Genomic DNA, 88,634 nt, shown 5'->3' with positions numbered 1-88,634 from the left:
CACACCACCACCACCTCATCCACAAAGAACAATGGACCATCCACAACCACAACGGCACCCCCTAGTACACCCCACCACCACACCTCGACCCCACCCAACAACCCCGACGCAACCACCACTTCCGACCCTAAAAAGAAGTCCAGACCGGCTGCGGGCAGAAACTGTCCTCCGCTGGGACCCATGGACTGCGGATACCCAGTGAGCACCGAGGCGGCGACGGGACGGACGGCTCGGCAAGAAGCACCATGCCCTCACCGCGTCACGGTTCGTCGGCGGCTAGCGGGTCTTGAACGGCAGGGGAGTGCCCGTGKGGAAGGGAAGAGCTCCCTGGTCCGGCGTCATGGTGAACCATTCGCCGTTCTGGTTGGTGAGGAAGAGGAGCTGCCGACCGCCGGCGTCGAGCGGGTCACCGTCCGGATACGACTTGCCGCACGTAACAGGCATGGACGCAACCCGGACGGGTGCAGTCCCCACATCGCCCTTGAAAACCCGTTCAACCTCAACAGCATGGATGTTGGCCTGATACCCATAGATGCGGGTTTCGCCGTCCGTCGGCTGCGGGGTGCCGACAACAACAGCTCCCGCATGGTCGAACCGTTCCTGCAGGGTGCCGAAGCGGACCCAGTCCACGCAGGCGGCCGTGTGGGAGCCCGGCTCCAGCCAGCATCCGCTGAGCACCGTCACGGAAACCAGGCTGATCGCTGCTGCCGCCGCCAGTCGCCTCATACCCAGATAGTAGGCACGGCAGTGACGCCGGGTACATGGGGAAGTGCCGCGGACTCGTCGGACTAGCGGAACAAGGCAAAGACCCGAAGGGGTTCCGGAGTGAAATCGGTGCCCTCAGTGAATCCAAGGGCCTCGTAGAAAGCCCGCTGGCCAGGTTCGTTGTCCGTGAGGAGCACCGTCTGTCGGACATGCCGGTAACGGGCCTGGACAGCTTCCAGCATGGCGCGCCCGACGCCTGCACCTTGGCACCCCGGGTCCACGAGGATGTCCTGCACATAGCAGATGGTCGCATCGTCGGAGACGACGCGGGCCAGCCCGACCAGCCGTCCGTCCGGGTTCCGTGCGGCGACCACAAAGGAGGAGTTTCGGAGCGCCTGTAATAACAGGCCGGGGTCCCGCGTGTACGCGGCCCACCCGACGGATTCATAGAGTGCCACCACCTCGGCGCCGGAGACCTCGGGGCTGGCGGCAATGACAAATTCGGGCATCGGACCAGTGTGGCATGCTGACCTAGTGCAACCCCCACCTTCGCCAGCGGCCCCTTCGCGAGTCCTTTTCTACGGCGTCACCGGCAGCGGCAAGTCCTCCGCCGCACACGCCTACGCTGCGCGTACCGGGCTGCCGGAGTATTCCGCCGACGACGACATTGGCTGGCTTCCGGGGTGGCGGCAACCGGATACCGCGGAACAACGCGAGCTCGCGGCGCGCATCGCCGGCCAGGACAGGTGGGTCCTCGACAGCGCCTACGGCGTGTGGCGGGACCTGGTCGTGCCCCGGGCGCAGCTGATCATAGGGCTGGACTATCCGCGGTGGCTTTCGCTGCTGAGGCTGATCCGTCGTTCGCTTCGGAGAGTCGTTGCCAGGGACGAAGTGTGCAATGGCAACCGGGAGACGTTCGCCCGACTCTTCGCGCCGGATTCGATCATCGGCTGGCACTTCCGGTCCTTTGGCCGGAAACGACGGGTCATGCGGGAACTCCAACGTTCCCCCGGGCCGGCTGAAGTCCTCCTCTTCCGTCGCCCACGGGACCTGGAAGCATGGTTGCAGCTCATCCCGCAGGCAGATCCGACGGCCGCCCGGAAGCAGTAGCCCCGCTGATATTGGAAAGCAGTACCGGGCAGGGCGCCGGGGCGGGCGATGAGGCGCGGCCGCCCCGCCTGGTACGCGGTCTGGACCCTACTTCTTCCCGAAGAGTCCGCCGAGCAGGCCGCCGAGTCCGCCGTCGTCTTTCCGGGACTGCTCCGCGGACTGCCCCTCATCCTGCCGGGCCGCGTCGTCCTGCTGTTGCCCGGGGAGGTCAATGTCGATCAGCTCACCCGGTGCCGGACCGTCGCCCGACGGCTGTCCCTGCGGTACCGCCTGGGGCTCAGCTTGGGGAGCCGGTTCCGTTGCACGGCCCGCATCGGGCGCTGGAGCTTCATCGGTGGTGCGCTGTTCGCCGCCGCCGAACATGCCGCCGAGGATGCTGCCCAGGCCGCCGCCCGCCCCTCCTGCGCCGCCACCCAGGATTCCACCCAGGATTCCGCCGAGGTCAATGCCCCCGGGTCCGGCCTGGCTCCCGGCACCGGCGCCGGCGCCAGCTCCGGCACCTGCGCCGGCCTGGCCACGGCCGCCCAGGACCTTCTTGGCGAGGTAGGACATCACGATCGGGGCGAGCAGCGGAAGGAGCTTGCGCACCAGGTCCCCGCCCATCCCGCCGAGCTGTGCCGAGCCGGCCAGCTGGCTGGCCACCTGGTCCTGCTGGCCGCCGAAGACGTGGTTCACGATCTTTTCGCCGTCGGCGGTGTCCACCTGGGCGGCATCCACACCGCCGTCCACCAGCCCGTCCCGGTGCTGGTCCAGGGCCGACTCCAGGGCGGCTGCGCCTTCGGGGGCCTGCGCGTTGTTGTGCATGCCGGCGAGAAGCGTGGGGACAGCGGCCTCCACAGCGGCCTGGGCCGTCTGCCGGTCCGTGCCGAGCATGTCGGCGATCTGGTCTACGGGAATCTGCCCAAGGATGTCATGGAGCTCAGTCATGGCGTTCTCCTTCAGCCGCGGTCCGGCCGCGGGCATTGGTGGCGGCGGCGGCCGCATTGCCGTCGCCGAACTGGTGCCCTTGCATCGTAGCCCCGGGCCGGGTAGACGGAAAGGTAACGGCGGCGCCCGGATCCGTCCGGGACCAGCGCCGGCAGCGGGTAATCTTAGAGAGTTCCGGAGCCGGCCAGACCCTCCGGAAAAGTCCACAGCAGGCAGCAAAAGGCGAGGTAGATGGTCCACATCTGGAACGATCCGTCCGAAGTCCCGGCGGACTTCGGTCCCTCCGTGGTCACGTTCGGCAACTTCGACGGCGTGCACCGCGGCCACCAGCAGGTGCTGTCGCAACTGATCCGCACGGCCCGCCTGACCCACGCCCGCGCCGTCGCCATCACCTTCGACCCGCACCCGGCACAGGTCCACCGCCCCGAATCCGCCCCCGAGCTGATCATGGGGCTCGAAGACAAGCTGGTTGCCCTCGGCGAGGTCGGCCTGGACGCCGTCCTGGTGATGAAGTACTCGCTGGAACTGGCCAGCCTGACCCCGGAGGAATTCGTCTCCTCGGTGCTGGTGGATGCCCTCAAGGCCAGCCACGTCGTCATCGGCCACGACGCCCGGTTTGGCCGGGGCAACTCCGGCGACCTGGACACCATGAAGGAGCTGGGGGAGAAGCTCGGCTTCGAGGTGCAGGTCATCAGCGAATTCGGCTCCGAAGGCTACCCGGTGCACCGCACCGACGGAACTGACCACGACGGCGGCGCGGGCGACCGCCGCTGCTCGTCCACCTGGGTCCGGGATGCCTTGCGGGAGGGCGACGTCGCCACCGCCGCTGCCGTCCTGGGCCGGCCGCATAAGATGCGGGGCGAGGTGGTGCACGGCGCCGCCCGCGGCCGCGACCTCGGTTTCCCCACCGCCAACCTCGCTGCGGACGCCAGCGGCTACATCCCCGCGGACGGCATCTACGCCGGCTGGCTCGTAGACCAGGCCGGCATCCGCTGGCCGGCCGCCATTTCGGTCGGCTCAAACCCCACTTTTGACGGCGTCAGCCGGCAAGTCGAGGCGCACGTGATCGACCGGCCCGAAGAGGCCGTGGAGGATTTCGATCTCTACGGCCAGACAGTCGTCATCGAATTCGTGGCCCGCCTGCGCGGTATGGTCGCGTACCGTGGCCCGGAGGCGCTGGTGGAACAGATGCGCCTGGACGTCGTCCAGGCGCACGATCTCCTGACCGCGTCCCAAGGTTAAGGAAGGCACCCGACGTGACCCTAGAGAAGAACACCCGCGAGCTGGACAAGGACATTGTCCGCGACTTCAGCTCCCGGATGAGCTACGCCTCATACCTGCAGCTGCCAACGCTGCTCAGCGCCCAGCAGCCCGTGAGTGCACCGGAGCACCACGACGAGATGCTGTTCATCATCCAGCACCAGACCACGGAGCTGTGGCTCAAACTCGTGCTGCACGAACTCCGCAGCGCCGCAGCCTGGCTTCGCGCCGACGACCTCGGCTCCGCGCTCAAGGCCATCGCCAGGGTCAAGCACATCCAGAAGACCCTCACGGAGCAGTGGTCTGTCCTGGCCACCCTGACACCCACCGAGTACTCCCAGTTCCGGGGTTTCCTGGGCAGCTCATCAGGCTTTCAGTCCAGCCAGTACCGCGCCGTGGAGTTTCTCCTGGGCAACAAGAACCGCAAGATGCTGCCGGTTTTCGAATCGGACCCCGAGGCCCACGGGATGCTCCTGGAGCTCCTCGAAGCACCCAGTGTCTACGACGACTTCCTTGCCTACCTCAAGCGCCAGGGCTTCGACGTGCCGGCGTCGGTCCTGGACCGCGATGTCAGCAAGGCCCACGAATTCAGCCCGGAACTTGTCCCCGTGTTCAAGTACATCTACGAAAACGCGGCCACCAACTGGGGCGCCTACGAAGCCTGCGAGGAACTCGTGGACCTCGAGGACAACTTCCAGCTCTGGCGCTTCCGGCACCTCCGGACGGTCCAGCGGACCATCGGCATGAAGTCCGGGACCGGCGGGTCCAGCGGAGTGGCCTTCCTGCAAAAAGCCCTCGAACTGACGTTCTTCCCGGAACTGTTCGCCGTCCGCACGGAGATCGGCCAGTGAGCGCCGGGACACCGGCACAGGCAGCGACCGATGCCCTGTGGCAACGCGCGCTGGACCTCGACGCCGCGGACCCGCTGGCCGCGTACCGCGCCCACTTCGTCGGGACGGACACGGAGTTGTCCTACCTCGATGGCAACTCCCTGGGCCGGCCCCTGAAGCGCACTGTCACGGACATCAGCAGCTTCATCCAGGACAGCTGGGGCGGCCGCCTGATCCGCGGCTGGGACGAGGAATGGCTGCAGCTGCCGCAGCAGATCGGTGACCAGCTGGGCCGGGCCGTGCTGGGCGCGGCGCCCGGGCAGACCATCATCGCCGACTCCACCACCGTGGTGCTTTACAAACTGATCCGCGCCGCACTGGCCGCCGTCACCGATCCGGCCCGCACCGAGATCGTGCTGGACACGGACAACTTCCCGACCGACCGCTACCTCGTCGAAGGCATTGCCCGCGAAGAGGGGCTCACACTGCGCTGGATCGAGGCAGACCCCTCCGCAGGGGTCAGCGTTGACCAGGTGCGCGCCGCCACCGGGCCGGCCACCGCCGTCGTGGTCCTCAGCCAGATCGCCTACCGCTCCGGTTTCCTCGCGGACCTGCCCGGCATCACCGCCGCCGTGCACGACGCCGGCGCGCTGGTGGTGTGGGACCTGTGCCACTCCGCCGGGTCGGTGGAGATCGGCCTGGACGACGCCGGCGTCGACTTCGCCGCAGGCTGCACCTACAAGTACCTGAACGGGGGACCGGGGTCGCCCGCGTTCGCCTACGTCAACGCCCGGCACCTGGCCGGGCTGCAGCAGCCCATCTGGGGCTGGATGGGACGCAAGGACGCGTTCGAGATGGGTCCGGGCTACGAGGCGGCGGCAGGGATCCGGGGCTTCCTCAGCGGAACGCCCGCCATCTTCGGCATGCTCGCCATGCGCGGGACACTGGACCTGCTTGAGGAGGCCTCCATGGCCGCCGTCCGGGAGAAGTCACGGCTGCTGACGGCGTTCGCCGTCGAACTCCATGACGCCTGGCTGGCGCCCGCAGGGGTGCAGTTGTCCACCCCGCGGGACCCCGACCTGCGCGGCAGCCACATCACGGTGGACCATCCCGCGTTCCGTGAGATGACCGCCCAGCTGTGGGAACAGGACGTGATCCCTGACTTCCGGGCGCCGCAGGGCATCAGGATCGGGCTCTCGCCGCTGAGTACCTCCTTCGCCGAGCTGTACCAGGGTGTCGCCGCCATCCGCGGGTTGCTGGTGGGCGCGCCGGACGGTTTAGACAACATCGGCGGCGTGCCAGTAAACTAAACGTTGGATCCGGCTGCAGTCCGTGGCGGCTGGCTCTTGTTGTGTGGAGGATACCTTCCCTGTGGGGCAGGAATTCCGGCGCAGCACCCCCGGCAGTGAATTACTGACTCGGGCCTCACGGCACATCTCTAGGAGTTAACGTGGCACTTGAAGCCGCTGTAAAGCAGTCCATCATGAAGGATTTCGCAACGTCCGAGGGCGACACCGGTTCGCCGGAGGTCCAGGTTGCAGTCCTGACCCAGCGGATCAAGGATCTGACTGAGCACATGAAGGAGCACAAGCACGATTACCACACCCAGCGCGGTCTGCTGGCCATGGTTGGTCGTCGCAAGCGCATGCTCACCTACCTCAAGAACACTGACATCAACCGCTAGGCCCGTGGGTCTCGATCGATGACCGGGTGCAGTGCAGGCCAGTCGACAGATGCTGGCCTGGGTTGATGCGGATGGGCTCCGTTAACCAAGAAACGGAGGTGACTCTCTTGGAGGGTCCCGAAATCCAGTTCTCAGAAGCCGTCATTGACAATGGCCGCTTCGGCAAGCGGGTTATCCGCTTTGAAACCGGCCGTCTTGCCAAGCAGGCAGCCGGCGCAGCCATGGTCTACATCGATGAAGAGACCGCGCTGCTGTCCGCAACCACCGCCGGCAAGCACCCGCGCGAAGGTTTCGACTTCTTCCCGCTGACCGTCGACGTCGAAGAGCGTATGTACGCCGCGGGCCGTATCCCGGGTTCGTTCTTCCGCCGCGAAGGCCGCCCCTCGACCGAAGCCATCCTGGCCTGCCGCCTCATGGACCGCCCGCTGCGCCCCGCGTTCGTCAAGGGCCTGCGCAACGAGGTCCAGATCGTCGTCACCGTGCTCTCCATCAACCCGGATGAGCTCTACGACGTCGTCGCGATCAACGCTTCCTCGATGTCCACCCAGCTCTCCGGCCTGCCCTTCTCCGGCCCGATCGGCGGCGTCCGCGTTGCCCTCGTTGCCGACGAGCACGGCACCCAGTGGGTTGCGTTCCCGAAGCACTCGCAGCTGGAGAACGCCGTCTTCAACATGGTCGTCGCCGGCCGCGTTGCAGGTGACGACGTTGCCATCATGATGGTTGAAGCCGAAGCCACTGACAACTCCTGGAACCTCATTAAGGAACAGGGCGCCACCGCCCCGACCGAAGAAGTTGTTTCCGAGGGCCTCGAGGCCGCCAAGCCGTTCATCAAGGCCCTGTGCGAAGCCCAGTCCGACCTCGCAGCCCGCGCCGCCAAGCCGACCGTCGAGTTCCCGGTCTTCCTGGACTACCAGGACGACGTCTACGCCGCTGTGGAATCCGCTGCCGCCGACAAGCTGGCTGCTGTCTTCCAGATCGCCGACAAGCAGGAGCGCGACACCGCCTCGGACGAGCTCAAGGACGAGGTCACCTCTTCCCTGGCCGGCCAGTTCGAAGGCCGCGAGAAGGAGCTGTCAGCAGCTTTCCGCTCCGTCACCAAGCAGGTTGTGCGCCAGCGCATCCTCAAGGACCAGATCCGGATCGACGGCCGCGGCCTGACGGACATCCGCCAGCTCACCGCCGAGGTTGAGGTTCTGCCCCGCGTGCACGGCTCGGCCATCTTCGAACGCGGCGAGACCCAGATCATGGGTGTCACCACGCTGAACATGCTCAAGATGGAACAGCAGATCGACTCGCTGTCGCCGGTAACGCGCAAGCGCTACATGCACAACTACAACTTCCCGCCGTACTCCACCGGCGAGACCGGCCGCGTCGGTTCTCCGAAGCGCCGCGAAATCGGCCACGGCGCCCTGGCAGAGCGCGCCATCATGCCGGTGCTGCCCACCCGCGAGGAATTCCCCTACGCCATCCGCCAGGTGTCTGAGGCTCTCAGCTCCAACGGTTCGACGTCGATGGGTTCCGTCTGCGCCTCCACGCTGTCCCTGCTCAACGCAGGCGTGCCGCTGAAGGCGCCGGTTGCCGGTATCGCCATGGGCCTGGTCTCCGACCAGGTTGACGGCCAGACCCGCTACGCCGCACTGACCGACATCCTCGGCGCCGAAGATGCCTTCGGCGACATGGACTTCAAGGTCGCCGGTACCTCCGAGTTCGTCACGGCCATCCAGCTGGACACCAAGCTTGACGGCATCCCCGCCTCGGTCCTGGCCGCCGCCCTGAAGCAGGCCCGCGAAGCACGCCTGCACATCCTGGACGTCCTGAACTCCGCGATCGACACCCCGGACGAGCTCTCCGAGTTCGCACCGCGCGTCATCGCGGTCAAGATCCCGGTAGACAAGATCGGCGAGGTCATCGGCCCGAAGGGCAAGATGATCAACCAGATCCAGGAAGACACCGGAGCCGACATCTCGATCGAGGACGACGGAACTGTCTACATTGGCGCCACCAACGGCCCGTCTGCCGACGCAGCACGGTCCGCGATCAACGCCATCGCCAACCCGCAGGTCCCGGAAATCGGTGAGCGCTACCTGGGTACGGTCGTCAAGACCACCACCTTCGGCGCCTTCGTTTCCCTGACCCCGGGCAAGGACGGTCTGCTGCACATCTCCGAACTGCGCAAGATCGCCGGCGGCAAGCGCGTGGACAACGTCGAGGACGTTGTTTCCGTGGGCCAGAAGATCCAGGTGGAAATCACCAAGATCGATGACCGCGGAAAGCTCTCCCTCTCGCCCGTCGTGGCCGATGAGGCAGGGTCCGCCGACGCTGACAACGCTGAGGTTTCCGTGGAGGCCGCAGAGTAGTCTTTCCTGACTCGCGCAGCGGGGCCGGTGGATTCGTCCACCGGCCCCGCTGCCGTTAAAGGCAGGTAGGATTGCAGGCAGATTTGGCACGTTTCCCCTGACGGTTTCTTGAAAGGCCTTAATGACTGTCGTACCCCTGCCGCTTGAGCAGAACCAGCACGCCGACACCCTCATCCACGGAGCCGACGGCGGCTCGCAGGTGCGCCGCTCGGTGCTCCCCGGCGGCGTCCGCGTGCTGACCGAAGCGATGCCGGGCCAGCGCTCGGCGACCATCGGGTTCTGGGTCGGCGTCGGATCGCGGGACGAAGCACCGGGGCAGCACGGGTCCACCCACTTCCTGGAACACCTGCTCTTCAAGGGCACCAAACGGCGCACCGCGCTGGAAATCGCCTCCGCCTTCGACGAGGTGGGCGGGGAATCCAATGCCGCCACCGCGAAGGAAAGCACCTGCTACTTCGCCCGGGTCCTGGACACGGACCTCCCCATGGCGATCGACGTCATCGCCGACATGATCACCGGCGCCGTCCTGGACCCGCAGGAAATGGAGCAGGAACGCGACGTCATCCTCGAGGAAATCGCCATGGACAGCGATGACCCTACCGACGTCGCCCACGAACACTTCGTCGCAGCCGTTCTCGGCACGCACCCGCTCGGCCGTCCGATCGGCGGCACCCCGGACGCCATCCGCGCCGTGGCCCGCGACTCGGTCTGGGACCACTACCGCCGCTACTACCGTCCGGATGAGCTCGTTATCACTGCCGCCGGGGGACTGGATCACGACGTCGTCTGCGGGCTCGTCGTCGACGCCCTGCATTCGGCCGGCTGGCAGCTCGAGCACGACGCCGCCCCCGTCCAGCGCCGGTCCACCGAACGGGCAGCGATTACCGGCACGGCCGGCCTGCACGTGGTCAAGCGTCCCGTGGAGCAGGCAAACATCATCATGGGCTGCCCCACGATCGTCGCTACCGACGACCGCCGTTACGTGATGAGCGTGCTGAACGCCGTGCTGGGCGGGGGAATGTCGTCGCGGCTCTTCCAGGAGGTCCGGGAAAAGCGCGGCCTGGTGTATTCGACGTACTCCTTCGCGTCCTCCTACGCCGACGCCGGCTACTTTGGCATGTACGCCGGCTGCACCCCGTCGAAGGTCCGGCAGGTCCTGGAACTCCTCGGCGCGGAGCTGGACAAGCTGGCCGAGGGCGGGATCTCCGAGGAGGAACTGCGCAAGGCCGTCGGACAACTGAGCGGCGGCATCGTCCTGGCCCTGGAGGACACCGGGTCGCGGATGTCCCGGCTGGGCCGGGCCGAGTTGGTCTCCGGCGAGTACCAGGACATCGACGAGACCCTGCGCCAGATCAAGGCCGTCACCGTGGCCGACGTCCAGGAGCTCGCCCGTGAACTCGCCGCCGCACCGCGGACCGTCACTGTGGTGGGCCCGTTCGAGGAAACCGAGACCTTCGGCCTCTGAGCTGGTCCCCGGAGCTTCCACCGGGCTACCCCTCCTTTACAGCCGGGCGGCCCGGCGTGATGATGGTGGCGGGACCGCACGGGAGGAACCCCATCGGAGGACGCATGGACCGGCCGCTGCCAGGCAGTGCACACGAGGCGCTTGAGGGCTTCCTCGGCCAGTGGAGTGGCACCACCCAGTGGGAGGCCACCGCGTGGGGTCCGGCCCGCACGGCCGCGGCCGACGTCGTTTTTGCCCGCGCCGCCGCCGGTCTCGCCGTCACCATGAGCTACCGCCATACCGATGCCGACGGCGCCAGGACCGAGGGTGTCGGTGTCTTCACCATGGACCCCGACCACCCGGACACACTCTGGTACCACGTGAACAGTATGGGCCTGCCGCCCGAAGCGCCGGCCCGGGCTAGTTGGCAGGACGGCACCCTGACCATTGAACGGCGCAGTGACCGCGGCACCGCACGGCATACCTTGAGGGTCGACGACGGGGAGCTGACCCACGCCGCCGGGCTGCGGCTGGGCCACGCGAGCGATTTCAGCCCGTTTATGACCACCGTGTGCCGCCGCGTTCCCGAGCCCGCGGCCGTTCCGGCCTAGGCTGCCCGGGTTCGGCTAGCCGCCGGCGAACGGCGGGAGCACGTCGACGACGTCGTCCGGTCCCAGCGTGGCCGCAGGGTTGCGGACGGCCACCTCGTTGAGCAGGAAGCTGGACCGGGACAGGATGCGGGCCAGCGGCGGAGTGCCGGCGGGCGGTTCGGGACGTTCGACGGCGACGATCGCCTCCACAAGGCCGGTCAGCGTGGTGCCGTCGGGCAGGTCAAACTTTTCCTCGTCGATCCCGGCGGCGGCGCGCGCGGCAGCGAAGTAACGTACGTTCACGGGTGGTTCAGCCTCCGATAGCGCTCATGCTGCGGTCCGGCTGGACGAAATCCGGGGCGTCCAGCCCGACGTGGTCCATGCCGTGGGCCTTGGGCTTGATCCACATGGCGTCCTGCCACCGCTCGGCGAGTTGGTCGTCGCTGGCGCCCTCGCGGAGCAGCCCCAGCAGGTCAATTTCCTCGCGCGAAAACAGGCAGCTCATGATCTTGCCCTCCGCGGTGATCCGGGTGCGGCGGCAGTCCGCGCAGAACGGTTCGGTGACGGAGGCAATGATGCCCACCGTGCCCAGCACGGGTCCGGTGGCCTGATCCGTTCCGGGTACCCTGGCGCGGACCTCAAAGCGTTCAGCGGGGGCGCCGTCGCGCTCCCTCGGGTCCGCGCCCAGCACGTAGTCCACCGAGAGCAGGTCACGGATTTCCGCTGCCGTGATCATGTTCCGGCGCGTCCAGCCGTGGTCGGCGTCCAATGGCATCTGTTCGATGAAGCGCAGTTCGTAGCCGCGGTCCAGGGCCCACGCCAGCAGGGTGGGCGATTCGGCGTCGTTGATGCCGCGCATCAGCACCGCATTGAGCTTGACGGGTCCGAGGCCGGCCGCCCAGGCGGCGTCGACGCCGGCGAGGACGCGGTCCAGGAAGGGACGCCGGGTCAGTTTGGTGAAGGTTTCCTCGTGCAAGGAGTCCAGCGAGACGTTGATCCGGGTCAGGCCGGCGGCTTTTAGGCCCGCGGCCTTCTTGTCCAGTCCCACGGCGTTGGTGGTCATGGAGATCGGCAGGTCCGGGTGGGCCTGGCGCAGCGCGGAAATGATATCCAGGAGGTCGGCCCGGACCAGGGGTTCGCCGCCGGTGAGCCGGAGTTCCCGGACGCCCAGCAGGTCCACTCCGATCCGGACAATCCGCACTACCTCGTCAGCGGTCATAACCGCCTGCTTGGCCAGCCATTCGAGGCCTTCGGCCGGCATGCAGTAGGTGCAGCGCAGGTTGCATTTGTCCGTCAGCGAGAGCCGCATGTCGGTGGCGCGGCGGCCGTAACGGTCCATCAGGCCGGCCGGCAGCCCGGCAGGGCGCCCGGCTGGAAGCGGCGCGGCGCCGGTGTCGGGGCCGCTTTCCGCCCGGGGCTGGGGCATGCCAAGCTGAACACTCATACTGTCAGGCTACGCCACCGCGGGCCGGCCATCACGCCCCTGTTGCCAGCGAACTTATGCTGGAAGGGTGAACACCTCCAGGGTTGTCCCGGCAGCACCGCCCCGGGGACGGCTGCGGCCCGCAGGCGGGCGCCCGTTGTGGTGGGCCGCCGCGGCGGGAGTGGCGGCGGTCGGCGCGGGCGTGGTCGTGGGTGAACTGGCCGCCGGGCTGGTGAGTCCCTCGGTGTCGCCGGTGACAGCGGTGGGCGGAGCCGTGATCGACGCCGTGCCGCCGGGCGTCAAGGACTGGGCTATCTCCTTATTCGGGACTTCGGACAAGCTGGCCCTGCTGACGTCGATGGTGGTGCTGATCGCGGTACTGGCCGCCTTGGCCGGGATGCTCGAGTGGCGCCGCCGCTTTGCCGGGCTGGCCGTGATTGCCGTGTTCGGCGTCGTTGGCCTGGCCGCCGTGCTGACCCGGGCCGGGGTAACGCCCAACGCGATTCCTGTACCGCTGCTTGGCGCGGTGCTCGGCATCATCCTGCTGCGCTGGCTGGTCCGCTTACTGAAGACCTGGCACGGCGCGTCGGCACCGGCGGAACAGCAGCAGCCGCAGCCTCCGCAGCCCCGGGATACGGCGGACGGCCCCGCGCGCCGCCGGTTCCTGCAGTCCCTGGCAGGGACGACCCTGGTCGCCGCGATCGGCGGAGTGCTGGCGTCCACTCTGCGCGGGGCGGCAGCCGCCGTCACCGAGGTGCGCGGCAAACTGGTCCTGCCAATCCCGGCGTCGCGGGCGGCAGCGATCCCCGCCGGCGCCGAAGCCGGACTCGCTGGCGTAAGCCCCTTAGTGACCCCGAACGCGGACTTTTACCGGATCGACACGGCCCTCCGGGTTCCCCTCGTGGACCCGGCCCAATGGACGCTCAAAGTGACTGGAATGGTGGAGCGCGAGGTCGAGCTGGATTTCGCCGCGCTGCTGGCCAAGCCGCTGACCGAGCGGTACGTCACCATTGCGTGCGTTTCCAACGAGGTGGGAGGTGACCTCATCGGCAACGCGCGCTGGCTCGGCTGGCCGGTCCGCGAACTGCTGGCCCAGGCCGGACCCAAACCGGGGGCGGACATGGTGCTTTCCCGCAGCGCGGACGGCTGGACCGCCGGAACGCCGCTGGAAGTTCTCACCGACACCCGTGACGCCCTCCTGGCCGTGGGAATGAACGGGGAGCCGCTGCCGCTCGAGCACGGCTTCCCGGTCCGGCTGATCGTCCCCGGGCTGTACGGCTACGTCTCGGCAACCAAGTGGGTCACCGAACTGAAAGTGACCCGGTTCGCGGACGACGTCGCTTATTGGACGCCCCGGGGCTGGAGTGAACACGGCCCGATCAAGACCTCGTCACGGATCGACGTGCCCCGTTCCGGCCGCAGCGTGCAGGCCGGAACGGTGGACCTGGGCGGCGTCGCCTGGGCGCAGCACCGCGGCGTCGGCAAAGTGGAGGTCCGGATCAACCGCGGCGACTGGAAACAGGCGGACCTGGCCCGCGCCATCTCTACGGACACGTGGTGCCAGTGGAGGATCTCCGTGCCCCTGGGCCCGGGCCAGTACGAGGTGCAGGTCCGGGCGACCGATCTCACGGGCGTCCCGCAGGTGGAGGACCGGGCTCCGGCGGCGCCCAGCGGTGCCACCGGCTACCACACCGTTACAGTGGACGTGAAGTCCTAGTCCGCCGAGCCGAAGGTCACCACCGCATGCACCGCACCGCGAACAGGCCCGTCACCGTGGAAGCGCACCGGGACAAGGTCCGCTCCCTCCTGGCTCCCCTTGCTGACCGCATCGAGACCGTGCCGCTGGGCGACGCCCTGGGCCGCGGACTGGCCGCCGAGATTGAGGCCCCGCTGGACCTCCCGCCGTTCCCCAACTCGCAAATGGACGGCTTCGCCATCCGCAGTGCCGACGTGCCGGCCGGCGGTGCGGAACTGCACGTCGCCGCACCCGTACCGGCCGGTGCCGAGCCCGCGCCCCTGACCCCGGGGACGGCCGCGCCCATCATGACCGGGGCCATGATCCCGCCTGGCGCGGACGCCGTCGTTCCCATTGAACAGGCCCTTCCGGACGTCTTCCCTGCGCCGGGGGAGGCCGCCACGGTCCGCCTCCCCGCCACCCCGCCGGGCACCTTCGTCCGCGACGCCGGCAGCGACATCGCCGCCGGGGCGCCGGCACTGGCGGCCGGGACCTACCTCGGCCCGGGACAACTCGGGCTCCTGGCGGCCCTGGGCATCACCCGGGTGCCGGTGCACGCCGCGGCCCGGGTCCTGCTCGTCACCACCGGGGACGAAGTACTGGAACCCGGCACCCCGCTGCAGCCCGGAAAGATCTACGACGCCAACGGCACCCTGCTCGAATCCGCGCTCCGGCAGGCCGGCCTGTCCGTGACGCGGTCGGGCATCTCCACGGACGACCCCGCGGAACTGGCCGGGCTGCTGCGCCGGCACGCCCCCGACGTCGACCTCATCATCACCACCGGCGGCGTCAGCAAGGGCGCCTACGAGGTGGTCCGGCAGGCACTGGCAGGCCACGACGTCGAATTCGGCGCCGTCGCCATGCAGCCGGGCGGGCCGCAGGGCATCGGCAGCTTCGAAGGGGTGCCGGTCCTTGGTTTCCCCGGGAACCCCGTCAGCTGCCTGGTCTCCTTTGAAATGTTCCTCCGGCCCGTACTCGCCGAGCTCTTCGGCGCCCCGTCGCCCCGCACCGTGATCCGGGCCAGGCTCTCCGAGGCCCTGGAATCCCCGGAAACCAAACACCAGGTCCGGCGCGCAGTGCTCGGCCCCGACGGGACGGTGCGGCCGGAGGGCGGACCGGGATCACATCTGGTCCACGCGCTGGCGAACTCCAACGCCTTCATCCAGGTCCCCGTGGGCACCGCGGCGCTCGAGGCGGGCGACGAGGTGGAAGTATGGGTGCTGTGAACGAAACCAATACCCCCGGCAAGCCCGGGCTGACCCACCTGCGGCAGGACGGCACCGCCCAGATGGTCGATGTGTCCAACAAGGCCGAGACCACGCGGGAGGCCACCGCCACCGCCACGGTGAACAGTACCCCGGAGGTCCTGGAGCTGCTCGGCGCCGGGGAACTGCCGAAGGGGGACGCACTCGCCGTGGCCCGGGTCGCCGGCATCATGGCCGCCAAGAAGACGCCGGACCTCATTCCGCTGTGCCACCCGCTGCCGCTGACCAAAGTCACCGTCGACTTCGAACTCGGCGCCGGCTCGGTGACGATTTTCGCCACCGTCAAGACCCGGGGCGTGACCGGGGTGGAAATGGAAGCGCTCACGGCCGTTACCGTGGCCGCCCTCAGTGTGTACGACATGATCAAGGCCGTGGACAAGCACGCGGTCCTGACGGACATCAAAGTGCTGGCCAAGAGCGGCGGCAAGAGCGGGGACTGGACACTGTGAGCCTGACCGGAACGAACCACCCCGAACCGCACCGCCACGGCGAGGCGACCGGCCGCAGGGCCGGGATTGTGATCGCCTCCACCCGGGCAGCGGCGGGGGTCTACGAGGACCTCACCGGCCCGGTGATCGCCGACTGGCTGGCCGAACACGGCTTCGAGTCATTTCCCGCCATGGTGGTACCCGACGGCGAGCCGGTGGGCGCGGCCCTCCGCGCCCTGCTGACCCAGCACCCGGCCGTCATCATCACCAGCGGCGGTACCGGCCTGAGCCCCACCGACGCCACGCCCGAACAGACCCTCCCGCTGCTGGACCGCGAGATCCCCGGCATCATGGAGGGGCTCCGCAGCGCCGGCACGGCCAAAACCCCGACGGCCATGCTCAGCCGCGGCCACGCCGGAACGGCCGGGACCACGTTCATCGTCAACCTCCCCGGCTCGCCGAAGGGCGTGATGGACGGCCTGGGTGTGCTGGACCCCATCATCGGACACCTCTGCGACCAGCTGGAGGGCACCCATGGGCACTGAACCGTCCTTCGAAATCGTGCATGCCGTCCTCAGCGCCGAACCCATCTCCGTGGACCAGGCGATCCTTGCGGTGGAATCGGACACGGCAGGCGCCGTGGTGAGTTTCAGCGGCGTTGTCCGCAACCACGACGGCGGCAAGCCGGTGCACCGGCTCAGCTACAGCGCCCATCCCACGGCGCACCAGGTGATGGCCGACGTCGTCGCGCAGCTCGTCGCCGAACACTCCGCCGGATCGGACAGCCCCGCCCAGCCGGTGCGGATCTGGGCCGCGCACCGGACCGGGATGCTGGAAATCGGCGACCCCGCCCTGGTCTGTGCCGTCTCCGCCGCGCACCGGGGGCAGGCCTTCGCGGTGTGCGCCGAACTGGTGGACCGGATCAAGGACCAGGTCCCCATCTGGAAGGAACAGTTCTTCGCCGACGGCACCGTTGAGTGGGTCGGCGCGGGCGGATAAGCCCTCCGCAGCGGGTAACGCTCGGCCGCCGGTTCCAGCCGGGACCGCCCCCGGCGGTAGGGTTGAAGCCATGACCGAACAACTCGCCGTCGCCGTCCTGGGCGCCAACGGACGGATGGGCGCCGAGGCTGTTAAAGCCGTGCAAGCCGCCGAAGACCTCACCCTCGTTGCCGCACTGGGCCGCAGCGACTCCCTCGACGCGCTGGTGGACTCCGGCGCCCGCGTTGTGGTGGACCTGACCGTTCCCGAAAGCACCGAGGCGAACGTCCGGTTCGCCGTCGAACACGGTATGCACGCCGTCGTCGGCACCACCGGCTGGGACGCAGACCGGCTGGCCCGGCTCGAGTCCCTCCTCGCCGGCCAGCCTGGCGTCGGCGTCCTCATCGCCCCGAACTTCGCCCTCGGTTCGGTGCTCGCCTCGGCCTTCGCCGCGAAAGCGTCCCGCTACTTCGAATCGGTCGAGATCATCGAGCTGCACCACCCGGACAAGGTGGACGCCCCCTCGGGCACCGCCGTCCGCACCGCCCAGCTGGTCGCCGCGGAGCGGGCCGCCGCCGGCACCCCGGCCAGCCCCGACGCCACCACCAGCGAGCGCCCCGGCGCCCGGGGCTGCGAGGTCGACGGCGTCCGAGTCCACAGCGTGCGGCTGCGCGGCCTCGTTGCACACCAGGAGGTCCTGCTCGGCGGCCCGGGGGAGCAGCTGACCTTCCGCCACGACTCCTTCGACCGCGCCTCCTTTATGCCTGGCGTGCTGCTCGGGGTCAGGAACGTTGCCGCCCACCCCGGCCTGACGGTAGGCCTGGACGGCTACCTGGACCTGGGCCTCTGATGGCCGGCGTCCTGGGTGCCTTCAAAGCCAACCGCACCAAAATCTGGGTGGGCGCAGTCACGCTCCTGCTCGTCTTCTACCTGGTGGTGTCCCTGCAGCGGTCCGTGCTGCTGCTGACCGACCAGAACCTGGTCGCCAAAGCCCTCGGCCTCGCGTACCTGCTGCTGCCGATCGTCGGGGCGTGGGCCCTGGTGCGGGAACTGCTCTTCGGGGCCCGGACCGAGCGGATGGCCAAGGTCCTGGAAGCGGAAGGCGGCCTGCCCGAGGACACCCTCCCGCGCACGCCCGGCGGCAGGATCGTCCGGGAGGCGGCGGATCTGGAATTCGAGAAATACCGTGCGGAAGCAGAAGCGGCCCCGGGGGACTGGCGCTCCTGGTTCCGGCTCAGCTGCGCGTACGACGCCGCCGGCGACCGGAAGCGCGCCCGTGCTTCCATGCGCGACGCTGTCCGCCTGTTTCGGGCCGGCTAACGGCGCCTCTGCCGGAGCCCGGACGTCCTCCTAGCGAAGCCTTTTAGTGCCGCCCTCTAGCGCAGGCCGGCCCGCCGGCCGCGTCCCAGGAGGTTCGCGGCATGGCCGGCCCATTCCAACGGCCCCCGCCAGGACAGCCTGGCGAAGATCGTGCCGATGACCAGGGCCGCGAGCGCCTGCGCCCAAAACAGGCCCTCCACGCTCCAGCCGGCCGGCAGCGGGCGGCCATGCAGCGAGGCCATCAGGCACACATGCGCCGTGTAGAGGCTCAGCGTCAGGGCGCCGGCCCCGCGCAACGGGAGCAACAGATCCAGCTGCACCCAGTCCGCGAGGCGGCCCAGCAACAGGCAGAGACCGACGACGGCGGCGCCCACCCCCGCGGTATGCAGCAGGTCAAGTGTGGTTCCCGAATGCGGGGCGCTGGAGGCCAGCCACCACGCCGAACCTGACTGGTCGATACCCGCGAGGTTCACCTGCAACAGACTCGCCAGCGGATAGGCGGGATCACCTACGTGTTCCTGGAGCGCCGCCCGGCCGCCCCAGTCCTCCATCAGCACAACACTGAACCACTTCGCCAGGACCGCGGTGATGGTCCCGCCGGCCACCAGCAACAGCTGAACGGCCGCGGTGGACAGTGCCATCCGGCCGATCGCCAGGCCAATGATCAGGTAGGCCAGCCACTGCAGTACCGGGTAGTAGCCGGTCAGGAACACATCGCCGAGCACCCGGCCCGGGGTAGCCAGATCCTCCCAGCCGGGGTTGTGGCCCAGGTGGAGGGGCGGCTCGGCGGCCAGCAGCCACGGCCGCAGGAGATAGGCCAGTACCGGGGCCGCCAGCAGCCAGGCCGCGGCCAGCAGCCAAAGCCGCTTCGGATTCAGCCCGAGGAACGGCAGGACGCAAAGGAACAGCACGGCGTAGTGGACCAGGATGACGGCGATGTTCACCTCGAGGCCACCGAGGCAAAGTCCGACGGCGCCTATCACCAGCGCGCGGAGTGCGATGCCCCGCCGCGCGCCCCACAGCGCGGCCCCTTCCAGGAGACGTTCCTTGCCCGTGGAGAGTGCCAGTCCGATGCCCGCAAGCACCGCGAAAAGCGCCGCGGCGCGTCCGGAGAACACCAGGCCAACCCACGTGGGAGTGAGCTGGGCGTCGGCCCCGAAGGTGGGGAGCACGTGGGTTGCCATCATGCCCAGCAGGGCCAGGCCGCGGGCTGCGTCAATGCCCCTCAGCCGGGGAGCGGCTGCCTTGGTCTTAGCGGTCCGTGAAGTGATTGCCGTACCGCGCGAGCTCATCCCACGATCGTCTCATGACCGGCCCGCGCGGGTGCTCCGCCCCGGGCGGTGCCGGGCCGGCAATACTGCAGAACCAGTCCTTGTATTCGAATATATGTTCGAATACTATGTGCATCATGAACAACGCACCAGAGCCAGCTCCGATCAACGCCACAGGCGTCCTCAAGGCACTGAGCCCCGGAGTGGTGGACTTCCTCTTCCGCCGCCTGGTCGCGGGTGAGGCTTCCGAGGACATCCAATGGCACCGGGAGGGGACTTCCCTCGCTGACCAGATGCCTGGCGCGGAGCTTGCCCGCCGGCTGGCCGAAACGGACATCGAAGCACTCGCCCCGACCGAGCTGTTCCACTACGTCCGTGCCGCCCAGCGGCTGTCCGCCTGGGCTGAAGGGCTGCGCGAGGAGGCCGTGGGCCGTTACTGCGCTGTTCCGCCGGCGCATCCTGCGGCGCCAAGTGGCGCCACTGGGGAGGGCCACATTTGACGCGCATCACTTCGTCGCCATTGTCCTAACACGCCGCGGACAAGGTAACGTTTTTCCTATGGCTGACTCTGACATTCGCTCTTACACGTTCGGAACCCTTGTGACCGCCATGGTCACTCCGTTCACGACCGCCGGTGAGGTCGACTATCAGCAGTCCGCAGAGCTGGCCGCCAAGCTCGTCGACGACGGCAATGACGCCCTCGTCATTTCCGGCACCACCGGGGAGACCTCCACGCTGGAAGACGACGAAAAGGAAAAGCTGTTCCGCGTCATCGTCGAGGCCGTGGGGGACCGCGCCAAGGTTATCGCCGGCACCGGCACTAACCACACCTCACACTCGATCGAGATGGCCAAGCGGGCCGCCAAAGCCGGCGCCCACGGCCAGCTGATCGTCACGCCGTACTACAACAAGCCCAGCCAGGCCGGGATCCAGGCCCACATCGAAGCCGTGACCGACGCCGCCGACCTTCCCGTGATGGTCTACGACATCCCCGGCCGCGCCGGTGTGCCCATCCTGCCGGAAACCATGATCCGGCTCGCCGACCACCCCCGCATCGTCGCCCTCAAGGACGCCAAGGCAGACTTCGCGGCGGTCACCCGCGTGATGGCGAACACAGAGCTGGACGTCTACTCCGGCGACGACGGACTGACCCTGCCCTGGATGGCGGCCGGCGCCGTCGGGCTGGTCAGCGTGTCGGCACACGTGGCCACCAAGCAGTACCGTGCGATGATCGATGCCGCACTTGCAGGCGATTTTGCCACCGCCCGCACCATACATTTCGAACTGGACCCTGTGGTCCGTGCAGTGATGACCCACATCCAGGGTGCTGTTGCTGCGAAGCAAGTTCTTAAGTGGCAGGGAGTCCTGCCCAACTCGGTTGTCCGTTTGCCCCTCGTGGAGCCGGGCGAAGCCGAGATCGAAACGATCCGCGAGGACTTGGCGGAAGCAGGACTCGTCTACTCCTGATCCGGCAGCCAATGCCTGATCAGGAACGGACACCTCCTGCCCCGCCTGGAAAGTAGTGCACTATGACCCAAACTGCCCTCCCCGGCCTTGTCACGCCGCCGAAACTGCCCAAGAACACCCTGCGGATCGTGCCGCTCGGCGGACTCGGGGAAATCGGCCGCAACATGACCGTCTTCGAAATCGACGGCAAGCTGCTGATCGTTGACTGCGGCGTCCTCTTCCCCGAGGAGACCCAGCCCGGCGTCGACCTGATCCTGCCTGATTTCTCCTACATCGAGAACCGCCTCGACGACATCGTCGCCGTGGTCCTCACCCACGGCCACGAGGACCACATCGGCGCCGTCCCGTACCTGCTGCGCCTGCGCAACGACATCCCCCTCGTCGGCTCGCAGCTGACACTGGCGCTGATCGAGGCCAAGCTCCAGGAACACCGGATCAAGCCGGCCACCATGATCGTGAGCGAGGGCCAGACCAAGAAGTTCGGCCCCTTCGACTGCGAATTCGTGGCCGTCAACCACTCGATCCCGGACGCCCTGGCCGTGTTCCTGCGCACCTCCGGCGGCACCGTGCTGCACACCGGTGACTTCAAGATGGACCAGCTGCCGCTCGATGGCCGGATCACCGACCTCCGCCACTTCGCCAAGCTCGGCGAAGAGGGCGTTGACCTCTTTATGTCCGACTCCACGAACGCGGACGTGCCCGGCTTCACCACGGCCGAGAAGGAAATCGGTCCCACCCTGGACCGGCTCTTCGGCCAGGCGTCCAAGCGCATCATCGTGGCCTCGTTCTCCTCGCACGTGCACCGCGTCCAGCAGGTGCTGGACGCCGCCGCGAACCACAACCGCAAGGTCGCTTTCGTGGGCCGGTCCATGGTCCGCAACATGGCCATCGCCGCGAAGCTCGGCTACCTCGAGGTGCCCGCCGGCATCCTGGTTGACATCAAGAACATCGACAACCTGCCGGACAACCGCGTCGTGCTGATGTCCACCGGGTCCCAGGGCGAGCCGATGGCCGCACTGTCCCGCATGGCCAACGGCGACCACCGCGTCGTCGTCGGCCAGGGCGACACCGTCATCCTCGCCTCCAGCCTCATCCCGGGCAACGAGAACGCCGTCTTCCGGATCATCAACGGCCTGCTCAAGCTCGGTGCCGACGTCATCCACAAGGGCAACGCCAAGGTGCACGTCTCCGGCCACGCCGCTGCGGGAGAGCTGCTGTACTGCTACAACATCCTCGAGCCGCTCAACGCGATGCCCGTCCACGGTGAGACGCGGCACCTGATCGCCAACGGCAAGATCGCCCTCGAGTCCGGCGTCCCGGAGGAAAGCATCCTGCTGGCCGACAACGGCACCGTGATCGACCTCCGCGACCACCAGGCAGACATTGTCGGCCAGGTCGAGGTCGGCTTCGTCTACGTTGACGGCTCCAGCGTCGGCGAGGTCACCGAAGCGGACCTCAAGGACCGCCAGACCCTCGGCGACGAAGGCTTCATCTCGATCGTCACGGTCATCCACCGCGCAACCGGCAAGGTGGTCTCCGGGCCGGAAATCCACGCCCGCGGCGTTGCCGAAGACGACTCCGTCTTCGACGAAATCATTCCCAAGATCAACGCCGCCCTCGAAGAGGCCGTCCAGAACCGCGACCACACCACGCAGCAGCTGCAGCAGGTCGTCCGCCGCGTGATCGGCACCTGGGTGAACCGTAAACTCCGCCGCAAGCCCATGATCATCCCGGTGGTCCTCGAGGCTTAGCCCGCACCGTCGGCTCCGCCCCGGCGGCCCGGCACCAGCGTCACCGAGACGGCCTTCCCGGCCGGCACCGCTTTCCGCGGTCCCGGCGGGGGAGGCCGTTTCCGTAGCCGCCCGGCTCCCGGGACGGCAGCCCCGCAGTCCAACATGATCCCGCCCGCCCCGGAAATCCGCGGGTTTCGACCCAGTGTCCGGTACCGTTGCGGGTATGGCGACACGCACCTCCTCCGCGCCTAGAGGCAACTCAAGCGGCAGTTCAACCGGCACTTCCAGGAGCAAAGCGGGCAGCTCCTCGGGCCGGACCACTGGCGCAGCCGCGTCCAAAACCGGCCGCTCGCAAGGCACGGCGCGCACCCGCCAGCTGGCCGCCGTCGAACCCCGGCAGCCCTGGCTGGTCCGGGTTGTCGCGGGCGCGTGGCTGGGAATCGGCCACGTGGTCGGCGCCGGGATCCGCCGGATCGGCCACGACGTCTCCGACCTCGACCCGGCCGATCGCCGCGACGGCGCGGCCCTGTTCAACCTCGCACTCGGCGTCTTCATTGCCACGTTCGCCTGGTGGGGTTTCCAGGGCTGGTTGCCGGACATGGTCTTCAACATCGTCAACGGCACCTTCGGCTGGATGACCCTGCTGCTGCCGCTGATGCTCTTCGTGTGCGCCTTCCGCCTCTTCCGCGAGCCCGTGGACGGCCGCGGCAACAACCGCATCGGCATCGGCTTCCTCATCATGACCTTCGCCGGCTGCGGCCTGGCCCACATCATCGGCGGCCAGCCCACCGTCGCCGACGGTTTCGACGGGCTCCGCCACGCCGGCGGCATGCTGGGCTACCTGGCCGCAGCGCCGCTGGCCACCATCCACGCCGCCGTCCCGGTCGCCCTCTACAGCCTCCTGGCGTTCACCTCGCTCCTGATCGTCACCGCCACACCCTTCGGGGCCATCCCGTCCCGGCTCCGTGGCGCCTACGAGCACCTGATGGGTATCGACCTGCAGGACTACGAGGACCAGGACAGCCACGACCGCAGCTACCTGTATGAAAACGACGCTCCCGCGCCGAAGAAAAAGCGCAAGCGTATGTTCGGCAAGGACGACGACGCCGACCCGCGGCTGGAAGGCTACGTCGGAGACGAGGCGTTCGAGCACGCCGTCGTCGACGACGACGAGGCCGCAGACGCCAACGCACCCAAGGGCGGCAAGGCCGCCAAGGCCGTGGCCCCCGGTGTGCGGCGCCCCACCCAGGCCGAGATCGCCGTCGAAAAGATCAAGGCCGCACAGGGCCTCGGGACGGCAGCCGGCGCGGCAGGGGAGGGCGCCACCGAAGCCATCCCGCAGATCACGCCCGGCATGATCGCCGCAGGGTCCGTGACCGCCGGCGCGGCCCCCAAAGTCCCCGCCAACCCCGTCGCCCCCGCCCCGCTGCCCACCCCGATCCCGCAGCGAACCGAACAGCTCTCACTGGCCGGCGACGTCACCTACACCCTGCCGGCGTCGGACATGCTCACCCCCGGGTCCATCCCCAAGGAGCGCACCGAGGCCAACGACGCGATCGTTGCCTCCCTGACCGAGACGCTGACGCAGTTCAACGTGGACGCCCAGGTCACCGGCTTCAGCCGCGGTCCCACCGTGACGCGCTACGAGATCGAGCTGTCCCCGGGCACGAAGGTGGAGCGGGTTACCGCACTGTCCAAGAACATCTCCTACGCCGTGGCGAGCTCCGATGTCCGGATCCTGAGCCCGATCCCCGGGAAGTCAGCCATCGGCATCGAAATCCCCAACACCGACCGCGAGACGGTCTCGCTGGGCGACGTGCTGCGCAGCCAGAACGCCCGCCGCACGGACCACCCCATGGTGATGGGCGTCGGCAAGGACGTCGAGGGCGGCTACGTGGTGGCCAACCTCGCGAAGATGCCGCACCTGCTGGTGGCCGGCGCCACTGGTGCCGGAAAGTCCTCCTTCGTGAACTCGATGATCACCTCGATCCTGATGCGCGCCACCCCGGACGAGGTCCGGATGGTCATGGTGGACCCCAAGCGCGTCGAGTTGACCGCCTACGAGGGCGTGCCGCACCTGATCACCCCGATCATCACGAACCCGAAGAAGGCCGCCGAGGCGCTGCAATGGGTGGTCCGCGAGATGGACGCCCGCTACGACGACCTCGCCAACTACGGTTTCAAGCACATCGACGACTTCAACAAGGCGGTCCGGGCCGGCAAGGTCCACCCGCCGGTCGACTCCAAGCGCGTCATCCGCCCGTACCCGTACCTGCTGGTGATCGTCGACGAGCTCGCCGACCTTATGATGGTGGCGCCGCGCGATGTCGAAGACTCGATCGTCCGCATCACCCAGCTGGCCCGCGCCGCCGGCATCCACCTGGTCCTGGCCACCCAGCGGCCCTCGGTGGACGTGGTCACCGGCCTGATCAAGGCGAACGTCCCGTCCCGCATGGCGTTTGCGACCTCCTCCGTCACCGACTCCCGCGTGGTCCTGGACCAGCCCGGCGCCGAGAAACTCATCGGCCAGGGCGACGCGCTGTTCCTGCCCATGGGCGCCTCCAAGGCGATGCGCGTCCAGGGCGCCTGGGTCACCGAATCCGAGATCCACAAGGTGGTTGAGCACGTCAAGGGCCAGCTCAAAGCTGTGTACCGCGACGACGTCGCCCCCGAGGCGCAGAAGAAGCAGATCGACGACGACATCGGGGACGACCTCGAGGTCCTCCTGCAGGCCACCGAGCTCGTGGTCACCACACAGTTCGGCTCGACGTCGATGCTGCAGCGCAAGCTGCGCGTCGGCTTCGCCAAGGCCGGCCGCCTGATGGACCTGCTGGAGTCCAGGGGAGTCGTTGGCCCCTCGGAAGGCTCCAAGGCCCGCGACGTCCTGGTCAAGCCGGACGACCTCGCCGCGGTCCTGGCCGCCATGAAGGGCCAGGACGGCCCGGCCGCCGGCGATTCGCAGACCGCCGCGCTGAGCGAGAACGCCAACGCCAACATCGCCCAGGGCGGTTACGCCGAGGACCTGGTGGCCGCGGACCTGGACAACCGGACCCAAAGCGTCGACTACTACGACGGCGCCGACGGGCCCGGAGACGACGACGAGGGTTCCGAGGACGCCTGGTCGCTCACCGGACGGTAACCGGTGGAGACGGTAGCCTAGGAAGGTGACTAGCGCCGAAACCAACGCCGGGTCCGCCCCGCGGATCTGGAACCTGCCCAACATCCTGACGATGCTGCGGATCGCGCTGGTGCCCTTCTTCGTCTGGTTCCTGCTGGCCGACGCGCCCGGCCTGCACGCGCAAAGCGGCGTGTGGCGCTGGGCCGCCGTCGTCGTCTTCGCGGTGGCGATCTATACGGACAAGCTCGACGGCGACATCGCCCGCAGCCGCGGCCTCATCACCGACTTCGGGAAGATCGCGGACCCGATCGCGGACAAACTCCTGATCGGCTCGGCGCTGGTGATGCTGTCCCTGCTCGCCGAACTGCCCTGGTGGGTGACGGCGGTGATCCTGGTCCGGGAGTGGGGCGTCACGGCCCTGCGCTTCTTTGTCATCCGTTACGGCGTGATCCCGGCCTCCCGCGGCGGCAAACTCAAGACCGTCATCCAGACCGTCGCAATCTTCCTGTACGTCATGCCGCTGGCCTCAATTGCCCCCTGGCTGGGGTTCGTGGCCTTCGCGGTCATGATGGCGGCCGTGGCAATCACCGTCTGGACCGGGGCCGAGTATGTGGTGGAGGCCCTCAAACTGCGGGCCAGCGGCATCAAGGCCCGGCAGCAGCAGGTCCGGAAGGGGACCCCGTGAGCGCCCCGCAGCCAGCCCAGGAGTCCACCCCCCACCTCGGCCTGCACCCCAACCTGCACCGCCTGGCCGGAGAGGCCGTCGGCCGCGCCATCGACGGCGGGCTCACCGTGGCCACGGCCGAGTCCCTCACCGCCGGTATGGTCGCCGCCGTGCTGGCCGACACCCCGGGAGCCTCCGCCATGCTGCAGGGCGGAGTGGTTGCCTACGCAAACTCGGTCAAGTCCGCCGTCCTCGGCGTCCCCGCCGGGCTGCTCGCCACCGCCGGTTCGGTGGACGGCGAGGTGGCCGCCGCGATGGCGGCCGGCGCGCGGACGGCCTGCGGCGCCGATGTCGGCGTGTCCACAACCGGGGTGGCCGGCCCCGACCCGCACGACGGCAAGGACGTGGGAACGGTCTTCATCGGCCTCGCCACGGCGGCGAACGCGACGTCGTTCGCCTACCACTTCGAGGGAAGCCGCCAGGAGATCCGGGCCCTGGCCTGCGGCGCCGCCCTCGAAAGGCTGCTCGAGGCCCTGTCGCCCACAAGCTACCGCGGGTAAAGTTGCCGGGAACAAATGTTGATTCCGAATAGTTGTTACATTGTGTCGCCCCTGAAGAAGGGTGGCGCCTAGGATGAAATCATCAGACGGTTCGCCTTCAGCAGCGAACCAGACTTACGAGGGAGCAAGGCGATACAGATGGTAAAGCAGCCCGTATCCGTAAACGGCGTTGTCCGCTGGAAGGATGTGGGCCTCGCCGATCAGGCAAAGAGCGAACAGAAGGAGCGCAAGATGGTTGTACTTCGTCACGAAATCGGTGATGTGCTGCGCGACGTCCGCCAACGCCAAGGCCGTACCCTCCGCGAAGTCTCGCACAGCGCCCGTGTTTCCCTGGGCTACCTGAGTGAAGTGGAACGTGGCCAAAAGGAAGCCTCCTCGGAGCTGCTTTCCTCGATCTGCTCGGCCCTCGACGTTCCCCTCTCCACCATGCTCCGCGAGGTCAGTGACCGTGTGGCCGTGGCCGAGGGCGTCGCAGTCCCGGACACCGTGCCGCAGGAATTTGCCCAGCGCTATGGTCGTGACCTCGACCGGGAGCTGAACGACGAGCTGGCCACGGGCCTGCTCTCCGGGGCACGCTAGCCCCCACTGCAACTACTAAGAAGGTCCCCGGCGGTGTGCCGGGGACCTTTTTTGTGTCGTGAGTGTCCGGAGTGTGCGGCGGGCCACGTCGTGGCAGGTGCTCCGGTCAGAAACTGTCGTCGCGGGGGAAACCGTCACGCTCATACGTGGCGTTGAGCTTGGCCATGTAGCCGGCGAAGGCCTCGAGCTCGTGCGCCGGCCATTCCGCTAGCCGCTCGCGGAAGACCTCGCGGCGCGCATCCTGGACCAGGTGCATCTTCTCTTCGCCGCGCGCCGTCAGGCTGATGGCCTGGGCACGGCCGTCGAGCGGATCCGCCGCCTTCGAGACAAGTCCGAGGCCCTCCAGGAACGCTACCTGCCGGCTGACCGACGGCTTCCCGACGCCGATGCAGGATGCCAGCTCGGTCAGGCGGATGGGCCCCTTGGTCCGCAGGACGGACAGCAGACCGTAGGCGGCCGGCTCCATCTCCGGGTGGACCTGGCGGGAGAGCTGCTGCGACATGGACCGGGCGCGCCGCCACAGCAGGCTTAACTGGCGTTCGACGTCGGCCAGTGCCTCCTCGGAAGTGGCGCCGGTCCCGGAAACTGGCGCCTGATCGGGGGTGGCGCCGCGTGCGTTGCTCATAGCAACCATTCTAGGGTCCGGGCCCGTGAGAGACTTTACCGATGCGAATCAGCGACTTCTGGCGGCTTATGGATGACGAGTTCGGAGCCGGGTACTCCCGCGTCCTTAGCGGCTCCCTGGTGCTCTCCGGCGTCGGCGGACGGACCGCTGACGAGGCCCTCCGCGCCGGCGTGCCGCCCAAGCAGGTCTGGCTGGCCCTGTGCGATGTCCAGGATGTGCCGGCGGAGCGGCGGCTCGGCCGTGACGTCAAGCCCCGCTGAGCGACCCGGCGCGCGCCGAACGGGCGCTGACACGCCGCCCGATTGTTCGAATATCTGTTCGGACGGCGCTATGCTTTTTTCAGAGCGTTTTCCACATACGCAACGACGGCGGCACTTTTGTCAGAGGCTGCCAGTAGCGTCTGTGATGACAAAGCAAAGGCCGTAGCGGCCACTCCAAAGCGAGAAAGCATTAGAGGTGTGAACCATGGCGGCAGCCCCGGATCGTGAGAAGGCGCTCGAAGCAGCGCTGGCCCAGATTGACAAGCAGTTCGGCAAGGGATCGATCATGCGGCTGGGCGACGAGACCCGTGCCCCCATCGAGGTCATCCCCACCGGCTCCATCGCGCTCGACGTGGCCCTCGGAATTGGCGGGCTGCCCCGCGGCCGCGTTGTGGAGATCTACGGGCCGGAATCCTCCGGTAAGACCACCGTGGCCCTGCACGCAGTCGCTAATGCCCAGCGCCTGGGCGGGATCGCGGCGTTCATCGACGCCGAGCACGCCCTGGACCCCGAATACGCCGCCAAGCTGGGCGTCGACACCGACGCCCTGCTCGTCTCGCAGCCGGACACCGGTGAGCAGGCCCTGGAAATCATGGACATGCTGGTCGGCTCCGGGTCGCTGGACATTGTTGTCATCGACTCAGTCGCCGCCCTGGTGCCGCGCGCCGAAATCGAAGGCGACATGGGCGACAGCCACGTCGGCCTGCAGGCCCGCCTGATGAGCCAGGCCCTGCGAAAGATCACCGGCCGGTTGAGCCAGACCAAGACCACCGCCATCTTCATCAACCAGCTGCGCGAGAAGATCGGCGTCTTCTTCGGCTCGCCGGAAACCACCACCGGTGGTAAGGCCCTGAAGTTCTACGCCTCCGTCCGCATCGACGTCCGCCGGATCCAGACCCTCAAGGAGGGCGCCGATTCCGTGGGTAACCGGACCAAGGCCAAGATCGTCAAGAACAAGATGGCTCCGCCCTTCAAGATCGCTGAGTTCGACATCATCTACGGCCAGGGCATCTCCCGTGAGGGCGGCATCATTGACATGGGTGTCGAGCACGGCCTGATCAAGAAGTCCGGATCCTGGTTCACCTACGACGGCGACCAGCTGGGACAGGGCATGGAGAACTCCCGCCGGTTCCTGCGGGACAACCCCGAGCTCGCTGCCGAGCTGGAGCGACTGATCAAGGAGAAGCTCGGTGTCGGCGTCAAGGCGGAGCCCGAAGCGTCACCGAAGCTGAAGGCCGTTGACGGCTTCTAACAGCCGGGCCTCGGCCGCACGGCGCCGCAAGGGGTCAGGATTCCCGTCCGGGAACCCTGGCCCCGGCGTCGTTGCGGGCGAAGACTCCGGCCGGGCGGGACCGCCCGCGCCGGAGCAGGACCGCGACGCCGATCCCGCCGCCGTCGCCCGGGCCATTGTGCTCCGGCAACTGACCAGCTCGGCCAAGAGCCGGCTGCAGCTGGCCCGCAAGTTGGCGGAACGCAACATCCCCGAGGACGTAGCCGAAGCCGTCCTGGACCGCTTCGAAGAAGTCCGTCTCGTTGACGACACCGAGTTCGCCGAGATGTGGGTGCGGAGCCGGTCGCAGAGCCGGAAACTGGCCAAAGGTGCCCTGCGCCGGGAGTTGGCGGAGAAAGGCATCGACCAGGACACGGCAGCGGTCGCCCTCGAGCAGCTCAGCGATGAGGACGAGGAAGCGGCGGCCCGCGAGCTCGTGGACCGCAAACTGCGGAACGCCCGCGGCCTCGAGGACCGCGCCGAACGGGACAAGACAGTCCGGCGCCTAGCCTCCATGCTCGCGCGCAAGGGCTATCAGCCGTCGCAGGCGTTCCGGATCGTCGGCGAGGCAGTCGACGCGGTGCTCCAGGACCCGGACGGGTAGCCCTGAGCTTTTGCCGGCATGCCCTCCGGCCACGCGAGCGCGCCAACCCGGTACCCTTAACAGGTGAGTTTGACCATTCCCTCCCCAGCCCCCGGCGGAACCCCTTCCCCGAATGACGCCGCTCCGGCCCGCACGTACCAGGTCCGGACGTTCGGCTGCCAGATGAACGTGCACGATTCCGAGCGGATGTCAGGAATGCTCGAAGCCGCCGGCTACGTCCCGTCCGCCGGCGAGCTGGCCGACGTCGTGGTCTTCAACACCTGCGCGGTCAGGGAGAACGCCGACAACAAGCTCTACGGCAACCTCGGCATCCTCCGCCCGGTCAAGGAAGCCAATCCGGGCATGCAGATCGCCGTAGGCGGCTGCCTGGCGCAAAAGGACCGCGAAACGATCCTGAAGAAGGCACCGTGGGTGGACGCCGTCTTCGGAACGCACAACGTCGGAGCCCTGCCGGCCCTGCTGGACCGGGCCCGCCACAACGACGAGGCCCAGCTGGAGATCCTGGAATCACTGGACGTCTTCCCCTCCACCCTGCCCACGAAACGGGACTCCGTCTACGCGGGCTGGGTCTCCATCTCGGTCGGCTGCAACAACACCTGCACGTTCTGCATCGTCCCGGCACTGCGGGGCAAGGAGAAGGACCGCCGGCCCGGCGACATCCTCGCGGAGATCCAGGCGCTCGTTGACGACGGCGCCATCGAGGTCACCCTGTTGGGGCAGAACGTGAACTCGTACGGCGTTGAATTCGGCGACCGGCAGGCGTTTTCCAAACTGCTGCGTGCCTGCGGTGAAATTCCGGGCCTTGAGCGCGTGCGGTTCACCAGTCCGCACCCGGCGGCGTTCACCGACGACGTCATCGACGCGATGGCCGAGACGCCGAACGTGATGCCGCAGCTGCACATGCCACTGCAGTCGGGTTCGGACAAGGTCCTCCGGGAGATGAAGCGGTCGTACCGCTCCACCAAGTTCCTCGGCATCCTGGACAAGGTGCGGGAGAAGATCCCGCACGCCGCCATCTCCACCGACCTGATTGTCGGATTCCCGGGCGAAACGGAGGAGGACTTCCAGGCCACGCTCGACGTCGTGGCAAAGTCCCGGTTCGCCACAGCCTTCACCTTCCAGTACTCAAAGCGCCCGGGTACCCCGGCCGCCGAACTGCCGGACCAGCTGCCCAAAGCGGTGGTGCAGGAACGCTTCGAACGGCTCACCGCGCTGCAGGACCGGATCGCGGCCGAGGAGAACGCCCGCCAGCTGGGCCGCCGCGTCGAGGTCATGGTGACCGCCCAGCAGGGCCGTAAGGCCGGAGAAACCCACCGATTGTCCGGCCGCGCCCGCGACCAGCGGCTGGTGCACTTCTCCGTCCCCGAAGGTGCCGAAACCCCCCGTCCGGGGGACCTCGTGACCGTGACCATCACCGAAGCCGCGGCGTTCCACCTGATCGCCGACCCCGCGGGCCCGGCCGAGTACAGCCTGCGGCGGTCCCGCGCCGGCGACGCCTGGGACCGGTCGCAGGCCGATTCGTGTGGCGCCCCGGTACCCGGCGCGGCCGGCGGCACCACGGGGGTGTCCCTGGGCATGCCCACCCTCCCGCTCCGCGCCCGCTAGCCCGTGGCCGCGCCCGCCCCGCAGGTCACGCCCGCACCCCTGACCGCCGCCCTGCCGGCCCACGGGACCCTCCGCGCCACGCCGCCGGTTATCGCCGTCGTCGGCCCCACCGGCTCCGGGAAGTCCGATCTGGCCGTCGCGCTGGCCGTGGCCCTCGACGGCGAAGTGGTTAACGCCGACGCCATGCAGTTCTACCGCGGCATGGACATCGGCACCGCGAAGATCACGCCGGCTGAACGCAGGGGAGTGCCGCACCACCTCCTGGACATCCTCGACGTCACCGAGGAAGCCAGCGTCTCGGACTTCCAGCAGCAGGCCCGCGCGGTGATTGCGGAGATCCACAGCCGCGGGAAACGGGCCATCCTCGCCGGCGGCTCCGGTCTCTACGTCCGGGCGGTCCTGGACGTACTCGAGTTCCCCGGCACCGACCCCGCCATCCGCGGCCGGCTGGAAGCTGAGGAAGCCGCCGCCGGGCTCGCGCCGCTGCGGGCACGGCTGGAACGGCTCGATCCGGTCTCCGCCGGACGGCTGGGCGATGCGCGGCGCGTGATCCGCGCGCTGGAGGTCTTCGAACTGACCGGGCGCCCCTTCAGCTCCTTTATGCCCTCCCGCGAGTACTTCCAGCCGGCTGTGCAGCTCGGCCTGGATGTTGACCGCGAGCTGCTGCGCGCCAGGCTGGCCACCCGCGTGCACGCCATGGTGGATGCCGGGTTGCTGGCCGAGGTGCAGCGCCTCGACGCCGAAGGGCTGCGGCGGGGCCGGACCGCCTCCCGCGCCCTGGGCTATTCGCAGTTCCTCCGGGTGGTGGACGGCGAGTGGGACCTGGAGACGGCCGCCGAGGACACCATCGCCGCGACCCGGAAATTCGCCCGGCGCCAGCTCACCTGGTTCCGGGCCGACCCCCGGATCCACTGGCTTGACTGGCAAGCCCCCGGGTTACTGGCCCGGGCCGTGGAGCTCTGCGGCTGACAAGTCCGCCCCGGACACCCCGGCAGGGCGCCACGCGCCGCAGCCTGGCCGGCGCCCCGGTTCCACCCCGGCACGCAACGAACTGTAACCTTGGACCATGGACGAAACCCTGGCCCCGGCCGCTGACCACCTTGCTGCAGGAGGCGCCGTGACCCCTGGCGGCCCGAAGTTCTCGAAGGGCCACGGAACCGGCAACGACTTCGTCCTCATCGCGGACCCCAACGGGGCCCTGGCCGTCACCCCGGAACAGGTCGCGGCACTCTGCGACCGGCACCGCGGCATCGGCGGCGACGGGCTCATCCGCGCCGTCCCGTCCCGGCTGCTTCCCGAGGGCCAGGAACTGCTTGCCGCCCACCCCGGCGCGGAGTGGTTTATGGACTACCGCAACGGCGACGGTTCGCTGTCCGAAATGTGCGGCAACGGCGTCCGGGTCTTCGTGCACTTCCTGATCGCCGAAGGCCTGGTGGACCTGCCGGCGGGCGAATCACTGACCATCGGAACCCGCGGCGGGGTCAAGACCGTGGTCCGCACTGCCTCCGGGTACGCCGTGGACATGGGCCCCTGGGAGTTCATCTTCCCCGGCGAAGCCACCGCCCGCGCCATGGACTCGCTGGTCAGCGCCGGCGGCCTGGAAGTGGCCCGGCCGGCACTCTCCGTCAGCATGGGAAACCCGCACACCGTCGTCGCCCTGGCCGAACTCGCGGAGCTGGAGGCCACCGAACTGTTCCGGGCGCCGCGGGTGGACCCGGTTCCGCCGCACGGGACAAACGTCGAGTTTGTGGTGCCGGCCGAGCCGTTGGTCCACGACGGCGTGGGTACCATCACCATGCGCGTGCACGAACGCGGGGTGGGGGAGACCCAGTCCTGCGGCACCGGCGCCTGCGCCGCTGCCGTCGCGATCCGGCACTGGGCCGGCCAGGGTGCACCGGATACCTGGAACGTGGAGGTGCCCGGCGGCGTCGTCGGCGTGAAGTTCTTCGTCGCCGCCGACGGCCACGAGCACGTGGAACTCAGCGGGCCCGCCGTGATCGTCGCTAGTGGGACGCTTTCCTGACCCGCAGGATCCTGAAGGACTTTGACGTACTTTCCCGGGTCACGGTGAAGCTCGCGTCCAACTCGGCCGTAAGCCAGCGCTGAAGTGAGTCGGAGCCCAGGTTCTTCTGTACCACCAGCCAGGCCGAGCCTCCCGCGGCCAGCCGCGGGAGCCAGAGCAGCAGCAGGGCATGGAGTTCATCCTTGCCGATCCGGATGGGCGGGTTGGACCAGATCGTGTCGAACCGCAGCTCCGGGTCGACGTCCCCGGGGGTGCTGGCGGTCACGTTGGTGAGTCCCAGCAGCCCCGCATTCTCGTTTGTCAGCGTCACACAGCGTTCGTTGACGTCCACGGCATAGACCCGTGCGTGCGGCGCCCGCAACGCCATGGTCAGCGCGATCGGACCCCAGCCGCAGCCGATGTCCAGCAGGTTCCCCTGCGGTGCGGGAGCGGGAACATCCGCCAGGAGGACGGCTGTACCCTTGTCGATTCCGTCCGGGCTGAAGATCCCCGCGGACGTCTGCAACTGCCGCTGCCCGCCGGCGAGTTCCACGGTCAGGGGCTTGCGGGTGAACGGCCCGGCCGGCTGGGCGCTGAAATAGTGTGCAGACTCCATAACTGGCCAGATTAGTTGGCGCTCCGGCGGTATGGGAAACCGGCCGGGATCCGCCGCCGTCCGCCCCGACACGGCGGCCCATGGCGCGGGGGGCCGGTCTGCTAGGCTAAAAACATGATCCTTAACTTCAAGTAGCCGGCCGGATTTTCCGCACCGACGTCTTCTGTACCGGCGCCTTCCGCACCGACAGCTGTGCTGGCGCCATCGGAAGTCCCGCCCCGGCAGCGACGCAGGTACTTACCTTCCGCTCAGCGCGCCTCGTGATCACTGCATCACTCCCACGGCGCCGGATTTGCTTGGAGTCACTCCTCTTGGAACCCGACCGTCCGCGTGCACAGAACGCGGGACCTTACGGCAGGGGTACCAACCGGTCCCGGCAGCAACGCATCCCGGCGGGCGCACCCGGTTAGAACCAGCGCACACCAGCCAGCTCACCAGCTGCCCGCACATCCGCGGCGTTCTTAAACCGCCGCAGCCCGCACTCACCGCTCCGGACCGGAGCCCCACCCCGCCGTCGGCGCCGCCGCCGTCCGGCACCCGAGGAGGCATGGATGACCACCAGTCGTCAGCCCAGCGCGAATACCGCGCCACGAAACACCGAACGGCACTATTCTGAGAGTGCAGACCCTTCGAAGGAGACCATGACCAGCCAGCCCAACCCCGGTTCCGATTCAGCCGCCCAGGACATGAGTCCTGCGGAAATCCAAGCTGTTATCGACCGGATCCTCTCCAAAGACGCCCCGGCATCCAAGACCGGCCAGGGTGCCGGCGACGGTGATGCCGCCGAGTCCCGGCCGGTCTTCGGCAAGGCGCAGGCATTGTCGCAACTGGATGAGGAACACAGCAGCTACGACGGCGACCAGCAGGACCTCGAGGAACGCCGCGCCCTCCGGCGGACGGCCGGACTCTCGACAGAACTCGAAGACGTCACCGAAGTCGAATACCGGCAGTTGCGCCTGGAGCGGGTGGTGCTGGCGGGGCTGTGGACCGAGGGTACCCTGGCCGACGCCGAGAACTCCCTGCGCGAGCTCGCGGCGCTGGCCGAAACCGCCGGATCCGAGGTCCTCGACGGACTGGTCCAGCGGCGCGCCAAGCCGGACCCGGGCACGTTCCTCGGCTCCGGCAAAGCCCAGGAGCTCAAGGACATTGTGATGTCGACAGGCGCTGACACCGTGGTGGTCGACGCCGAACTGGCGCCCTCCCAGCGCCGTGGCCTGGAAGACATCGTCAAGGTCAAGGTCATCGACCGCACGGCCCTGATCCTGGATATTTTCGCCCAGCACGCCAAGAGCCGTGAGGGCAAGGCACAGGTGGAACTGGCACAGCTCGAATACCTGCTCCCGCGCCTGCGCGGCTGGGGTGAGTCGATGTCCCGCCAGGCCGGTGGCCAGGTGGGTGGTGCCGGTGCCGGTATGGGCTCGCGCGGCCCCGGTGAGACCAAGATTGAACTGGACCGGCGGCGGATCCGCACCCGGATGGCCAAGCTGCGCCGCGAAATTGCGGCGATGAAGCCGGCGCGCGAGACCAAACGGGCCAACCGGCGTCGTAACGCCGTACCGTCGGTAGCCATTGCCGGTTACACCAACGCCGGCAAGTCCTCGCTGCTGAACCGGCTGACCGACGCCGGCGTCCTGGTGGAGAACGCCCTGTTCGCCACCCTGGACCCCACCGTCCGCAAGGCGGAAACGGCGGACGGACTGGGCTACACCCTGGCCGATACGGTCGGATTCGTTCGCTCGTTGCCCACCCAGCTCGTGGAGGCCTTCCGCTCCACCCTGGAAGAGGTAGCGGATTCGGACCTGATCCTGCACGTCGTCGACGTCTCCCACCCGGACCCGGAGGGCCAGATTGCGGCCGTCCGTTCCGTGTTCAGTGAAGTCGATGCCCGCAAGGTGCCGGAAATCATCGTCCTGAACAAGGCCGACGCCGCCGATCCCTTTGTGGTCGAACGGCTCAAGCAGCGCGAGCCACGCCACGTAGTGGTCTCTGCCCGTACGGGCGAGGGCATCCCGGAGCTGCTGAGGGCCATCAGCGAGGGCATCCCGCGGCCCAGCGTGAAGATGGAGCTGATGATCCCGTACAACCGCGGGGACCTGCTCAGCAAGCTCCACGAGACCGACGCCGAGATCATTAGCCTCGACCATGTGGAAGCCGGCACCAGGGCCGTGGTGATGGTACGCGAGGGCCTTGCGGCCGAACTGGACGCCTTCCTCAGCAATGACTGAACCAGCAGTAGCCGGGGAGGCGGCAGCATCGCCTGACGCCGGCCGGTCAGAAGACGGAACGTCCACAACAGGCGCATCCAAAGGCGGCCCGTCCGGCGAGGAGTTCGTGGTTGAACTCCTCGACCGGGCGGTCGCCGGGATGGGCGGCCAGAGCCGTGAGGGCCAGCACGAAATGGCCCGGCAGGTGGCGCGCGCCATCGACACCGGCGACCACCTGCTGGTCCAGGCGGGCACCGGAACCGGCAAGTCCCTGGCGTACCTGATTCCGCTGATCGCCCACTCGCTGGTCAGCGACAAACCCACCCTGGTTTCCACCGCCACCCTCGCGCTGCAAACCCAGATCGTGGGCAGGGACCTCCCTCGTCTCCTGAAAACCATTACGCCGGCCCTGGAGCGGCCGGTGAAAGTCGCCCTGGTGAAGGGCCGCGCCAACTACGTCTGCCGCCACAAGCTCGAGGGCGGCTTCCCGTCCGAGGAGCCCGCCGAGGGGCAGCTTTTCTCCCTCGGCGAGGACACCTCCGTGCCGCATTTCGCCGCGGCCATGGGCGGGCCCTCGTCCCAGCTGGGCAAGGAAGTGGTCAGGCTCCGGGAGTGGGCCGAGGAGACCCAGACGGGCGACCGTGACGAGCTGATGCCGGGCGTCACCGACCGCGCCTGGCGCCAGGTGTCCGTCACCTCGATGGAATGCCTGGGGGCGCAGAAATGCCCCCTCGCCGCCGAGTGCTTCAGTGAACTCGCCCGGCAGAACGCCGCCGACGCCGACGTCGTGGTCACCAACCACGCCATGCTCGCCGTCAGCGCCTTCGAGGGCCTCGCGGTGCTGCCCGAATACGACGTCGTTGTGGTGGACGAGGCGCACGAGCTCCAGGACCGCGTCACGGGCGCCGTGTCCGGGCAACTGTCCGTCGCGATGGTGCACGCCGCGGCATCCGGTGCCCGTAAGCACACCGGGATCACCGTGGATGCGCTCAACACCGCCGCCGCCAACCTCGAACTCGCCATCGAAGGTGTCCCAAGCGGGCTGATGCCGAACGGCCTGAACAGCGAACAGCTGGACTGTGTTGACCAGCTCCGCGACGCCTGCCGCGCCGCGCTCTCCGACTCCAAGGGGGATAGCGCCACCCCGGCCGACGGCGGCCGGCAGCTCACCCGCTCCCGCCTGATGGTGATCCTGGAGCTGTGCGAACGGCTCCTGGCCGCCAAGGAAAACCGCGAGGTGGTCTGGTTTTCGCGCAACAGCAGCTTTGACCCGCAGCAGGGTTACTCACAGCCGGATGACTCCGCGCCGGCCCTGGTCAACATCGCCCCGCTCAGCGTCGCCGGGCGGCTGCGCGAAGGGCTGTTCGCGGACCACACAGTCGTTCTGACCTCGGCGACCCTCGCCATCGGAGCGGCGTTCGAGCCCGCAGCCGGGGGACTGGGACTGGTGGGGCCCGGGGCGCCCAGCTGGACCGGCGTCGACGTCGGTTCCCCGTTTGAATATCCAAAACAAGGCATCCTGTACGTCGCCAAGCACCTGCCCAAACCGGGCCGCGGTACCTCCCCGGAGGCCCTCGACGAACTCGAGAAGCTGATCCGCGCCTCGAACGGCGGGGCACTGTGCCTCTTCTCCTCCCGGCGTGCTGCCGAGGAGGCCGCCGAGGCGATGCGGCCCAGGTTGGGCCTGAGCATCCTCTGCCAGGGCGAATCGACCATGACGGCGCTGGTCAAGCAGTTCGCGGACGAGCCGGACACCTGCCTGTTCGGGACAATGTCGCTGTGGCAGGGCGTTGACGTACCGGGTAATTCCTGCCGCCTCGTGGTCATCGACAGGATCCCGTTCCCACGGCCCGACGATCCCCTGATGACCGCCCGCTCCCGGGCCGTGGCACAGTCGGGCGGCAACGGTTTTATGAGTGTCTCTGCGACCCACGCGGCCATCCGCCTGGCGCAGGGCGCCGGCCGGCTGATCCGTTCGACGTCGGACAAGGGCGTGGTGGCCGTACTCGATTCCCGGCTGTCCACCGAGCGCTACGGCGGCTTCCTGCGCGCGGCGCTGCCACCGTTCTGGCCCACCACGGATCCGGCCGTGGCGCTGGCCGCCCTCGACCGCTTGGCCAAGGCCCCGGCCGCCGGATAGGCCGGAAACTTCTGCCCCAACGCCACAGGCCCCGTCCGGAACATCGGACGGGGCCTGCTGAGTTGGTGCTTGGTGGTTCCCGGTTAGAGGGAGCGCAGTACGGACACGACCTTGCCCATGATGACGGCGTGATCGCCGAGGATCGGTTCGTACTGGGTGTTCTGGGGGAGCAGCCAGGTGTGGCCGTCGCGCTGGCGGAACGTCTTGACGGTGGCCTCGTCGTCGAGCAGCGCGGCCACGATGTCACCATTGACGGCGTCGTTCTGGCGGCGGACCACCACCCAGTCACCGTCGCAGATGGCGGCGTCGATCATCGAATCCCCCGCCACCTTGAGCATAAACAACTCGCCGTGGCCCACCAGCTGGCGTGGCAGCGGCATAACGTCTTCCACGACCTGATCGGCCAGGATCGGGCCGCCGGCGGCAATCCGGCCCACGAACGGCACCATCGCGGTGTCCGTGGCGCTGGCCAGTTCCGAGACGGCGAGGCCGCCCACGGCCCGCAGACCGCTGGACTTCTCGACGCCGGAGATGGGGGTGGCGCCGCCGTCCAGGGTTAGCGGCATCAGGACTTCCATGGCACGGGGCCGCTTGGGGTCCCGCCGCAGGTAGCCGAGCTTTTCCAGCTGTGAGAGCTGGTGGGTGACGCTGGAGAGGCTGGCGAGCCCCACGGTGTCACCGATTTCGCGCATGGACGGCGGGTAGCCGTTGTCCGTGACCGAACGCTGGATCGTCTCCAGGATCTTCTTCTGCCGGACGGTAAGGCTCTTCGGCGCCCGACCGGTCTGCGGGCTCCGTTGGGTAGCCCTCCCGCCGGCGGCTTGTGCTGCCATATTCGCCATGCCTTTCCGTTCCGCCCTGCGGACCTTGCCGCCGGGCCGCTGTGGCCTGAAAACCCCCGGGGCCTAAAAATGTCAGACCCCGTTGTTGAACTTGAACTGTCCAACCGCAGGTGAACTCACCAGCGGTTGTTCCGTGATTCAAAAGTAGGCCAGCACACCATGTTTTTCAAACATTTGTTCTAGCGAGTCTCGACAATGTTCGTTCATAGGTGCTAAAACAGAACAAGCAGAGTTCGAATATGTGTTCGAAACCTGTCGACGGGAACCGAATGCAGGTTTCGATTCTGTGTTCTAAGTTTCGCAGTCGCAGGTTCGCCTATAAAGGTCACGCGTTCGATGGTTCGGCCGGTTGGCGGCGGGTACATGGAGTACGCCGGGCGGCACAGAGAGGTCCAGGAGGGCTTAGTTATGTCAGCAGTAAGCGTTATGTCCGGTTCGTTCGGCACCATCAAGTCCCGCACGGCCGTGCCCCAAGCGGCAGCACGCCAGGCGCCCCTGCGGCTGACCCGCCGGGGACGGTTCGTCTTCATCGGCCTGCCGCTGATCGTCCTGGCTGTCCTGGTCCTGTCTCTCGCCGGTTTCCTCAACGCCCCCGCCAAAGCGGCCGACTCCGCCGCGGAGCTCTCGGTGACTCCCGCGGTCACCGTCACCGTCCAGCCGGGCGAATCCCTCTGGGCGATCGCCGGCGCCGTGGCACCGGAACGCGATCCCCGCGACGTCGTGGCCGACATTGTCCAGCTCAACAACCTCGGCGCCGCCCGCGTGATGCCCGGCCAGCAGCTCTTCGTCCCCTCCAAGTAGGCAGGGCCCCCGCCGGCGAATGACCAGCCGGCGTGTGAGTGAACGCCCCTGGTGAACCCCGGCAGCCCTTACGGGGCGGGCATTCCGGGGTCACAGTTTCGGGGCGGGCCCGGGTCTCACTTAAACTGGGCGGGTGACTGACCAGCTAGAGCGACTCAACCGACTGCCCCTCCGCACAAACCTGCGGGGCCTGCGCCCCTACGGCGCACCCCAGCTGGACGTGCCCATCCTGCTGAACGTCAACGAGAACACGCACGGGGTCCCGGCCGACGTCCGCGCCGCCATCGCCGAGGCCGTGACCGAGGCCGCCGCGGGGCTGAACCGCTACCCGGACCGCGAGTTCACCGAACTCCGCGAGGCCCTCGCCGAGTATCTGGGCCACGGCCTCGAAGCGGACAACATCTGGGCCGCCAACGGGTCCAACGAAGTGCTCCAGCAGATCCTCCAGGCCTTCGGCGGCCCGGGGCGCACCGCCCTCGGCTTCCCTCCCACGTACTCCATGTACCCGCTACTGGCCGCGGGGACGGACACCGAATACATCGTGGGAGTCCGCGCCGAGGACTACGGCCTCAGCGCGGAATCGGCAGCCCGGCAGGTCCGCGAACTGAAGCCCAGCGTGGTCTTCCTCTGCTCGCCGAACAACCCCACCGGGACAGGCCTGGGCCTGGATGTTGTGGAGGCCGTCTATGAGGCGGGCCAGGAAAGCCAGACCATCGTGATCGTCGACGAGGCGTACCACGAGTTCGCCCACGACGGCACACCCAGCGCACTGACCCTGCTGCCCGGCCGCGAGCGGCTGATCGTGTCCCGCACCATGAGCAAGGCCTTCGCCCTCGCCGGCGCACGGCTCGGCTATATGGCGGCCGCCCCGGAGGTCACGGACGCCCTCCGCCTCGTGCGGCTGCCGTACCACCTCTCCGCCATCACCCAGGCAACGGCCCTGGCCGCCCTGCACCACCGCGTGGCGCTGATGGCCGACGTCGAGGACATCAAACGCCAGCGGGACAGGATCGTCTCCGAACTGATCCGGATGGGCCTCAAACCCGCCGCCTCGGACTCGAACTACGTCTTCTTCGGGGGCCTGGATAACCCGCACGAGGTCTGGCAGGGGCTGCTGGACGCCGGGGTGCTCATTCGCGACGTCGGCATTCCGGGACATCTGCGGGTGACAGCCGGCACTGAGACGGAAACCACAGCGTTTCTGCAGGCCCTCGAACAGATCCTGACCGGCCGCCAAGCACCGTCCGCCTAGACTTAACCCAGGACCCACGCACACCGCCCTGTTCGCCGGGGCGCCGCCTTCATCCAAAGGACACCCACATGAACAACCCCGGAGCAGCCGCGGCCCAGGCCCGGACCGCACGCCTGGAGCGGACCACCAGCGAGTCGTCCGTCCTGGTCGAGATCGACCTCGACGGCACCGGTGTATCGGACATCAGTACCTCCGTGCCGTTCTACGACCACATGCTGACGGCGCTCAGCAAGCACTCCCTGATCGACATGACGGTCAAAGCCACCGGCGACACCCACATCGACGTCCACCACACCGTCGAGGACGTGGCGATCACCTTCGGCGAAGTCCTGCGGACCGCGCTGGGCAACAAGGCCGGGATCCGGCGCTTCGGGGAGGCCACCGTGCCGCTCGATGAGGCCCTCGCCCAGGCCGTCGTCGACGTCTCCGGCCGCCCCTACCTGGTCCACGCCGGCGAACCGGCCGGCCAGGAGTACCACCTCATCGGCGGCCACTTCACCGGCTCGCTGACCCGTCACGTCTTCGAAGCCATCACCCTGCACGCCGGCATCTGCCTGCACATGAACGTCACCGCCGGCCGCGACCCGCACCACATCGTCGAAGCCCAGTTCAAGGCGTTCGCCCGGGCGTTGCGCGCCGCCGTCGAACCTGACCCCCGCGTCGAAGGCATTCCCTCCACCAAGGGCGCGCTGTGACCGGAAAAGTGCTCCGCGACGGGGCCATCATCAACCCGGACGGGGACCGGAAGCCGGCCTCGCCCGCAGGCAAGCCCACCGTCACGGTGCTGGACTACGGCTCCGGGAACGTCCGGTCGGCCGTCCGCGCCCTCGAACGCGCCGGGGCCGAGGTCATCCTCAGCGCCAAGGCCGAGGACGTGCTGAACGCTGACGGGCTGGTGGTCCCCGGCGTGGGGGCCTTCGAAACCGTGATGAAGGAACTCAAAGCCGTAGACGCCGTCCGGATGATCGGGCGCCGCGTTGCCGGCGGCCGGCCCGTACTCGCGATCTGCGTCGGCCTCCAGGTGCTCTTCGAGGCCGGGGTGGAACACGGTACCGTCGCCGAGGGGATGGGGGAGTGGCCGGGCAAGGTCGAGCTCCTGCCGGCCGAAGTGGTGCCGCACATGGGCTGGAACACCGTCACGGTGCCGGAAGGGTCACGCCTCTTCGCCGGCGTCGAAAACGAACGCTTCTACTTCGTCCACTCCTACGGTGTGCAGCACTGGGACTTCGACGTGATCCAGCCGCGGATGGCTGCCCCGCTGGTCACGTGGTCCGAACACGGGGCACCCTTCATCGCCGCCGTGGAAAACGGCCCGCTCTGCGCCACGCAGTTCCACCCGGAAAAGTCCGGCGACGCCGGAGCGCGCCTGCTCCGCAACTGGGTGGACAGCCTGCGCGGCGCCGCCCGCGCCGTTCCGGCCCCGGCCACCGCCCCGGCCGTTCCCGCCCCGGAAGGAACGGCCTAGATGTGGTCCCTGGTCCTCATGGGCCTCGCCGGACTGCTGGTTGGCGGAGCCCTGTCCTTCCGGCAGCAGAAGAGCCCGCTCTGGGTGCAGATCGTGTTTTACGTCCTGGCCGCGATGTCCCTCCTGGCCGCCTACCTCCTGACGCTGCCCGGCAAGTAACCGGCCCCGCAGCGACGAATTCCTGACCCCTAATCCGTGAGGACCCTCCGATGACCACCGAAACCGCGCTGCCCGTCCTTGAGCTGCTCCCCGCCGTCGACGTCGTAAACGGCCAGGCCGTGCGCCTTGTCCAGGGCGAGGCCGGCAGTGAAACCAGCTACGGGACCCCGCTGGAAGCCGCGCTGAACTGGCAGGACCAGGGCGCCGAATGGGTCCACCTGGTGGACCTCGACGCAGCCTTCGGCCGCGGTTCGAACGCGGAACTCCTGCGCGAAGTGGTGGGCCGGCTCGACATCAAGGTGGAACTCTCCGGCGGACTGCGCGACGACGAGTCCCTGGAAAAGGCGCTGGAGCTTGGGGTGGCCCGGGTCAATCTCGGCACGGCGGCGCTCGAGAACCCCGAGTGGACCGAACGCGTGATCGAGCGGTTCGGCGACAAGATCGCCGTCGGCCTCGACGTCCGCGGCACCACCCTCGCCGGCCGCGGCTGGACCAAGGAAGGCGGCGACCTCTGGGAGGTCCTAGGCCGTCTGGAGGACGCCGGCTGCGCCCGCTACGTCGTCACCGACGTCACCAAGGACGGCACGCTCCAGGGGCCTAACGTTGAACTGCTCCGCCAGATGGTCGAGAAGACAGGAAAGCCCGTGGTGGCCTCCGGCGGCATCTCCAGCCTCGAAGACCTCAAGGTCCTGCGCTCGCTCGTGCCCCTGGGTGTCGAGGGCGCGATTGTCGGCAAGGCCCTCTACAACGGCAACTTCACGCTGCCCGAAGCCCTCGACGTCGCCGGCCGCCGCTAGCCCGGACCCTTCATGGAGCCCAACACCCAGCCCGGCCCGCGCGCCCTGCCCGGCCACATCGCCGCCGCCCTTGCCGGGGCGGGCGGCCCGGCCGATTCCGCCGGGCAGCCCTGGGCCGGCCGGAGCCTCACCGGCGAAGACGCGAAGATCCACAATTTCGAGGACGACGACGGCGCTGCCGACGCCGGCTATCTCGTGACCCTGGCCGATCTCGCTGCCGGCCGCGGGGACGAGGCGGCCGTGGTGGCGGCCCTGGCAACCGCACGGGTGTTCGTGCCGATCCTGGCCACCCTCGCCGAGGAAGCGGAGGCCGTCGCCGGCCCCCATGGCGACCACGTCCATGGCGACAAGCAAGCGGATATGGCCCTCGTGACCCTCAAGGCGCCGGACGGCCGCACGGCGCTGCCGGCCTTCACCTCGGCCGCGGCCCTGGCCGCCTGGCATCCCGAGGCCAGGCCCGTGGCCGTGTACGCGGCGCGCGCCGCGCTGTCCGCCGTCGCCGAAACCGCCGAACTGCTGGTGCTGGATCCCGGCTCCGCCACCACCTTCGTGGTGCGCCGGCCCGCCGTCTGGTCACTCGCCCGGCAAGAGGCCTGGACACCCAGCTACAGCGATCCCGCGGTGGCCGCATCGGTCGGCGACGCCGCTGCCGGCATCCCGGCGCTCCGCCGCGTGGAGATCCACCCGGGCGGCGGGGTTGCCTCAATGCAGGCCGGCGGGCAGCAGCTTGCCGGCGGCGGCTCCGGTCCGGAACTGCGGGTTGTGCTGTACCTTGAAGACGGACTCGACGCCGCCGCGGTGCAGTCCCTCGTGGCCGGCCTCAACGAGGCCCTGGCCCGGAATGAAACATTTGCTGAACGGGTTGACTCGATGGAAATCAAGTTGCAGCGCGCAGCTCAATAGGCCACGGCCCGCACCCAGAGTTCCCGGTGCTGCCGACGGCAGTACACAAAGGAATGCAGTTTCGTGAATTTCGCGCTTTACCGGGACCTGCTGGCTGTGCGGCCCATCAGGAACCTCCTGCTGGTGGGTATGGTGGCCCGCATCCCGCACTCGGCCGCGGGGGTCCTGCTGACCCTGCACATCGTCCTGAGCCTGGGCCAGGGGTACGCAGCCGCAGGTGCGGCCGCCGCGGTGATGACCATCGGCATCGCCGTCGGGGCCCCCTGGCGTGGCCGCCGGGTCGACACGGTGGGCCTGCGGAAGGCCCTCATCCCGTCCGTTGTCTCGGAAACCGTTATCTGGTCGATCGTGCCGCACGTCAGCTATGAACTCCTGCTGCCGCTGGTGTTCGTCGGCGGCCTGCTGACGCTGCCGATCTTCAGCGTCGTCCGCCAGTCGCTGGGAATCCTTGCCAGCGGCGAGCAGCGCCGGACGGCGTTCGCCCTCGACGCGATCAGCACGGAGCTGGTCTTTATGATCGGTCCCGCCGCCGGAGCACTGGTGGCCACCGCGGGTTTCTCCGTGCTGGGGCTCACGGTGGTGGGCGTTGCGACGTCCCTGTCCGGTCTGTTCCTGATGTGGATCAACCCGCCCACACGCAGCACCACGACCGGCCCGAAACCGGAGCAGGTTTTCGCCGCGGCCCAGCAGGAAGGCGCGGAGGCAGCATTGGTCGCCGCCGCGCCCGCCCACCTGCAGGAGGCTGCAGCGGAGCTGGCGCCCCTGGCGGCTGCGGAGGAGCGACGCAAGGACCGGCTTGGCCTGCGGCATAAGGTCATCCACAACTTCGCCTGGTTCACCGCGGCAGTCGCGGCTGTCTTCGCTGTCGCGTCCGGGGCCGGCATGGTCCTCAGCGGTACCGACGTCGGCATCGTCGCCGCCCTGCAGACCGGCGGGCATCAGTCCGAAATCGGAATCGTCTTCCTCTTCTGGTGCGCGGCCTCGGTGCTGGGCGGGCTCGTCTACGGCGCCATGCACCGGCCCGTCTCGCCCATCCTGCTCCTCCTCGGCATGTCAGCACTGACGCTGCCGATGGCGTTCGCTCAGGACACCTGGACCCTGGCGTTGCTGTCCCTGCTCCCGGGCCTGCTCTGCGCACCCGTGCTCTCAGCCGCCTCCGAAAAAGTGGCCGACCTGGTGGAGGAGGGCCGCCGCGGCGAAGCGATGGGCTGGTACGGCTCTGCCCTGACCGGCGGCGTCGCGCTCGGCGCCCCGCTGGCCGGGCTGTTCATTGACGGCGTGGGACCCGGTGCCGGGTTCGTCTCGGTCGGTGTGGCCGGTGTGGTGCTGTGCCTGGTCGGCCTGCTCCTGCAGTACCGGCGCAGGCGCCGGCTCGCCGCACCCTAGCCTGCCGGATCCGGAGACCAACCCCGGACGAACCAGGACCGGCCGGCCCGGCGCCGGCGCCGGGTGACGGTTAAACGTCGACGGCGGGMGGACCGGTATGGTCCGCCCGCCGTCGCAGGCGCCAGGAGTGAGCCGTGCTCTCCTGCTGCCTGCCGTTGCCGGGTTGGTGGCTGTCAGCTAGTTGACGGCACCGGTGTACTTTTCGCCCGGGCCCTTGCCCGGAGCGTCCGGAATCACTGATTCCTCGCGGAACGCCAGCTGCAGGGACCGCAGGCCGTCGCGCAACGGACCGGCGTGCTGGGAGCCGATCTCCGGGGCCGCTGCGGTGACCAGGCCAGCGAGGGCGGTGATCAGCTTGCGGGCCTCGTCCAGGTCCTTGAGCTCTTCGGCATTGTCCTCGGCGGCCAGGCCGAGCTTCACGGCGGCTGCGCTCATCAGGTGCACGGCGGCGGTGGTGATGACTTCGATCGCGGGAACCTCGGAGATGTCGCGGATCTGCTGGGAGACGTCGTCCTGGCCACCGGCCGGCTGGTAAACATGTGAATTACTATCTGAAGTGCTCATGCTGGTAAGCTTGTCACAGACCAACTGAATGTCGTTATTCCAGCAGTTCCGGAAGCCCGACGGCGCACATGTGCGTTGAGCGGGTATCTTTCTGTAGGATTGGTTTTCAGTTTGCAAGCGGAGTTCTCTCCCACCCGCGTCAGCCGCGAGTATTCCCCAGGAATCGTATTCCCCAGGAATCAAGGTTGCCGGGTATCTGGTCGGGCATTCCCTCCGGGCTTCACGCCTGAAGGGCCTGCATGCCGCCTCGTCACGAGGAGGGCAGTTCCGATCTTTGAGGCCTTCGATTGCTCCGGCAGTTGGAGGCCTTCTTCATTTGCCGGCGGAGTACCCCTCACGAACACAGGAGCTTTAACATTAGCGAGCCAAGAATCAATGAGCGTATCCGCGTCCCCGAGGTGCGGCTGGTCGGCCCTGCAGGCGAACAAGTTGGGGTTGTCCGTATTGAGGATGCCCTGCGTTTGGCTGCCGAGTCCGATCTTGATCTCGTTGAAGTTGCACCGCAGGCTAAGCCTCCGGTGTGCAAGCTGATGGACTTCGGCAAGTACAAGTACGAAGCCGCTGTCAAAGCGCGCGAGGCCCGGAAGAACCAGACCAACACGGTCCTGAAGGAAATCCGTTTCCGCCTCAAGATCGACACCCACGACTACGAGACGAAGCGCGGCCACGCGCTCCGCTTCCTCGGCGCCGGTGACAAGGTCAAGGCCATGATCCAGTTCCGCGGCCGCGAGCAGCAGCGCCCCGAAATGGGCATCCGTCTGCTCCAGCGCTTCGCCGACGACGTCGCCGAAGTCGGCGTCGTGGAGTCCAGCCCGCGCATCGATGGCCGCAACATGGTCATGGTGGTGGGTCCGCTGAAGAACAAGGCTGAAGCCAAGGCTGAGGCCCGCCGTGCAACGCAGCGCGCAGAGGCCAAGGCCGAGAATGAAGCCAAGGCCTCCGGCCGCGTTGACACTTCAGGTGGAGAAGCACCCCTGACCCAGTCGCTCGCCGACCTTCTTCCGGAGGGCTACCAGGTCCGGACCGAGGCGTCCGAGACGGAGGCGGCCGCGACGGCTCCGGCCACGGACGCTCCGGCGGCCGAAGCCCCCAAGGCCGAGCCCGAAGCCCCCAAGGCTGACGCGCCCAAGGCCGAGGAAGCCGCAGCCGAGAAGGCTCCGGCAGTCGAAACCCCGGCCCAGGACGAGCCGAAGCAGGAGGCCCCCAAGGCCCCCAAGGCGGCTGCTCCGAAGGCAGCGCCCAAAGCCGCCGCGAAGCCCGCGGTGACCAAGGAGCCTGCCGCTTCCAAGGCGGCGGCACCGAAGGCGCCTGCAGCCCCCAAGGCCCCGGCCGCGGCGGCAACGCCGGCTGCCGACAAGCCTGCACCGAAGCCGGCTGCGGCACCGAAGCCGGTCGCCCGGCCCGCGGCGCCCAAGCCTGCAGCACGGCCGGCGGCCCCCAAGGCCGCCCCGAAGCCGAGCAGCAAGAAGACCAACTAGTTCACGGCTGCCGGACAGGAATGTCCGGCAGCAAGCAACCAGCACGCCGCCCGCAGGGGTGGCTGCACGAAAGACTGCAGACCCCGTCTGCGGATACGTTAGGAGATCGGTTCCCATGCCGAAGATGAAGACCCACAGCGGTGCTAAGAAGCGCTTCAAGCTGACCGGTAGCGGCAAGCTGCGCCGCCAGCAGGCCAACCGCCGCCACTACCTCGAGCACAAGTCCTCCCGGCTGACCCGTCGCCTCGCCGGCGACAAGATCGTCTTCAAGGGCGACGCCAAGGTCATCCGGAAGATGCTCGGCATCTAAGTTCCAAGTTCTCGGACCTGTTGCCACCTGGCAGCGGTCCACTACCAAAAAGGCTTCTCAGGCCAGCCGGGACCTCCGGCAGTAGACGCTTGGGATCAGAATTCTGAAGGAGTACGCACGTGGCACGTGTGAAGAGGGCGGTAAACGCCCACAAGAAGCGCCGGGTTATCCTCGAACGCGCAAAGGGCTACCGTGGACAGCGTTCGCGCCTGTACCGCAAGGCTAAAGAGCAGCTGCTGCACTCGTTTGTGTACAGCTACGGCGACCGCAAGAAGAAGAAGGGCGACTTCCGCCGCCTGTGGATCCAGCGCATCAACGCTGCGTCCCGCGCCAACGGCCTGACTTACAACCGTCTGATCCAGGGCCTGAAGGCCGCTGAGGTCGAGGTTGACCGCCGTATGCTGGCCGAGCTGGCCGTCTCCGACGCCAACGCCTTCGCCGCGCTGGTCAAGGTCGCCAAGGACTCGCTCCCCGCCGACACCTCCGCTCCGGCCGTCCAGGTCGAAGCCGCTTCTGCCCCGAAGGCCGCCAAGAAGGCCCCCGCGAAGAAGCCTGCTGCCAAGAAGGCTGACGCAGAGGCCGCAAAGTAGTTCCTGCCGCCGTCGAAAGACAGCGCGTTCAAGAACCGGCTGCGAAAGCAACTAAGGTTCTTATATGAACGAAACCGGGCGCCCGCAAGACTTCCCACTCTCCAATCCCCGAGCCGATCGGGTGAGGAAGGTGGCACAGCTTGCCGGGCGCCCGGCCCGTTTAAAGCGCAACGAGTTCCTGGTGGAAGGCCCGCAGGCTGTCCGCGAAGCCCTGGCCCTGCACCAGAAGCGGGTCGCCGCGGGGGAGCCCGGCCTGGTCTACGAGGTCTACGCAAGCGAGGCATGCCTGGACCGGCACCCGGAACTGGAAACCCTCGCGGAGGGCACTGCCGCCTATCTGGCCACCGACGAAGTCCTGGCGGCCATGGCTGACACGGTCACCCCGCAGGGCGTCCTGGCCGTCTGCGGCACCCTGGACGTGGACCTGGACGCCGTCCTGAACGCCGGCCCGCAACTGCTGGCGGTCCTCTGCCAGGTCCGCGACCCCGGCAATGCCGGCACCGTGCTCCGGGCCGCGGACGCCGCCGGCGCCGACGCCGTCATCCTCACCGCCTCCAGCGTGGACATCTATAACCCCAAGGCCGTGCGCTCGACGGCAGGGTCCCTCTTCCACCTGCCGGTGGTGCTGGGCGCCGACATCGAGGAGCTCGTGGCCCGATGCAAGGAACGCGGCATCGGGATCCTCGCGGCCGACGGCCAGGGCCAGCTGAACCTGGACACCCTGCAGGACGAGAACGCGGCCCGGCGGCTCGGTGCCTCCGACGCCGAATCCCGGTACTCCCTGGAGCAGCCCACCGCGTGGCTGTTCGGCAACGAGGCCCAGGGACTCTCCGAGGCCGAACTTGCCCTGGCCGACCACCGGGTGGCCGTGCCGGTCTACGGTGCGGCGGAAAGCCTGAACCTGGGCACCGCGGCCACCGTGTGCCTGTACGCCAGCGCCCGCTCCCAGCAGCCGGTCGCCTGAGCTGAGGACTTGACCTCCTCTTAACGACGGCGGCTGTTAACGACGGCGGCTGTTAACGACGGCGGCGGGCCCCACCATCCGGTGGGACCCGCCGTCGCACTTTCACTATCCCGGAGCTGCCGGGACCATGGTTGGATGAATTAGGTGGTCTTGTTGCGGCCCGTGATGGCGCCGTAGATTCCGGCTACGACGAGGCCGCCGACAATGGCAAGGAGCCAGGAACCGAGATTCCAGAATTCCATCTTGCCGCCGCCGAACAGCAGGTCCCCGATCCAGCCGCCGACAATGGCTCCGACGACGCCGAGCACGAGGCTGGTGACCCAGCCGCCGCCGACCCTGCCAGGCATGACTGCCTTAACGATTGCACCTACAATGAGTCCGAGAATGATCCAGCCTAGAAAGCCCATTTCTCCTCCTACATATTCGTCGGCATTCACCTTAGGAATCCCGAATATGGCTTCAAGCTAACACAGCGCGATGCCGGTGTCAGTAACATCACACTCAATCGTTACGTAGCTCTTCCGGCCCCGCCGTGGCGCGTCAGCGGGCCCGGAACGGGTACGGTATTCCTTGCGGAAGCGGGCGCCGCGCGGCGTCCCGGACCATCCTGACAAACCCCTCCAAAGGAGACGTTCTCTTGGCTGCAAACGGCGGTACCAAGGCGATTATCGCGGCCCTTGCCGCGAACCTGACAATTGCCGTCCTCAAATTCATTGCGTTCGTCCTGACGCTGTCCTCATCGATGCTCGCGGAGGCCATCCACTCGCTCGCGGATTCGGGGAACCAGCTGCTGTTGCTGGTCGGCGGGAAACGGGCCAAGAAGGAAGCCAGCCCGGAGCACCCGTTCGGCTACGGCCGGGAACGCTACATCTACGCGTTCATCGTCTCGATTGTGCTCTTCTCCGTGGGCGGCCTGTTCGCCCTCTATGAGGCGTGGGGCAAGATCCAGCACCCGCACGGCATCGAAGGGGACTTCTGGTGGGTCCCGCTGGCCGTGCTGGTGGGCGCCATTATCGCGGAGTCGTTCTCGTTCCGGACCGCCATCAAGGAATCCAACCCGCTGCGGGGCAAGCAGAGCTGGATCCACTTCATCCGCAACGCCAAACAGCCCGAGCTGCCCGTCATTTTGCTGGAGGACTTCGGCGCCCTGCTGGGCCTGGTATTCGCGCTGTTCGGCGTCGGACTGACCCTGGCCACCGGGAACGGCATCTGGGACGCTCTGGGCACCGGCATGATCGGCCTGCTGCTGGTGGCGATCGCCGCCGTGCTGGCCGTGGAAACCAAGTCCCTGCTGCTGGGGGAGTCCGCCACGCGCACCGACGTCGCCAAGATCCGCGAGGCCATCGAATCCGACGGCACCCGCATCATCCACATCAAGACCATGCACCTGGGTCCGGAGGAGCTGTTGGTAGCGGCCAAAATCAGCATCGGTGCCGCGGACTCCGGCCGGGACATCGCCGCGGCGATTGACGCGGCCGAGGCCCGGATCCGCGCGTCCGTCCCCACCGCGCGGGTAATCTACCTCGAACCGGACGTCGAGCGGGTTACCGCCGGTTAAGTCCGGGCAGAGTCCTGCGCTGCCGGGGGCCGCTGTCCAGTACCGCCGTGCGGCTACTGGACCAGCGGCCTCTTGCGTTCCACCGCGCCGCTGAGCAGTGCGACGCCGAGTCCCAGGATGGCCAGCACGGCACCTACGAGGGCCGGGGCCACGTAGCCCCAGCCCCAGGCGATGACCAGGCCACCGAGGAACGCGCCCAGGGCGTTGGCCACGTTCAGGGCCGCGTGGTTCAGGGAGGACGCCAGCGACGGTGCGTCGGGCGAGGCGTCGAGGAGCCGGGTCTGCAGCGCCGGGACGAGCATGGAGCCGGCGCCGCCGACCACAAAGACCATTACAAACGCCGACCACGGCCAGTGCACAGCCACGGCGTACACCACCAGGGCCACGGCCACGCCGGGCAGTACCCAATAGATGGTGCCCATCACGGACCGGTCCGCGATGCGTCCGCCGACGATGTTGCCCACCACCATGCCCACCCCGTACAGGGCCACCACCAGGGGCAGCCATTCCGCGGGGATGCCGGCCACGGAGGTCATGGTGTGGGCGATGTACGTGTAGGTGGCGAAGAAGCCGCCGAAGCCGACGACGCCGATTAGCACCGCGAGCCAGACCTGCAGCCGCTTGAGTGCCCCGAGCTCCCGCCGGATGCTGGCGTCCGCGTGGGGCTCCTGGTAGGGAACGAACTTCCAGAGCATCACCATCGTGGCGATCCCAATGACGCCGACCAGCAGGAAGAGCAGCCGCCAGCCAAAGGACTGCCCCAGCCAGGTCCCGAAGGGCACACCGATGACATTGGAGACGGTCAGGCCCGCCATCACCATCGAGATGGCCCAGCCCCGCCGGGTCGGGGCGACCAGGGATGAGGCAATGACCGCAGCGACGCCGAAGAACGCACCGTGCGGCAGGCCCGCGGCGAAGCGGGACACCAGCATGGTGCCGTAGTCCGGGGCGATGAAGGAGCTGAGGTTGGCCAGGCTGAAGAACAGCATGAGCCCGAGCGCGAGGTATTTGCGCGGCATTTTGGCGCCGACGGCGGCCAGGACCGGGGCGCCGACCACCACACCTAGGGCGTAGGCGGAGATCAGGTGCCCGGCTTCCGGGGTGCCGATGTCCAGCCCCCGTTCCACCTCCTTGAGCAGGCCCATCATGGTGAACTCGGTGGTGCCGATGCCGAATCCGCCCATGGCGAGGGCAAGGATGGCGAGGGTCAGGTGGCGGGCGCCGGTTTTGGGCGTCGCGGGGGAGTCTTGGGTGGTTGTCATCCGTCTGCTTTTCGGGAATTGTCCGGGCCGGGGCCCGGAGAAGGCGGCGTCGTAATTCGGTGGGGTCTCTGTGCAGGGAACGCGGGGGACCTGCCCCGGTATTCCAGCGCCGGGCGCCGGGTCTCCACCATTGTCCCCCTGCAGGGCACCTGGGGCGCCCCTAGACTGGTGGACGTGACTGAACTCATCAACGTCGTCGGCGGCGCAGTGGTCGATTCCCTAACGTCCCCCCGGAACCTCCTGGTGGCCCGGCGGACGGCGCCGCCACAGTTCGCCGGCATGTGGGAGTTCCCCGGCGGCAAAGTGGACCCCGGCGAAACTCCGGAACGCGCGCTGCACCGGGAACTGAAGGAAGAACTCGGGGTGGAGGTCCGGCTGGGGCCGGAGCTGGCCGCCGCGGCACCGTCCGGCTGGCCGCTGAACGAACGGGCCGTGATGCGGGTCTGGTTTGCCGAGCTGGCGGCGGGCACGCCGGAGCCCCTGGAGGACCACGACGAACTGCGGTGGGTGGCCCTGGCCAACCCGGACGAAGTCCTGCGGCTGCCTTGGATCCCGGCCGACCTTCCCATTGTGGAGGCACTGCTGGCCGCCGCCGCGGCCGAACCCTCGCCAAACTGACACCTGTATGTCTACGCTGGGGCGAACCGAGAGGAGCTGGGCGTGCAGGTCGGGGTCAGACGGGAACAGCGTGCCGGGGAACGCAGGGTTGCGGCCACCCCCGAGACAGTGCGGCAGCTGACGGGTTTGGGCCTGTCGGTGCTGCTGGAATGCGGGGCCGGCACCGCCGCCGGGTATAACGACGCCGACTACGAGGCGGCCGGCGCGGTCCTCACCCCGGCCCTGCCGCCCGATGCACTGGATGTCCTGCTGCACGTCCGCCCGCTCACCCCCGAGACCGCCGCGGCGTTGCGGGCCGGGACCATCACTATCGGCTTCGCGTCCCCGGCCTCGGAGCTGCAGACGGTGGGGGCCCTTGCCGCCGCCGGAGTCACCTCCTTCGCCCTGGAACTCGTGCCGCGGATTTCCCGGGCACAGTCCATGGACGCGCTGAGTTCGCAGTCCCTGGTCGCCGGCTACCGCGCCGTGCTGGAGGCGGCCCTGCGCTACCCGAGGTTCTTCCCCCTCTACATGACCGCTGCGGGGACCATCCCGCCGGCCCGGGTGCTGGTCCTGGGTGCCGGCGTTGCGGGGCTCCAGGCGATCGGCACCGCGAAGCGCCTTGGCGCCCGGGTCTCAGCCAACGACATCCGGGCCGCGTCCGCCGACGAGGTTGCCTCGATGGGCGGTACCTTCATCAATCTCGAGCTCGACGCCCGGGCCGCGGACACCCCTGCCGAGGGCGCCGGCGGCTACGCCCGCGAGCTCGCCGAAGACCGGGCCGACCGGCAGCGGGCCCTACTGGCGCCGCACGTCGCCGCCGCGGATGTGCTCATCACCACCGCGGCGATCCCTGGCCGGTCGGCCCCGCTGCTGGTCACCGCCGCTATGGTCGCCGGGATGAAGGCCGGATCCGTGGTGGTGGACCTCGCCGCCGAGTCCGGCGGGAACGTGGAAGGCGTCATCGCCGGCCGGGACGTCCTGGTTCCGGTCCCGGGCGGGACCGTGACGCTGGTGGGAATGCAGGACGCGGCCTCGGCTGTCGCCTCGGATGCGTCCCGGCTGTACGCCAAGAACGTGGCCAATTTGCTGGCCCTGATGACCACGGACGGGAAGGTGGTACCGGACTTCGACGACGACGTCGTCGCCGGCGCCTGCCTGACCCACGACGGCGCCGTCCACCACGCCGGCACCGCGGCAGCGATGGAGGCCCTGAACTAATGGACGCAGTCACCTTGCTCACCGTGGTGGTACTCGCCGTCTTTGTCGGCTTCGAAGTGGTCTCCAAAGTCACCAGTAAGCTACACACCCCGCTGATGTCCGGCGCCAACGCCATCCACGGCATCATCCTGGTCGGCGCGATTATCGTCGCCGGCCAGGCCGGGGAGCCCTGGCTGCTGGCCGTCGCCCTGCTGGCGGTGGTCCTGGCCACCGCCAACCTGGTGGGCGGCTTTGTGGTCACCGACCGGATGCTGGAAATGTTCGGCCCGCGGAAAACGGCCCCTCCCGCGGATCCGCCGGCAGCCCGGACCGGGGCCGGGACCGTCGCCGGGACCGTAGCCAGCGACCCGGGGGAGGGCCGGCGATGAGCATCCTCGCCCCCGGGTGGACCGCCCTGCTGTACCTGGTGGCCGCCGTGTGCTTCATTCTCGCGCTGAAAGGCCTCAGCTCGCCGAAAACCGCCCGCCGCGGCAACGCGATCGGGGCCGCCGGAGCCGTGGTGGCCCTGGTGACGGTGTTCCTCTCCGCGCGGCTGGAGAACATACCGCTGATCCTCGCCGCCATCGCCGTGGGCACCGCCCTCGCCGTTCCCGTGGCACGGCGGGTGCAGATGACCCAGATGCCGCAACTGGTGGCCCTGTTCAACGGGGTGGGCGGCGGAGCGGCTGCCCTGGTCGCCGTACTGGAACTCGGTCACAGCGACGACCCCTGGGTCCGCCTCGCCGTGGTCTTCACCCTCCTCGTCGGGGCGGTGTCCTTCGCCGGATCGGCCGTGACTGTGGGGAAGCTGCAGGAACTGATCAGCACCCGCCCGCTGCTCTTCCCGGGGATGCCCGCCGTGATGGTCCTTGTCCTGGCCGGTGCCCTGACGACCGGCGCCCTCGTGGTGCTGACCGGTTCGCCCGGCTGGGCCGGCATACTGCTGGTCCTGGGCCTGGCAGCCGGGCTCCTACTGGTACTCCCGGTCGGGGGCGCCGACGTGCCGATCGTGATTTCGCTGCTCAACGCGTTCACCGGCCTCGCCGTCGCCGCGTCCGGGGTGGTGCTGGGCAATGTGCTACTGCTCGTCGCCGGGACCCTTGTGGGGGCCAGCGGCACCATCCTGACCAAGGTGATGGCCTCCGCCATGGGCCGCGGTGTCACGGGGATCATGTTCGGCGCCTTCCGCGGCGGCTCGACGGCGGGATCCACGGCCCTGAGCGACCAGCCGGTGCGCTCCTCCTCGGCGGAGGATGTGGCCGTTCAGCTCGGGTACGCCCAACGTGTCGTGATCGTCCCGGGCTACGGACTGGCGGTGGCCCAGGGCCAGCACACGGTGGCCGAGCTCGCCACAGCCCTGGCCGCCAGGGGAGTGGACGTGGTGTTCGCCATCCATCCGGTGGCCGGGAGGATGCCCGGGCACATGAACGTGCTGCTGGCCGAAGCCAACGTGCCGTACGAATCACTGCGGGAACTCGACGAGGTCAACCCCGAATTCGCCAACACGGACATCGCACTGGTGGTGGGCGCCAACGACGTCGTCAACCCTGCGGCGAAGTCCTCCCCGGGGTCACCGATCTATGGAATGCCGATCCTTGAGGTGGTGCAGGCGCAACAGGTGGTGTTCCTCAAACGCTCGATGCGCCCGGGATTTGCAGGCATCGAAAACGAGCTCCTGCACGATCCCAAAACCACACTGTTGTTCGGCGACGCCAAGGATTCATTGTCCAAGGTCCTCGGCGCAGTCAAGCTCCTCTAGCTGGCAGGACCCAAGCGCGGACCGGTCTCAGAACAGCGTGGCCTGCCCGGCCGAGGTGCCAGCCGGATGCCCGGCCGCGGCTACCGGCTCCGGGATGCTCCCAGCCGGGTACTGGGCTTCCTCGTCCCGGGGATCAACGTTGAGGTCGCGGTGGCTGAACCCGGAGGACCCCAGGAAACCGTGCCGGGACTTGAAATACCGGATGCGCCCGGCCAGCCACTCCCGGTATTCCTTCGACGCGTAGGAGCCGGTGCCGTAGAGGCGGCGGTACCTGCCGGCGAGCTGGGGATGTTCGCGGGCAATCCACTGCATAAACCATTCGCGGGTGCCTGGCTTGAGGTAAAGGGCGCCGGCCGTGACACCGGTAGCGCCGGCCGCCGCCAGCGAGCCGAAGAGTGAATCCAAGGCCTCGTCGGAGTCGGAGAGCCAGGGCAGGATCGGCATGGCCATCACACCGCAGGGAAGGCCGGCCTCCCGCAGGCGGGAGACCAGTTTCAGCCGTGCCCGCGGGCCGGGGGTCCCAGGTTCCACGGCCTCGGAGAGCGTCTCGTCCGTCATGGCCAGCGAGATCCCCACGCCTACGGGGACCTGGGCGGCGGCATGCTTGAGCAGCGGGATGTCGCGGGACAGCAACGTACCTTTGGTGAGGATGGAAAGCGGAGTGCCGGAGTCGGCCAGGGCGCCGATGATCCCGGGCATCAGCCGGTAGCGGCCCTCGGCGCGCTGGTACGGGTCCGTGTTGGTGCCCAGGGCCACGTGCTGGCGCTGCCAGGATGCCTTGGCCAATTCTTTGCGCAGGACCTCCGCTGCGTTGATTTTCACCACCACCTGGCTGTCAAAGTCCAGGCCGGCGTCGAAGTCCAGGTACGTGTGGCTCTTGCGGGCGAAGCAGTAGACGCAGGCGTGGCTGCAGCCACGGTAGGGATTGACGGTCCAGTCGAAGGGCATACGGGAACCGGCGACCACCTTGTTGAGCACCGATTTGGCAGTGACCTCATGGAAAGTGACCCCGGCAAACTCGGGGGTGGAGACGGACCGGACCAGTCCGGCCAGCGGGAGGAGCGCGGGAGCGGCCTGCGCCGGACCGCGCCCGGGCCCGGTGCCTGACCGGTCAGCTGGTTCTCCGGTGGCTGGTTCGGCGGGCTTCAGTGCTTGCGCGTCCCATCTCATGAGTACATTCGAATATATGTTCGAAGTTAAGTCAAGGACTGCGGCACCAGGATTCTGCGTTGCAGCCGGCAGTGCGTTGCTAGGCTGGGCGCATGATCCTCCTGACCGGCTTTGAACCCTTCGGCGGCGAAACCAGCAACCCGTCCTGGACCGCGGCGCACCACGCGGCGGAGCTGCTCAGGGCCGACGGACACGACGCCGTGGCCGTCGAACTGCCCTGCGTGTTCGGGGAAGCGCTCACGGTCCTGGACGGGGCGCTGGCGCAGTACCGTCCGGAACTCGTGGTCTGCGCGGGACAGGCCGGCGGCCGGGCCCGGATCTCGCTGGAGCGGATTGCGATCAACTGCGACGACGCACGGATTCCGGACAACGCGGGCCACGCGCCCGTGGATGAACCGGTGGTTCCCGGTGCCCCTGTGGCCTACTTCAGCACCCTTCCGCTGAAAGCGGCCCTGGCCGCGCTCGCCGGTGCGGGGATTCCTGCCGAAGTATCGCAGACCGCCGGCACGTATGTGTGCAACCACGTCTTTTACGGCCTGATGCACAGCCTGCGGCTGACCCCCGCCACCCGCGGCGGCTTTGTCCATGTCCCGTACGGCCCGGACCAGGTGCCGGCCGGGAGCGGGTTCGCCTCGCTGCCGCTGGAACAGATGGCGCAGGCGCTCGCCGTCGTCGTCCGGACAGCACTGGCAACGACGGCGGATCTCAGGATCGCTGCCGGCGCCACCCACTGATTACTCCAGCAGCTCCCACACGACGTCGACGGCGGCGGTGACCTTGGCCCCGCCCGCCTCGACCGTCAATACCTCCGACGCGACGGCCCGCTGGATCCCGGCCAGCGGGATCGGGCCGGCATGGCCAGGCTGCCGGGTCACGGACAGGGCCCGGCCCAGCCGGGCTCCAGCCAGGGCGGCGAAGTGCCCGGCGGTTGTCACGGCATCGTGCCAGGCCGCTTCCCGGGCCCGGGCTTCCACCCCGGCAGGGTCGGCGAACCCCAGCTCCAGGCCGTTGAGGCGTACGTCGTCCCCGCCGGCGGCCACCGCCGCGGCGATGATGCGGGAGGCGTCGGCCATTACCCGGAGCCGGACACTGAGGCTACTCGTGGCCAGATACCCGGAGACAAGCTGGCCCCGGCCCTCCTGCCAGCTGACCTCGGCCCGGACGTTCAGCCCTGTTGTGGTGATGTCCGCGCCGGGCACATTCTGCCCGCGAAGCGCTGCCGTCACGGCGGCGGACGCTCTGGCGGCCTCCCCGTAGGCGGCCTCCACCCCGGGGCGGCGGCATTCGACGCCGAGGGAAAGCGTCAGCAGGTCCGGGGCCGCTTCCGCGGCACCGGTGCCCGTCACCGTGATGGTCCTGGGAGTTTCCGTCATGCTAGGCCTCAATCCGCCCGGAGGCTGTGGTACCGGAGTGCCGTGGCGGCCTCCGGGAGGGGTGTCGGGGAGTGGGCGGCGGGTAGCCGCCGGCCTGGAGCCCGGCGTTCCGCTCAAAGACGTTCGCCGACCCCGGGTTGCCGGTCCTCCACACGGACCAGCCGGCCGCCAGGAAGTACAAGGGCAAGAACGGAACGCCCAGGCACCAGGCGTATTGGGTGCTGTGCCGCTCCTCGTGGCCCAGCAGCACGGTGTTGTTCAGTGCCTCGGCCGCTCCTGCGCGGAAGAGCACCACGTTGCCCACGGTGAACGCCGCCGCGGCCGGCAGGGGCCAGCGGTAGCCCGTGGCGATGATGAGTCCGCGGGGGCCTCGGCGGAGCCGGGTCCGGGCGCAGGCCGCCAGCAGCAACCCCAGCGGAGTCGTCGCATTCAACACATTGGCCACCTGCCGCAGCCGCTGTCCGGACGTCATGAGGCCATGCTAGCGGGGGAGCCCTGCCGCCAGGAGGGCCCGGCCGTCACGTTCGGGCCCCCGGATGCGTTCATCTAGACTGGACAGGAGCGCCCGCCGGGAAGTTTGCGGCGAGCCCTGCCCTGTCCCTGCCCAGTGCCGACGACGGATGCGCGCGTGCTGCTGCGTCCGTTCCCGGCATCACCCGACTCGTAGCTAAGAACAGTAGATGACTGAAACTTTGCCGGGCGCAGCCGTCCCGAACCCTCTGGACGAAGCCGCCATCACCGCCGCCGTAGACCAAGCCGTCGCCGCCATCGCCGCCGCCTCGACGCTCGACGAACTCAAGGCCGTGCGGCTGGCCCACACCGGGGAAAAATCCGCGCTGAGCCTGGCCAACCGCGAAATCGGTGCACTGCCCAAGGACCAGAAGGCTGCCGCCGGCAAACTGATGGGAGTTTCCCGCGGACGCGTCAACAAGGCGCTCGCGGACCGCACSGTSGAACTSGAGGCSGAGAACGACGCCCGSATCCTGGTCGAGGAGACGGTGGACGTCACCGCCGCCCCGCGCCGCCGTCGTGCCGGCGCCCGCCACCCGCTCTCGACCCTGCAGGACCGCGTTGCGGACATCTTCGTCGGCATGGGCTGGGAAATCGCCGAGGGCCCCGAGGTCGAGTCCGAATGGTTCAACTTCGACGCGCTGAACTTCAAGCCGGACCACCCTGCCCGCGAAATGCAGGACACCTTCTTCGTGGAGCCGCCCGAGGCCCACCTGCTGATGCGCACCCACACCTCCCCGGTACAGGTCCGGTCCATGCTGGAGCGCGAAGTGCCAATCTATGTCCTGTGCCCCGGCAAGGTCTTCCGCACCGACGAACTCGACGCCACCCACACCCCGGTTTTCCACCAGTTCGAAGGCCTGGCCATCGACAAGAAGCTGTCCATGGCGGACCTGCGAGGCACGCTGGAGCACTTCGCCCGCCAAATGTTCGGCGAGGAAGCCCAGATCCGGCTCCGCCCCAACTACTTCCCCTTCACCGAGCCGTCCGCGGAGCTCGACATCTGGCACCCCGGCGCCAAGGGCGGTCCGCGCTGGATCGAGTGGGGCGGCTGCGGCATGGTCAACCCCAACGTGCTGCGCGCCGCCGGCATCGATCCGGACATTTATTCAGGTTTTGCCTTCGGCATGGGCATCGAACGTACCCTCATGTTCCGCAACGAGGTCGGCGACATGCGCGACATGATCGAAGGCGATGTACGTTTCAGCGAGCACTTCGGGATGGAGATCTAACAGTGCGTATCCCCCTTTCCTGGCTGCGTGAATTCGCAGCGGTACCGGCCGAAGCAACGGCCGAAGACGTTATGGCGGACCTCGTTAAGGTCGGTTTCGAAGAAGAAGCGGTCCACCGCCCCACGGACACCCTCCAGGGCCCCGTGGTGGTGGGCCAGGTCCTGAGCCTGGTCAAGGAACCCCAGACCAACGGCAAGACCATCAACTGGTGCCAGGTCCGGGTTGTCCCCGAGGGCCAGCAGCAGACCCTGACCGGCGAGGGCATCGACCCCTCCGGCGTCCAGGGCATCATCTGCGGCGCCCACAACTTCGTGGAAGGCGACAAGGTGGTGGTGACCCTGCCGGGCGCCGTGCTGCCCGGTGATTTCCGCATCTCCGCCCGCAAGACCTACGGGCACCTCTCCGCCGGCATGATCGCCTCCGTGCGCGAACTTGGCATCGGCGAGGACCACGACGGGATCCTGGTCCTCTCCCGCATTGGCCTGGACCCGGAAATCGGCACCGACGCCATGGAGCTGCTGGGCCTCTACGACCAGGCCGCCGAAATCAACGTCACCCCGGACCGCGGCTATGCGTTCTCGATCCGAGGCGTCGCCCGGGAGTACGCCCATGCCACGGGCACGCCGTTCACCGACCCGGCATCCAAGGTGACGGCGCCCGCCGACCTGGCCGGCGGCTTCGGCGTCAAGCTCAACGATGACGCCCCAATCTACGGCAAGCCCGGCTGCGACCGTTTCGTGGCACGCACCGTCCGGGGCGTCGACGCCACCAGGCCGACTCCGCCGTGGATGACCTCCCGGCTGCGGCTCGCGGGCATCCGGTCGATCTCCCTGCCGGTGGACATCTCCAACTACGTCATGCTGGAACTCGGCCAGCCCACCCACTGCTATGACCTGGACACGCTCTCGGGCGACATTGTGGTCCGGCGGGCGGCGGCCGGGGAAAAGATCACCACCCTGGACGCCAAGGAACGCACCCTCGACGCCGAGGACCTCCTGATCACAGATGATTCCGGTGCGATCGGCATCGCCGGTGTGATGGGCGGCGCCGCCACCGAAGTCTCGGACGTCACCACCAACATCCTGGTGGAAGCCGCGCACTTCGACGAGGTCTCGATCGCCCGCTCGCGCCGGCGCCACAAGCTGCCGTCCGAAGCCTCCAAGCGTTTCGAACGCGGCGTCGACTGGCACATCGCCCCGGTGGCGGCCCAGCGGGTGGTAGACCTCCTGGTCGAACTCGCCGGCGGCACCGCCGACGCAACGGGGACCGACGTCGGGACCGCCCCTGACGCCGTCGCCGTCGAACTGCCAGCGGGCTTCGCGGCGGAGCGCATCGGCATCGACTTCACCGAGGAGCAGATCCTGACCTCGCTGCAGGACCTCGGTGCCGTGGTTGAGAAGACCGGCACCGGGTACTCCGTCACGGCCCCGAGCTGGCGCACCGACCTGGAGACCAAGGAGGACCTCTCCGAGGAAATCGCCCGGCTGGTCGGCTACGACAAGATCCCGGCGACCCTGCCGGTGGCACCCCCGGGCCGCGGCCTGACCCGGGTGCAGCAGCAGCGCCGCCGGCTCATCCAGGCCCTGGCCGACGCCGGCCTCACCGAAGTCCTGGCCTACCCGTTTGTCTCCAAGGCTGCCAACGACACCTTTGGTGTCCCGGCCGCCGGCGCGGAACGGAAAGCGCTCAAGCTGGCCAACCCGATCAGCGAAGAGCACGGCTACCTGCGGACCTCCATCCTGCCCGGCCTGATCGAGGTGGCCAAGCGCAACCACTCCCGCGGTTTCCGCGACCTGGCGCTCTTCGAATCCGGGCTGGTGTTCCTGCCGAACGGAACGCTGGGCACCGCGTCCATTCCTCCGTTGGGCGCCAAACCAGCCGATGACGTGCTGGACGGGCTGTACGACGGCGTCCCGGACCAGCCGCTGCACCTCGCGGCCGTGTTGACCGGGTTCGATTCCCCCGCCGCGCCCGAGCACACGCCCCGGCCCTGGGACTGGGCCGACGCGCTGGACCTGGCCCGGCTCGCCGGCGACGTCCTCGGCGTCGAGCTGGTGGTCAGCCGAGGCGAGCACCAGGCCTTCCACCCGGGCAGGACCGCGCAGCTGGCCCTGCGCAGCGGCGACGTGATCGGTTATGCCGGCGAACTGCACCCGAAGCTGCTCGCAGCCCACGACATGCCGGCCCGCTCGGCGGCGCTGGAACTGAACGCAGACGCGCTGTTCGACGCCGCCGCCGATGTGATCGTGGCCCGGCACATCTCCAGCTACCCCGTAGCCACCCAGGACGTTGCCCTGGTGGTGGCCGCCGACGTCCCGGCGGATGACGTGCTGGCTGCCTTGCGCGAGGGCGCGGGGGAGCTGCTGGAGGACGTGTCCTTGTTCGACGTCTACGCCGGGAAGGGCATCGAGGACGGCAAGAAGTCGCTCGCCTTCAACCTCCGGTTCCGCGCGGATGACCGGACGTTGACGGCCGACGAGGCCTCGGCCGCCAGGGACGCCGCGGTCGCAGCTGCGCACGAGCGCTTCGGGGCCGTGCAGCGCTGACGCCCTGACGGACCCGACGTTTTGACGTCAACCGGTGACCTGCAGGAGGGCGGGACCATGGCATCGCAGTTAGTACTGCGTTCGGTCCCGCCCTTCGGCGTATCCGGCGCCGGCACCCCTGGCTGGGGCCGGCTGGCCCCGGACGCCGTGGAGGCCGCCGCGCTGGCGCTGCTGGACGAAGTCGAACTCGACCGCGCGAACGGCCTGGAGCCCGGACCGCGGGAGGCCTTCCTGTCCGGCCGGCTGGCCCAGCGCCGGCTCGCGGCGGAACTGCTGGAGGTCCCGGCATCGGACCTCACGGCTGCCTACACCTGCCCGCAGTGCGGCCCCGGAGCCGCGCACGGCAGGCCGGGGTACAGCGTGGGCGGCGCGCCGGTGCCGCTGCTGCTCAGCCTCTCCCGCAGTGCCGGCTGGATCCTGCTGGCGGCCGTTCCGGACCCCCTGCCCGGACAACGCCTCGGCGTTGACCTGCAGGATCCGGCGGGGACAGACTTTGACGGCTTTGACACGGTGGCGCTGAGCCCGGCGGAGCGGGCCAGCCTGACCGGCCTTCCCCCGGCCGCGCAACTGCCCGGACGGGCACGCCTCTGGGCGCGGAAAGAGGCGTGGCTAAAGCTCACGGGTGCCGGATTGCGGACAGCTCCGGACACGGTGGAGGTGCTCCGAAATCCCGACATCCGGGACCTGCCGCCCGCCGAAACCGGGCTGCCGGCACACTTTGCCGCCGCCGTCGCAAATCAGCCGGGCAGGGGCGGGAGCGCTTCCTCGTAGAGCCAGGGGTGCAGCAGGGCTTCGGCGTCGATGCCGGCGGCGCGGTCAGCCGCCATGATGAAATCTTCAGTGGTGACCGATCCGTGCCGGTGGGCCGCCGTCCAGTCGTGCAGGAGCGCGAAGAACGCGAGGTCGCCGCAGCGGAGCCGGACCGCGTGCAGGGCCAGGGCGCCGCGCTTGTAGACACGGTCATCAAACATCAGTTCCGGCCCGGGGTCGCCCACCAGCACGTCCTGCTCCTGCCGGCTCAGCAGCCGCCAGGCGGCCCGGGCGCGGTCGCCGACACTCATGATCCCGGCCTCCTCGGACCAGAGCCACTCCGCGTAGCAGGCGAACCCCTCGTGCAGCCAGATGTCCTTCCAGGAGGCCGCCGTCAGCGAGTTTCCGAACCACTGGTGTGAGAGTTCGTGGGCGATCAGGCGCTGTGACTCCCAGTCGGTGGACAGGTGGTTGCGGCCGAAGATGGACAGCGACTGCGCCTCCAGCGGGATCTCGAGGGGATCGTCGGTCACCACAACGGTGTAGCCCGGGAACGGAAAAGGCCCGAAGCAACTGGTGAAGGTGCGCATCATCTGCGGCTGCCGGGCCAGCCCGGTACGTGCCAGAGCTAAGAGTTCGGCCGGAACGGCGGCGGTCTGGACGATGTCCCCGGCGGTCCGTTCCGGGTTGAGCGGCAGCAGTTCGTAACGGCCGATCTGGACGGTGGCGAGGTAGGTGGCCATCGGCTCGGACTGTTCGTAGACCCAGGTCTCCCGGCTGGAGCGCGCATGGTGGGAGACGAGGGACCCGTTGCAGACGGCCCGGTAGTTGGCGTCCGTGCTGACGGAAATCCGGTAGCTGGCTTTGTCTCCCGGGTGGTCGTTGCAGGGGAACCAGGACGCGGCGCCGTTCGGCTGGCCGGCCACCAGGACGCCGTCGCTCAGTTCCTCCCAGCCCACCTCACCCCAGAGTCCGCGGCGGGGCGCCGGGTTTCCTTCGTAGCGGATGTCCAGGCTGAACTCGTCACCGGGTAGCACCACGGGCTCCGGCACCACCACCAGCTGGCCGGCGCGCTGGCTGAATTTGCGGACCTTCCGGCCGGGCATCAGGACTTTGGTGGCCCGGAGGCCCGTCAGGTCGAGGACAATCGCGGAGCTCTGCCGGCGGGCAACGGCGTGCAGGATGGCGCGGCCCCGGAGGTGGTTGCTGTTGATCCGGTAGTCGAGCTCCAGTTCGTAGCGCGCGACGCGGTACACGTCGGTGCCGTGGCCGGGCATGTAGGGATCCGGGGCGGTCGCGGATGCCGCGGGAGGCAGTTCCTCGGCGGCGGATGCTGGGGGAGTCATGGACGGCCTTCGGTGGTTGCGGCTGGCACGGTGCCTGCCGGGCGGAGCGCGGGCTGGTGCTACTTCGGCTTGGGCGCCGGGACTACCGGGCCGCCCCACGGACTGACGGGATTGCCCATCCAGTAGGTGGCGGCGGGGACCGTTTCCCCCCTCATCACAAGGGATGCCGGACCCACGGTGCCCCCGTTGCCGATCCGTGCCCGCGGCAGGATGACCCCGTGCGGGCCCATGGTGGCGCCGTCTTCGAGCGTAACAGTGTCGATGCTCATGACCCGGTCGTGGAACAGGTGCGTTTGGACGACGCAGCCCCGGTTCACCGTTGAACTGCGGCCCAGCGTGACCAGGTCCGCTTCCGGGAGCCAGTAACTCTCGCACCAGGTGCCGGCACCGATCTTCGCGCCGAGGGCACGAAGCCACCAGACAAGGGCCGGGGTACCCGACGCTGCGCGCGCGAACCACGGGGCGCTGACCATCTCGATGAACGTGTCCACCACCTCGTTGCGCCAGATAAAGGAGCTCCAGAGCGGGTGCTCGCCGGGGCGGATGCGCCCCACCAGGAGCCACTTGGCGACGACGGCGCTTCCGGCGGCGGCCGCGCCGGCCAGCAGCACCACCACGCCGCCCAGCAGGGCAGCGACCGCGTAGTTGAAGGTCACCGCCAGCCAGTCCAGCGCTATCAGCACCGCGGCGGCCACGGCCACTGTCAACACCACGGGAATGAAGCGGCAGAGCTCCCACAAGGCGCGGGCGAGTTTGAGCCGCAGGGGCGGCTGGAAGGTGCGGGTGTCGTCGGAGGCGATGGCGGTCCGCCGCAGCCGGACCGGCGGGCTGCCCAGCCACGACGTGCCCGCCTTGGCCTTCGCCGGGGTGGCCGAGAGCACCGCCACCAGAGAGTTCTTGGGCACGCTCCGCCCGGCTCCGGTCATGCCGGAGTTGCCGAGGAACGAACGCTTCCCCACCTTGGCCGGGGCAATCTTCATCCACCCGCCGCCGAGCTCGTAGGAGGCGATCAGGGTGTCATCGGCCAGGAAGGCCCCCGCGCCGACGGTCGTCATTTTCGGGATCAGCAGCACGGTGGAGGCCTCCACGTTCCGGCCGATCCTGGCGCCCAGGAGGCGCAGCCAGACGGGGGTGAACAGGCTGGCGTAGATCGGGAACAGCAGGTCGCGGGCCAGGTCCAGGACCCGTTCCGTGGCCCAGACCTGCCAGCCGATCCGGCTGCGCACCCGGTAGTAGCCGGCCTGCAGCCCCAGCCCCAGCAGGCGCGTGGTGCCCAGAATCAGCAGCAGGTTGGCGCTGAACCAGGCGAGTGCGGCCAGCGGGAGGGACAGGACCAGTTGCGGCAGGGCGCCTGTCAGCGAGTCGTGGCCGCGGATGCCGGCGAAGATCACCAGCGCGGCGGCCGCGGCGGAGACGTAGGGGATCAGGGCCAGGAGGGCCGACGCCGAGGCGAAACCCACGAACCACAGCCGGCCGGCCAGGCGATGCTCCGGCGGGGCATCGGGCCAGTCCGCTTTCGCCTTGCCCCGGCGTTCGGCCGGGGAACCGGCCACCAGATGACCGGCCTTGACCCGGCCCAGGACCGCGGAACCCGGTTCCACCTGCGCCCCGGCGCCGATGCTGGCGCCGGGCATCAGGGTGCTGCGGGCTCCGATCACGGCGTCGGCGCCGATACGGATCGCCCCGATATGGACCGAATCGCCGTCAATCCACCAGCCGGAGAGGTCCACTTCGGGTTCGACGTTGCTTCCGCTCCCCAGCGACAGCAGGCCGGTGACCGGCGGCAGCGAGTGCAGCTGGACGTTGTTCCCGATGGTGGCGCCGAGGGCCCGCGCGTAGTACGGCACCCAGGGGGCGCTTGCAAGGCTGATGGCGCCGGCCAGGTCCTGGATCTGTTCCGCGAGCCACAGCCGCAGGTGCACCCGGCCGGAGCGAGGATAGCTGCCCGGACGGACGTTGCGCAGCAGGAGCCGTGCCGCGGCTACCGAGATGGCCATGCGGCCGGCCGGGCTGACGAATACCAGCCACGACGCGCCCACCCACCACCAGGACAGCGTCGGGGCGGCGGAAAACCCGGCGAGGGAGGCGAGCACGTTGTTGGCGGCCATCAAATAGGTCAGCCAACGCATCCCAACCAGGATGTGCAGCGGAACGCCAAGAAAGGTCTGCAGCCACTGGGCCCGGCGGGACGTGGGACGTACCGACCGTTCGCCGGCCGCGGCGGCACCGCCCTCCGGCAGGGACTGGCGGGCGGCGTCGATCAGGGCGCCAAGCCGTGGGGTGGCGTAGATATCGGCCACCGTGATGGTGGGGTAGCGGACCCGCAGCGCAGAAACGAGCTGGGCCGCGGCCAGCGAGCCGCCGCCGAAGGCGAAGAAGTCGGCGTCGAGGTTGGTGACGGTTCCGCCGAGCACCGCGCTCCACTGCTCGACGACCCACCGGGCATCCTCCGGAAGGTCCAGCGGCTCCGCGGTGGTATCGGCACCTGCCCCGGCCAGCGGCCACGGCAGCGCGTTCCGGTCCACCTTGCCGCTGGTCTTGGTCGGCAGGGAGTCCACAACGGTCAGGAGCGGGATCAGCGGGGCCGGCAGGGTGGCCGTGAGCTGCTGCCGCGCCGCGGCCAGGTCCAGCTCCCGGCCCTCGGCGGGGGAGAGGTAGCCCACCAGCACCTGGTTGCCGGCTGCCGTGGTGCGGACGGCGGCGGCGGCGCCGGCGACGTCGGGCAGGGACTGGAGGGCGGCGTCGACCTCGCCCAGTTCGATCCGGCGGCCGCCCAGCTTAACCTGTTCATCGGCCCGGCCAACGAACAGCAGGCCGGCCCGTTCGTACCGCACGAGGTCCCCGGAACGGTAAGCGCGCGCCCAGCCCAGGGCCGGGAACGGGGCGTACTTTTCGGCGTCCTTGACCGGATCGAGGTAGCGGGCCAGCCCGACGCCGCCGATGATCAGCTCCCCGATCGCGCCCTCCGCGACCGGTGCGCCGTCGGAGCCCACGACGGCGAGGTCCCAGCCGTCCAGCGGCAGTCCGATCCGCACCGGACCCGGCCCGCCCAGCGGAGCGGCGCAGGCGACCACCGTGGCCTCGGTCGGGCCGTAGGTGTTCCACACTTCGCGGCCGTCAACGGCCAGCCGGGCGGCAAGCTCGGGCGGGCACGCCTCGCCGCCGAAAATCAGCAGCCGGACGCTTTCCAGGGACTCCACCGGCCACAGTGCCGCGAGCGTCGGCACCGTGGAGACCACCGTGATGCCGTGGTTGATCAGCCACGGGCCCAGGTCCATGCCGGTCCTGACCAGGGCCCGCGGCGCCGGCACCAGGCAGGCGCCGTGCCGCCAGGCCAGCCACATTTCCTCGCAGGAGGCGTCGAAGGCCACGGACAGCCCGGCCAGCACCCGGTCCGGGGGGCCGACCGGCTCGGCCTGCAGGAAAAGCCGGGCCTCGGCATCGACGAACGCGGCCGCGGAGCGGTGCTGCACCGCGACGCCCTTGGGGATGCCGGTGGATCCGGAGGTGAAGATCACCCAGGCGTCGTCGTCCGGGACCGGCTGCCGCGCCCCCTGGAACGGCCGGGGGCGGTCCGGTGCGGCCGTAATCGTGCCGCCGGCGCGCACGATGCCGGCTACCCGGGCCTCGCCGAAGACCAGTTTGGCCCGCTCGTCAGGATCGTCCGCGTCGACCGGGACGTAGGCGGCCCCCACGAACAGGATCGCGAGGATGGCGACATAGAGCTCGTTGGTGCCGGATGGAATCCGGACCCCGATGTTGTCTCCCGCGCCCAGCCCTTCCGCGTGCAGATGCCTGGCCGCGGCCCGGACCTCGTCCATCAGCTGGGCGTAGCTGAGCGAGCGGCGGCCGTCGTCGAGCGCGGACGCCTCCGGGAAACGGTCCGCGGTGTCCTGCAGGACGTCGATCAGGGTCCGGGCAGGCGGCGCCGCCAGGGCACCGGGCAGCTGCGGTTCAAACACGGGCCCGGCCGGCGCAGCGTAGCCGGAGGGCGGTTGTTGCTCAATCACGGGGTGATTCTCTCCCCGGCAGGTGAACGGAACATGGCGCGTGGCTCCCGCGGACGCTCAGGGAACCAGGATGACCTTGCCGGTGGTGCGGCGCTGCTCCAGGTCGGTGTGCGCCGTGGCGGCGTCGGCGAGATCGTAGCGGGCGCCGATCCGGACCTTGAGGCTGCCGTCGGCCACGGCGGCAAAGAGCTCGTCCGAACGCCAGCGGCGCTCCTGCGCGTCCTGAAGGAAGTGGGTGATGGTCGGACGGGTCAGGTACAGCGAGCCGCCGGCATTGAGGCGCTGCGGGTCGAACGGCGGAACCGGACCCGACGCGGCGCCGAAGAGCACCAGCGTCCCGCGGATCCGGAGCGCAGCCAGGGAATCGTCGAAGGTATCCTTGCCGACGCCGTCGTACACAACGTGCGCGCCGGCGCCGTCGGTGAGCTCGCGGACCTTGGCGGCAAAGCCGTCGTAGCGCAGCACATGGTCGGCGCCGGCCCCGCGGGCCAGCGCCTCTTTCTCGTCCGTGGACACCGTGGTGATGACCTGCGCGCCCTTGGCCTTGAGCAGCTGGGTCAGCAGCAGGCCCACGCCTCCGGCACCGGCGTGCAGCAGCACCGTGTGGCCGGCCTCCACCTTGAACGAGGAGTTGATGAGGTAGTGGGCGGTTATGCCCTGGAGGGGGAGGGCCGCCGCGGTGTAGTCGTCGACGCCGTGGGGGACCGGCAGTGCCTTGTCCGCATCCACGACGGCGTACCCGGCGTAGCAGGCGACGCCTTCGGCGGTGGCCACCCGATCGCCGGCGGAGAAGCCGGTGACGCCGTCGCCGAGCTCCTCGATGGTTCCGGAGGCCTCGGATCCCGGGGTGAAGGGGTACTGCACCTTGTACGTGCCGCTGCGCTTGTAGGTGTCAATGAAGTTCACCCCGACGGCGGCGACTTTGATCAGGAGCTGGCCAGGACCCGGGACGGGCCGGTCGACCTCCGCGACTTCCAGGACCTCCGGTCCGCCGGCCTGCCGGGCGACAATTGCGTGCGTCATGTGTCTCCTTCTGAAGCGTCAGTGCTCTGCGTCCATCCTAGGGACATCGGGGCGCCTAAACGGTATGCCGGGGCATGCGTGACACATGCATAAATATCGGACACTATGCATAGTCTTGCTGTATAGTCGGGGTTATGACTATTTCTGTAGCGGTCTCCGGTGCCAGCGGCTACGCCGGCGGCGAGGTCCTGAGGCTCCTGGCCGGTCATCCCGACGTCACCATTGGCGCCATCACCGCGCACAGCAACGCCGGTTCCAGACTAGGCGAACTGCAGCCGCATCTCCATGGCCTGGCAGGCCGTATCCTCGAGGACACCACTGTGGAGAACCTGGCCGGGCACGACGTCGTGTTCCTCGCCCTGCCGCACGGGGCGTCGGCGGAGATCGCCGCGCAGCTGCCGGCCGGGACTGTGGTCATTGACGCCGGTGCTGACCACCGGCTGGAGGACCCGGCCGCGTGGGAGAAGTTCTACGGTTCGCCGCACGCCGGCACCTGGCCCTACGGCCTCCCCGAACTTCCCGGCCAACGCGAGGCCCTGCGCGGCGCCACCAGGATCGCCGTGCCCGGCTGCTACCCGACCTCGGCACTCCTGGCACTCACCCCGGGGTTCAGCAACCACCTCCTGGAAGCCGACGACGTCGTGATTGTCGCCGCGTCCGGCACCTCCGGGGCCGGCAAGGCTGCCAAGGTCAACCTGATCGGCTCCGAGGTCATGGGCTCCATGAGCCCTTACGGCGTCGGCGGCGGACACCGCCACACCCCGGAGATCGAGCAGGGCCTCTCGAAGGCCCTCAACGCTCCCGTCACCGTGTCCTTCACCCCCACGCTGGCCCCGATGAGCCGCGGCATCCTCACCACGGCCACAGCGAAGGTCCGGCCCGGCGTCACTGCCGAGGAACTGCGCAGCGCCTGGGCGGAGGCTTACGACGAAGAACCCTTTGTCCACCTGCTCCCGGAGGGCCAGTGGCCCTCCACCAAGTCCGTGCAGGGCTCCAACCACGCGGTGATGCAGCTGGCCCTAGACGCCCACACCGGCCGTGTGATCGTCACCTGCGCCATCGACAACCTCACCAAGGGGACCGCCGGCGGCGCCGTGCAGTCCATGAACATCGCCCTCGGCCTGGCGGAAACCGCCGGCCTCGACCTGCAGGGAGTCGCACCGTGAGCATCACCGCCCCCCAGGGATTCCGCGCAGCCGGCGTCAAGGCCGGCCTCAAGGCCTCGGGAAATCCTGACCTCGCCCTCGTTGTCAACGACGGCCCCGCCAAGGCGGCCGCCGCCGTCTTCACGTCCAACCGGGTGGCCGCGGCGCCAGTGCACTGGTCCCGCGAGGTCATCAAGGACGGCCGCGTGGACGCCGTCATCCTCAACTCCGGCGGCGCCAACGCCTGCACGGGACCGCAGGGTTTCCAGAACACCCACACCACCGCGGAAAAAACCGCAGAGGCACTCGGGGTGTCCGCGACGGACATCTTTGTCTGCTCCACCGGCCTGATCGGCGAGCAACTTCCGATGGACAAGCTGGTCCCCGCCATCGGCGCCGCTGCCGCTGAGCTGAGCGCCGACGGCGGAGCCGCGGCCGCCACGGCGATCATGACCACCGACTCGGTCTCCAAAGAGGCGGTCTTCACCGGCACCGACGCCGAGGGGCGCGAATACACCATCGGCGGGATGGCCAAAGGCGCCGGGATGCTGGCACCCGGCCTGGCCACCATGCTGGTGGTCCTCACCACGGACGCCCAGGTCCAGCCCGGGCTCCTCGACGTGGCCCTCCGCGACGCCACGCGCGTCACCTTCGACCGCGCCGACTCCGACGGCTGCATGTCCACCAACGACACCGTCGTGCTGCTCGGCTCCGGCGCCTCCGCCGCCACCCCGTCCGCGGCCGACTTCGGCGCAGGACTCACCCAGGTGTGCGCTGAGCTGGCCCGCAAGCTGATCGGCGACGCCGAGGGCGCCAGCCACGACATCGCCATCCGCACCTTCAACGCCGCCAGCGAAAAGGACGCCGAAGTGGTCAGCCGGGCGGTGGCCCGCTCCAACCTGTTCAAGGCCGCGATCTTCGGCAAGGACCCGAACTGGGGCCGTGTGCTCTCCGCCGTCGGCACCACGGACGCCGCGTTCGACCCTGACCAGCTGAACGTCTCGATGAACGGTGTGCAGATCTGCCGCGACGGCAGCATCGGCGATGACCGCGGCCTGGTGGACCTCGAGCCGCGTGAGGTCCTGGTGGAGATCGACCTGCAGGCCGGCGCGGCCGAGGCCACCATCTGGACCAACGACCTCACCCACGACTACGTCCACGAAAACAGCGCCTACTCCAGCTGACCCCGGCAGGGGAAGGCACCGTCGGGACGAACCGAAGGACCAACGCAGATGAACACCCAGACCCGGGAGACCACCTCCATGGCCGATGCCCAGGACAAGGCCGGCACCCTGATCGAGGCGCTGCCCTGGATCCAGCGCTTCGCCGGAACCACCATGGTGATCAAATACGGCGGCAACGCCATGGTCAACGAGGACCTGCGCCGCGCCTTCGCCGAGGACGTGGTGTTCCTGCACCACGTCGGCATCCACCCCGTGGTGGTGCACGGCGGCGGCCCGCAGATTAACGCCATGCTGGGCCGGCTGGGCATCGAATCCGAGTTCAAGGGCGGCCTGCGCGTCACCACCCCCGAGGCCATGGACGTGGTCCGGATGGTCCTCACCGGCCAGGTCGGCCGCGAACTCGTTGGCCTCATCAACTCGCACGGGCCCTACGCCGTCGGTATGTCAGGGGAGGACGGCGGGCTGCTGCGGGCCGTCCGGACCGGCACCACGGTGGACGGCGAGGAAGTGGACCTGGGCCTCGTGGGCGAGGTTGTCGGCGTGAACCCGGAAGGCATCCTGGACATTGTCGCCGCCGGCCGCATCCCGGTGATCTCCACCGTCGCGCCCGAGACCTTCGAGGACGGCTCCACCACCGGGCAGGTGCTCAACGTCAACGCGGACACCGCCGCCGCGGCCCTCGCGGAGGCCCTCGGCGCCTCCAAACTCGTGATCCTGACCGACGTCGAAGGGCTCTACGCCAACTGGCCGGACCGGTCCTCACTCATTTCCTCCCTCACGGCCTCGGAGTTGCGCGACCTCCTGCCGGGCCTGGAGTCGGGCATGATCCCCAAAATGGAGGCATGCCTCAAAGCCGTCGACGGCGGCGTGGAACGCGCGCACATCGTGGACGGCCGGCTGCCGCACTCGATGCTGCTCGAAACCTTTACGACGGCGGGCATCGGCACGCAGGTTGTCCCGGACGAGGAAGTGACCGCCAAGTGAGCAGCACCGAACTGAACGATTACGCCGACGGCCGGACCGCCGGCTCGCCCCCCACAGCTGCCGTCATGACTGGCGAAAGTAGTGGCGCGCAGTGGCTTTCCCGCTACTCCTCCTCGCTGCTCGGCGTCTTCGGCACGCCCCAGCGGGTGCTGGTCCGGGGCGCCGGCTGCCTGGTCTGGGACGCCGACGGCAAGGAATACCTGGACCTGCTCGGCGGGATCGCAGTGAACGCCCTCGGCCACGCCCACCCCTTCGTCACCTCCGTCATTTCCAGCCAGCTTGCCACCCTGGGCCACGTCTCCAACTTCTTCACCAGCCCCACGCAGGTGGCCCTGGCCGAGAAGCTGCTGGACCTTGCCAAGGCCCCGGCCGGGTCCAAGGTGTTCTTCGCCAACTCCGGCACGGAAGCGGTGGAGGCCGCCTTCAAGCTCGCCCGGCGCAACGCGGGGACGGTCCAGTTGCCGCGCACCAAAATCATCGCCCTCGACGGCGCGTTCCACGGCCGCACCATGGGCGCCCTCGCCCTGACCTCCAAAGAGGCCTACCGGGCGCCGTTCGCGCCGCTGCCCGGCGGCGTCGTCCACGTCCCGTTCGGTGACATCGAAGCCCTCCGCGCCGCGATCGACCAGACCACGGCCGCCGTCTTCCTCGAACCCATCCAGGGTGAGGCCGGCGTCCGGCCGCTGCCCGCCGGCTACCTGGCGGCGGCCCGCGAGGCGACCACTGCCGCGGGCGCCCTGCTGATCCTGGACGAGGTCCAGACCGGCATCGGCCGGACCGGCAAGTGGCTCGCGAGCGAGGACGCCGGAATCGTTCCCGACGCCGTGACCCTCGCCAAGGGCCTGGGCGGCGGCTTCCCGATCGGTGCCCTGCTCACCTTCGGGCCGGACGTCTCGGCTCTGCTGACCCCAGGGCAGCACGGCACCACCTTCGGCGGGAACCCGGTGGCCACCGCGGCGGCCCTTGCCACCCTCCACGTGCTGGAAAACCAGCACGTGCTGGCCCACGTCCGGGACATCGGTGACCACCTGCGCGCCGGCCTCGCCGGCATCGCCGGCGTCACCGAAGTCCGCGGCGAAGGCCTGCTGATCGGCTTCGACCTCGACGCCGACGTCGCCCCCGCCGTCGTCACAGCCGGACTCGACGCCGGATTCATCCTCAACAGCCCGGGACCGCGCACCATCCGGCTCGCGCCCCCGCTGATCCTGACCGCCGGCCAGGCCGACCTGTTCCTCGCCGCGCTGCCGGCCCTCCTCCAGACCGCAAAGGACGCCCAGTGACCGCCACCGAGACTTCCACCCGAACCCGCCACTTCCTCAAGGACACGGACCTCAGCCCCGCCGAACAGGCCGAGGTGCTGGAGCTCGCCGTCCGGATGAAGGCCGCCCCGTACAGCGTCCAGCCCTTCGCGGCCGAGGCCAGCGGCCGCAAGACCGTGGCCGTGATCTTCGACAAAACCTCCACCCGGACCCGCGTCTCCTTCGCCACCGGCATCGCGGACATGGGCGGCAACGCGCTCATCATCAACCCCGGCGAGGCGCAGATCGGCCACAAGGAATCCGTCGAAGACACCGCCAAGGTGCTCGAACGTATGGTCTCCACCATCGTGTGGCGGACCGGCGCGCACGCCGGCCTGGTCGCGATGGCGGAGAACTCCGGCGTCCCGGTCATCAACGCCCTGTGCGACGACTACCACCCCTGCCAGCTCCTGGCGGACCTCCTGACCGTCAAGGAGCACAAGGGTGACCTGGCCGGCCTGACCATGGCCTACCTGGGCGACTCGGCCAACAACATGGCCAACTCCTACCTCCTGGCCGGCGTCACCGCCGGTATGCACGTGCGGATTTCCGGCCCCGAGGGTTACCTCCCGGCCGCGGAGATCGTCGCGGCGGCCGAAGAACGCGCCGCCCGTACCGGCGGCTCGGTCCTGGTCACCGTCGACGCCGCGGAAGCCCTGCGCGGCGCCGACGTCGTCGCCACGGACACCTGGGTCTCCATGGGCCAGGAGGACGAGAAGGAGGCCCGGCTGCAGCTGTTCCGTGACTACTCCGTCGACGAGGACGCCATGACCCTCGCCGCGCCGGACGCCGTCGTCCTGCACTGCCTGCCGGCGTACCGCGGCTACGAGATTTCCGCCGGCGTCATCGACGGGCCGCAGTCCGTGGTCTGGGATGAGGCCGAGAACCGGCTGCACGCCCAGAAAGCCCTGATGGCGTGGCTTATGCACCGCTCCGGCCTGGCCGTTGTGGACGGCCTGGCACCGGCCGGCGGGGCCGACTAATGTCCGTCCAGCCCGCGGCGCAGGGGGCCAGCCCGGCCACCAAGACGGCCCGGCAGGCGCGGATCACCGCGATCCTGACCGGGGAGTCCGTCCGCTCGCAGGCCGAACTCGCGGCGCTGCTCGCGGACGACGGCGTCCAGGTCACCCAGGCCACCCTGTCCCGCGACCTCGTGGAGCTCGGCGCSGTCCGGGTCCGCGGCAAAGACGGCGTCCTGGTCTACGCCGTGCCGGGGGAGGGCGGCGAACGCGCGGCCAAGAGCGGCGTGACCCAGGAAATCCTCGACGCGCGGCTCGCCAGGCTCTGCGGCGAACTGCTGGTCACCGCCGAGGCCTCCGCGAACCTCGCGGTGCTCCGCACCCCGCCGGGCGCCGCGAACTTCCTGGCCCTCGCGATCGACCACTCCGTGATGCCCTCGATCCTCGGCACCATCGCGGGGGACGACACCGTACTGCTGGTCACCCGCGACCCGCTGGGCGGCGCCGCCGTCGCCGGCCGTTTCCTGCAAATGGCCGAAGAAGCCGGGCAATAATCGTAGTCCACGAACTTTTCCAGACAACCCAAAACCAACAACTAAGGAGCATTTGAAGTGACTGAGCGTATTGTGCTGGCCTACTCCGGTGGCCTGGATACTTCCGTAGCCATCGGCTGGATCGGTGAAGCGACCGGCGCCGAGGTCATCGCCGTGGCTGTCGACGTCGGGCAGGGCGGCGAGTCGCTGGAGACCATCCGCCAGCGCGCGTTGGGCTGCGGCGCCGTCGAAGCCTACGTGGCTGACGCCTCCGATGAATTCGCCAACGAGTACTGCGTGCCCACGCTGAAGGCCAACGCCCTCTACCAGGGCCACTACCCGCTGGTGTCGGCCATCTCCCGCCCGGTGATCGTCAAGCACCTGGTCAAGGCCGCCCGCGAATTCGGCGCCACCACCGTGGCCCACGGCTGCACCGGCAAGGGCAACGACCAGGTCCGCTTCGAAGTCGGCATCCAGACCCTCGGCCCGGACCTGAAGTGCATCGCCCCGGTCCGCGACCTCGCCCTGACCCGCGACAAGGCCATCGCCTTCGCCGAGGAAAAGGGACTGCCGATCGAGACCACCAAGAAGAACCCGTACTCGATCGACCAGAACGTCTGGGGCCGCGCCGTCGAAACCGGCTACCTCGAAGACATCTGGAACGCCCCCACCAAGGACATCTACGACTACACCGCCACCCCGGAATTCCCGCCGGCGCCGGATGAGGTCACCATTTCCTTCGAGGCCGGCGTTCCGGTCGCGATCGACGGCGTCAAGGTCACCCCGCTGCAGGCCATCAAGGAACTCAACCGCCGCGCCGGCGCCCAGGGCGTCGGCCGGATCGACGTCGTCGAGGACCGCCTCGTCGGCATCAAGTCCCGCGAAATCTACGAGGCCCCGGGCGCCATGGCGCTGATCACCGCGCACAAGCACCTTGAGGACATCACCATCGAGCGCGAGCAGGCCCGCTTCAAGGCCACGGTCGGCCAGCGCTGGGCCGAGCTGGTTTACGACGGCCAGTGGTTCTCCCCGCTCAAGCGCTCCCTCGATGCCTTCATCGAGGACACCCAGAAGTATGTCTCCGGTGACATCCGCATGGTGCTGCACGGCGGCCAGGCGATCGTCAACGGCCGCCGCTCCGAGACCTCGCTCTACGACTTCGACCTCGCCACCTACGACACCGGCGACACCTTCGACCAGTCGATGGCGCGCGGCTTCATCGAGCTGTGGGGCATGTCCGCCAAGGTTGCCTCCGGCCGCGACATCCGCGTCGCTGGAAAGTAGCCCCTGTGGCTGAGCACAAGTCCGAGGCAACCAATACGGGTGCGCTGTGGGGCGGCCGGTTCGCCGGCGGCCCTGCCGACGCCCTCGCCGCGCTGAGCAAGTCCACGCACTTTGACTGGCGGCTGGCCCGCTACGACATTGCCGGGTCCAAGGCGCACGCCCGCGTGCTGCACAAGGCCGGGCTGCTGGACGACGCCGAGCTGGCCGGCATGCTGGACGCGCTGGACCGGCTGGACGCCGACGTCGCCTCCGGGGCCTACACCCCGGCGGAGTCCGACGAGGACGTGCACGGTTCGCTGGAACGCGGCCTGATCGAGCGGGCCGGCACCCAGCTGGGCGGCAAGCTCCGCGCCGGCCGGTCCCGCAACGACCAGGTGGCCACCCTGGGCCGGATGTTCCTGCGTGACCACGCACGGATCATCGCCCGCGGTGTGGTCGCCACGATCGACGCGCTGGTGGAGCAGGCCAAGGCCCACCCGGGCGTGGCCATGCCGGGACGCACCCACCTCCAGCACGCCCAGCCAGTGTTGCTCAGCCACCACCTGCTGGCCCACGCCTGGGCGCTGCTGCGCGACGTGCAGCGGCTCGCCGACTGGGACAAGCGCGCCGGTGTTTCGCCCTACGGGTCCGGCGCACTGGCCGGTTCCTCGCTGGGCCTGGACCCGGAGGCCGTGGCAGCGGATCTGGGCTTCAACTCGGCGACGCACAACTCGATCGACGGCACCGCCTCCCGCGATGTCTTTGCCGAGTTCGCCTGGGTTTCGGCCATGATCGGCGTGGACCTGTCGCGGGTGTCGGAGGAAGTGATCCTGTGGGCCACCAAGGAGTTCTCCTTCGTGACCCTGCACGATTCCTACTCCACGGGCTCCTCGATCATGCCGCAGAAGAAGAACCCGGACGTGGCCGAACTGGCCCGCGGCAAGGCCGGCCGGCTGATCGGCGACCTCACGGGGCTGCTCGCCACCCTCAAGGGCCTCCCGCTGGCGTACAACCGCGACCTCCAGGAGGACAAGGAACCGGTCTTCGACGCCGCGGACACCCTGGAGCTGCTGCTGCCGGCCGTCTCCGGCATGATCGCGACGCTGAAGTTCAACACCGAACGGATGGAATCCCTGGCACCCCAGGGATTCGCCCTGGCCACGGACATTGCCGAATGGCTGGTCCGGCAGGGTGTCCCCTTCCGGGAGGCGCACGAACTCTCCGGTGCCGCGGTGAAGCAGGCCGAGAGCCGCGACGTCGAACTCTGGGACCTGACGGACGATGAATACGCGGCAATTTCGGAGCACCTGACTCCGGAAGTCCGCACGGTCCTCTCCACCGAGGGTTCGCTCAACAGCAGGAACTCCCAGGGCGGCACCGCGCCGGCCGCCGTCGAACGCCAGTTGCTGGCGCTTGAGGCGGAGCTCGACGGCGTGCGCCAGTACGCCGCGTAGCTCCCGCCCCCCCGCCGGGTTGGCACTTCGCGGCAATGTTTTCTCCAAACATTGCCGTGGAGTGCCAACCCGCGGCGTTTAAGCTGGGCGCATGAGTGAATCGTTCCGCGAGTTCCTGCGCGCCCTGCCCGATTTCCCGACGCCCTGCCGGACTTCGACCCGGACGCAGCGCCGGAGGACCCCGCCGAGTTGTTCCGGCACTGGCTCACAGAAGCCCTCGCCGCAGGAGTGCCGCAGCCGAACGCCTGCAGCCTGGCTACGGCGGACGAACGCGGCCGGCCCTCGTCGAGGATGCTGATCCTGAAAGACATCGACGCCGACGGCTGGCACATCGCCACCTCCCGGGAGTCCCGCAAAGGCCAGGAGTTGGCCGCCAACCCGGAGGCCGCGCTGAACTTCTTCTGGCAGCAGCAGGGCCGTCAGGTGCGCGTTGCCGGCAGCGTGGTGGAGCTCTCCGCGGAGGCCTCGGCCGCCGACTGGAACGCCCGGCCCGGTGCCGACGGCAGTGAGAACCCGGCCTGGCAGCTCTACGCGATCCGTCCCCGGGAGGTCGAATTCTGGCAGGCACGGCACGACCGCCGGCACATCCGGCACCACTACCGAACAGCCTGAGCCGGCGCGGCCCAGTTAATCGCCGCTAATCCGGATGCTCCGTTAGGATGGGCGCCATGACCTCAATCACCCCCGAAAATCTGCTGGAGGAACTCCGCCGCGCCGCCGACGTCGTGACCGGAATCGCCGCCACCCTCGACGACCAGGACGTGCTGGCCGCCTCGGAACTTCCCGGCTGGAGCCGCGGTCACGTGCTGGCCCACCTGAGCGGAATCGCCAACGCGATGGCCCGGCAGGTCGAGTACGCCGGCCGCGGCGCAAGCATTGAACTCTACGACGGCGGCTTCGAGGGGCGGACGCGGGCCATCGAGCTCGCGGCCGGCCACAGCGCCGACCAGCACCGCGCCGACGTCGGCAGTGCCGTCGACCGCGCGCTGGCGGCGTTCACCGGGCTGGACGCGGCCGGCTGGCGTGAACCGATCAGCTACCGCGGCGGCGTAGTGTTCGACGGCGGCCTGGCGCTGTGGCGCGAACTGACCATCCACGCCACGGACCTTGGCACCGGCCGCGGCCCCGAGACGTGGAGCCGGCAATTCTGCGAACACCTCTTTGACTTCCTGGCGGCACGGGTCCCCGAGGGCGAACGTTTTGTGCTGCAACCGCTCGGCCTGCCGTCCGTGGGCGTCGGCGCAGCCGGCGGCCGCACTACGGTCGTCAACGGCATGCTCACCGACATAGCCGCGTGGCTGGCCGGGCGCACCCCCACGCTGGGAAGCCTGCGCGCGACCGCCGCGGCCGACGGCGTCGACCTGCCGGCGCTGCTGCCCTGGCCGGCGGGTGTGCCGGTAAAGAACTAAGCCTGCAGGGCCAGGGCCAACTGCCGTTCGCGGTCCAGCAGGCTCTCTTTAATGGGCAAACCCCAGCGGAAGCCGCCCAGGCTGCCATCGGTGCGGATCACTCGGTGGCACGGCACAAACAGGGCAGCCGCGTTGAAAGCACACGCGCTGGCCGCTGCCCGGACGGCCCTGGCGTTGCCGGACAGGTCCGCGTATTCGGTGTACGTCACCGGGTGGCCCGCGGGGACATTGCGGAGCACGTCCCAGGCGTGACTGCGGAACGGGCCGGACTTCTGCAGCACAGGCACCTCCATGGCGGCCACGGGGTTGCCGGCATAGAACTCCTCCACGGCGGCCGAGATGCCGCCGAGATCCGAAACCCGGTCGTAGCCGTCCGGGAGCAGGTCCGCGTGGATCTGGCCGGTGAGTTCGCCCGGCACCGCGGTCCAGCCTGATGCCAGGACGGCGCCGTCCCGGGCAATGATCGTGAACGGGCCGTCCGGGGTGGACATGGTCAACAGCTGGGCTTTCATTTCGTCTCTTTCGTCGAGGATGCTGCCCCGGCCAGCGCGGGCTGGGCGCGGACGGAGTGTGTCGAGTGCGTCCCGACGGGTTTGGTCCGGGACAGGGAGCGGGCTTGGGCCTGGGCCGCGGCGGCGGCACGCCAGAGGTGCATGGTGGCGTAGGAGCGCCAGGGGCTGACTTCACGGAAGTCGGGGAAGCGAGGGTCAGTGGCGCCCTCCGGTGCCAGTGCCCTGATGCCGTTGCGGACGGCGGCGTCGTTGGCGAGGAAGACGTCGGGGGCGCCGATCACCCGCATGGCCACATACCCCACGGTCCAGGGTCCGATGCCGGCGAGGGGGAGGAGCTTGGCTTGCAAACCGGCCAGGTCGTCGCCATAGCCAAAATTCAGTCCGCCGGACGCCATGGCCTCGGCGGCCCCGCGGATGGAGTCGATGCGGCGCTGGGGTCCGCGCAGGCTCTGGTAACCGGTCGCGGCGATTTCTGCGGGCGTCGGGAAGATCCGCTGCAGGCCTTCCGCGGGGACCAGGCTGTCGCTGCCCGCGGCGGAGAGCTGGACCAGCGCTGTCCGGGCTGCGGCCACGGTGATTTGCTGGCCAATCATGGCGCGGATCAACAGCTCCTGCGGATCCACCGCTCCTGGCATCCGCATCCCGGGTACGGCCGAGACACAGGCGGACAGCCGCGGGTCCGCGCCGAGCGCCATGTCGATGGCGACCGGGTCGGCGTCCAGGTCCAGCAGGCGCCGGACCCGGCTGAGCAGCGAGGCGAGGTCCCGAAGGTCCACGGCGCCGATGGTGAGCTTCAGCGGCCGGTCCGGGGCGGCGGCGTCGTAGTCCACCCGGAAGCGGGCGTCGCCGTGGGCCAGCCGCAGCGTCCGGGCGTAGGAGGACGGCGTTCCCTCCTCGATGCCCGGGATGGCGCGGACGGCCAGGAACTCGAACACCCCCGGGTCGAACGGCTCGCGGTACGGCAGGTTCAGCGTCAGCGCCGTCGAGGCACCCTCGGTCCGGTCGGGCGTGTGATGGTGCCGTCCCGTGGCCCGCAACGCCGACGGGGTCATGGCGAAAACCTCGGTGATGGTCTCGTTGAACTGGCGGACGCTGCTGAAGCCCGCCGCGAAGGCGACGTCGGCGGCTTTCATGGTGGTCGAGACCAGCAGGGTCCGGGCTGTCTGGGCGCGGCTGGCACGGGCGAGTGAGAGCGGGCCGGCGCCGAGTTCATGGCTCAGGATGCGGTTCAGCTGGCGTGAAGAGTACCCGAGCCGCGAGGCGAGTCCCTCGACGCCGTCCCGGTTGATCACGCCGTCGTTGATCAGGCGCATCGCCCGGCCCGCGATGTCCGAGCGGACATTCCACGCGGGGGTGCCGGGCACGGCCTCGGGCAGGCAGCGCTTGCACGCGCGGTAGCCGGCGTCGTGCGCGGCGGCGGAGGTTTCGTAGAACGTGACGTTGCCGGCCTTGGGGGTCCGGGCCGGGCAGGACGGGCGGCAGTAGATGCCGGTGGTGCGCACAGCGGTGTAGAACTGCCCGTCGAAGCGGGGGTCCCGGGCATCGATTGCCCGGTAGCGCTGCCAAAAGTCCATGGCTCCATCCTGCCAGTTCCCGGCACGTGCCTGCTAGCGGAAATCGGACACTGCCGTGGACGGACCCGGCCGGGGGTTTGTTAAAGTCTTGGCATGGATTCCAGCACGACGCCGGAGGCCCTGCGGGGGCTGCTGTCCGCCGATGCCCGCACCGTGGCGCCCCTGCTGCTCGGCGCGGTGCTCACGCACGAGAGCCATAGCGGCCCGGTCGCGGTGCGGATCACCGAGGTGGAGGCTTACCTGGGGCCCGAGGATTCGCTTCACCCGGACCCGGGTTCGCACACCTTCCGGGGCCAGACCCGGCGGAACGCCCCGATGTTTGGCCCCGCCGGGCACCTGTACGTGTACTTCACCTACGGTATGCATCACTGCGCCAACATCGTCTGCGGACCCGACGGGGTGGCCTCCGCGGTGCTGCTTCGCGCCGGTGAAGTCGTCGCCGGGGACACTCTGGCACTCTCGCGGCGGCCGACGTCGAAAGCCCCCAAGGACCTGGCCAGCGGCCCGGCGCGTTTCGCCACTGCCCTCGGGCTGACGACGGCGGACAGCGGATGGGACGTCCTCCGGCCGCCATTCCGGCTTGAACTGCCCGCCGTGCCGGCCGCGGAGGTCAGCTCCGGGCCGAGGGTAGGCGTCTCGGGCGCCGGCGGCACCGACGACTACCCGTGGCGTTTCTGGCTCAGCGGCGACCCGACCGTTTCGCGGTACAAGGCGGCGAAGTCCCGGACGGCGTGACCGTCGGGGCGCGTCTGCCCGGCGCCCGGTCCGCTGGCACCGAGTAAGGTGGACGGGTGAATCCCAGCGAACGTGCAACCCAGCCAGCGCAAGCCCACGAGCCGGTCCGGGACGGTGCAGCCGGGCCCGTGGACCAGCTGATCACCAGCCTGTGTGCCACGGTCCCGGATTACCCCAAGCCCGGAATCGTGTTCAAGGACCTGACCCCGGTGTTCGCCGACGGCCCCGCGTTCAAAGCCGTTGTGGACGCGCTGGTGGCGCCCTTCCTGGGCCAGTTCGACGCCGTCGCCGGTGTGGAGGCCCGCGGCTTCCTGCTTGCCGCGGCCGCCGCCTACGCCACGGGCACCGGCGTCGTTACGGTCCGCAAGGCCGGAAAGCTGCCCCGCGAAGTGCTCTCCGAGGACTACTCGCTCGAATACGGCACCGCCACCCTTGAGCTGCACACCGCGGACCTCGCACCGGGCACGCGGGTGCTGATCCTCGATGATGTCCTCGCAACCGGCGGCACCCTGGGGGCGGCGGCCCGCCTCTTTGAACGCTGCGGTGTCGCGGTGGCCGGGGTTGGCGTGGTCATGGAGCTCGGCGACCTCAACGGCCGCGCGGCGCTTGCCGGCCACCGTGTCCACTCGCTGCTGAAGCTCTAGGCAACGTCGCTACAATGCTGCACAAACCAGGCCTCAATAAAACTGACATGTTTCGGGAAGTCGCGCCGAAATGGTTGTAGAATGGTTGGTCTGTCTTTTTCGATAGGGGAACGTTCGATGCACGACGCTGATTTGGCCCATGAACGCGACTATGTAGCCGGATTGTATGCCCGGCTGGATGAGTTGCGGGCGGAAAAGCGGGCCCAGCTCGCCCAGGTCCGCCGCGCCGGTGCCGTGGGCACCATGCAGAACGTCTCCGAACGCGACGCCTTCGCCGCGCTCTACGAGGACCGCCTGGCCCAGCTCGACGCCGTCGACGACCGCCTTGTATTCGGGCGCCTCGACCTCGACTCCGGTGAATCCCAGTACATCGGCCGCATCGGCCTGACCACCGAGGACCTGCAGCGCCTGATGGTCGACTGGCGTGCCCCCGAAGCCGGCCACTTCTACCAGGCCACGGCTTTTGACCGCCAGGGCGTCCGCCGCCGCCGGCACCTGATCCTGCAGGGCCGCGAGGTCAAGGCAATCGAGGATGACGTGCTGGACGCTGACCTGCTGGCCGACGACGAATCCCTGCAGGGCGAAGGCGCCCTGCTCGCTGCCCTGAACTCCAAGCGCACCGGCCGGATGTCCGACATTGTGGGCACCATCCAGTCCGAACAGGACCGGATCATCCGCTCGACCATTTCCGGCGCCCTGGTGGTCCAGGGCGGCCCCGGCACCGGCAAGACCGCCGTCGCCCTGCACCGCGCCGCCTACCTGCTCTACACCCACCGGGACCGGCTCAAGACCGCCGGAGTGCTGCTGGTGGGACCGTCGTCGTCGTTTATGAACTACATCGAGCGGGTGCTGCCGTCCCTCGGCGAGACCGGCGTCGTAATGGCCAGCCTGGGCCGCCTGATGCCCGGCATCCACGCCGTGGCCGAGGACGACGCCGACGTGGCCGCCGTCAAGGGCCGGTTGGACATGGCCGAGGTGGTGGCCAACGCCGTCGCGAACCGCCAGCGGATCCCGGCTGAGAACCGCATCCTCGAAGTGGACGGCCGCAAACTCGTGCTGACGCCGCGCCAGGTCCGCCGGGCGCGCGAGAAGGCCCGGGCCACCGGCAAGCCGCACAACGAGGCACGGGTCTCGTTCGTCAAAATCCTGCTCCGTGAACTGACCGAGCAAATAACCGAACTGGTCGAGGCCGGCAGCATCGGCAACAACGCAGACCGCTCCTACCTGGCCGAGGACGTCCGCTCCGCGCGCGATGTCCGGGTGGCGCTGAACCTGTGCTGGATGCCGATGACGCCGGAGAAACTGGTGGGGGAGCTGCTGAGCAAACCCGCCATCCTTGAGGCCTGCACCCCGAACCTCAGCGCGGCCGAACGGGCCCTGTTGCTTCGGCCGGCCGGCTCACCGTGGACCGAAGCCGACGTGCCGCTGCTCGACGAAGCCGCGGAACTGCTCGGGGAACTGGACCCGGCCGCCGGAAAGAGCCTGGCCCAGCAGGAACACGACCGRGCCCGCGACCTCGCCAACGCCAAGCAGACCCTGGTCAACATGGAAACGGCCGGGGTGGATGTCCTCATTTCRGCCGARGARCTKGTGGACCAGAACCAGGAACGCGAGGCCCGGCTGACCGCGGCGGAGCGGGCCACCACGGACCGCACCTGGGCCTTCGGGCACATCGTGGTGGACGAGGCCCAGGAACTCTCACCGATGCAGTGGAGGCTCCTGGTCCGGCGCTGCCCGCTGAAGTCGTTCACGATCGTCGGCGACATCGCCCAGACGAGTTCCGTCGCCGGGGCCAAGTCCTGGCAGAGCGCCCTGGCCCCCATGTTCGGGGACCGCTGGCAGCTCGAGGAACTCACCGTCAACTACCGCACGCCCTCGCAGATCGCCGAGGCCGCGGCCCGGATGGCCAACGCCGCCGGCCTTGTTGTCTCCGCGCCCAAGGCGGTCAGGGAAGGCCGCTGGTCGCCGGTTATCGACCGCGTCGGTCCCGGTGCCATCGTCGAGCGGCTCCTGGAGGTCCTGCCGGGCGAACTGGATGCGCTCGACGGCGGACTGCTGGCCGTGATCGCCGACGGCGGCCTGCTGCCGGAGGCGACGGCCGCGCTGCGCGCCGCCTATGGCCGCCGGGTCGGCACCGGCGCGGGCAGCTACGAGCAGGACATTGTGGTCATCAGCCCCCGCGAGGCCAAGGGGCTGGAGTTCGACGGCGTTGTGGTGCTGGAGCCGTCCGCCATGCTCAACCATGAGCACGGCCGGGTGGGGGACCTGTACGTCGCCATGACGCGTCCCACCCAGCGCCTGCGCCTCATCGCGGCCGCCCCCGTGCCCGCCGGCATCGAGGAGTAGGCCTGCGCGCTCCGGCGGGTTGACCCGGCACGGCTCTGGCTATGCCCGTCACGAGCCGTGCTGGGGCGGCTGGGCACCGGCGATCCTGCTAACTTAGATTCCGTGTCCCAGCTAAATGATCTTAGGTCCCAACAGAACGACCCCAGCTTCGCCAACATCTGGCAGGAGCTGAAATGGCGCGGCCTGATCCACGTCTCCACGGATGAGGCGGAACTGGAGAAGCTGCTGGCCGGCGCCCCCGCAACGTACTACTGCGGCTTCGACCCCACCGCCCCCAGCCTGCACCTTGGCAACCTGGTCCAGCTCCTGGTGATGCGCCGGCTCCAGCTGGCCGGACACAAGCCCCTAGGCCTTGTGGGCGGATCCACCGGACTGATCGGGGATCCGCGGCAGACCGCCGAGCGGGTCCTTAACACCCCGGAGACCGTCGCGGAATGGGTCGGCCGGCTGCAGGGCCAGGTCCAGCGCTTCCTCAGCTTCGAGGGGGAGAACGCGGCACGGATGGTGAACAACCTCGACTGGACCGCGCCGCTGAGCGCCATCGACTTCCTCCGCGGCATCGGAAAGCACTTCCGCGTCGGCACCATGGTCAAGAAGGACATTGTGGCCACCCGCCTGAACTCGGACGAAGGCATCAGCTACACCGAGTTCAGCTACCAGATCCTGCAGGGCATGGACTACCTGCAGCTCTTCCGCGACTACGGCTGCGTGCTGCAGACCGGCGGCTCGGACCAGTGGGGAAACCTGACCAGCGGCACCGACCTGATCCGCAAGGTGGAGGGCAAGCACGTGCACGCCCTCGGAACGCCGCTGATCACCAATTCGGACGGCACCAAGTTCGGCAAGAGCGAAGGCAATGCGATCTGGCTCGACGCCGAGATGTGCAGCCCCTACGCCTTCTACCAGTTCTGGCTCAACACCGCCGACGCCGACGTCGCGGCCCGGCTGAAGGTGTTCACCTTCCTCAGCCGCGCAGAGATCGAAGCCCTCGAGGCGTCCGTAGCCGAGCGCCCGTTTGCCCGCGAGGGCCAGCGGAAGCTTGCCTACGAGGTGACCTCGCTGGTGCACGGCGTCGACGCGACGGAAAAAGTCATCGCAGCGTCGGCTGCCGTATTCGGCGGCGGGGACCTGACGGGCCTGGACCAGGAGAGCCTGCGGGCGGCAACAGCGGAACTTCCCTCGGCAACGGTGGACGGCTCAGGACTCGGAATCATCGACCTCCTTGTGGCCACCGGGCTGTCCGACAGCAAGTCGGCGGCCCGGCGGACCGTGGGGGAGGGCGGTGCCTACGTGAACAACGTCAAAATCACCGATCCGGACGCTGTCATCGAGCCCGCGGAGCTCCTGCATGGGCGGTACCTGTTGCTGCGCCGGGGCAAAAAGAACCTCGCCACCGTGGAAGTTTCCGCGCCGTAGCCGGCGCCCTTCCCTGGGATGGCTTGGCGGCTGGCTGCAGCCGCACTGCACGCTCCCTTCCGGTCGATTTGCGCGGCCGGAAGGGAGCGTGTAATGTTTTCTGAGTCGCCGCCGCTGAGCGGTGACAACCCCCAACAAAAGAAGCAATTCTTCCTGCGTAAGACGTGGGAAAGCGAAATTGCTTCGCATTTTGCTGGGCGGATTCGCTTCTGCGGGTGAATTTCGGAAGAACTTCCGGATTTGCAAAGTGGAAATGAATGAAATAAGCTAAATACATCGCAGCGAAGAAAAAACAAAGCAAATTGTTTTGATAAGTATTCGAATGTGTCTGTTGTTTGAGAACTCAATAGTGTGCCAAGTTTGTTGATACCAATTGTTTTATTGATTGGTTGTTTTGGCTGTGTTGTCCACCCCGTGGATGGCATGGTTTTTACAGCTGGTTTCAAATTTTGTGCAGCCGGGTTKCCGCGTTTTCCCGTGGTTCCTGGTTGTGTCTGTTTTACTTCAACGGAGAGTTTGATCCTGGCTCAGGATGAACGCTGGCGGCGTGCTTAACA

Annotated in this window: 85 protein-coding genes and 1 pseudogene; 65 read left to right on the top strand and 21 right to left on the bottom strand. The window is 68.8% G+C overall.

All coding sequences use genetic code 11. The features are described 5' to 3' along the window. The 3 genes from AC1DBE_RS15095 to AC1DBE_RS15085 all read right to left on the bottom strand — a co-directional run. A partial coding sequence (locus AC1DBE_RS15095) for a hypothetical protein (RefSeq protein WP_476971043.1) occupies positions 1 to 182 on the bottom strand: 182 nt, incomplete at its 3' end. Between the two features lie 94 nt (positions 183 to 276). Next, a complete protein-coding gene (locus AC1DBE_RS15090; RefSeq protein WP_476971039.1) occupies positions 277 to 726 on the bottom strand; it encodes a hypothetical protein in 450 nt (149 codons plus the stop codon). Positions 727 to 788: 62 nt separating this feature from the next. After that, the gene (locus AC1DBE_RS15085) at positions 789 to 1,214 is read right to left on the bottom strand and encodes a GNAT family N-acetyltransferase (RefSeq protein ID WP_476971038.1); all 426 of its coding nucleotides are present in this window, start codon (positions 1,212 to 1,214) and stop codon (positions 789 to 791) included. A gap of 25 nt (positions 1,215 to 1,239) precedes the next feature. On the opposite strand from AC1DBE_RS15085, the gene AC1DBE_RS15080 reads away from it, so the two are divergent. After that, positions 1,240 to 1,815: a P-loop NTPase family protein gene (locus AC1DBE_RS15080; RefSeq protein ID WP_476879102.1), complete on the top strand. Its 576-nt coding sequence runs from the start codon at positions 1,240 to 1,242 to the stop codon at positions 1,813 to 1,815. Between the two features lie 87 nt (positions 1,816 to 1,902). Here AC1DBE_RS15080 and AC1DBE_RS15075 read toward each other — a convergent pair whose 3' ends face one another. Next, positions 1,903 to 2,742 carry a DUF937 domain-containing protein gene (locus tag AC1DBE_RS15075; protein ID WP_476879103.1) on the bottom strand — a complete coding sequence of 280 codons (840 nt, stop codon included), beginning with the start codon at positions 2,740 to 2,742 and terminating at the stop codon, positions 1,903 to 1,905. A 231-nt stretch (positions 2,743 to 2,973) separates the two neighbouring features. On the opposite strand from AC1DBE_RS15075, the gene AC1DBE_RS15070 reads away from it, so the two are divergent. From AC1DBE_RS15070 to AC1DBE_RS15040, 7 genes are all read left to right on the top strand, one after another. Next, positions 2,974 to 3,984, top strand: a complete 1,011-nt coding sequence (locus AC1DBE_RS15070) for a bifunctional riboflavin kinase/FAD synthetase (RefSeq protein ID WP_476879104.1) — start codon at positions 2,974 to 2,976, stop codon at positions 3,982 to 3,984. A gap of 14 nt (positions 3,985 to 3,998) precedes the next feature. Further along, positions 3,999 to 4,853 (top strand): tryptophan 2,3-dioxygenase, encoded by an 855-nt coding sequence (gene kynA, locus AC1DBE_RS15065; protein ID WP_476971037.1) that lies wholly within the window; start codon positions 3,999 to 4,001, stop codon positions 4,851 to 4,853. Then, positions 4,850 to 6,142, top strand: coding sequence for a kynureninase (gene kynU / locus AC1DBE_RS15060; protein WP_476971036.1), 1,293 nt, complete (start codon positions 4,850 to 4,852; stop codon positions 6,140 to 6,142). The genes kynA and kynU overlap by 4 nt, the downstream gene beginning before the upstream one ends. Positions 6,143 to 6,282: 140 nt before the next feature. Next, positions 6,283 to 6,516: a 30S ribosomal protein S15 gene (gene rpsO / locus AC1DBE_RS15055; protein WP_476971035.1), complete on the top strand. Its 234-nt coding sequence runs from the start codon at positions 6,283 to 6,285 to the stop codon at positions 6,514 to 6,516. A gap of 107 nt (positions 6,517 to 6,623) precedes the next feature. Further along, positions 6,624 to 8,873, top strand: coding sequence for a polyribonucleotide nucleotidyltransferase (locus AC1DBE_RS15050; protein WP_476879111.1), 2,250 nt, complete (start codon positions 6,624 to 6,626; stop codon positions 8,871 to 8,873). 121 nt (positions 8,874 to 8,994) lie between these two features. Further along, complete coding sequence (locus AC1DBE_RS15045) at positions 8,995 to 10,338, top strand: M16 family metallopeptidase (RefSeq protein ID WP_476903853.1); 1,344 nt, start codon at positions 8,995 to 8,997, stop codon at positions 10,336 to 10,338. 104 nt (positions 10,339 to 10,442) lie between these two features. Then, positions 10,443 to 10,928: a DUF1579 domain-containing protein gene (locus AC1DBE_RS15040; RefSeq protein WP_476879108.1), complete on the top strand. Its 486-nt coding sequence runs from the start codon at positions 10,443 to 10,445 to the stop codon at positions 10,926 to 10,928. Between the two features lie 15 nt (positions 10,929 to 10,943). Here the strand turns inward: AC1DBE_RS15040 and AC1DBE_RS15035 are convergent, their stop codons facing one another. After that, positions 10,944 to 11,210, bottom strand: a complete 267-nt coding sequence (locus AC1DBE_RS15035) for a MoaD/ThiS family protein (protein WP_476971034.1) — start codon at positions 11,208 to 11,210, stop codon at positions 10,944 to 10,946. A gap of 7 nt (positions 11,211 to 11,217) precedes the next feature. Continuing rightward, positions 11,218 to 12,351, bottom strand: coding sequence for a GTP 3',8-cyclase MoaA (gene moaA / locus AC1DBE_RS15030; protein ID WP_476971033.1), 1,134 nt, complete (start codon positions 12,349 to 12,351; stop codon positions 11,218 to 11,220). Between the two features lie 67 nt (positions 12,352 to 12,418). Between moaA and AC1DBE_RS15025 the strand changes: the two genes are divergently transcribed. The 7 genes from AC1DBE_RS15025 (at position 12,419) to AC1DBE_RS14995 (ending at position 18,056) form a co-directional block, all read left to right on the top strand. Beyond that, positions 12,419 to 14,047, top strand: coding sequence for a molybdopterin-dependent oxidoreductase (locus AC1DBE_RS15025; RefSeq protein ID WP_476971032.1), 1,629 nt, complete (start codon positions 12,419 to 12,421; stop codon positions 14,045 to 14,047). 26 nt (positions 14,048 to 14,073) lie between these two features. After that, positions 14,074 to 15,291, top strand: a complete 1,218-nt coding sequence (locus AC1DBE_RS15020) for a molybdopterin molybdotransferase MoeA (protein WP_476971031.1) — start codon at positions 14,074 to 14,076, stop codon at positions 15,289 to 15,291. Next, positions 15,279 to 15,779 (top strand): cyclic pyranopterin monophosphate synthase MoaC, encoded by a 501-nt coding sequence (moaC, locus tag AC1DBE_RS15015; protein ID WP_476971030.1) that lies wholly within the window; start codon positions 15,279 to 15,281, stop codon positions 15,777 to 15,779. Before AC1DBE_RS15020 ends, moaC begins: the two co-directional genes overlap by 13 nt. 2 nt (positions 15,780 to 15,781) lie before the next feature. After that, entirely contained in the window at positions 15,782 to 16,303 is a 522-nt protein-coding gene (locus AC1DBE_RS15010; RefSeq protein WP_476880101.1) for a MogA/MoaB family molybdenum cofactor biosynthesis protein, read from the top strand. Then, positions 16,293 to 16,757 (top strand): molybdenum cofactor biosynthesis protein MoaE, encoded by a 465-nt coding sequence (locus AC1DBE_RS15005; RefSeq protein ID WP_476880097.1) that lies wholly within the window; start codon positions 16,293 to 16,295, stop codon positions 16,755 to 16,757. The genes AC1DBE_RS15010 and AC1DBE_RS15005 overlap by 11 nt, the downstream gene beginning before the upstream one ends. A 70-nt stretch (positions 16,758 to 16,827) precedes the next feature. Beyond that, a complete protein-coding gene (dapB, locus tag AC1DBE_RS15000) occupies positions 16,828 to 17,586 on the top strand; it encodes a 4-hydroxy-tetrahydrodipicolinate reductase (protein ID WP_476971029.1) in 759 nt (252 codons plus the stop codon). Then, positions 17,586 to 18,056, top strand: a complete 471-nt coding sequence (locus AC1DBE_RS14995; RefSeq protein WP_476880099.1) for a hypothetical protein — start codon at positions 17,586 to 17,588, stop codon at positions 18,054 to 18,056. The genes dapB and AC1DBE_RS14995 overlap by 1 nt, the downstream gene beginning before the upstream one ends. 56 nt (positions 18,057 to 18,112) lie before the next feature. Here the strand turns inward: AC1DBE_RS14995 and AC1DBE_RS14990 are convergent, their stop codons facing one another. Beyond that, positions 18,113 to 19,348: a heparan-alpha-glucosaminide N-acetyltransferase domain-containing protein gene (locus AC1DBE_RS14990; protein ID WP_476971028.1), complete on the bottom strand. Its 1,236-nt coding sequence runs from the start codon at positions 19,346 to 19,348 to the stop codon at positions 18,113 to 18,115. A gap of 116 nt (positions 19,349 to 19,464) precedes the next feature. On the opposite strand from AC1DBE_RS14990, the gene AC1DBE_RS14985 reads away from it, so the two are divergent. The 7 genes from AC1DBE_RS14985 (at position 19,465) to AC1DBE_RS14955 (ending at position 27,448) form a co-directional block, all read left to right on the top strand. Then, positions 19,465 to 19,827: a hypothetical protein gene (locus tag AC1DBE_RS14985; protein ID WP_476971027.1), complete on the top strand. Its 363-nt coding sequence runs from the start codon at positions 19,465 to 19,467 to the stop codon at positions 19,825 to 19,827. Positions 19,828 to 19,885: 58 nt separating this feature from the next. Beyond that, entirely contained in the window at positions 19,886 to 20,794 is a 909-nt protein-coding gene (dapA, locus tag AC1DBE_RS14980; protein ID WP_476971026.1) for a 4-hydroxy-tetrahydrodipicolinate synthase, read from the top strand. Between the two features lie 62 nt (positions 20,795 to 20,856). Beyond that, on the top strand, positions 20,857 to 22,545 hold the full coding sequence (locus AC1DBE_RS14975; RefSeq protein ID WP_476971025.1) for a ribonuclease J: 1,689 nt from the start codon (positions 20,857 to 20,859) through the stop codon (positions 22,543 to 22,545). Positions 22,546 to 22,750: 205 nt separating this feature from the next. Beyond that, positions 22,751 to 25,666 carry an FtsK/SpoIIIE family DNA translocase gene (locus AC1DBE_RS14970; RefSeq protein ID WP_476903857.1) on the top strand — a complete coding sequence of 972 codons (2,916 nt, stop codon included), beginning with the start codon at positions 22,751 to 22,753 and terminating at the stop codon, positions 25,664 to 25,666. Between the two features lie 25 nt (positions 25,667 to 25,691). Then, the gene (gene pgsA, locus AC1DBE_RS14965) at positions 25,692 to 26,330 is read left to right on the top strand and encodes a CDP-diacylglycerol--glycerol-3-phosphate 3-phosphatidyltransferase (RefSeq protein WP_476879600.1); all 639 of its coding nucleotides are present in this window, start codon (positions 25,692 to 25,694) and stop codon (positions 26,328 to 26,330) included. Next, entirely contained in the window at positions 26,327 to 26,869 is a 543-nt protein-coding gene (locus AC1DBE_RS14960; protein WP_476971024.1) for a CinA family protein, read from the top strand. Before pgsA ends, AC1DBE_RS14960 begins: the two co-directional genes overlap by 4 nt. Before the next feature lie 138 nt (positions 26,870 to 27,007). Beyond that, the gene (locus AC1DBE_RS14955) at positions 27,008 to 27,448 is read left to right on the top strand and encodes a helix-turn-helix domain-containing protein (protein WP_476903858.1); all 441 of its coding nucleotides are present in this window, start codon (positions 27,008 to 27,010) and stop codon (positions 27,446 to 27,448) included. A gap of 106 nt (positions 27,449 to 27,554) precedes the next feature. On the opposite strand, the gene AC1DBE_RS14950 is transcribed toward AC1DBE_RS14955, so the two are convergent. After that, positions 27,555 to 28,073, bottom strand: a complete 519-nt coding sequence (locus tag AC1DBE_RS14950; protein ID WP_476879597.1) for a MarR family winged helix-turn-helix transcriptional regulator — start codon at positions 28,071 to 28,073, stop codon at positions 27,555 to 27,557. 41 nt (positions 28,074 to 28,114) lie between these two features. Between AC1DBE_RS14950 and AC1DBE_RS14945 the strand changes: the two genes are divergently transcribed. The 6 genes from AC1DBE_RS14945 to dapF all read left to right on the top strand — a co-directional run bounded on the left by AC1DBE_RS14945 (position 28,115) and on the right by dapF (position 33,835). Beyond that, on the top strand, positions 28,115 to 28,333 hold the full coding sequence (locus AC1DBE_RS14945; RefSeq protein WP_476879596.1) for a DUF3046 domain-containing protein: 219 nt from the start codon (positions 28,115 to 28,117) through the stop codon (positions 28,331 to 28,333). Between the two features lie 205 nt (positions 28,334 to 28,538). After that, on the top strand, positions 28,539 to 29,585 hold the full coding sequence (recA, locus tag AC1DBE_RS14940) for a recombinase RecA (protein WP_476903859.1): 1,047 nt from the start codon (positions 28,539 to 28,541) through the stop codon (positions 29,583 to 29,585). Next, positions 29,572 to 30,207 carry a regulatory protein RecX gene (locus AC1DBE_RS14935; RefSeq protein ID WP_476880110.1) on the top strand — a complete coding sequence of 212 codons (636 nt, stop codon included), beginning with the start codon at positions 29,572 to 29,574 and terminating at the stop codon, positions 30,205 to 30,207. Before recA ends, AC1DBE_RS14935 begins: the two co-directional genes overlap by 14 nt. Positions 30,208 to 30,270: 63 nt before the next feature. Further along, positions 30,271 to 31,812 (top strand): tRNA (N6-isopentenyl adenosine(37)-C2)-methylthiotransferase MiaB, encoded by a 1,542-nt coding sequence (miaB, locus tag AC1DBE_RS14930; protein WP_476971023.1) that lies wholly within the window; start codon positions 30,271 to 30,273, stop codon positions 31,810 to 31,812. 51 nt (positions 31,813 to 31,863) lie between these two features. Then, positions 31,864 to 32,781, top strand: coding sequence for a tRNA (adenosine(37)-N6)-dimethylallyltransferase MiaA (gene miaA / locus AC1DBE_RS14925; protein WP_476971042.1), 918 nt, complete (start codon positions 31,864 to 31,866; stop codon positions 32,779 to 32,781). Positions 32,782 to 32,878: 97 nt separating this feature from the next. Beyond that, complete coding sequence (dapF, locus tag AC1DBE_RS14920) at positions 32,879 to 33,835, top strand: diaminopimelate epimerase (RefSeq protein WP_476971022.1); 957 nt, start codon at positions 32,879 to 32,881, stop codon at positions 33,833 to 33,835. Here dapF and AC1DBE_RS14915 read toward each other — a convergent pair. After that, positions 33,816 to 34,430 (bottom strand): class I SAM-dependent methyltransferase, encoded by a 615-nt coding sequence (locus tag AC1DBE_RS14915; protein ID WP_476971021.1) that lies wholly within the window; start codon positions 34,428 to 34,430, stop codon positions 33,816 to 33,818. The two genes, dapF and AC1DBE_RS14915, sit on opposite strands and share 20 nt — an antisense overlap. A 641-nt stretch (positions 34,431 to 35,071) precedes the next feature. Between AC1DBE_RS14915 and hflX the strand changes: the two genes are divergently transcribed. Together hflX and AC1DBE_RS14905 are read left to right on the top strand one after the other, a co-directional pair. Then, on the top strand, positions 35,072 to 36,655 hold the full coding sequence (hflX, locus tag AC1DBE_RS14910) for a GTPase HflX (protein WP_476971020.1): 1,584 nt from the start codon (positions 35,072 to 35,074) through the stop codon (positions 36,653 to 36,655). Continuing rightward, a complete protein-coding gene (locus AC1DBE_RS14905) occupies positions 36,648 to 38,774 on the top strand; it encodes an ATP-dependent DNA helicase (RefSeq protein ID WP_476971019.1) in 2,127 nt (708 codons plus the stop codon). Before hflX ends, AC1DBE_RS14905 begins: the two co-directional genes overlap by 8 nt. 83 nt (positions 38,775 to 38,857) lie before the next feature. Here AC1DBE_RS14905 and lexA read toward each other — a convergent pair whose 3' ends face one another. After that, positions 38,858 to 39,607: a transcriptional repressor LexA gene (lexA, locus tag AC1DBE_RS14900; RefSeq protein WP_476879639.1), complete on the bottom strand. Its 750-nt coding sequence runs from the start codon at positions 39,605 to 39,607 to the stop codon at positions 38,858 to 38,860. A gap of 417 nt (positions 39,608 to 40,024) precedes the next feature. On the opposite strand from lexA, the gene AC1DBE_RS14895 reads away from it, so the two are divergent. The 8 genes from AC1DBE_RS14895 (at position 40,025) to AC1DBE_RS14860 (ending at position 46,379) form a co-directional block, all read left to right on the top strand. Next, positions 40,025 to 40,417, top strand: coding sequence for a LysM peptidoglycan-binding domain-containing protein (locus AC1DBE_RS14895; protein WP_476971018.1), 393 nt, complete (start codon positions 40,025 to 40,027; stop codon positions 40,415 to 40,417). Positions 40,418 to 40,550: 133 nt separating this feature from the next. Continuing rightward, a complete protein-coding gene (locus AC1DBE_RS14890) occupies positions 40,551 to 41,669 on the top strand; it encodes a histidinol-phosphate transaminase (RefSeq protein WP_476879641.1) in 1,119 nt (372 codons plus the stop codon). Between the two features lie 68 nt (positions 41,670 to 41,737). Next, positions 41,738 to 42,364 carry an imidazoleglycerol-phosphate dehydratase HisB gene (gene hisB / locus AC1DBE_RS14885; protein WP_476971017.1) on the top strand — a complete coding sequence of 209 codons (627 nt, stop codon included), beginning with the start codon at positions 41,738 to 41,740 and terminating at the stop codon, positions 42,362 to 42,364. Then, on the top strand, positions 42,361 to 43,134 hold the full coding sequence (gene hisH, locus AC1DBE_RS14880) for an imidazole glycerol phosphate synthase subunit HisH (protein ID WP_476971016.1): 774 nt from the start codon (positions 42,361 to 42,363) through the stop codon (positions 43,132 to 43,134). Before hisB ends, hisH begins: the two co-directional genes overlap by 4 nt. Then, entirely contained in the window at positions 43,135 to 43,293 is a 159-nt protein-coding gene (locus tag AC1DBE_RS14875; RefSeq protein WP_476879644.1) for a hypothetical protein, read from the top strand. Between the two features lie 50 nt (positions 43,294 to 43,343). After that, positions 43,344 to 44,090: a bifunctional 1-(5-phosphoribosyl)-5-((5-phosphoribosylamino)methylideneamino)imidazole-4-carboxamide isomerase/phosphoribosylanthranilate isomerase PriA gene (gene priA / locus AC1DBE_RS14870; protein ID WP_476879645.1), complete on the top strand. Its 747-nt coding sequence runs from the start codon at positions 43,344 to 43,346 to the stop codon at positions 44,088 to 44,090. Positions 44,091 to 44,102: 12 nt separating this feature from the next. Then, entirely contained in the window at positions 44,103 to 44,993 is an 891-nt protein-coding gene (locus tag AC1DBE_RS14865) for an SseB family protein (RefSeq protein ID WP_476971015.1), read from the top strand. A gap of 63 nt (positions 44,994 to 45,056) precedes the next feature. After that, positions 45,057 to 46,379 carry an MFS transporter gene (locus AC1DBE_RS14860; RefSeq protein ID WP_476971014.1) on the top strand — a complete coding sequence of 441 codons (1,323 nt, stop codon included), beginning with the start codon at positions 45,057 to 45,059 and terminating at the stop codon, positions 46,377 to 46,379. 177 nt (positions 46,380 to 46,556) lie between these two features. Here the strand turns inward: AC1DBE_RS14860 and AC1DBE_RS14855 are convergent, their stop codons facing one another. Continuing rightward, positions 46,557 to 46,943, bottom strand: a complete 387-nt coding sequence (locus tag AC1DBE_RS14855) for a DUF1844 domain-containing protein (protein ID WP_476880688.1) — start codon at positions 46,941 to 46,943, stop codon at positions 46,557 to 46,559. 398 nt (positions 46,944 to 47,341) lie between these two features. On the opposite strand from AC1DBE_RS14855, the gene infC reads away from it, so the two are divergent. The 4 genes from infC to AC1DBE_RS14835 all read left to right on the top strand — a co-directional run bounded on the left by infC (position 47,342) and on the right by AC1DBE_RS14835 (position 50,285). Beyond that, the gene (gene infC / locus AC1DBE_RS14850) at positions 47,342 to 48,421 is read left to right on the top strand and encodes a translation initiation factor IF-3 (protein WP_476971013.1); all 1,080 of its coding nucleotides are present in this window, start codon (positions 47,342 to 47,344) and stop codon (positions 48,419 to 48,421) included. 115 nt (positions 48,422 to 48,536) lie between these two features. Continuing rightward, positions 48,537 to 48,731, top strand: a complete 195-nt coding sequence (rpmI, locus tag AC1DBE_RS14845) for a 50S ribosomal protein L35 (protein ID WP_009358635.1) — start codon at positions 48,537 to 48,539, stop codon at positions 48,729 to 48,731. A 119-nt stretch (positions 48,732 to 48,850) separates the two neighbouring features. Next, positions 48,851 to 49,321 carry a 50S ribosomal protein L20 gene (gene rplT, locus AC1DBE_RS14840; protein ID WP_476878036.1) on the top strand — a complete coding sequence of 157 codons (471 nt, stop codon included), beginning with the start codon at positions 48,851 to 48,853 and terminating at the stop codon, positions 49,319 to 49,321. Between the two features lie 64 nt (positions 49,322 to 49,385). Continuing rightward, the gene (locus tag AC1DBE_RS14835; protein WP_476971012.1) at positions 49,386 to 50,285 is read left to right on the top strand and encodes a TrmH family RNA methyltransferase; all 900 of its coding nucleotides are present in this window, start codon (positions 49,386 to 49,388) and stop codon (positions 50,283 to 50,285) included. Between the two features lie 140 nt (positions 50,286 to 50,425). On the opposite strand, the gene AC1DBE_RS14830 is transcribed toward AC1DBE_RS14835, so the two are convergent. Next, a complete protein-coding gene (locus AC1DBE_RS14830; protein ID WP_476878038.1) occupies positions 50,426 to 50,692 on the bottom strand; it encodes a GlsB/YeaQ/YmgE family stress response membrane protein in 267 nt (88 codons plus the stop codon). Positions 50,693 to 50,922: 230 nt separating this feature from the next. Between AC1DBE_RS14830 and AC1DBE_RS14825 the strand changes: the two genes are divergently transcribed. Beyond that, positions 50,923 to 51,843 carry a cation diffusion facilitator family transporter gene (locus AC1DBE_RS14825; RefSeq protein ID WP_476878039.1) on the top strand — a complete coding sequence of 307 codons (921 nt, stop codon included), beginning with the start codon at positions 50,923 to 50,925 and terminating at the stop codon, positions 51,841 to 51,843. Positions 51,844 to 51,896: 53 nt separating this feature from the next. Here AC1DBE_RS14825 and AC1DBE_RS14820 read toward each other — a convergent pair whose 3' ends face one another. Continuing rightward, entirely contained in the window at positions 51,897 to 53,105 is a 1,209-nt protein-coding gene (locus AC1DBE_RS14820; protein ID WP_476971011.1) for an MFS transporter, read from the bottom strand. Between the two features lie 174 nt (positions 53,106 to 53,279). Here AC1DBE_RS14820 and AC1DBE_RS14815 point away from each other — a divergent pair, with 174 nt between their 5' ends. The 4 genes from AC1DBE_RS14815 to AC1DBE_RS14800 are packed head-to-tail and all read left to right on the top strand — an operon-like array spanning position 53,280 to position 56,661. Then, positions 53,280 to 53,723: a (deoxy)nucleoside triphosphate pyrophosphohydrolase gene (locus AC1DBE_RS14815; RefSeq protein ID WP_476971010.1), complete on the top strand. Its 444-nt coding sequence runs from the start codon at positions 53,280 to 53,282 to the stop codon at positions 53,721 to 53,723. Positions 53,724 to 53,765: 42 nt separating this feature from the next. After that, positions 53,766 to 54,923: an NAD(P) transhydrogenase subunit alpha gene (locus tag AC1DBE_RS14810; protein WP_476971009.1), complete on the top strand. Its 1,158-nt coding sequence runs from the start codon at positions 53,766 to 53,768 to the stop codon at positions 54,921 to 54,923. Next, on the top strand, positions 54,923 to 55,291 hold the full coding sequence (locus AC1DBE_RS14805; RefSeq protein ID WP_476971008.1) for an NAD(P) transhydrogenase subunit alpha part 2: 369 nt from the start codon (positions 54,923 to 54,925) through the stop codon (positions 55,289 to 55,291). The genes AC1DBE_RS14810 and AC1DBE_RS14805 overlap by 1 nt, the downstream gene beginning before the upstream one ends. Then, positions 55,288 to 56,661: an NAD(P)(+) transhydrogenase (Re/Si-specific) subunit beta gene (locus AC1DBE_RS14800; protein WP_476971007.1), complete on the top strand. Its 1,374-nt coding sequence runs from the start codon at positions 55,288 to 55,290 to the stop codon at positions 56,659 to 56,661. The genes AC1DBE_RS14805 and AC1DBE_RS14800 overlap by 4 nt, the downstream gene beginning before the upstream one ends. 27 nt (positions 56,662 to 56,688) lie before the next feature. Here AC1DBE_RS14800 and AC1DBE_RS14795 read toward each other — a convergent pair whose 3' ends face one another. Beyond that, positions 56,689 to 57,831 carry an Rv2578c family radical SAM protein gene (locus AC1DBE_RS14795; protein WP_476971006.1) on the bottom strand — a complete coding sequence of 381 codons (1,143 nt, stop codon included), beginning with the start codon at positions 57,829 to 57,831 and terminating at the stop codon, positions 56,689 to 56,691. A gap of 92 nt (positions 57,832 to 57,923) precedes the next feature. On the opposite strand from AC1DBE_RS14795, the gene pcp reads away from it, so the two are divergent. After that, entirely contained in the window at positions 57,924 to 58,565 is a 642-nt protein-coding gene (gene pcp, locus AC1DBE_RS14790) for a pyroglutamyl-peptidase I (RefSeq protein ID WP_476971005.1), read from the top strand. Here pcp and AC1DBE_RS14785 read toward each other — a convergent pair whose 3' ends face one another. Beyond that, a complete protein-coding gene (locus AC1DBE_RS14785; RefSeq protein ID WP_476971004.1) occupies positions 58,566 to 59,204 on the bottom strand; it encodes an SIMPL domain-containing protein in 639 nt (212 codons plus the stop codon). Between the two features lies 1 nt (position 59,205). Next, entirely contained in the window at positions 59,206 to 59,676 is a 471-nt protein-coding gene (locus AC1DBE_RS14780; RefSeq protein WP_476878048.1) for a hypothetical protein, read from the bottom strand. 208 nt (positions 59,677 to 59,884) lie between these two features. Here AC1DBE_RS14780 and pheS point away from each other — a divergent pair, with 208 nt between their 5' ends. Genes pheS through AC1DBE_RS14765 form a run of 3 tightly spaced genes read left to right on the top strand, consistent with a single transcriptional unit; the run spans position 59,885 to position 64,263 of the window. After that, positions 59,885 to 60,946, top strand: a complete 1,062-nt coding sequence (gene pheS, locus AC1DBE_RS14775) for a phenylalanine--tRNA ligase subunit alpha (RefSeq protein WP_476878049.1) — start codon at positions 59,885 to 59,887, stop codon at positions 60,944 to 60,946. Between the two features lie 2 nt (positions 60,947 to 60,948). After that, positions 60,949 to 63,492 carry a phenylalanine--tRNA ligase subunit beta gene (gene pheT / locus AC1DBE_RS14770; protein WP_476971003.1) on the top strand — a complete coding sequence of 848 codons (2,544 nt, stop codon included), beginning with the start codon at positions 60,949 to 60,951 and terminating at the stop codon, positions 63,490 to 63,492. Positions 63,493 to 63,549: 57 nt separating this feature from the next. Next, complete coding sequence (locus tag AC1DBE_RS14765; RefSeq protein WP_476971002.1) at positions 63,550 to 64,263, top strand: 4'-phosphopantetheinyl transferase family protein; 714 nt, start codon at positions 63,550 to 63,552, stop codon at positions 64,261 to 64,263. Here AC1DBE_RS14765 and AC1DBE_RS14760 read toward each other — a convergent pair. From AC1DBE_RS14760 to AC1DBE_RS14750, 3 genes are read right to left on the bottom strand one after another with little or no spacing between them, the layout of a single operon-like run. Continuing rightward, positions 64,230 to 65,588 carry a M1 family metallopeptidase gene (locus AC1DBE_RS14760; protein ID WP_476971001.1) on the bottom strand — a complete coding sequence of 453 codons (1,359 nt, stop codon included), beginning with the start codon at positions 65,586 to 65,588 and terminating at the stop codon, positions 64,230 to 64,232. The genes AC1DBE_RS14765 and AC1DBE_RS14760 overlap by 34 nt on opposite strands. Positions 65,589 to 65,647: 59 nt before the next feature. Beyond that, complete coding sequence (locus tag AC1DBE_RS14755) at positions 65,648 to 69,598, bottom strand: Pls/PosA family non-ribosomal peptide synthetase (protein WP_476971000.1); 3,951 nt, start codon at positions 69,596 to 69,598, stop codon at positions 65,648 to 65,650. Positions 69,599 to 69,655: 57 nt separating this feature from the next. Further along, positions 69,656 to 70,621 carry a quinone oxidoreductase family protein gene (locus AC1DBE_RS14750; RefSeq protein WP_476970999.1) on the bottom strand — a complete coding sequence of 322 codons (966 nt, stop codon included), beginning with the start codon at positions 70,619 to 70,621 and terminating at the stop codon, positions 69,656 to 69,658. 134 nt (positions 70,622 to 70,755) lie between these two features. On the opposite strand from AC1DBE_RS14750, the gene argC reads away from it, so the two are divergent. The 10 genes and pseudogenes from argC (at position 70,756) to AC1DBE_RS14700 (ending at position 80,850) form a co-directional block, all read left to right on the top strand. Then, a complete protein-coding gene (argC, locus tag AC1DBE_RS14745; RefSeq protein WP_476970998.1) occupies positions 70,756 to 71,787 on the top strand; it encodes an N-acetyl-gamma-glutamyl-phosphate reductase in 1,032 nt (343 codons plus the stop codon). Further along, the gene (gene argJ, locus AC1DBE_RS14740) at positions 71,784 to 72,950 is read left to right on the top strand and encodes a bifunctional glutamate N-acetyltransferase/amino-acid acetyltransferase ArgJ (RefSeq protein WP_476878056.1); all 1,167 of its coding nucleotides are present in this window, start codon (positions 71,784 to 71,786) and stop codon (positions 72,948 to 72,950) included. The genes argC and argJ overlap by 4 nt, the downstream gene beginning before the upstream one ends. 48 nt (positions 72,951 to 72,998) lie before the next feature. Further along, positions 72,999 to 73,934 (top strand): acetylglutamate kinase, encoded by a 936-nt coding sequence (gene argB, locus AC1DBE_RS14735; protein ID WP_476903868.1) that lies wholly within the window; start codon positions 72,999 to 73,001, stop codon positions 73,932 to 73,934. Between the two features lie 65 nt (positions 73,935 to 73,999). Beyond that, a complete protein-coding gene (locus tag AC1DBE_RS14730; RefSeq protein ID WP_476971041.1) occupies positions 74,000 to 75,214 on the top strand; it encodes an acetylornithine transaminase in 1,215 nt (404 codons plus the stop codon). Beyond that, positions 75,211 to 76,215, top strand: coding sequence for an ornithine carbamoyltransferase (gene argF / locus AC1DBE_RS14725; protein WP_476878058.1), 1,005 nt, complete (start codon positions 75,211 to 75,213; stop codon positions 76,213 to 76,215). The genes AC1DBE_RS14730 and argF overlap by 4 nt, the downstream gene beginning before the upstream one ends. After that, positions 76,215 to 76,745, top strand: coding sequence for an arginine repressor (locus AC1DBE_RS14720; RefSeq protein ID WP_476878059.1), 531 nt, complete (start codon positions 76,215 to 76,217; stop codon positions 76,743 to 76,745). Before argF ends, AC1DBE_RS14720 begins: the two co-directional genes overlap by 1 nt. Before the next feature lie 57 nt (positions 76,746 to 76,802). Next, the gene (locus tag AC1DBE_RS14715; protein WP_079551246.1) at positions 76,803 to 78,008 is read left to right on the top strand and encodes an argininosuccinate synthase; all 1,206 of its coding nucleotides are present in this window, start codon (positions 76,803 to 76,805) and stop codon (positions 78,006 to 78,008) included. Positions 78,009 to 78,013: 5 nt separating this feature from the next. Beyond that, on the top strand, positions 78,014 to 79,441 hold the full coding sequence (gene argH, locus AC1DBE_RS14710; RefSeq protein ID WP_476970997.1) for an argininosuccinate lyase: 1,428 nt from the start codon (positions 78,014 to 78,016) through the stop codon (positions 79,439 to 79,441). A gap of 91 nt (positions 79,442 to 79,532) precedes the next feature. Further along, positions 79,533 to 80,053, top strand: a pseudogene (locus tag AC1DBE_RS14705) (pyridoxine/pyridoxamine 5'-phosphate oxidase). A gap of 56 nt (positions 80,054 to 80,109) precedes the next feature. After that, complete coding sequence (locus AC1DBE_RS14700; RefSeq protein ID WP_476970996.1) at positions 80,110 to 80,850, top strand: maleylpyruvate isomerase family mycothiol-dependent enzyme; 741 nt, start codon at positions 80,110 to 80,112, stop codon at positions 80,848 to 80,850. On the opposite strand, the gene AC1DBE_RS14695 is transcribed toward AC1DBE_RS14700, so the two are convergent. Beyond that, complete coding sequence (locus tag AC1DBE_RS14695) at positions 80,847 to 81,362, bottom strand: methylated-DNA--[protein]-cysteine S-methyltransferase (protein ID WP_476970995.1); 516 nt, start codon at positions 81,360 to 81,362, stop codon at positions 80,847 to 80,849. The genes AC1DBE_RS14700 and AC1DBE_RS14695 overlap by 4 nt on opposite strands. Continuing rightward, the gene (locus AC1DBE_RS14690; protein ID WP_476970994.1) at positions 81,359 to 82,936 is read right to left on the bottom strand and encodes a DNA-3-methyladenine glycosylase 2 family protein; all 1,578 of its coding nucleotides are present in this window, start codon (positions 82,934 to 82,936) and stop codon (positions 81,359 to 81,361) included. Before AC1DBE_RS14690 ends, AC1DBE_RS14695 begins: the two co-directional genes overlap by 4 nt. 93 nt (positions 82,937 to 83,029) lie before the next feature. Here AC1DBE_RS14690 and AC1DBE_RS14685 point away from each other — a divergent pair, with 93 nt between their 5' ends. The 4 genes from AC1DBE_RS14685 (at position 83,030) to tyrS (ending at position 88,077) form a co-directional block, all read left to right on the top strand. Beyond that, positions 83,030 to 83,671: a DNA-3-methyladenine glycosylase gene (locus AC1DBE_RS14685; protein WP_476970993.1), complete on the top strand. Its 642-nt coding sequence runs from the start codon at positions 83,030 to 83,032 to the stop codon at positions 83,669 to 83,671. Between the two features lie 128 nt (positions 83,672 to 83,799). Then, a complete protein-coding gene (locus AC1DBE_RS14680; RefSeq protein ID WP_476971040.1) occupies positions 83,800 to 84,315 on the top strand; it encodes an adenine phosphoribosyltransferase in 516 nt (171 codons plus the stop codon). Between the two features lie 117 nt (positions 84,316 to 84,432). Continuing rightward, positions 84,433 to 86,661 (top strand): HelD family protein, encoded by a 2,229-nt coding sequence (locus tag AC1DBE_RS14675; RefSeq protein WP_476970992.1) that lies wholly within the window; start codon positions 84,433 to 84,435, stop codon positions 86,659 to 86,661. A 102-nt stretch (positions 86,662 to 86,763) separates the two neighbouring features. Then, positions 86,764 to 88,077: a tyrosine--tRNA ligase gene (tyrS, locus tag AC1DBE_RS14670; RefSeq protein WP_476970991.1), complete on the top strand. Its 1,314-nt coding sequence runs from the start codon at positions 86,764 to 86,766 to the stop codon at positions 88,075 to 88,077. The last annotated feature ends 557 nt before the right edge of the window (positions 88,078 to 88,634 follow it).

The organism is Arthrobacter sp. 10T416, from assembly GCF_056394165.1.
The sequence above is the reverse complement of the archived record's forward strand: the minus strand, read 5'-3'. Positions and strand labels throughout refer to the sequence as shown.

What these genes read in the sequence shown, in the direction of transcription:
- AC1DBE_RS14760 (WP_476971001.1), bottom strand. Translation starts at nt 65,588, where the DNA reads ATGACTCCCCCAGCATCCGCCGCCGAGGAACTGCCTCCCGCGGCATCC.
- AC1DBE_RS15045 (WP_476903853.1), top strand. Translation starts at nt 8,995, where the DNA reads ATGACTGTCGTACCCCTGCCGCTTGAGCAGAACCAGCACGCCGACACC.
- hflX (WP_476971020.1), top strand. Translation starts at nt 35,072, where the DNA reads ATGACCAGCCAGCCCAACCCCGGTTCCGATTCAGCCGCCCAGGACATG.
- AC1DBE_RS14830 (WP_476878038.1), bottom strand. Translation starts at nt 50,692, where the DNA reads ATGGGCTTTCTAGGCTGGATCATTCTCGGACTCATTGTAGGTGCAATC.
- AC1DBE_RS14785 (WP_476971004.1), bottom strand. Translation starts at nt 59,204, where the DNA reads ATGACGGAAACTCCCAGGACCATCACGGTGACGGGCACCGGTGCCGCG.
- AC1DBE_RS14800 (WP_476971007.1), top strand. Translation starts at nt 55,288, where the DNA reads ATGAGCATCCTCGCCCCCGGGTGGACCGCCCTGCTGTACCTGGTGGCC.
- pcp (WP_476971005.1), top strand. Translation starts at nt 57,924, where the DNA reads ATGATCCTCCTGACCGGCTTTGAACCCTTCGGCGGCGAAACCAGCAAC.
- AC1DBE_RS14895 (WP_476971018.1), top strand. Translation starts at nt 40,025, where the DNA reads ATGTCAGCAGTAAGCGTTATGTCCGGTTCGTTCGGCACCATCAAGTCC.
- AC1DBE_RS14795 (WP_476971006.1), bottom strand. Translation starts at nt 57,831, where the DNA reads ATGAGATGGGACGCGCAAGCACTGAAGCCCGCCGAACCAGCCACCGGA.
- AC1DBE_RS14990 (WP_476971028.1), bottom strand. Translation starts at nt 19,348, where the DNA reads ATGAGCTCGCGCGGTACGGCAATCACTTCACGGACCGCTAAGACCAAG.
- AC1DBE_RS14835 (WP_476971012.1), top strand. Translation starts at nt 49,386, where the DNA reads ATGAACGAAACCGGGCGCCCGCAAGACTTCCCACTCTCCAATCCCCGA.
- rpmI (WP_009358635.1), top strand. Translation starts at nt 48,537, where the DNA reads ATGCCGAAGATGAAGACCCACAGCGGTGCTAAGAAGCGCTTCAAGCTG.
- AC1DBE_RS14780 (WP_476878048.1), bottom strand. Translation starts at nt 59,676, where the DNA reads ATGACGTCCGGACAGCGGCTGCGGCAGGTGGCCAATGTGTTGAATGCG.
- AC1DBE_RS14765 (WP_476971002.1), top strand. Translation starts at nt 63,550, where the DNA reads ATGGCATCGCAGTTAGTACTGCGTTCGGTCCCGCCCTTCGGCGTATCC.
- AC1DBE_RS14865 (WP_476971015.1), top strand. Translation starts at nt 44,103, where the DNA reads ATGGAGCCCAACACCCAGCCCGGCCCGCGCGCCCTGCCCGGCCACATC.
- AC1DBE_RS14905 (WP_476971019.1), top strand. Translation starts at nt 36,648, where the DNA reads ATGACTGAACCAGCAGTAGCCGGGGAGGCGGCAGCATCGCCTGACGCC.
- argC (WP_476970998.1), top strand. Translation starts at nt 70,756, where the DNA reads ATGACTATTTCTGTAGCGGTCTCCGGTGCCAGCGGCTACGCCGGCGGC.
- AC1DBE_RS14875 (WP_476879644.1), top strand. Translation starts at nt 43,135, where the DNA reads ATGTGGTCCCTGGTCCTCATGGGCCTCGCCGGACTGCTGGTTGGCGGA.
- AC1DBE_RS14685 (WP_476970993.1), top strand. Translation starts at nt 83,030, where the DNA reads ATGGATTCCAGCACGACGCCGGAGGCCCTGCGGGGGCTGCTGTCCGCC.
- AC1DBE_RS14700 (WP_476970996.1), top strand. Translation starts at nt 80,110, where the DNA reads ATGACCTCAATCACCCCCGAAAATCTGCTGGAGGAACTCCGCCGCGCC.
- AC1DBE_RS14730 (WP_476971041.1), top strand. Translation starts at nt 74,000, where the DNA reads ATGACTGGCGAAAGTAGTGGCGCGCAGTGGCTTTCCCGCTACTCCTCC.
- dapF (WP_476971022.1), top strand. Translation starts at nt 32,879, where the DNA reads ATGGACGAAACCCTGGCCCCGGCCGCTGACCACCTTGCTGCAGGAGGC.
- AC1DBE_RS14975 (WP_476971025.1), top strand. Translation starts at nt 20,857, where the DNA reads ATGACCCAAACTGCCCTCCCCGGCCTTGTCACGCCGCCGAAACTGCCC.
- lexA (WP_476879639.1), bottom strand. Translation starts at nt 39,607, where the DNA reads ATGGCAGCACAAGCCGCCGGCGGGAGGGCTACCCAACGGAGCCCGCAG.
- dapB (WP_476971029.1), top strand. Translation starts at nt 16,828, where the DNA reads ATGACCGAACAACTCGCCGTCGCCGTCCTGGGCGCCAACGGACGGATG.
- hisB (WP_476971017.1), top strand. Translation starts at nt 41,738, where the DNA reads ATGAACAACCCCGGAGCAGCCGCGGCCCAGGCCCGGACCGCACGCCTG.
- priA (WP_476879645.1), top strand. Translation starts at nt 43,344, where the DNA reads ATGACCACCGAAACCGCGCTGCCCGTCCTTGAGCTGCTCCCCGCCGTC.
- AC1DBE_RS15040 (WP_476879108.1), top strand. Translation starts at nt 10,443, where the DNA reads ATGGACCGGCCGCTGCCAGGCAGTGCACACGAGGCGCTTGAGGGCTTC.
- AC1DBE_RS15005 (WP_476880097.1), top strand. Translation starts at nt 16,293, where the DNA reads ATGGGCACTGAACCGTCCTTCGAAATCGTGCATGCCGTCCTCAGCGCC.
- AC1DBE_RS14820 (WP_476971011.1), bottom strand. Translation starts at nt 53,105, where the DNA reads ATGACAACCACCCAAGACTCCCCCGCGACGCCCAAAACCGGCGCCCGC.
- AC1DBE_RS14955 (WP_476903858.1), top strand. Translation starts at nt 27,008, where the DNA reads ATGGTAAAGCAGCCCGTATCCGTAAACGGCGTTGTCCGCTGGAAGGAT.
- AC1DBE_RS14950 (WP_476879597.1), bottom strand. Translation starts at nt 28,073, where the DNA reads ATGAGCAACGCACGCGGCGCCACCCCCGATCAGGCGCCAGTTTCCGGG.
- AC1DBE_RS14970 (WP_476903857.1), top strand. Translation starts at nt 22,751, where the DNA reads ATGGCGACACGCACCTCCTCCGCGCCTAGAGGCAACTCAAGCGGCAGT.
- AC1DBE_RS14855 (WP_476880688.1), bottom strand. Translation starts at nt 46,943, where the DNA reads ATGAGCACTTCAGATAGTAATTCACATGTTTACCAGCCGGCCGGTGGC.
- AC1DBE_RS15075 (WP_476879103.1), bottom strand. Translation starts at nt 2,742, where the DNA reads ATGACTGAGCTCCATGACATCCTTGGGCAGATTCCCGTAGACCAGATC.
- moaA (WP_476971033.1), bottom strand. Translation starts at nt 12,351, where the DNA reads ATGAGTGTTCAGCTTGGCATGCCCCAGCCCCGGGCGGAAAGCGGCCCC.
- AC1DBE_RS14995 (WP_476880099.1), top strand. Translation starts at nt 17,586, where the DNA reads ATGGCCGGCGTCCTGGGTGCCTTCAAAGCCAACCGCACCAAAATCTGG.
- AC1DBE_RS14805 (WP_476971008.1), top strand. Translation starts at nt 54,923, where the DNA reads ATGGACGCAGTCACCTTGCTCACCGTGGTGGTACTCGCCGTCTTTGTC.
- AC1DBE_RS14985 (WP_476971027.1), top strand. Translation starts at nt 19,465, where the DNA reads ATGAACAACGCACCAGAGCCAGCTCCGATCAACGCCACAGGCGTCCTC.
- AC1DBE_RS14945 (WP_476879596.1), top strand. Translation starts at nt 28,115, where the DNA reads ATGCGAATCAGCGACTTCTGGCGGCTTATGGATGACGAGTTCGGAGCC.
- argB (WP_476903868.1), top strand. Translation starts at nt 72,999, where the DNA reads ATGAACACCCAGACCCGGGAGACCACCTCCATGGCCGATGCCCAGGAC.
- AC1DBE_RS15085 (WP_476971038.1), bottom strand. Translation starts at nt 1,214, where the DNA reads ATGCCCGAATTTGTCATTGCCGCCAGCCCCGAGGTCTCCGGCGCCGAG.
- dapA (WP_476971026.1), top strand. Translation starts at nt 19,886, where the DNA reads ATGGCTGACTCTGACATTCGCTCTTACACGTTCGGAACCCTTGTGACC.
- AC1DBE_RS14690 (WP_476970994.1), bottom strand. Translation starts at nt 82,936, where the DNA reads ATGGACTTTTGGCAGCGCTACCGGGCAATCGATGCCCGGGACCCCCGC.
- AC1DBE_RS15020 (WP_476971031.1), top strand. Translation starts at nt 14,074, where the DNA reads ATGCACCGCACCGCGAACAGGCCCGTCACCGTGGAAGCGCACCGGGAC.
- AC1DBE_RS15070 (WP_476879104.1), top strand. Translation starts at nt 2,974, where the DNA reads ATGGTCCACATCTGGAACGATCCGTCCGAAGTCCCGGCGGACTTCGGT.
- AC1DBE_RS14695 (WP_476970995.1), bottom strand. Translation starts at nt 81,362, where the DNA reads ATGAAAGCCCAGCTGTTGACCATGTCCACCCCGGACGGCCCGTTCACG.
- AC1DBE_RS14750 (WP_476970999.1), bottom strand. Translation starts at nt 70,621, where the DNA reads ATGACGCACGCAATTGTCGCCCGGCAGGCCGGCGGACCGGAGGTCCTG.
- AC1DBE_RS14915 (WP_476971021.1), bottom strand. Translation starts at nt 34,430, where the DNA reads ATGGAGTCTGCACACTATTTCAGCGCCCAGCCGGCCGGGCCGTTCACC.
- moaC (WP_476971030.1), top strand. Translation starts at nt 15,279, where the DNA reads ATGGGTGCTGTGAACGAAACCAATACCCCCGGCAAGCCCGGGCTGACC.
- recA (WP_476903859.1), top strand. Translation starts at nt 28,539, where the DNA reads ATGGCGGCAGCCCCGGATCGTGAGAAGGCGCTCGAAGCAGCGCTGGCC.